This is a genomic window from Pseudomonas sp. B2M1-30 (assembly GCF_025447575.1).
In the GTDB taxonomy this organism is placed as follows: domain Bacteria; phylum Pseudomonadota; class Gammaproteobacteria; order Pseudomonadales; family Pseudomonadaceae; genus Aquipseudomonas; species Aquipseudomonas botevensis.
On the sequence record NZ_JAOEJT010000011.1, the window covers coordinates 1 to 115343 of the forward strand.

The window sequence follows — 115343 nt, forward strand, 5'->3', positions numbered from 1 at the left end:
AGTTCCGCGCTGATTTCTACCGTGATGCCACCGTTGGGAATTTCAACGTTGCTCGGCAAGCCTTTCACCGAGGTGAGAGTGGGGGCGGTGGCTGCCACCACGGTAAAAGTTCTGGCTCCCGACTGCGCGCCGGAGCCATACAACGCTTTGGCCGTGAAACTGTGGGCTGCCGCGCTCAATGCGCTGACGGTCAATCGCCATTCACCGGTTGTTGCATCGGCCGGTGCCTGGCCCTTGGACGTCGCACCATCGAACACTTCGACCTTCTGGCCCTTGGCAGCGGTGCCGCTCAGTTCCGCGCTGATTTCTACCGTGATGCCACCGTTGGGAATTTCAACGTTGCTCGGCAAGCCTTTCACCGAGGTGAGGGTTGGAGCGGTGGCTGCTACCACGGTAAAAGTTCTGGCTCCCGACTGCGCGCCCGAGCCATACAACGCTTTGGCCGTGAAACTGTGGGCCGCCACGCTCAATGCGCTGACGGTCAATCGCCATTCACCGGTTGTTGCATCGGCCGTTGCCTGGCCCTTGGACGTCGCGCCATCGAACACTTCGACCTTCTGACCCTTGGCGGCGGTGCCGCTCAGTTCCGCGCTGATTTCTACGGTGATGCCACCGTTGGGAATCTCAACGTTGCTCGGCAAGCCTTTCACCGAGGTGAGGGTTGGGGCGGTGGCTGCTGTCACGGACAGGTTTCGCACGTTGGAGTAGGTATCGCTGCTGTGATATAGCGACTTCGCATACAACCGGCGCGCGCCTGCGGCGACGGTGATGGTGTGCTCCCAATCGCCTGTCGTTGCATGTGCGGTTGCAATGCCCTTGGAAACCGCACCTGAACCATTGCCGTCGAAGATCTCGACGCGCTGACCGTTACTCGCCTTGCCCGACAGTTTCAATGTCGTGCTGGTGGTAACCCCGCCTTCTGGAACCGGCGTACCGGCCGCGTCCAGTACGTTGACCAGCGTCGGTGCGATCAGGGCGGTCACCGTAAGCGTCCTGGCCTCCGACTCCAGATTCGACCCATACAAGGCCCTGGCTCTGAACGTGTGCGCGGCGACGCTCAGCGCCGTCATGCGCAGTTCCCAGATCCCGGATGCATTGGCCGTGGCCTGTCCTTTGGAGGTCGTGCCGTCGAACACCTCGACCTTTTGATCCTTGGCAGCCGTGCCGGTCAGTTTGACAACGGGGTCGGCGGTGATGCCGCCAGGCGCGATCTCCGTGCCTCTGGAGTCTTCCGCTCGGGTGATGGCGGGTTTCAGGTCTTCCACCGCTTTGATGGTGTAGGTGCGCACCGGGAAGGTGACGGCATCCGCTTCCTGTTGAGTACCGCTCAGGCCGGCCTTGAATTCCACGGTGAACGACGAGCCATGTTTCAGGCCCTTGATCTCGTTCACCACCGCCGCCGGAACGTTGTACTCGTAATCACCGGTGACCCACCCTGCATTGGTGACGGAACCCGGCGGCTGGAAGATGAATTTGTCGTACGCGGCGCCGCTGGACTGGGTGCCCCTGAACCGCAGCCACACATATTGTTTGAGAGCGATCAAAGGCCAGTTGGGGGAATGGGTTCTCACGGTGGTGGTGATTGCGCTCACGTCCAGCTCCGGGCCGTCACCGTTGTTGGCGGCCTGAAGAATCTTCGAGGCGTACGCCGGTCCCAGGGTCAGGGGCGCCACGACCAGAGGCCGGGAGGGCGAGGGAATGGGCGCAGCGCTGCCCTGTTTCACCGTGTAGCTGACGGTCACCCCTTTGCCCAGGTTGAACGCCAGCACGCTGTTGACCAGCGCGATTTCCTGTTCACCCAGGGCCGACACGGTTTTCGGCGCCGCGGTGTGCGAGCCGCCCGTCGGCGTGCCCGCTGCCCCGGTGAAGGTGACGGTGATGACGTCGTTCACGGCCATGCCGGTGTAATTGACCAGTGCCGTCAATTTGTCTTTGGCGGCGACCGGATCCAGCATGGCGTCATCCGGTGCCTCCTTGATACGCGGCGCTTGCAGATCCGCCTTCACGCCGACGTTGAATTCCTCAATCTGCGAATAACTGACCCGCCCGTCCTTGCGCTCAAGGTGGTACGAGGCCTTCACCGTACCGCCCTCGTTGCCCTTGATCAGTTCGGGCTTGATGGTGAATGCCACCGCTTTGCCGGCGGTGAGTGACGTGAGCTTGACCCAGTCGCTGTCCGCGCCGGTTTTCGAGCCGAGCCATTGCCGATAGACGACGTCGTCAGCGACGGTCTGCGTGTAGAGCATGTTCAGTTGGGTGCCGGGGGTGTCGGCGGGCAGGACACCGTTGACCACGCCGTCGACCTTCGGCGGCGGCAATTCCTGCAACGGCTCGCCGATCTGCAAGGGCGCGGCGCGCAGCGATTCGCGAACGGCATGGAGGGCGTGGAACGGGTTCATCTCACGCAGCTTCTGGTCTTCGGTCAGCAACTGGTAGTACAACACCAGCGTGCCGCCATTGATCGGTCTGAGGTGCGAGCCGGGGACGATGATCACGATCGGCCGGCCGGCGTCGATCTCGCCCTGGGTGATCGGATGCTGCGGCAGATCCGGCAGGTAGATGCTCAGGTCGGGACGGGTCCCGAGCCAGAACAGCACAATGACCTGACCGGCGGCGAACGAGTCATCGAACGGGATCTCGACCCGCACCTGCGCCAGGTCGGGGTCGAGAGCGCCCTGATTGGCCTCGATGGCCTTCGGCGCCAGCAGCCGTCGGGCTTCGCCGATGACGCTGATGAACTGGGACCTGGCTTGCAAGTCGGGGGAACCGTCGCGCTTCTGCACGGCATAGGACAGGATCAGTTGCGACTTGGCCATGCGCCGCAGCAGGACGTTGGGAATCTCGATCTCCAGAATGCTCGGCACACTGACCACTGGCTCGGCGGGCATCTTCTCATCGATCGGCACCCCCTCCGTCGTCGCGCCCTTGACCCTGACCGTGATGATGTCGCCGACAGCGATCCGGTTGTCCAGAATCATGACCTGGGCGATGCCGTCGGCATTGCCGAGCTTGTCGAGGTCCAGCACGTTGCTGACCGCCTGTTTGAGCAGCGGCGCTGCCGGTCGGGTCGTATCGATCGCCACGGGCACCCGCTGCTCGTGACTCCAGTCTTCGGAGCGGTTGAACACCTTGTCATGGACCTCGAACGCCACGGCCACCCCGTCCGAGTCGCCGGCTTCGCGAATGGTCGCCTCATCGACATGAATGATGATCGGCGCCTTGCCGTCCGCCTGATCCTGGGTCAGCGGCGGGCCGGGCACGAACACGCCGCCCCAGCTCACCAGGATCACGTCGCCCGTCGCCGCATTCAGATAAGCCCGCCCCGAGGCGGGATCCGGACCGATGGTGATATCGACTCCGTCGGCGACGTTGTCCTTGTCGATGCCGTTTTCAACCGTGCCCTTGGGGAGGAACATGAAGAAGTTGGAGTGGCCCGGTCCCGGGTCAGTGTCTTGACCACCGGGAATCGTCAGCTTGACCAACACGTCCATCACTTCCGAAGGCTCGGCCACCTGACCCAGGCGGGTGACCACGTAGGACACCTTGAACGGTCCATCCAGAAGACGCCCCGGCGGCACGAACAGCGTCAGCGTTTTATCGACTTCATCCTTGTCGATGGTCTTGTTCACCACCTGCTGGCCGGTGCCCCAGTTCACCACCAAGCGGTCACCGACGTTCATGGTGGACCAGGGGCCGGCACGGCACAGCAACCCCAGCAGCGGAAAGTTACCCAGCGCGGCGGCCCAGTTGATGCCCCAGACAATGGGGTTGCTCGATATCGGTTGGGGGCTGCGACCGGGGATGTCGAGTTCCTTGAGCAGCAGCGGGGTGTTGCCGGTGGGCGCCGGGGTATTCATGACGGAAACTCCGATCAAGGATGACGGAGTGATTGAGCGTCAAATGGGCGAAATTGGCACCTGTCAGATCTGACAGGGGGCGGTGGTTTTACGACGAGCGGTCGGTGTGCGTCTCAGGGTTTTTGCAGGGTTTTCTGCCGCAGGATGTACACCGTCACCAGCACCGCGCTGGTCAGCATGAACCCTCGCGCCCACGGCAGCGGCACCAGGTAGCAGGAGAACAGAATGCTCGCCCACATCAGGCCGATCGCGTAGACCTTGCCCTTGAGCGGAATGCCGTTGCCGTCGAGGTAATCGCGAATCCACGGGCCAAGCCGTGGATGCTCCACCAGCCAGCGATAGAAGCGCGGAGAGCTGCGGGCGAAACAGGCTGCCGCCAGCAGGAGGAAAGGGGTGGTGGGCAAAACGGGCAGGAAGATCCCGAGCACCCCCAATGCCACGCTCAGCCAGCCGATGGCCAGCAGGATGTAGCGCAACATCAGGGGACGGTTGCCTATGGGATTGTCCATAGGCCGGATCTTAATGGTGACGAGGCTTGAGGATCGCCGGTTTTTCGTCTGGCGCGTGGCACAGCAGGTACAGCGCGGTCAGGGCTTCCGGGATCTGTACGATCATGTCGTCCATCAGGTTGGCGTCGGCGGCGATGTCGGAGAACTCCGGCTGCTCGTCGAACAGGCCCGAACCGACCATGATCGGCAGAAGCATTTCGCTGACTTCTTCCTCGGCGGTTTCGAACCAGGCTTCTTCGCGCAGGAACACGCCTTCCATGAAACCGATGCACCAGCCGCGCAGTTCGGAGTCGTCCGGTTCGTCGCCCAGATCCAGATCGCAGGGCAGCTCGAATTCTTCGTCGGAAGCCAGTTGACGGGCGATGTGCGCCTTGAGGCCGATCAGCGTGGCTTCGATCTCTTCACGCTGGGCTTCGCTGCTGTAATGCGGCTCTTCGGCGAACAGGGCGTCGATCCACTCGCGATCCGGCACGACTTCGGCGCAGACCGACAGCGCGGTGAGGAAACCGTGGGCGGCCACGTAGTCCAGCGCCTCTTCGTGCAGCTCGTCGGCGTCGAGGAAGACTTGCAGGCGGGTTAGTTGCTCGGCGAAGGACATTAAAGGGCTACCTTGGGGGAATAAACAATGCGGGAATTCTAGGCCTTCTTGACCGCTCAAGCCAGCCGCTTGGCAGATTTGGCCCAATTGCCGGCTCTGGCATAAAACCCATGGGAGTTGCCCCGTCTTATCAGCGGCGCCCTGTGCGGGGGAACGCTCGGGTATACTGCCGCGTTTTGCGATCCCTGCCCGCCTTGCATCGACCTGCAACGCGTCCTTACGTTTTGTTTAAACGGCTTCGGCTGTCCTGAACCAGCCTGTGCAGGGATGTTTCGGTGGATTTTTGGAGTTTTTATGCTCGAACAGGCTCAACGCGTCCTCAAGGACATCTTCGGCTACGACAGTTTCCGTGGCCGCCAGGGTGCAATCATTGAGCGCGTGGCCAGTGGCGGTGATGCCCTTGTCCTGATGCCGACCGGCGGCGGCAAGTCCCTGTGCTTCCAGGTGCCGGCACTGCTGCGCGAAGGTCTGGCGGTAGTGGTGTCGCCGCTGATCGCACTGATGGACGACCAGGTCGCGACCCTTGAAGAACTCGGGGTGGCCGCCGCTGCGCTGAACTCCACGTTGAGCCCCGAGCAACAACGCGACCTCGCCGCCCGGATCAAGCGCGGCGAAGTGAAAATGCTCTATCTGGCCCCCGAGCGCCTGGTGCAGCCGCGCATGCTGGCGTTCCTGCAAGGGCTGAACATCGCCCTGTTCGCCATCGACGAAGCCCACTGCGTTTCGCAATGGGGCCATGACTTCCGTCCGGAATACCTGCAACTGGGGCAGTTGGCGGAGATGTTCCCCGACGTGCCGCGCATCGCCCTGACCGCCACCGCCGACAAGCGCACCCGCGAAGAAATCGTCACCCGCCTGCATTTGCAGAACGCCGAGCGTTTCCTGTCGAGTTTCGACCGGCCGAACATCTTCTACCGCATCGTGCCCAAGGAGCAGCCGCGCAAGCAGTTGCTGGCGTTCCTCGCCGAGCGGCGCAGCGATGCCGGCATCGTCTATTGCCTGTCGCGCAAGAAGGTCGAGGAGGTCGCGGCGTTTCTCAGCGAGCAGGGCTTCCCGGCATTGCCTTACCACGCCGGCCTGCCCAATGATCTGCGGGCCTTTCACCAGAAGCGCTTCCTCAACGAGGAAGGCCTGATCATGGTTGCCACCGTGGCGTTCGGCATGGGCATCGACAAGCCCAACGTGCGCTTCGTCGCGCACCTCGATCTGCCGAAGTCCCTTGAGGCCTATTACCAGGAAACCGGACGTGGCGGTCGTGACGGCCTGCCGGCGGACGCCTGGATGGCCTACGGCCTGCAAGACGTGGTGATGCTCAAGCAGATGCTGCAGAACTCCGAGGGCGACGAGCGCCACAAGCGTCTGGAGCAGCACAAGCTCGACGCGATGCTCTCGCTCTGCGAAGAAACCCGCTGCCGCCGTCAGGCGCTGCTGGCCTACTTCGACGAAGACCTGCCCGAGCCTTGCGGCCATTGCGACAACTGCGTCGATGGCGTGCAGACCTGGGACGCCACCGAGCCGGCGCGTCAGGCGCTGTCGGCGATTTTTCGCACCGGCCAGCGCTATGGCGTCGGTCATCTGGTCGATGTACTGCTGGGCAAGGACAACGAGAAAGTCCGCAGTTTCGGCCATCAGCACCTGTCGGTGTACGGCGTCGGCAAGGCGCTGGGGGAGAGCGAATGGCGTTCGCTGTTCCGCCAACTGGTGGCCCGTGGCCTGGCTGATGTCGATCACGAAGGCTACGGCGGCCTGCGCCTGAGCGACACCTGCCGGCCGCTGCTCAAGGGCGAAGTGACCTTGGAGCTGCGCCGCGACCTCAAGCCGCAAGTCACTGCCAAAAGTGGCAGCAAGAGCCAGGCCAGCCAACTGGTGCGCGGCGAGGAGCGCGAACAGTGGGAGGCCCTGCGCGCCCTGCGGCGCAAACTGGCGGAAGAACACGGCGTGCCGCCGTACGTCATCTTCCCCGACTCGACATTGCTGGAAATGCTCCGCAGCCAGCCGACCTCGCTGGCGGAAATGGCCCGGGTCAGCGGCGTCGGCGCGCGCAAGCTGGAGCGTTATGGCGAGGCCTTCCTCGAAGTGCTCGGCGGCGAAGCGGAAACCCCGAAAGTGGTCGCCGATGTGCGTCACGAACTGATCACCCTGGCCCGCGCCGGCATGACCCCGTTGCAGATCGCCGGCCAGTTGCAATGCTCGGAAAAGAACGTCTACAGCATGCTCGCCGAGGCCATCGGCAAGCAGCAATTGTCGCTGGAACAGGCGCTGGACCTGCCTGAGGACCTGATGGGCGAAGTCCAGGACGCGTTCCTCGACGGCGAGGGCGAGCTGCCGTCGGTCGCCGAAGTCTCCGAGCTGTTCGCGGGTCGGGTGCCGGAGGGCGTTCTGTACTGCGTGCGGGCCGCGCTGCAATCGGAATTCGAAATGTAAGACGGCGTTTGTGACAACCGTCAGGAAGTTGTAACGATTCAGTGCGGGGCGGCTCTTGCCTATAGCCAAATGTCATGCTTAGCTGACTAATAATTAGTTTTTTTCTATTTGTTCAGTCTACTCATGAGTGTTTTATGCCGTTAACCGATCAACACCGCTTTGGCATGCAACTGGCGCAGATGTCCCGTGGCTGGCGTGCCGAACTGGATCGCCGTCTGGCGGGGCTGGGGCTGTCCCAGGCCCGCTGGCTGGTGCTGCTGCATCTGGCGCGATTCGACGAAGCGCCGACCCAGCGGGAGCTGGCGCAAAGCGTCGGCGTCGAAGGGCCGACCCTGGCCCGATTGCTGGACAGCCTGGAAAGCCAGGGACTGGTGCAACGCCAGTCCGTGATGGAAGACCGTCGGGCGAAAAAAATCGTGCTGTGCTCTCCGGCCCTCCCGCTTATCGAACAGATTGAAACCATTGCCACGCAACTGCGCCATGAGCTGTTCGAAGGCGTCGATGAGGCGGATTTGAAGGTCTGCATGCGCGTTCACGGACACATTCTGGCCAACCTGGAAAAATCTTGAGGCATAACCTCGTGCCGTTTTTTTGAGAGATCGCGCTGGGCAGACTATAAGAACTACTGGGCAATATCGTGTTCGTACCGGATGTGCGAACGCATAGAAGTCGGTTTTGCTTATTTAAGGGATGCTCATGCTCGGAAGTCGGCACGTGGTAATGCGTTGCGCTCATTCGCTGCTGGTGGCCGGTGTTGTGACCTGGTCCAGCGCGTCATTGGCGCTGGGGCTGGGTGACATCACCGTCCACTCGGCCCTCAATCAGCCGCTCAAGGCTGACATCGCCCTGGCGGATGTCAGTGGTCTGCGCGAAAGCGACCTGTCGGTCAGCCTGGCAACGCCCGACGAGTTCGGCGAGGCCGGGATCGAGCGGGTGTTTTTTCTCAATGACCTGAAGTTCACCCCGATCCTGCACGGCAATCGCAACATGATCCGGGTGACCTCGGCCAAACCGGTCAAAGAACCCTTTCTGAATTTTCTGGTGCAGCTCAATCAGCCCAACGGTCGCCTGCTGCGCGAGTACACCGTGCTGATCGATCCGCCGGGATCGCCCGGTATCACGCCGGCCACCGATGAGCCTGACCCGCGTGCGCAATCCTCTGAATTTCCCGTCCCCGAGGCACCTGCGCCGAGCGCCCAGGCCAGGCCTGCCGCTGCGCCGGCACCAACGCCAGCCGCGCCGGCCAATGACGCGGCAGCCGAGCAACTGGCGGCCAGTGTGTTGCAGAACCAGCAACTGCAAAAAACCGTCGATGAACTGAACCTGCGATTACAGGCGCAGGACGTGTTGATCGCCGATGGCAAAAAACAGGTGAGCGACTTGCAGGCGCGCATCGCCGAGCTGCAACAGCCGCCACCGCCAGCGGCCGTCGTGGCACCGTCTGTGCCGGCCCCGGTCGCCGCGCCAGTCGAGGAGGACGACTCGCTCAATTGGCCGTTGCTCGGCGGGTTGCTGGTGTTGCTGGGCTTGCTGGCTGCGGGCTTGTACATCCGTCGTCGGCAACAGGGGCAGGGCCATGCCGTGCCGGTCGCCGCGTTGCCGTCGCGCAGTGAACCCGAGGTGAATGATACCGAGAGTGCGCGCCCGGCGGCGGTTCATCCTGCCGTCGAACATCGTGAGGATCACGTCGCGGGGGATGTGCTGGAAGCCGTGGGCATTTATCTGGCTTACGGCAGGCTCGGTGAAGCGGCGGGTCTGCTGCGCGATGCCTTGTACAAGGAGCCGGAACGCACCGACATCGGTGTGCAACTGCTGGAGGTGCTGGGGCGGCAGGGTGATTCGCCGGCCTATGACGAACAGGAAAGCCGTCTGCGCCAGCTGGGGGTCGAGGAGCAGACGTTGCAGGACATCCGCGCGCGCTATCCGAAACTGGTCAGTGCCGCGCCACTGGCCGCTGCGGTTCCGGTTGCCGCCGTGGCGCCGCTGGCCGAGGCCCGGCCCGAGCCTGCACCCGCGCCGGTCGAGGATGATTTCGAGCTGGATCTGAATGCGTTATCGATGGATTCCAGCTGGGATCTGGAGGACAGCCGCCCGCCGAGCGATAAACCGGAACTGGGGGAGAGCGCATTCGGCGCCAGTCTCCAGGTATTGCCGCAGGGTTTCGAGCTGTCGGAAAAACCGGCGGACGACGAGGCTGAAGCCGCCGAGCTGGAATGGCTTGTCGAACCGGATGCGCAGCCGCTGGATGATGATTTTCTCAATGAGTTCGGCGACCCCGGTCAGTCGCTGGATTTGCAGGCGCCAGATCCTCAGGACGCGGCCAATGCCGGCAAACTCGAACAGGCCCAGACCTGCATCGACGACGGTGACCTGGAGAGCGCGATAGCCTTGCTCAACGAGCTGCTCAAGGAGGCTGATGAACCGCTGAAGCAAACGGCGCGGACATTGTTGGCGGGGATTCGCTGATCCGGGTACAGCCGATCTTGCCGGGGTGACTGTGCTGACGCCTTCGTGGGCAAGCCCACTCCCACAGGTCACCGCCGGCAATGTGTGAGTGGGCTTGTCCACGAAGACGGACTGATCGTCACCGCAGAAATCCGCTCTGCCTCAGAAGGTCTGCCCCAGGTTCAGATAAACCGCCTGCTCGCTCGCATCATTCAAGCCATAACTGAAGTTCAGCGGCCCCAGCGGTGTATCGAAGCCGATAAACACACTGGCGGCATTGATGTAGCCGCTGTCGAATTCATTGTCGTTGTTCCACGCTCGCCCGCGCTCCAGCGAAGCGCCGGCATACAGCGGGAAGTCCAGCGGCAGGTAGGCGCGCGGGGTCAGGCGGCGGTAGTACACGGCGCGCATCAGGCTGACGTTTTGCCCGGAGATCGCATCTTCGCGGAAACCGGACAACTGCCGGGCGCCGCCGAGCAGGAAGCTTGAAGTCACCACGTTGGCGTCATTCAGCGTGCGGCCGTAGCGTCCGCCCAGAATCAGGGTGTCCGGGCCACTGCTCATGGCCTTGTCCAGTTTGAATTCCCATTGCTGGTAGCGGTTGTCCGACCCCAGGCTCGGTTCGAATTGCAGCAGGGTCAGGCTGATGTCCTTGCCTTCGTGCGGGTAATAAACGTTATCCAGCGAGTCATAGGAATATTTCAGCGAATAGAAACCCTCCTTGAAGCGCTCGCTGGGCAGATCCTGGTCGCCAATCCGCACATCGGCCTTGCCCCAGGCCTCGCCGACGCCGAAGCGCACCTCACCGTTGTTGCCGATCTGCCGCCCGACATTCAGGGCCAGCCCGTAGCGCTCGACGCGATATTGCGCGATCGGATCGTTGTCGAGCACTGCATCGACGTTCTGCGCCTGGAACACCACGGACGGCGCGATGAAGTAGCGTGAACCGACGTCCAGCGGCTGATAGAACTCGCTGTACAGCTCTTGTCGGTCACCGATTTGCGCGCGGGTCAGCCATTCCGCGCCGAGGCGGTTGATGCCGTTGACCCGGTAACTGGCGCCGAGGTTGAAGGCGCTGTCGCCGCGCATGTCGTCCGACAGGTTCAGGCCGACCCGCAAATAATCGGTGCCACTGCGTTTGCCCCGGGCGCTGATGACCAGGGTGTGATCCTGCCCCTTGTGAACCACGCGGTATTGCACTTGCTCGAAGTAATCGAGGCCGTACAGGGTGCCCATGTCCGAGTGCAGACGGCCCAGGTCCAGTGGCTCGCCGATGGGCTGGCGGATGTAATAGCGGATGACGTCGTCATCGACTTTCGAGTCGTTCTCGACCCTGATCGCGGTAATGATCGGCGTGCGCTGGCCCGGAGCGCGGGCGGCATTGAGTTCGGCGTCCTGGGACACCGCCGGCTTCAAACGGGCCAGGCGCGCATCGAGGACTTTGGCGGCGCGGTAGCCGGCGTCGATCATTTCCTGGGCGCGGCCGAAATCGGTGGCGCCGAAACTCGCCAGCGGTGGCTGAATCAGTACGTCATCGGGATGCAGCGCCGCCAGTTGTTCTTCAGAGTTGCGCCGGGTCATCAGGGTGATCGACTGGTTCAGCACATCGACCACGGTCACCAGTTGCTTGCGATTGCGCAGCGGCGTGCCGATGTCGACCACGATGGCGACGTCGACCCCCATTTCCCGGGCCACGTCGAGGGGAATGTTGTCGGTCATGCCGCCATCCACCAGCAATTTGCCGTCCAGCTCGACCGGCGCGAACACCGCCGGGATCGACATGCTGGCGCGGATCACCTGCGGCAGGTGTCCTTTGCGGAATACCACTTTTTCGCCATTGGCGATGTCGGTGGTCACGGCCCGGAAGGGGATCGGCAGCTTGTCGAAGTCACGGGTATCGCTGGTGTGGGCCAACAGGCTTTCCAGCAGCAGTGCGAGGTTCTGGCCCTGAATCACCCCCAGCGGCAGGCCGAGGCTGCCGTCGTCGCGAAAGCTCAGTTTCTGTTTCACCAGAAAGTCGCGGTCGTCCTGTTTGCGTCGGAACGGCACGTCCTCACGGGGTGGCGCGTCGGACAGCGCCTGCTGCCAGTCGATGCTCAGGGCGAGTTTTTCCAGCTCATCGATCTTGTAGCCCGAGGCGTACAGCCCACCGACGACGGCGCCCATGCTGGTGCCGGCGATCGCATCGATCTTGATGCCTTGTTCTTCCAGCGCCTTGAGCACGCCGATGTGCGCCAGGCCACGGGCGGCACCGCCGGACAGCACCAGGCCGACCTTCGGGCGCGGCGCTTCGCTGGCCTGGGCGCTGACGCCGGCAAACAACGGGAGGAAAACAAGCAGGCAGAGCAGAAGGCGACGCATCGTGAGTCTCGGGGCGAGCGATAAAGCCGGCTATTATAGCGGCGCCCCTCTGCCTCAGGAGTTTCAGCGAACATGACTGCCACCAAAGCGGAAATCGTCATCACCTATTGCACTCAATGCCAGTGGCTGCTGCGCGCCGCGTGGCTGGCGCAGGAACTGCTCAGCACCTTCGCTGACGACCTCGGCAAAGTGTCACTGGTGCCGGGCACCGGCGGGGTGTTCCGGATTACGTGCGACGAGGTGCAGATCTGGGAGCGCAAGGCCGACGGCGGTTTCCCCGAGGCCAAGGTGCTCAAGCAACGGGTGCGCGACCGGATCGATCCTGATCGCGACCTCGGGCACAACGACCGTACTCAGTGAGAGGCCGCTTCGGCGGCCACGGCTTTTTTGTCGGAGCCGCCTGACATCTGGCTCGACACCACGATGGCGACGATGATCAGCGCGCCGCCGATCAACATGCGCAGGGTCGGGTTTTCATCGAACAGCAGCCATGCGACGGTGATGCCGTAGACCGGCTCCAGGGCGAACACCACGGCGGCGGTACGCGCCTTGATCACCGCCAGGCTGGCGACGAACAGGCTGTGGGCGACACCGGTGCAGAACACCCCGAGCAGGCCGATCCACAACCAGTCGATGGCGCGCACTTCACTCAGTTGTGGCGCCGCCACCGGCAACAGACACAGCGCGACCACCACGTTCTGACACAGCGCGGCCTGCACCGCCGGAATGCGTCCGGAGCTGGCGCGGTTGGTCAGCGACAGCAGGGAAAACAGCAGCCCGGACAGGATCGCCCAAAGCAGCCCGGTGGTGGCGCCGCTGCCCAGATCGAACGCCGGGGTCACCAGCACCAGGCCCACCGTCACCAATGTCACCAGAATGATTTCATTGGCGCGGATGCGTTCGCGGAAAATCAATCCTTCGAGGATCACCGTGAAAGCCGGGAAACTGGCGAACCCCAGCGTGGCGATGGCCACGCCGGCGACCTTGACCGAGATGAAGAAACTCACCCAATGCCCGGCCAGCAACACGCCACTGAGCAGCAGACGCCGCCAATCCACGGCCTGGAGTTTCTGCCAGCCCTGGCCACGGGCGAAACGGGCGAAAAACGCCAGGGCGAGGACGGCGAACGCGGCGCGGCCGAACACGATGACGGCGGGCGTCGCCGCCGCAAGTTTGCCGAAGACGCCGGTCAGGCCGAACATCAAGGCACCGATATGCAGGGCGCCGAGGGCGGTACGGGGAGTCATTGCGATCCTTGGTTTGAGTACGGTTTCACGCCCATTGAAGCGTGAAACGGCGCAAAAGTCTGTCGCCAGGCTAGCGCGTTTTAGCGCCGGACTCGCGGCGCAACTGGCAGGGGGAGGCGCCGAATTCGCGCAACACCGCCGCTGAAAACGCACTCTGCGAACTGTAGCCGACCCGACTGGCGATTTCCCCAATCGGCAAGGGCGTGTCGCACAGCAGTTTCACGGCCATTTGCAGTCGGCGGTTGCGCAGGTAATCCATCGGCGTCTGCCCGCATTCGGCGATGAACCGCGCATGCAGACGAGCACTGGAAAGACCGGCGACGCGGGCCAGATCGGCGACTTGCAACGGGTAGGCGGCGTATTGCTCGATGTGCGCGTCGAGTGCCGCGTAGGGCAGGCGTCGGCCAGCGAGTGCCGCGGGGTTGGTGTTGTTCAGGCTCGCCAGCAGCAACACCGCGCCTTGGCGGGCGATCAGCGGATCGTCCACCGGGCTGTTCGCCAGCCAGCTGACCAACTGGCTTTGCCCGGCATCCAGCGAGCGGCGCGCCGTGCTGTCGAGCAAGCGGCGGCTGGCGTCGGCATGTTCGCCGAGCGATTGCGTCACCCATGAATCACCGGGCACATCCAGCACCAGACAGTGGCTGCCATCGGTGCTGCCGCAAGCATGATGGGCGCCGGCGGGCACCACCACGAAACTCTGCTGGCGCACTTGGCTGCCATAGCCATCGACCTCGAAATCCAGCGCACCCGACAGGCCGAACACCAGTTGCGGGTGGTCGTGGCTGTGGGCGATCAGATCGTGTGTGTAGTGGCGCAGGGACAGGATCGGGTGCATGGCGAATCTCCGGGCGAGCCGCCAGTCTACACGGCCGCTGCTCGGATCGTGCTGTCACACGACTGACGCGAACCTGTCATGGTCGATTAACCGGGCTCGCGCAAGCTGGCGAAAACATCGCAGAGGGTTGTCCATGACCAGCGCCGAGCTCGCCAAACCCAGCCGCAAACAACGGGTGCGCACCTTGTGGATCTCCGACGTGCACCTCGGCACCCGGGATTGCCAGGCCGAGCATCTGTCGCAGTTCCTCAAGGGCTACCATGCCGACAAGATCTATCTGGTCGGCGACATCATCGACGGCTGGAAGCTGCGCGGCGGCATGTACTGGCCGCAGGCGCACACCAATGTGATCCGCCGCCTGCTGACCATGAGCAAGCGCGGCACCGAGGTGATCTACGTCACCGGCAACCACGACGAATTCCTGCGGCGCTATTCGAAGCTGATCCTGGGCAACATTCAGTTGGTCGATGAAGCGGTCCACGTCACCGCGGATGGCCGGCACCTGCTGGTGATCCACGGCGACCAGTTCGACGTGATCACCCGTTATCACCGCTGGCTGGCGTTTCTCGGCGACTCCGCCTACGAATTCACCCTGACCCTCAACCGCTGGCTCAACCACTGGCGGGCGAAGTACGGCTACGGCTATTGGTCGCTGTCGGCTTATCTCAAGCACAAGGTAAAGACGGCGGTGAGTTTCATCAGCGACTTCGAAGAAGCCATCGCCCACGAGTGCGTCAAGCGCGAGCTGCATGGTGTGGTTTGCGGGCACATTCACCATGCCGAGATTCGCAAGGTCGGCGAGGTGGATTACCTCAACTGCGGTGATTGGGTGGAGTCGTGTACGGCGCTGATCGAGCATTGGGACGGCACGATCGAGCTGTATCGCCTGGCGGATGCCCAGGCGCGCGAGGCGCAACTCAAAGCCGCCAAAGTGGCTGAGCTGGCGTAGCAACTGCCTGTGGGAGCAGGTTTGCTCCCACAACCTGTGACACATGTCGATTTCACACCGGGGCGTGTTCTTCCATCGCCGCCTTGTAGATCGAGTTCTTCGGCTGGGCGAACAACCGTTCCAGCATCGGTTCGAAGAAGCTCAGCGGCAGACTTTCATAATCCGGGTCGAACGCCGCCGCATCGTATCTGGCACAGAATTCCACCGTCGCCAGATACTGCGGATGGCTGCTGAATTGCTCGCGCAGATGCCGATCCATGCCCAGGTGATGAAAGAAGTAATAGCCCTGGAAGATCCCGTGCTTTTCCACCATCCACAGGTTTTCGGCGCTGACGAACGGTTTGAGGATCGCCGCCGCGATATCCGGGTGGTTGTACGAGCCGAGGGTGTCGCCGATGTCGTGCAGCAAGGCACAGACCACGTACTCCTCGTCACGCCCGTCGCGATGGGCGCGGGTCGCGGTTTGCAGGGAATGGGTCAGGCGATCCACCGGGAAACCGCCAAAGTCGCCTTCGAGCAGTTTCAGGTGCGCGACGATCCGCGACGGCAACTGGCGGGCGTAGGCACTGAAATCTGCGGCGATGATCGCCCAGTCTTCCTGGGTGCCGTCCTTCATATGGGTGAAGCGGGCATTGGCATTCATCGGCAGACCCCTTGTTCAGAACGCCACGCGACCGAGGATCATGTCGCGGTACATGACGAAATCGCCGAGCAGGCTGTAGAACGGATGCTGGAACGTGGCCGGGCGGTTTTTCTCGAAGAAGAAATGTCCGATCCAGGCAAAGCTGTAACCGGCCAGCGGCAGGGCCAGCAACAGCAGCCAGGCGCCTTTTGCGACGGTCATCGCAAGAATGAAAATCACCAGTGTCGTTCCGACGAAATGCAGACGACGGCAGGTGCTGTTGCGGTGTTCGCCCAGGTAGAACGGATAGAACTCGGCGAAGCTGTTGAACTGCTTGATGTTTTCCACGACCGCGATCTCTGTGGTTATTGTTCTGATGGCAAGTTGTTCGGCGGGTAGCTTATTTGAGTCTAGAGTGAACGTTGGCGCCGGCCAGTGACAATCGGCGCCACTTTAGTATCCTTCGCAAATCGGGCTGTAGCCTGCAGCCCATCATGCAAAAGAAAAAAACGCCATGAGCGAACGAACGACTTCTGCAAGCTGGGCGATGGGGATTGTCAAAGCACTGGAAATGGACGGCCTGGATTGCCGGGTTTTGTTCAAGCAACTGGGGCTCGACTACGCGGCACTGGATGATCCGGATGCACGCTTTCCACAGGATTCCATGACCCGCCTCTGGCAACGGGCGGTCGAACTGTCCGGCAACCCGGCGATCGGCCTGAACATGGGCAAGGTGGTGCGACCGGCGTCGTTCCATGTCGCCGGCTACGCCTTGATGTCCAGCAACACCCTGGCCGCAGGCTTCGAGCGACTGGTGCGCTATCAGCGGATCATCGCGGAAAGCGCCGACCTGAGTTTTCGTTTGCTCGACGAAGGTTATGCGCTGATTCTGACGGTGCATGGCGATCACCTGCCGCCGACCCGGCAAAGCGCCGAAGCGTCTCTGGCCTGTGCGCTGGCCTTGTGCGGCTGGCTGACCGGGCGCACGTTGCACCCACGCAAAGTGTTGGTGCAGGGCGAGGAGCCGGACGATCTGCAACCCTACAAACAAGCCTTCCACGCACCGCTGGTGTTCAACGCGCCGTATGACGCGCTGATCTTCGAGCGTGCCGACATGGAAGCGCCGCTGCCGACCGCCAACGAAGCGATGGCGCTGCTGCATGACCGCTTTGCCGGGGAGTATCTGGCGCGGTTTTCCGAAAGTCGCGTGACCCACAAGGCGCGTCAGGTGCTGTGCCGCCTGCTGCCTCAGGGCGAGCCCAAGCGCGATGCGGTGGCGCAGACCCTGCACCTGTCGCAGCGCACCCTGCAACGGCGCCTGCAGGAGGAGGGCACCAGTTTTCAGCAACTGCTCGATGACACCCGCCGCGAACTCGCCGAGCAGTATCTGGCGCAACCGAGCATGACCTTGTTGGAAATTGCCTACCTGCTGGGTTTCGCTGACCCGAGCAACTTCTTCCGTGCCTTTCGCCGCTGGTTCGACACCACGCCGGGCGATTATCGGGTGCGGCTGCTGCAGGCGCCGGGTGCCGTCAGTGACGCCAGAACGCCGGAATACACAGCACAAATACCGTAATGATCTCCAGTCGGCCGAGCAGCATGCCGAACGACAGAATCCACTTGGCCGCGTCCGGCAGGCTGGCGAAGTTGCCGGCCGGGCCGATGGTCTCGCCCAGCCCCGGACCGACGCCGGATACGGTGCTGGCGGCACCGGTCAGCGCGGTCATCCAGTCGACGCCGAGCAGCGACAGCAGCAGGGCGATCACGCAGATGGTGATGGCGAAGAAGAACGAAAAGGTCAGAATCGAGCGCACGATTTCTTCGTCGAGGCGGTGACCGTTGTACTTCTGCTTGATCACCGCGCGGGGGTGAATCAACTGGTTAAGGTTGGCCTTGAGCAGGATGTAGGCGACCTGAAAACGGAAAATCTTGATCCCGCCTGCCGTCGAGCCGGAGCAGCCGCCGACGAAGCCCAGGTAAAAGAACAGCATCAGCGAGAAGTTGCCCCACAGGCTGTAGTCGCCGAGGGCGAAGCCGGTGGTGGTGACCACCGAGGTCACGTTCAGCGCCACATGGCGCAGTGCGTCCAGCCAATGCAGGTTGGTGGTCCACCAGTACCAGGTGCCGAGCACCAGCCAGGTCACCAGCAACATGCCGAGCAAACCCTGCACCTGTTGATCCCGGAACAGCGCCTTGCGGTTGCCGCGCAGCGTTGCCACGTACAGGGTGAACGGCAGGCTGCCGAGAATCATGATCACCACCGCCACCCAATGCACCGCCGGTTGGGTCCACTTGGCGAGGGATTGGTCGGACGTTGAGAAACCACCGGTGGAGATGGCCGACATCGAGTGGTTGATCGCATCGAACGGGCTCATCCCGGCCCACCAGAACGCCAGGCTGCCGAGAATGGTGATGCCCACGTAGGCCGCCACGATCAGCCGCGCCACCATGTGCGAGCGGGGCATGACCTTTTCCGAGCGGTCCGAGGACTCGGTCTGGAACAGCCGCATGCCACCGATGCGCAGCAATGGAAGAATCGCCACCGCCATGCCGATGAAGCCGATACCGCCGATCCAGTGCAGCAACGAGCGCCACATCAGGATGCCGGGAGACATGTTGTCCAGGCCATTGAGCACGGTGGAGCCGGTGGCGGTGATGCCGGACATGCTTTCGAAAAACGAGTCGGTGTAACTGATGTGCTGGGTCAGCAGGAACGGCAGCGCGGCGAAAATGCACACCACCAGCCAACTGCTGACCGTCAGCAGGTACATGTCGCGCGGGCGCAGGTGAATGTGTTCCGGGCGACCGGGAATCACCAGCGCCAGGCCGGCGACAAAGGTGATCATGCTGGCCCAGAGGAACGACGGCAGATCGCCCGTGCGGTCGAAAATCAACAGGGTGGCCATGGGCACGACCATGGCGATGGCCAGGGTGATCAGGAAGATGCCGATGATGAAACCAATGATCCGTAAGGTCGGCAACGCCATGAAGTCCGCTCGGGCTGAAGTGTGAAGGGCGCCATTCTACCCGTGGGGCAGGGCATGTAAACCGGCATCCTGATGGCAGATACCGCTAGAATAGCCGCACAATTTTTTCAGGAGATGACCCATGCAGGCGCTCGAGGCTTTGCTCAACCGTGTTTCCGTTCCTCGCCTGGTCGAACCGGCCCCTACTGCCGAACAGCGGGAAATCCTCTTCGGCGCCGCGACCCGGGCACCGGATCACGGCCATTTGCAGCCGTACCGCTTCCTGACCGTCGAAGGCGCGGCGCGCGAGCAAATGGGCGAATTGCTGGCGCAAGCGGCGCAGATGCAGGACGGCGAAGTCACTGAGGCGGCCATCGACAAGGCCCGTAACGGCCCCCTGCGGGCTCCGCTGGTGGTGGTCGTCATCGCCAAATTGCAGGATCACGTCAAATACCCGAAAGCCGAGCAATTGCTGGCGGCAGGCTGCGCGGCCCACGGGATTTTGCTGGCGGCCTATGCGCAGGGAATCGGCGCAGTGTGGCGCACCGGTGAGCTGGCTTATTCCAGGCATGTGGCCCAGGGGCTGGGGCTGGGGACGGATGAAGAGGTGATCGCGTTCCTGTACCTCGGCACTCCGCAGAAAGAACCGCGTGTGGCCGAGAAGGTTGATCTGGCGGAGTTTGTCAGTGCCTGGTCGGGTAAAGCCTGAAAGCGTTAAAAGCACCCCCTCACCCTAGCCCTCTCCCAGGGGGAGAGGGGACTGATTGGGGGATGCTTCAGAGGTTCACCGACCTGACAGAGCTTGGCCGAATCCGGAATTGACTGGGTTCAAGTGCTTTGGCCGAATCCGAATTGATTTGGTTCAGGTGCTTTTGCAGAACCATAATCGACTCGATCTTTCAGGTCGATGTATGACGCAAGACACCTCGGTCGGCTCCCTCTCCCTCCGGGAGAGGGCTGGGGTGAGGGGCTTTAAGGCTGCACCACCGCGCCAGGCACCAACGGTAACTCCAGGCTCGCCACAAACCCGCCCAGGGGATGATTCGCCAGCACCAGGCTCCCGCCATGCCGCTCCGCCGCCCGCCGCGCAATCGCCAGGCCCAGGCCATGCCCGGCAGCCGTCTGCCCCGGCGCGCGGAAGAACGGTTCGCCCAACTGGCTCAAATGCTCGTCCTGCACCCCCGGGCCGTGGTCGCGCACGCTGACTACAATCCGCTCGCCTTGCCGCGTGGCCTGCATCTCGATTGCCTGGCCTTGCGGATTGAACCGCTGGGCATTGCGCAGCAGGTTGTCCACGGCCCGTTCGATCATGGTCGGCCACCCCGTCAGATTGAGCTGCGGCTCGGCCTCCAGGCGCACGTTCTGCTCGGGTGAGCCGAGCTGCGCGTCCTTTTGCAGGGCCGTCAGCAACGCATTCAAGTCGACATCTTCAGCACTGGCGTTGTCGGCATCGACCCGTGCCAGCACCAGAATCTCACTGATCAACGCTTCCAGGCGGTCGCACTCACGGGTCAGGCGCGGCCAGAGTCTTTCCCGTTCTTCGGGACTGGCCCGTTCGGCCAGCGCCAGGGCAATCCGCAACCGGGCCAGCGGTGAGCGCAGTTCGTGGGACACGTCGCGCAGCAACTGGCGCTGGCTGCCGATCAGGCTTTGCAGACGCGCGCCCATGCGGTTGAAGTCATTGGCCAGCACGCCGAATTCATCGCGACGATTCGCCAGTTGCGCGAGGCTGTTCTGCTGATAGGTGGTTTGCCCGAGATCATGCACCGCGCCGCGCAAACGACTCAGCGGACGGGTGATGGAGAACGTCACCAACAGGCTGAACAGGGTCAGCACCACGAGCGCGATGCCCAGCGCACTCAGCGGCCAGAGCAGGCTTTCGCGGTGCCAGGCGTCGAGTTCCGGGTGCGGGATGCGGTAGATGAACAGGTAGGTATCGCCGGTCTTGTCGCTGGTGAACTCATCGGTCAGACGCCGCCATGGCAGGCGGCGGTCGTCGTTGTTCTGGCGCGCTTCGAAGGCGGCGGCGCGACGGGGGAAGGTGCCGCGTACCACCGGGTCGCCGCTCTCGTTCAGCACTTGCACGTCGATGTGGTACTGGCGCTTGCGCTGTTCGAGGATGTCCTGGGCGGCGTCTTCGCCCTGGCTTTCGTAGGTTTGCGTCCACTGCTCGGCCAGGGTGTTGAGGCCCGGATGGCGGCTGAGGATCCACGCGTCCTGGTTGAGCATGTGCCCCAGCAGAATGGAAAGCCCTGCAACCAGAGCAATGGCCAGCCAGAAGCTGGCGAGGACACGCCAGAACAGTGAACGCACAGAAATTCCTCGATCAAACACAAAAACCAATGGTGGCAGCGGGCTGGCTCGCGAACGGGGTGCGTCAGTCGACAGGGGTTGTCCGATACACCGCATTAGCGAGCCAGCCCGCTCTCACATTCAACAAAGTGAAAACAGGCCCGACGGGGTCAGCCGTCGGGCCTGCGGTCACTGCATTATTGCGTCTTTTGCGGCTGTTGCGCTTTCCAGGCTTTGAACTCGGCCCATTCGGCGCGGCGTTCGGCCTGTTTCTTCTGGATCTCGTCGAATTTCTTCTGTTGATCCGGTTTCAGCACCGCCCGGACATCGGACTCGGCTTTCTTGTGGTTGGCCGCCATCTCGTCCTTCATGGCTTTCTGGTCAGCCGGCGAGAGTTTTTCCAGATACTTTTCGACCGTTTGCTTACGCTCGTGCATCTGCTCGCCCATGATCTTGCGGATCTGCTCGCGCTGTTCGCGGGACAGGTCGAGCTGGCTGTACGGGCCTTTGCCGTGCATGCCGTGCATCTGACCGCCGTGGTGCGGGCCATCCAGCGGGCCGCCCATCGGGCCTGCGCCTTCAGGCATGGCCATGGCGACGGTTGGCAGGGCAGCGGCGAACATCAGAGCGATAAGAGTCTTGCGCATGGTGTATCTCCTTGTCTCGTTCCCGGTACGTTCCGGATGAGTTCAGATTACGGAGATCAAGGTCAGCGGCGGTCAGCGCTGGGTAAAGCTTGAGTAAAGACGTTTCGGCGCTGACCTGACAAAACTTACAGGCTGTAGTAGTAGCCTCGGCTGCGCAGAGCAACGATGCGCGGGCGGCCGTCGGGGTGCGGGCCGATCTTTTTGCGCAGGTTGCTGACGTGCATGTCGAGGCTGCGGTCGTACAGGGTCAGCTTGCGACCGAGGGCGATCTGCGCCAGCTCCTGTTTGTCCAGCGGCTCGCCAGGCTGTTTGAGCAGGGCTTCGAGCAGGCGGCTTTCGGAGACGGTGAGGGTGAATTCCTTTTCGTCGATGCTGACCACGCCGCGCACCGGACTGAAGCTCAGGTCGCCCAGTTCCAGCTGGGTCGACACGGCGGCCGGATGGCTGCGGCGCAGCACGGCACGCAGGCGGGCGGTGAGTTCACGCGGGTCGCACGGCTTGGCCAGGTAATCGTCGGCGCCGAGTTCCAGGCCGAGAATGCGGTCCAGCGGTTCGCCCCGGGCCGACAGCATCAGCACCGGCAGATCGGCGTGGTCGCTGCGCAATTGCTTGAGCAGTTCCAGACCGCTGCCGTCGGGCAGCATCACGTCCAGCACCACCGCGGCGGGCGCAGACTCAGCCAGTGCCTTTCTGGCGCTCTGGCCGTCATGGCAGGCACGCACCTGGAAACCTTCCTGGGTCAGCCAACTGCTCAGGAGCTCGCACAGCTCCTGGTCATCATCAATTAGTAACAGCTCGCTCATGACTCACTCAATTTAGCCATTGCCGACGTGTTCTACGTCCACCGCTGGCAAAGATACCGCAGAGCAGAGCCAATAGCGCTACTCCGGCACCGGTGACGAACCATTGCTGCTGATCGGTCAGCAGGCGCGGCAGCGGGCTTGCCTGGGCTTCCTTGAGTTGCAGCTTCAGGCGCTGGTTCTCCTGGCGCAGCCGCGCCAGTTGGGCGCTTTCGCGTTCATTGTCGGCATTTTGCAGTTGTTTGCTCAGTTCTTCCCGCTGCTGCTCGCTGGCCTTCAGGCGCTGCTGCAACTCGGTGATCTGACTGCCGACGCTCAACGACAACGGCGTGGAATTGCCGCCTTCGCTGCCTTCCTCACCATGGGTGGGCGCCACGATCGACAACGTGACCAACATCAGACACAACGGACCCTTGCGCATCGCGACTCCTGCTTCCAAATGGATATTGGGCAGGTTGTCGGCCGGCAAACGAGAATAATGAGCGATTGAGAACGCGATGAACCGACAAGGTTCATCGCGTGGGGAGATTTGTTGCGCAGGTTACGGCAGGACTTGCTTGAACGGCTTGACCACGACACTGGCGTAGACGCCGGCGGCGATGTACGGGTCGGCATCGGCCCAGGCCTGCGCGGCGCTCAGGGAGTCGAATTCGGCGACGATCAGGCTGCCGGTGAAACCCGCCGCGCCCGGATCATTGCTGTCGACCGCCGGGTTGGGACCGGCCAGCACGATGCGGCCTTCGCCCTTGAGCACTTGCAGACGTTCCAGGTGCGCCGGGCGCGCGGCGAGGCGGGCGTCCAGGGAGTTGGCGACGTCGGTGGCAACGATTGCGTAGAGCATGTCAGTCCTCGGTTTTTGGCGTTGTGGTATCGGCGTCGTGCAGGTGACGGGACAGGTAGATGCCCTGACCGACCAGGAACAGCACGGTCATGCCCAGGCTGCCGAACACCTTGAAGTCCACCCAGATGCTCTGGAAGGTGAAGGCGACGAACAGGTTGGCGGCACCGCAGAACAGGAAAAAGGCGATCCAGGCGATATTCAGGCGGGTCCAGACCGGATCCGGCAGGGTCAACGCGTGGCCCATGATGCGTTTGATCAGCAGGCGGTCACCGATGAAGTGGCTGCCGATGAAGGCCAGGGCGAACAGCCAGTTGACCACCGGGGCTTTCCATTTCAGGAAGGTTTCGCTGTGGAAGGCCAGGGTCAGGCTGCCGAAGACCAGGCAGGCGATCAGGGTCAGCCACTGGCTCTTCTCCAGCTTGCGCTGCTTGATGAACAGCGCGCCGTACACCACCAGAGAGCTGACGATCAGCATCGCGGTGGCGCTGTAAATACCGCCTACAGTCAATTCATGGCCGGCCACGTCGACGCTGCGCGGATCGAGTTTGTAGACGATGAAGAACAGCAGGAGCGGGATGAAATCGATGAATTGTTTCACAGTAAGAGCCAGAAGCTGGATGTGGCGGCATAATAACAAACATATGGGCGCGCGATAGCGCCAGCTGATTTGAGGTTACAACTCCCCGTGAATGTTGATTTGCACTGCCACAGCACGGCCTCCGATGGCGCCCTGGCGCCGACGGCACTGGTTGCGCGGGCGTTCGAGAACGGCGTGCAAATGCTGGCCCTGACCGATCACGACACGGTCGAAGGCCTCGACGAAGCGCGCAGCGCCGCGCAGAAACTGGGCATGCACCTGATCAACGGTGTCGAGCTGTCCTGCACTTGGGGCGGCGCCACCATTCATGTGCTGGGCTACGGTTTCGACGTCAATGCCGCGCCACTGGTCGAGGCCATCGCCAAACTGCACGATGGCCGCTGGCTGCGGTCGGAAGAGATAAGCCGCAAGCTTTCGCTCAAAGGCATGCCCGGCGCGCTCGAAGGCGCCCGGCAGATCCAGCAGGAACTGGGCGACAGCGGTAACGCGCCGGCCCGTCCGCATTTCGCCGACTGGATGGTGCGCGAAGGTTTTGTGAAGGATCGCGCCGAGGCATTCCGCAAATGGCTCGGCGCCGGCAAGCTGGGCGACGTCAAGCAGCACTGGCCGAGCCTGGAAGACACCGTCGGTACGCTGCGCGATTCCGGTGCCTGGGTCAGCCTGGCGCATCCGTGGCACTACGATTTCACCCGCAGCAAGCGCCGAAAGCTGATTGCCGACTATATTCAAGCGGGCGGGCAAGCGCTGGAAGTGGTCAACGGTTATCAGCCTGCGGAGCAGGTGGGCAGCCTGGCGATCCTTGCCCGAGAGTTCGGTCTGCTGGTCAGCGCCGGCAGTGATTTCCATGGCCCGGGTGGCTGGTCCGAGATCGGCCAGTACCGGCCGCTTCCCGAGGACCTGCCGCCCCTGTGGCGCCGGTTCAAACATGACCCAGTTATTGCCGCCGTCTGAACAGGTAGAGAATGTGAGCCAATTTTTCCAGATACATCCGGAAAACCCGCAAGCGCGCCTGATCAAACAGGCCGTCCAGATCATCCGCAACGGCGGGGTGGTGATTTATCCCACGGACTCTTCCTACGCTATCGGTTGCCAGATCGGCGACAAGACCGCCATCGAGCGCGTCCGGCGCCTGCGTCAACTGGATGAAAAGCACAACTTCGCGCTGATTTGCAGCGACCTGTCGCAACTGGGCAACTACGCCAAGATCGACACCGGCACCTTCCGCATCCTCAAGGCCCATTTGCCGGGGCCGTACACCTTCATTCTCAACGCCACCCGCGAAGTGCCACGGCTGTTGCTGCACCCGAAGAAGCGCACCATCGGTTTGCGGGTGCCGAGCCATCCGATTGCCCTGGCCCTGCTCGCCGAACTGGGTGAGCCGCTGATGAGCGTGACCCTGATCATGCCCGGTGAGGACGATCCGCTGAGCGATCCCTACGAAATGCGTCAGTTGCTCGAGCATCAGGTCGACCTGATCATCGACGGCGGTTTCGGCGGGATCAAGGCGTCCACCGTGATCGACCTGACCGGCGACGACCCGGAAGTGGTGCGCGTCGGTTGCGGCGATCCGGCTCCGTTCATGGTCGAGGCCTGAATGTCAGCAGTGGAAAACGTCGATCCCCAGGCCGGCGCCCAGCAGGAGCTGCCGTTTGCCATGGTCTATGGCCAGGCGGTCATGGAAATGCCGCTGGACCTGTACATCCCGCCGGATGCGCTGGAGGTGTTTCTCGAAGCCTTCGAAGGCCCCCTCGACCTGTTGCTGTACCTGATCCGCAAACAGAACATCGACATCCTCGATATCCCGGTGGCGGAAATCACCCGCCAGTACATGGGTTATGTCGAGTTGATGCAGTCGGTGCGCCTGGAACTGGCCGCCGAATACCTGGTGATGGCCGCGATGCTCGCCGAGATCAAGTCGCGGATGTTGCTGCCACGGGCCGAAACCGTCGACGACGAAGAGGACGACCCGCGCGCCGAACTGATCCGTCGTCTGCAGGAGTACGAGCGCTTCAAGGCCGCCGCCGAAGGCATCGACGGCTTGAGCCGGGTCGGCCGCGATGTGGTGGTGCCCAAGCTCGACGCCCCGGAGGCCCGCGCGCGCAAGCTGTTGCCCGACGTGGCGCTGGAAGAAATCCTGATGTCCATGGCCGAAGTGCTGCGCCGTGGCGACATGTTCGAAAGCCACCAGGTCAGCCGCGAGGCGCTGTCCACCCGCGAGCGCATGAGCGATGTGCTGGAGCGCCTCAAGGGCGGCGGCTTCGTGCCGTTCGTCGAGCTGTTCACCGCCGAGGAAGGCCGGCTCGGCGTGGTGGTGACCTTTATGGCGATCCTTGAACTGGTCAAGGAATCCTTGGTCGAGCTGGTGCAGAATGAGCCGTTCGCCGCGATCCACGTGCGAGCCCGAGCCGAATAACGAGTCGAAACATGAACCTGACTGAACCCCGCGAGCTGGCGCCCCTGCTTGAAGCCTTTCTGTTGGCCTCGGGAAAGCCGCAATCCCTTGAGCGTCTCTACGAACTGTTCGAAGAGGGCGAGCGGCCGGAGCCGCCGGTCTTCAAGAAAGCCCTGACCCTGCTGGGCAAGTCCTGTGAAGGGCGGGCGTTCGAACTCAAGGAGGTCGCCTCCGGCTATCGCCTGCAGATTCGCGAGAAGTTCTCGCCGTGGGTCGGCCGCCTGTGGGAAGAACGGCCGCAACGCTACTCCCGAGCCTTGCTGGAAACCATGGCGCTGATCGCCTACCGCCAGCCGATCACCCGGGGCGAGATCGAAGATGTGCGGGGCGTGGCGGTCAACAGCAACATCGTCAAGACGTTGATCGAGCGCGAGTGGATTCGCATCGTCGGTTACCGTGACGTACCGGGCAAACCGGCGATGTTCGCCACCACCAAGGTGTTTCTCGATCACTTCAACCTGAAAAACCTCGAAGACCTGCCGCCACTGGCCGAACTGCGCGAGATGGAAACCGAGCCTGTGCTCGACTTTGACGACGCCCCGGTGCCGCGCAGCTTGCAGGAACTGGCCGACGCCAGCGCCGAACCCGACGAAGAACCGAAGGAAGAAACCAGTTTCCACACCTTGCTGCTGGAGCTGGACAGCATGGAGGAGGGGATCAAGACCGACTTCGACGATTTGCTGCGTGATGGGGAATCGCTGTCGGATGCGTTCGAAACGTCGCCGGATGCGTCGGTCGTTGCGGTCGAGCTGGAGGTTGGGGCTGAAGTCGAAGCTGAAGTCGAGGCTGAAGTCGAGGCCGAGCCAGAACCCGAACCCGAGGAAGACGTGCTGGGCGTCGCCGAAGCCAGGGAAAAGCTCCTGGCCGCCGTTGCCGCCCTTGAACAATCAACGCCCGAACCGGAATTGAGCGAAGAAGAAGCCGAAGCCCGCGCCCTGGCCGAAGCGATCGAAGCCGAACGTCGCGAGTTCGAAGACTGACCTGCTTGCGTCAGTCGCACACCGGTCGGCGGAAAATGAAATAACTGCGGGTTGATCGACTAGTCTCTGATGCGCGAACGAGCACATCCGCGTATGATTCGCGACCCTTCGGCGATCCCTTCGCCCGAAAACCTGTTTTTCAACGTTAGATTCAACGTTTCAGGCGCTGCCTGAAACGACCACACCGGGAGGTGCCCAGATGAGTGACATCAATCAGCAAGACGACCAGGAAATCCGTCCAGCAGGCGAAAAACTGCAGAAAGTCCTCGCCCGTATCGGCGTCGGCTCGCGCCGTGACGTAGAAGCGTGGATCAGCCAGGGCCGGATCAAGGTCAATGGCAACGACGCGACCCTCGGCTTGCGTGTCGACATGCACGACGCCATCAGCATCGATGGCAAGGTCATCAAGCGCGAAGAAGCCGCCGAATCGGTTCGCCGCGTCATCATGTACAACAAGCCTGATGGTGAAATCTGCACCCGTGACGACCCGGATGGCCGTCCGACCGTGTTCGACAAGCTGCCACGTCCGAAAGAAGGGCGCTGGATCAACATTGGCCGCCTCGACATCAACACCACCGGGCTGCTGATGTTCACCACCGACGGTGAACTGGCCAACCGCCTGATGCACCCGTCCTACGAGATGGACCGCGAGTATGCCGTGCGTGTACGCGGTGAAGTCGATGACGAGATGATCGACCGCCTCAAGGCCGGCGTTGTGCTCGAAGACGGCCCGGCGCGGTTCACCGACATCCAGCAGGCACCGGGCGGTGAAGGCTTCAACCACTGGTATCACTGCGTGGTGATGGAAGGCCGTAACCGTGAAGTTCGTCGTCTGTGGGAGTCCCAAGGGCTGGTGGTCAGCCGTCTGAAGCGCGTGCGTTTCGGTCCGGTGTTCCTCAACTCCGACCTGCCGATGGGCCGCTGGCGTGAAATGAGCCAGTACGAAGTCGACGTACTGAGCGCCGAAGTGGGTCTGACCCCGGTGGTCATGCCGCAAATGACCACCAAGAGCAAAGACAAGCTTGACCGCATGCAGCGCAAGTCGTCGCGTCCGATGGCGCGTGCTGATCGCGTACGTACGCTGCGTCCGGCCAATGGTGCTCCTGCTGCCGCCGGTCCGCGCCCGGTCCGTGAGCCGCAGATCGAAGGCGAGCGTCCAGGTCGCAAGCCGGCCGCGCGTCCGGATGGCGAGCGCGCTCCACGCGGTCGCACCGAGCGTGGCGAAGGCCGCGCGCCGGCCGGTCGTGGTACGCCGGTGGCGGATCGTCCAGCCGACACCAAGCGTCCGGCCAAGCCCGGTGTGAAGCGTCCAGGCCTCAAGCTCGATGACGACAAACCGTCGGGCAAGCGCCGTGGCGCGCCGGCCGGTTCGGGTCAGCGTCCGGGTTTCGGTCGCAAGAAGCCGGAATAAGGTAGCTGCAAGCTGAAGTGAAAACGCCAACCTCAGGGTTGGCGTTTTTTTTCGTCTGGCGTTTGTCTCTGGGTGTCTGTCCGGGCTTCTTCGCGGGCAAGCCCGCTCCCGCATTGGAGTGTGGTGCTGTTGTGGGAGTGGGCTTGCCCACGAAGAGGCCAGGCCTGGCAATTGCACTCTCAAAGTTGAAACGAGAGGCAGAACATATTTATTTAAAATTTAAATCCACTCTTCAAGCTCTCTTTTCTTCCCGAATTTTTCTTATTTAAAAAACAAAAAACAGATCTTTCAATTAGTTAGCAGGCTTTCTACCGCCCGCCTGTCGAGCCGTGCTCCTGGCTCAACGTGGAAAAAATTCGTTACACGGTGTCAGCGGATGTTTACGAAAAAACGTACTTCAAGCCGTGAATCCCATGGGCTGGCGGGCGTGTAAGGAAAACCTGCCGAAACCCCGTCCGCCGGGCCTTTCGCAGGGCTCTAAGCCGCTTGTTTCAAGCCCGATTGAAAGGTGAGATGCGCCCCATGCCTGTCGTGCAGGTGCATAACAAGAAGGAGGCGCAATGAACGCCGTTATCCATTTTCACTTCTCTACGTGGGGCGGATTTTCCATCGTCCACGCCGATGGTCTGCAAAGGCCTGACTCAATTTTTGCGGCCGCCCGGGCATCTCGAGGCGGACACATGCAATCCCGGCAACCGACACGCTGATCCGGCGGGTCTGGCAGCAGGGGGTTAGCGGTGTACAATGCGCCGCGTTTTACTGTGACCCCCTGCGTAATCGCGCAAACCGCAAGGCTATCCGCCTTGTTCATTCCGTCGCGTCACGAGCGTGTCGGGTTCGATTTCGTCACAGATAAAAACAAACAGGTGACGCATGACCGTTGTAAAAAAGCTGAACTCCTGGTGCCTGCGCTGGGGTTTGATCGGGGCTGCCTGAAATCGCAACCTTGCAGCAACGTCTACTGAACATCATCAAACCTTGCGTGAGACCTTTTTCATGAGTGGACAAAACTCGCAATCAGGCGAGCTGAAACGCGGCCTGAAAAATCGCCATATTCAACTGATCGCCCTCGGTGGCGCGATCGGTACAGGATTGTTCCTCGGCTCGGCCGGGGTGCTGAAATCCGCCGGCCCGTCGATGATCCTCGGCTACGCCATCTGCGGCTTCATCGCCTTCATGATCATGCGCCAGCTCGGCGAAATGATCGTCGAAGAGCCGGTGGCCGGTTCCTTCAGCCATTTTGCGCACAAGTACTGGGGCGGCTTCGCCGGCTTCCTGTCGGGCTGGAACTGCTGGATCCTGTACATCCTGGTGGGCATGTCGGAGCTGACAGCGGTCGGCAAATACATCCACTACTGGGCGCCGGACATCCCGAGCTGGGTCACCGCCGCCGCGTTCTTCGTGCTGATCAACGCGATCAACCTGGCCAACGTCAAGGTTTTCGGTGAAGCCGAATTCTGGTTCGCGATCATCAAGGTCGTGGCGATTGTCGGCATGATTGCCCTCGGCAGCTACCTGCTGGTCAGCGGCCACGGCGGCCCGCAGGCCTCGGTGAGCAACCTGTGGTCCCACGGTGGGTTCTTCCCCAATGGCGTCAGCGGTCTGGTGATGGCCATGGCGATCATCATGTTCTCCTTCGGCGGCCTGGAAATGCTCGGTTTCACCGCCGCCGAAGCCGACAAGCCGAAGACCGTGATCCCGAAAGCGATCAATCAGGTGATCTACCGGATCCTGATTTTCTACATCGGTGCGCTGGTGATCCTGCTGTCGCTGACCCCATGGGACAGCCTGCTGGAAACCCTCAACGCTTCGGGCGACTCGTACAGCGGCAGCCCGTTCGTGCAGGTGTTCTCGATGCTCGGCAGCAACACCGCCGCGCACATCCTCAACTTCGTGGTCCTGACGGCGGCGCTGTCGGTGTACAACAGCGGCACCTACTGCAACAGCCGCATGCTGCTGGGCATGGCCGAGCAGGGTGATGCGCCGAAAGGCCTGGCGAAAATCGACAAGCGCGGCGTTCCGGTGCGTTCGATCCTTGCCTCGGCAGCGGTGACGCTGGTGGCAGTGCTGCTCAACTACCTGATTCCGCAGCACGCGCTGGAACTGCTGATGTCGCTGGTGGTAGCCACCCTGGTGATCAACTGGGCGATGATCAGCTTCTCGCACTTCAAGTTCCGTCAGCACATGAACAAGACCCGCCAGAAGCCGCTGTTCAAGGCACTCTGGTATCCGTACGGCAACTTCATCTGCCTGGCGTTCGTGGTGTTCATTCTGGGCGTGATGCTGCTGATCCCGGGCATCCAGGTCTCGGTGTATGCGATTCCGGTGTGGGTCGTGTTCATGTGGGTCTGCTACGTGATCAAGAACAAGCGCGGTGCGCAGCAGGCACTGCACACGGCGGGCGCTACCAAATAAGCGTCAGATGCTGAAACGACAAACCCGGCCAATGTGCCGGGTTTGTCGTTTCTGAGCTTGATGCCGCTCCCTCTCCCACAGGAAACGGATCAATCAAGGTATCCTGCGAGTTCTGAATTCGGACGTTTTTCCATGCTGGTGATTTCCAACAACGTGCATCTGCCGGATGCCGAGATCGAGCTGACGTACATCCGCGCGCAGGGTGCCGGGGGGCAGAACGTCAACAAGGTTTCCAGCGCCGTGCACCTGCGTTTCGACATTCCGGCCTCGTCCCTGCCCGAGTTCTACAAGGAGCGGTTGCTGGCGTTGCGCGACAGTCGTATCACCAGCGACGGCGTGCTGATTATCAAGGCCCAGCAATATCGCACGCAGGAGCAGAACCGCGCCGATGCGCTGGAGCGCCTTGTCGAACTGATCCTCAGCGCCAGCAAGGTTGAAAAGAAACGCCGCCCGACCAAGCCGACCCTCGGTTCGAAGAAACGCCGCCTCGAGTCGAAAGCCAAGCGCGGCAATATCAAGGCCGGGCGGGGCAAGGTGGATTTCTAGTCCTCGCGATACTTCGCGGTGTGGCGGTACAGATAGATGCTCAACGCCAGGCCGCTTAACGCCGCCAGCGCCGCAAACAGAAAGATCGAAGCAAAGCCGAAGCCCGCCGCAATCGCCCCGGCCAGCGGCCCGGTGATCCCCAGCGACAAGTCGATGAACAGTGAGTAAGCGCCTACGGCCGCGCCCCGGCTGGAGGCCGGCACCAGATTCACCGCCTCCACCCCCAGCGCCGGGAACACCAGCGAGAAGCCGAAACCGCTCAACGCCGCTCCCGCCAGTGCCCACTGCGCATCCGGGGCCAGCCACAGCAGCAACAGGCCCAGGGTTTCCACCGACAGGCAGGCAATCGCCACGCGGAAGCCGCCGAGGCGATTGATCAGATTGCCGAACAGCAGCCGCGCGCCGATGAAGCTGGCGCCGAACAGGCTCAGGCACAGCACGGCGTTGTCCCAATGCTGTGTGGCGTAATACAGGGTTATGAAGGTGGCGATGGTGCCGAAACCGATCGAGCCCAGCGCCAGCCCGCAGCCGTGGGGGAAGACCCGACCCAGCACATGCATGAACGGCAGGCGCTCGCCGGCAACGATTGGTGCGGCGGTTTTCGGCCACGCCAGCAGCAGACCCAATGCAGCCAGCAAGATAATGCTGACGCCCATGCTCCACAGCCCCAGGCGGCTGACCAGCCACACACCCAGCGGCGCACCGACGGCCAGTGCGCCGTAACTGGCGATGCCGTTCCAGGAAATCACTTTGGCGGTGTTCGCCGCGCCGACCCGACCGATGCCCCAGCCAATCGATCCGGAACCGACCAGGCTTTCCGCGCTGCCCAGCACCAGACGGCCGATCAGCAGGCTGATCAGACTGAGCATTGGCACATGCGGTGTCCACGCCGAAATCAGCATGAACACACCGCTCAAGCCACAACCGGCCAGACCGATCATCACGGCGCGTTTGCTGCCCTTGTTATCGATGATCTTGCCGGCATACGGGCGGCTGAGCAGGGTGGCCAGGTATTGCACGCTGATCACCAGCCCGGCGATGACCGCGCCGAAGCCCAGATCACTGTGGACGTAGCCCGGCAAAACGGCGAGGGGAATGCCGATGTTGAGGTAGCCGATGAAGGTGAAGAGGACGATGGAAACGACTTGCAGCGTGACCGCCAGGGGGCGCTGAGGTTCTGACATTGGAAACGATCCACGGGAAGCAGGATTAGATAGGCTGCTTATGATACCGGCGCGGACGCGTCAGGGGCGGGGAAAAGTAAAACTATTTGCCGGGCGGTGGAATCAGGATTTGGCCGGTGCGACCAGTTGCGTGGTGACCAGCGCGGCGAGGGCATTTTCTTCCGTACCGAAGCGGGCGAGCAGGGCGGCCTGTTTCTCCGGGGAGAGGCGGTTCCAGATCTCGATCATTTTCTCGGTGGCGCCGATCAGGACTTCGGCTTGGCTGGCGGAGAATTCGTCGGTCATGGCGGGCTCGGTTTCAGGCAGTGTGGAAAGCGCATGTTAGCGCTTTCCACACGGTCTGTACGGCGGGTGTTTCAGTCTTCGCTGTCAGCCTTGCGGCTGTCAGTGGCTTCTTGTTTCGGCTCGGGCTGTTGGGCGCCGGCTTGTTGCGGGGTCGTCTGCTCAGGTACGTGCAGGCTTGGGAAGGGGAGATTGGGAATCTCGTGCATGGTTGCGCTCCTCGCTAAGTCTGTTGATAGATCTGGTAGATCCGCGCTTTCAGAAAGCTCGTGGAGGATACAGCAGGAAAAGTGACAAACAGATTTTTATATCCATTTGTTGCGACGGATGGGCTTGTCTAGACAGGTTTGTAAGGGATGCGCGAACGCCAATGTGGGAGCGGGCAAGCCCACTCCCACATCAGGTTTTGTGGCTACTGGCAGACCTTGGCGATTGCCTCGGCCAGCAGGTCCAGTCGTGTTGCATCGATACCGGCGACGTTGGCCCGGCCCGAGCTGACCATGTACACGCTGTGGTGGTCGCGCAGGTTTTTCACTTGTTCCGGCGACAGGCCGGTGTAGGAGAACATCCCGCGTTGCACGCCGATGTGGGCGAAGCGTTCGCGCAAGCCGTGAGGTTCCAGCGCTTCGACCAGGCCGCTGCGCAACTGGGCGATACGCAGGCGCATGGCTTCCACTTCGTCGGCCCAGCGGCTTTTCAGTTCCGGGTCGGCGAGGATGGTCGCCACTACCGCCGCGCCGTGATCCGGTGGCGTCGACCACAGGTTGCGGGCGATGTTGGCCAGTTGGCTGCGGATGTCGGTGAGCTTGTCGGCGGTTTTCGCACAGACGATCAGCGCACCGGTGCGGTCGCGGTACAGGCCGAAGTTCTTCGAGCAGGAACTGGTGATCAGCAGTTCCGGCAGTTCGGCGGCGAACAACCGGGTCGACCACGCATCCTGTTCCAGACCATCGCCAAAGCCCTGGTAGGCAAAGTCGATCAGTGGCAGCAGGTCGCGGCTGCGCACCACCTCCAGCACCCGGCGCCAGTCGTCGTGACTCAGATCGAAACCGGTCGGGTTGTGGCAGCAGGCGTGCAGCAGGACCACGTCACCTTTCGGTGCCTGGCTGAGCACGGCGAGCATCGCCTCAACATCGAGACGGTTGTCGCTGCCGACGTACGGGTAGTGACTGACCTTGACCCCGGCCGCCGCGAAAATCGTTTCGTGGATCGGCCAGGTCGGGTTGCTCAGCCACACGCCACGGCCCGGCAGGCACTGGGCGATGAAGTCGGCGCTCAGGCGCAGGGCGCCGGTGCCGCCCGGGGTCTGGGTGGCCCCGGCGCGTTGCGCGGCGATCAGCTTCGAGTCGGCGCCGAGCACCAGTTCATTGATGACCTTGCCGAACAACGGGTTGCCGTGGCCGCCGATGTAAGTCTTGGTGTCCTGGCTTTCAACCAGCCGCGCCTCGGCGATTTTCACCGCCTCGGGAATCGGCGTCAGGCCCTGGGCGTCCTTGTAGACGCCCACGCCCAGGTCGAATTTGCGCGGGTTGGAGTCCTGCGCGTACGCCTCCATCAAGCCGAGGATCGGGTCGCCGGGCACCCGGCCGATGGCGTCGAAGTGCATTACTTGCGTCCTTCTGCGGTTTTGGCCACTTCGTCGGTGCGCGCGGCCATGATGAAGTCATTGCGGTGCAGGCCTTTGATCGAGTGGCTCCACCAGGTCACGGTGACTTTGCCCCACTCGGTCAGCAGGCCCGGGTGATGACCTTCGGCCTCGGAGATTTCGCCCACTGCGTTGGTGAACGCCAGGGCGTGCTTGAAGTTCTTGAACAGGAAGACTTTTTCCAGCTGCATGATGCTGTCGCGTACTTCGATGTTCCAGTCAGGGATCTGCTTGATCAGGATCGGCAGTTCTTCGTCGCTGACTTGTGGCGCATCGGCGCGGCAGGCTTCGCAATGGGCTTGGTTCAAACTGGACATGGCATTTTTCCTGAGAAGGCGTGTTTTTCTTATAAGGGTTGAACGGGTCGTCAATGCCGCCAAGCTAAACCAAAGTGGCGGCCACTGACAGACTCACTTGTAAGCAAAAGTCGCGGCTCACGCCGCTTTTGGCTTGGGTGGGAATTTCGGTGCGTGCAGACCCAGCTGCATGGCGTGCTTGACCATGCCCATGATGTCTTCGTGGGCCAGATCGAACAGGCGCTTGAGGTTCGGCAGGGCAAAGTACAGCGGTTGCAGGATGTCGATGCGATACGGCGTGCGCATGGCTTCCAGTGGATCGAAGGCCTGATGCTCAGGTTCGTCCGACAAGCTGTAAACGGTTTCCTTGGGCGAGGACAGGATGCCACCGCCATAGATGCGGCGGCCTTGCGGCGTCTCGACCAGACCGAACTCGATGGTCATCCAGTACAGACGCGCCAGGTACACGCGCTCTTCTTTGGTCGCTTGCAGGCCGAGTTTGCCGTAGGTGTGGGTGAATTCCGCGAACCAGGGGTTGGTCAGCAGCGGGCAGTGGCCAAAGATCTCGTGGAAGATGTCCGGCTCTTGCAGATAGTCCAGCTCTTCACGGGTGCGGATAAACGTCGCCACCGGAAAGCGTTTGCTGGCGAGCAATTCGAAAAAAGTCTGGAACGGGATCAGTGCCGGAACGCGGGCGACCTGCCAGCCGGTGGTCTCGCCCAGCACTTTGTTGATTTCGCCCAGTTGTGGAATGCGGTCGTGGGGCAGACCGAGTTTTTCGATACCGTCCAGGTACTCCTGGCACGCACGACCCTCGATCACTTTCAATTGACGGGTGATCAGCGTGTTCCACACCGCGTGTTCTTCGGCGGGGTAGTCGATAAAACCTTGCGCATCGGGCTCGCGGGCCACGTATTGCGTCTGCTTCATACTGCTCTCCTGCGAGGGAAATTTCGTTCTTGTTATGTCCTGCGATGGACTCAGAAATAACCCAAGGCGTGTCGGCTTGCAGCGGGTTGAGCGGTGTTTGCGTAGGAAAAGTCGGCAGATTTCGTAAAATTTTCGTTACGCTTTGTCGGCCAAGTCGTATTTGCGGTGAGTCTCGGGTTTGAAATGGTGGATGACTGTCACATAATCTTGACGATTATCTGTGCGCCTCGACAGAAAATTGTCCAGATTTGCGCCGCGCACGCCCGTTTCCACAGGAACGGACACTTCATTCCACCGCATTCCGGGCCTTTCCTATGCGTATCAAAGTCCATTGTCAGAACCGCATCGGCATCCTGCGCGACATCCTCAATCTGCTGGTGGAGTACGGGATCAACGTTGCTCGCGGCGAAGTCGGCGGCGAGCACGGCAACGCGATCTATCTGCATTGTCCGAACCTGATCAACATCCAGTTCCAGGCGCTGCGCCCCAAGTTCGAGGCAATTGCCGGGGTGTTCGGCGTCAAGCGGGTAGGGCTGATGCCTAGCGAACGCCGGCACATGGAGCTGAATGCGTTGCTCGGCGCGCTGGAGTTTCCGGTGCTGTCGATCGACATGGGCGGCTCCATTGTCGCCGCCAACCGCGCGGCCGCCCAGTTGCTGGGGGTGCGGGTCGATGAGGTGCCGGGGATTCCGCTGTCGCGCTACGCCGAGGATTTCGACTTGCCGGAGCTGGTGCGCGCCAACAAATCGCGAATCAATGGCATGCGGGTCAAGGTCAAGGGTGACGTCTTTCTGGCCGACATCGCGCCGCTGCAATCGGAGCACGACGACAGCGAAGCCATGGCCGGCGCGGTGCTGACCCTGCACCGCGCGGACCGGGTCGGCGAGCGCATCTATAACGTGCGCAAGCAGGAGTTGCGGGGGTTCGACAGTATCTTCCAAAGCTCGAAAGTGATGGCGGCGGTTGTCCGCGAAGCGCGGCGCATGGCGCCGCTGGACGCACCATTATTAATTGAGGGCGAAACCGGCACCGGCAAGGAATTGCTGGCCCGCGCCTGTCACCTGGCGAGTCCGCGCGGCCAGTCGCCGTTGATGGCGCTCAATTGTGCGGGGTTGCCGGAGTCGATGGCCGAGACCGAGCTGTTCGGTTATGGCCCTGGCGCCTTCGAAGGGGCGCGTGCCGAGGGCAAACTCGGGCTGCTGGAACTGACGGCGGGCGGTACGCTGTTTCTCGATGGCGTGGGCGAAATGAGTCCGCGCCTGCAGGTGAAATTGTTGCGTTTCCTGCAGGACGGATGCTTCCGGCGTGTTGGCAGCGATGAAGAGGTTTACCTGGATGTGCGGGTGATCTGCGCGACTCAGGTGGACTTGTCCGAGTTGTGCGCGCGCGGCGAGTTTCGCCAGGATCTGTACCATCGCTTGAACGTGCTTTCGCTGCACATTCCGCCGCTGCGCGAATGCCTCGATGGCCTGACGCCGCTGGTGGAACACTTCCTCGATCAGGCCAGTCGGCAGATTGGCTGCTCGCTGCCGAAACTGGCGCCGGCAGCGATGGATCGGCTCAGTCACTACCACTGGCCGGGCAACGTGCGGCAACTGGAGAACGTGCTGTTCCAGGCGGTTTCGCTGTGCGAGGGCGGGACGGTCAAGGCCGAGCATATTCGTTTGCCGGACTATGGCGTGCGTCAGCCCCTTGGCGATTTTTCCCTCGATGGCGGACTGGACGAGATTGTCGGGCGTTTCGAGAAAGCGGTACTCGAGCGGCTGTATTCCGAACACCCGAGCAGCCGGCAACTGGGCAAGCGGCTGGGGGTTTCGCACACCACGATCGCCAATAAGTTGCGCGAGTATGAGGTGGGCAAGACCGAGTCCTAGCGCCTGCATGATCGTTCCCGGGCGTTGTGTGGGAACGATCATGCCGCTTGGCGGCATGACACCGCCGGTTTTTCGACTTCGATACATTCCCTCCCTCCCCCAAAATCCTGCAAGTCCTTTGTTTACCGGGTCGCGAGCCGCCAGAAAAAAGTTGGTCTGCAAATTGCTTATGGCTCAGCAGTACAGCGGTGGGCGGCAAACGTCCGGCATGCAGAGGAAAGAGTGTGGACAAGTACCTTTATGTGGCAATGACCGGCGCCAGCCAGAACGCACTGGCGCAAAAGGCTCATGCCAACAACCTGGCGAACATCTCCACCAACGGTTTTCAGCGCGACCTGGAGCAGGCGCGTTCGATGCCGGTGTTTGGTGACAGCTTTCCGGCGCGTGCGTTTGCCATGAGCGAACGACCTGCCACGGATTTCACCGCCGGCTCGCTGGTGCAGACCGGGCGTGACCTCGACGTGGCCGTGAGCGGCAACGGCTTCATCGCCGTGCAGAACCCCAACGGTGGCGAGAGCTACGTGCGCACCGGCAGCCTCAATATCGATGCCCTCGGCGTCCTGCGCGCCGGCAACGGCATGCCGGTCATGGGCAATGGCGGGCCGATCGCCGTGCCGCCGGAGCAGCAGGTCGAAGTCGGTGAAGACGGCACCATCAGTATTCGTGCGATGGGCGAAGGCCCGCGCGTCATGGCCGAAGTCGACCGGATCAAGCTGGTCAACCCGGACATCAAGAACATGAACAAGGGCTTGGACGGTTCCATCTACACCAAGGACGGACAGCCTGCGCCGGCCGATGCCAACGTCAAGCTGGTGTCGGGTTTCCTGGAGTCGAGCAACGTCAATGCCGTGGAAGAGATGACCTCGGTGCTGGCCCTGGCCAAGCAGTTCGAGTTGCACGTCAAGATGATGAACACCGCCAAAGACGACGACCAGGCCATGGCTCGGGTCTTGCAGATCAGCTAATTATCAGAACGTCGCGCCGTAAAACAGGCGCACGAGGAGAATCGAATGCTTCCGGCTCTATGGGTTGCCAAAACCGGTCTGTCCGCCCAGGACACCAACCTGACCACCATTTCCAACAACCTGGCGAACGTGTCGACCACGGGTTTCAAACGTGACCGCGCCGAGTTCCAGGACCTGTTGTATCAGATCAAGCGTCAGCCAGGCGCCCAGTCGACCCAGGACAGCGAACTGCCGTCGGGTCTGCAAGTGGGGACCGGTGTGCGCATCGTCGGCACCCAGAAGAACTTCACCGCCGGCAGCCTGCAAACCACCGAGCAACCGCTGGACATGGCCATCGACGGTCGCGGTTTCTTCCAGATCCTGCAACCGGACGGCACCACGTCCTACACCCGTGACGGTACTTTCCACCTCGACTCCAACGGCCAGATCGTCAACGCCAGCGGTTTCGCCCTGGAGCCGGCGATTGTCATCCCGAACAACGCCCAGACCTTCACCGTTGGCCGTGACGGCACCGTTTCCATCACCGTGCCCGGCAACGCCGCGTCGCAAGTGATCGGCAACCTGCAAACCGCCGACTTCATCAACCCGGCCGGTCTGCAAGCGGTGGGCAACAACCTGTTCCTGGAAACCGCCGCTTCCGGCGCGCCGCAAGTCGGCACTCCGGGCCTGAACGGTTTCGGCACTACCCTGCAGAACACCCTGGAAACCTCCAACGTCAGCACCGTGGAGGAGATGGTCAACATGATCACCACCCAGCGCGCGTACGAGATGAACTCCAAGGTGATCTCCACCGCCGACCAGATGCTCTCGTTCGTAACGCAGAATCTGTAATCAAGTCTACGAGGCGGCCATGAGGTCGCCTGCAACACCGTGAGGTAAGGGTCATGAATCGCTTCGTATCTGTTCTGGCATTGAGTGGGGTCGTCTCGCTCGCGGGCTGCGTCGCCCCGACGCCCAAGCCCAATGACCCTTACTATGCGCCGGTGTTGCCGCGCACACCGTTGCCGGCGGCCGCCAACAACGGCTCGATCTATCAGGCCGGTTTCGAGCAGAACCTGTACAGCGACCGCAAGGCGTTCCGGGTCGGTGACATCATCACCATCACCCTGAACGAGAGGACCCAGGCCAGCAAGAACGCCAACTCGCAGGTCGACAAGACCAGCAAGACCGGCATCGGCCTGACCTCGCTGTTCGGCGGCAGCGCCACCACCAACAGCCCGTTCGGCAGCGGTGACCTGAGCCTGGACGTCGGCTACAGCGGCGACCGTGCGACCAAGGGCGACAGCAAGGCCGCGCAGGGCAACACCCTGACCGGTTCGATCACTGTGACCGTGGCCGACGTGCTGCCCAACGGCATCATCGCCGTGCGCGGTGAGAAGTGGATGACCCTCAACACCGGCGACGAGCTGGTGCGGATTGCCGGTCTGGTGCGCGCCGATGACATCGCCACCGACAACACCGTGTCGTCGACCCGCGTCGCCGATGCACGCATCACCTATTCGGGCACCGGTTCGTTCGCCGATGCGAGTCAGCCAGGCTGGTTCGACCGTTTCTTCCTCAGCCCGCTGTTCCCTTTCTAGGTGGCTACTTTGAATTTCAAGCGCCTCATGATGGCCGCGCTGTTGTTGTCGGCGGCCGTCAATGCCCACGCCGAACGGTTGAAGGACATCGCCAGCATTTCCGGCGTGCGTTCCAACCAGTTGATCGGCTACGGCCTGGTGGTCGGGCTTAACGGCACCGGCGACCAGACCACGCAGACCCCGTTCACCCTGCAGACCTTCAACAACATGCTGTCGCAGTTCGGCATCAAGGTTCCGCCAGGGTCGGGCAACGTGCAGTTGAAAAACGTCGCGGCGGTGTCGATCAGTGCCGACCTGCCGGCGTTCGCCAAACCGGGTCAGCAGGTCGATATCACCGTTTCCTCCATCGGTAACTCCAAGAGCCTGCGCGGCGGCACCCTGTTGCTGACCCCGCTCAAGGGTATCGACGGCAACGTCTACGCTGTCGCCCAGGGCAACCTGGTGGTGGGCGGCTTTGACGCCGAGGGCCGTGACGGCTCGAAGATCACCGTCAACGTTCCGTCGGCCGGTCGCATCCCCGGCGGTGCGTCGGTCGAGCGTGCGGTGCCGAGCGGTTTCAACCAGGGCAACAGCCTGACGCTGAACCTCAACCGTTCCGACTTCACCACGGCCAAGCGCATCGTCGACAAGATCAACGACATGCTCGGCCCTGGCGTCGCGCAGGCCATCGACGGCGGCTCGATCCGGGTGACCGCGCCGCTCGATCCGAGCCAGCGCGTCGACTATCTGTCGATCCTGGAAAACCTCGAAATCGATCCGGGCCAGGCAGTGGCGAAAGTCATCATCAACTCGCGCACCGGCACCATCGTCATCGGCCAGAACGTGAAAGTCTCGCCGGCCGCCGTGACCCACGGCAGCCTGACCGTGACCATCACTGAAGACCCGATCGTCAGCCAGCCAGGCCCGTTGTCCAACGGCCAGACGGCTGTCGTGCCCCGCTCGCGCGTGAACGCCGAGCAGGAGGCCAAGCCGATGTTCAAGTTCGGCCCGGGCACCACGCTCGACGAAATCGTTCGTGCGGTGAACCAGGTCGGCGCAGCGCCGGGTGACCTGATGGCCATTCTCGAAGCACTGAAGCAGGCCGGCGCGTTGCAAGCCGACCTGATCGTGATCTGAGGACGGCGAGCATGGATATGCGCAAGAGCGGTCTGGTCAGCAGCAGCGATTCGGGTTCCTACTCCGACCTCAATCGCCTGAACCAGCTCAAGGTCGGCGACAAGAACAGCGATGCGAACATGCGCAAGGTGGCGCAGGAATTCGAATCGCTGTTCCTGGGCGAGATGCTCAAGTCGATGCGTTCGGCCACCGAAGCGTTGGGCCAGGACAACCCGATGAATACTCCGGCGGCCAAGCAGTATCAGGAAATGTACGACCAGCAACTGGCCGTTTCCCTGTCCCGCGAGGGCGGTGGTATCGGTCTGGCCGACGTGCTGATGCGCCAGATGTCGAAAAACAAACCAATGGCTCCGGGTGAGGCGGCGGCCGCGTCCGCCGCCAAGCAGGAAGAAGCCAAGGCGAAAGCCGCCGCCGTGGCGACGCCGGTTGCCGCCGGCACCGTCGCCACCGGCCCGTTGTCGCGGGTCAACGGTGAGCGTCCGTTGTGGGCGTCGCGTTCGGTGAGCGCACCGAACACGCAGCTCGCCCATCGCAATGACATGGAATTGATCAACCAGCGCCGTCTGGCGCTGCCGCCGAAACTGGCTGATCGCTTGCTCGCCGGCCTGGTGCCGTCGGCCACGACCGCCACGACCGCCACGCAACTGCCGCAGCGCGCCACGACGGTTGCAACGGCCACCACCGGCTCCGGCCCGTTGTACAACGGCGACTGGCTGGCGCGGGCCGAGGCGGACAAGGCCTCGGGCGGGCAGATGCAGATTTACGGTCGCGCCATGGCGCAGATTCCGCTGGCGCCGGCGAAGAAGGCATTCAGCAACGCCGACGAATTCGTCAACACCATGCTGCCGATGGCCCAGGAAGCAGCCGCGCGGATTGGCGTCGACCCACGTTATCTGGTGGCGCAGGCTGCGCTGGAAACCGGTTGGGGCAAATCGGTCATGCGCGCCCAGGACGGCACCAGCAGTCACAACCTGTTCGGCATCAAGGCGAGCAGCAACTGGAAGGGCGATTCGGCCCGGGCGATCACCAGCGAATTCCGTAACGGGCAGATGGTCAAGGAGACGGCCGAGTTCCGTTCCTACGCCTCGTACAAGGACAGCTTCCACGATCTGGTGACGTTGTTGCAGAGCAATAATCGCTATCAAGATGTGCTGAAGTCGGCCGATAACCCAGAACAGTTTGTACGCGAGTTGCAAAAGGCCGGTTACGCGACCGACCCGAACTACGCGACGAAGATTTCGCAGATAGCCAAGCAGATGAACAGTTTCCAGAACTACGCTGCGGCGGGCGTTTCCACCACGCCTTTATAAGGCACAAGGAATAAGGTCTTAACCATGAGTTTGCTCAATATCGGGATGTCGGGGTTGGCCGCGAGTTCGTCCTCTCTGGCAACGACAGGTAACAACATTGCCAACGTCGACACCGCCGGTTATTCACGCCAGCAAACCGTGCAGGGCACCAAGTCCTCGCAACAGTTCGGCAACGTTTTCATCGGCACCGGCACGACCCTCGCCGACGTGCGCCGGGTGTACAACTCCTACCTCGAGACGCAACTGCATACCGCCACTTCGCTCAACAGCGAAGCGGCTGCGTACGGTGCCCAGGCGACCGCGCTGGACGGCTCGCTGTCCGATACCAACACCGGGTTGACCGGCGTGCTGCAGAAGTTCTTCACCTCGATGCAGGGCGTGACGACTTCGGCCACCGACGACACCTCCCGTCAGTCGGTGCTGACCGGCGCCCAGGCGCTGACCAGCCGTTTCAATGCGCTGTCCAAGCAGCTCAACGATCAGAACACCACGATCAACGGCAGCCTGGGCGACATGGCGTCCCAGGTGAACAAGCTGGCGACCTCGATTGCCAATCTGAACCAGAAGATCGGCGAGATTTCCACCAGCGGCGGCCAGCCGAACGATCTGCTCGATACCCGTAACGAAGCCGTGCGCCAGTTGTCCGAACTGGTCGGCGCGCAGGTCGTCGAGCGTGGCACCAGTTTCGACGTGTACGTCGGCAGCGGTCAGCCGCTGGTCGTCGGCAACACCACCAACACCCTGAGCACCGTTCCGAGCAAAGACGATCCGTCGCGCATGAACATCCAGATGGATCGCGGCTCGAGCACCATCGACATCACCTCGGTGATCAGCGGCGGTGAAATCGGCGGCCTGCTGACCTATCGCAAGGAAGTGCTCGACCCTTCGCTCAACGAGCTGGGCCGCGTGGCACTGGTGGTGGCCGACCAGATCAACAGCCAGCAAGCCCAGGGCATCGACAAGAACGGTGACTTCGGCGCGGCGATTTTCAACAACATCAACAGTGCCGCCCTGGTCAGCCAGCGCAGCATCGCCCAGGCGGGCAACAGCGCCGGTTCGGGCAACCTTGATGTCACCATCAAGGACACCGGCAAGCTGACCACCAGCGATTACCAGGTCACCTTCACCAGCGCCACCAACTACTCGGTCAAGCGTTCCGACGGCACCGACATGGGCTCGTTCAGCACCACGACCACACCACCGCCGGTGATCGACGGTTTTACCCTGGCCCTCAACGGCGGCGCGCTGAGCGCCGGTGACACGTTCAAGATCACCCCGACCCGCAACGCGGCGGCCACCATCCAGACCGTGCTCACCGACCCGAAGAAAATCGCGGCGGCGGCACCGTTGACCGGCGTGGCCAGTGCCAACAACGCCGGTACTTACACCCAGCCGACCCTGGTCGACACCGTCGATATCTACAACCCGGCCTCCCAGGCGGAATTGCAGAACGCGCTCAAGTATTCGACGCCGGTCAAACTGGTGTTCGGCGCTACCACCAGCGGCAGCCAGTCCTACAACCTGGTCGACGCCAAGGGCAACAGCATCGGCACCGGCACGATCGTTCCGGGGCAGGCCAACACCCTGAATCTCAAGATCGGCATGCTCGATTCGAGCGGTAACCCGGTGATGGACACCAGCGTCACGCCGAACGTACAGAAAACCTTCACCGTACAGACCACGGTGGCGGCGACGCCGAAGAGCGGTGAAACCTTCACCATGAACCTGACCGGTGCCGCGTCTTCGGACAACCGCAACGCGCAGGCGCTGGTCGGCCTGCAGACCAAACAGACCGTGGACACTGGTACGGCGAGCAAGGGCATCAGCCTGACCGACGCCTACAACAAACTGGTGACCAACGTCGGCACCAAGGCCGCCCAGAGCAAGTCCGACAGCACCGCCACCACGGCGATCCTGGACCAGGCGCAGACGGCCCGTGATTCTCTGTCCCAGGTCAACCTGGATGAAGAAACCGGCAACCTGGTCAAGTACCAGCAGTACTACACCGCCTCTTCGCAGATCATCAAGGCTGCGCAGGAAACTTTCAGCGTGCTGATCAACAGCCTTTAAGGAGTCGTAATCCATGCGCATTTCCACCGCTCAGTATTACGCGACGCAAGCTGCTCAATATCAGCGCAACTACAGCAAGACTGTCGAGACCGCCAACGAAGCGAGCAGCCTGCAGCGCATCAACACCGCCGCCGATGATCCGATCGGTGCCGGTCGCCTGCTGCAATTGGGTCAGCAGGCTGCGATGCTCGATCAGTACAAATCCAACATCGACACCACCAAGAGTGGCCTGACGGTTCAGGAATCGACCCTGACGTCGATCAACGATGCCTTGCAGCGCGCCAAGGAAATCGGTCTGGCCGCCAACAACGGTATCGCCACCGACACGGACCGCAAGGCCTACGCCGCCGAACTGGGCGAGATCCAGAAGCAGGTGCTGGGCCTGATGAACTCCAAGGATGCCAACGGCAACTACCTGTTCTCCGGCTCCAAGACCGATACCGCGCCGTACTCGCAGAACGCCGATGGCACCTACACCTACAACGGTGACCAGACCCAGATCAACCTGGGCATCGGCGATGGCCTGTCGGTCGCGACCAACACCACCGGTTGGGACGCGTTCCAGCAGACCATCAACACCGGCCGCACCCAGACCAACATGACTGCTCCGGCGGTGGATGACGGTCGCGTGGTGCTGTCCAACGGTACGGTCGGCACCGCTGCCACCTACAACGCCAAGTTCGCCGCCGGCCAGCCGTACACCGTGGACTTCATCAGCAGCACCCAGCTGAAAATCACCGATGCCCTGGGCAACGACGTGACCACCGAAGCCAGCCAGAACGGCGCGATCGTCAACACCAACGGCGCCAACCAGACGGTCAGCTTCCGTGGCGTCGACCTGAAGCTGAACATCAACCTGAAGGCGGGCGATACCAACCCGGACGCGGTCATTGCCGGTCACAGCTTCCAGTTGTCGGTCACCCCGGACTCGTTCACCACCGCGCGCAGCCCGGGCAACCCGTCGACTGCCGTCATCACCGGCTCCAGCGTGACCAACCAGGCGGCGTACGACAGCACCTTCCCGTCGGGTGGCGGCGCGATCCTCAAGTTCACCAGCGCCACCAACTTCGACCTGTACGCCGCGCCGATCACTGCCGACAGCAAGCCGGTGTCGTCGGGCACCGTGACCGCCGGCAATGCCACGGCCGCCGGTGTGACCTTCGCCATTGGCGGTACGCCAGCGGCCGGTGACCAGTTCTCGATTCAGTCCAACAACCACCAGACCCAGAACGTGCTCGACACTCTGGGCCAGATGGTCACCGCGCTGAATGCGCCGATCGATGGTGATCCGGTCGCCAAGCAGAAATTCCAGGGGCAGATGGAGTCGGCTCTGGGCAACATCGACAGCGCCGCGAACCAGATCGGTTCCGCCGTGACCTCGATCGGTGCCCGTGGCCAGACGCTGGATGACCAGACCACCACCAACCAGAGCCTGACCCAGGCCAACACCACCACCCAGGGTTCGATCCGTGATTCGGACCCGGCCGAGGTGATGACGCGCCTGACCTTGCAGCAGACCATGCTGCAGGCCTCGCAACTGGCGTTCAGCAAAATCAGCCAGCTGGGTCTGTTCAACAAGATCTGATGGCAGGCGGGCGCGCAAGCGCCCGTGTTGCCCTGTTTCTTCAATAGTTAATGTCTTTAGCGGTTTCAAGGGCTCGCTTTTCTGAGCGGGCTCGCACCGCCTGTGAGCCCGCCGTGAATTCACTTCCCCTCGTCAGCCTGGTCATTCCCGCCTTCAATCCGCGTTTTTTCGAACGGGCGTTGCTCAGTGCCGTGAGCCAAGGCTATGGCAATCTCGAAATCATTGTCTGCGATGACAGTCGCGGCACGGAGATCGAAACCATCGTCACGGCGGTGAGTGAAAGCAGCGGCGTGGCCGTGCGTTATGTGCGCAATCCCCGGACGCTGGGGCTGGTCGGCAACCTGCATGCGTGCCTGGAGCAGGCGCAGGGTGAGTTCATCAAATTCCTGTGCGATGACGATCAGTTGTTCGGCATCTGTGTCGAGCGCCAGGCACAAATCCTCATCGATCACCAGGATGTCAACCTGGCCCTGGCCCAGCGCCTGTTCTGGGACGCCGACGATATGCCGTTGCCGTCGCGCCTGCAAAACACGCCGCTGTCGCCGACCTGCGGCTTGTTCAAGGGTGAAGACCTGCTGGCGATCTTCGAGAATTTCCCGGTCAACATTCTTGGCGGTTTCAGCAACGCCCTGTTTCGTCGGGCCGACGTGCTGGAACTGCTCCCGGCGCTGACCCAGCCCGGGCATTGCTTTGTCGCCTCCCTCGATTTCGCGCTGTATGTCTGCCTGCTGCGCCGGGGCAACGTGGTGGTGTCGAATCACGTCATGAGCGTCGAGCGGCTGTACCCGGAGCGATTGAGCGGTCAGCAGCACATGCGTGATGCGATCGAGGCCGAACGCCAATGGCTGACGCAGATGCTCAAGGCGCGCAGTGGTGAATCCGCGCCCGCATCGGGCTGGGTGCGTCACGTGCCGCTGAGCAAGGCCAGCGAGACCCCGCGCGTCTGGGAAGAGCTGCCGTTGAGCCGCACGCTTGGCACCAAACAGACCACCCAGGATTGGCACGTCGGGATCGCCAGTGTCAGTTTCGCCGAGCTGTACGCGCAGTGGCTGGCCTGCCGCAACCTGACCGAAGGCCAGCGCGAGCTGCTGCCCGATACGCTGGCCGCGTGGCCGCGTGTGCCGAAAATCGTTCCGCTGATTATCGACGAGCAGGGCAGCCGTTCGGCGCTGGACCTGACGTTGCAATCGCTGGCCGCCCAGGAATACTTGCCCGAGCTGACCATTGTGCTGTCGGCGTCCTGTACCGAAGCGCAGCTGGACGAACGCGTGGTGCGCATGCCGCTGCAGGAGAACTGGCAGCAGCAAATCAATGACCTGCTGCCGCAGCTGGACGGGGCCGACTGGTTCTACCTGCTGCGTGCCGGCGATCGGCTGGTGGTGCCGGCGTTGCTGGTGCTGGCCGAGCGCATTGCGCTGTCGCGCACCCTGACGTGCCTGTACAGCGATGAAGGTGGCTTGAGCCAGGGCGAATCGAGCGAACCGGTTTTCAAACCGGACTTCAACCTCGACCTGATGCGCAGCTACCCCTATGTCGGCAGGGCGCTGGCGTTCGAGCGTGAGCGCTTCCTGGACCTCGGCGGTTTCGATGCCGCGTTCGGCGAACTGGCGCCCCACGATCTGTTGTGGCGCATGGTCGAGCACGAAGGTACGCAAGTGGTCGGGCATGTCGCCGAGGTGTTGCTGGAGTCGGCGTTCGACCTCGCCAAGTGGTTGTCCGAGCCGCAAATGGCCGACAACAACGCACAGTTGGTCAGCGCGCACCTGGATCGCCTGGGCATTGCCCATGACATCCGTCGCGGCGCATCGACGCTGCTCAACCGGGTCGACTATCACCATGCGCGCCAGCCGCTGGTGTCGATTGTCATTGTCAGCAAGGATCAGACCGCCGCCGTGCAGCGCTGCGTCGAGAGCCTGCTGGAGAAAACCGCTTACGCCGAATACGAGTTGCTGCTGGTCGACAACGGCAGCGAAAGCGCCGAGGCGCAGACCTGGTTCGATGGCATGGCGCAACTGGGCAGCGAGCGGATTCGCGTGCTGGACTGCCCGCAGCAGGACAACATGGCGGCGGTACGCAATGCCGCCGTAGGCCAGGCCCGTGGTGAGTACGTGCTGTTGCTCAACCCGTACGCCGTGATCACCCACGGCGAGTGGCTGGCGGAAATGCTCAACCACGCCCAGCGTTCCGAAGTCGGTGTGGTGGGCGCCAAGCTGTTCAACCCGGATGGCCGGATATTGCACTCCGGGCTGATCCTCGGCCTGCAAGGCCCGGCCGGTGTGCCGTTTTACGGTGAGTCGCTGCAAGCGACGGGCTACATGTACCGGTTGCTGGTGGCTCATGATCTGAGCGCTGTGGGCAGCGATTGCCTGCTGGTGCGCAAGGCGGTTTTCGACGCGGTCGGCGGCCTCGACGAGCAGGATCTGGCGCAGTCGCTCAATGAAGTGGACCTGTGCCTGCGGATCGGTCAGGAAGGTTATCTGGTGGTCTGGACGCCATATGCTCAAGTGGCCCTCGGCGCGCAGCCGGCGGGTACGCCGAAGGAGGGCGAGCAGGCGCAGCTCGGCCAGGAACAGGAAACGTTCTACAAGCGCTGGTTGCCGATCGTGGCGCGGGACCCGGCCTACAACAAGAACCTGTCGCTGAACGGCCTGGGCGGTTCGAGCTTCAGTCTCGATCCGGGTCTGCGTACCGGCTGGAGTCCGTTTTCCCAGCCGCAACTGCCGAAGATCCTCGCGCTGCCGGTCAACGCTTCCGCCATCGGCCACTATCGCGTGACTCAGCCGTTGATCGAACTGGAAGCCGCAGGTCGCGCGCTGGGGCGCATTCACTACAACCTGCCGACGATCATTGAAGTCGAGCGTCAGTCTCCGGACGTGATCATTTTGCAGGGGCGTTATGCCGAAGCGCCGATCAACGAAATCCCGGGCCTGCAAAAGTACTCCAGCGCGCGGCGCATCTATGAACTCGATGACTACGTGATCGACGTTCCGCATCGCAACGCACACATCCGCAACATGCCGAACAAGGACGAGATGGAGAGGCTGGTCCGCCGGGCGATCGCCATGTGCGACCGCGTGGTGGTGTCCACCGCTCCGCTGGGCAATGCGCTGTCGAGCATGCACAGCGACATTCGCGTCGTCCCGAACATGTTGGCCAAACACCTGTGGAGCGACCTGCGCAGCCAGCGCCGCACCTCGAAAAAACCTCGGGTCGGCTGGGGCGGCGGCACCAGCCACCATGGCGATCTGGCGGTGATCGCCGATGTGGTGCGCGAACTGGCCAACGAGGTCGACTGGGTGTTCTTCGGCATGTGCCCGGATGACCTGCGTCCGTACATGCACGAATTTCACGGCGTGATCGGCCTGGACGTGTACCCGGCGAAACTGGCCAGCCTCAACCTCGACCTGGCCCTGGCGCCACTGGAATTCCACATCTTCAACGACTGCAAGAGCAATCTGCGTCTGCTGGAGTACGGCGCCTGTGGCTACCCGGTGATCTGCACCGACACCGAGGCCTATCGCGGTTACCTGCCATGCACCCGGATCAAGACCAACACCACGGACGAGTGGCTGCAGGCGATCCGCATGCACCTGGCCGATCCGGATGCCAGCTACCGTATGGGCGATGAGCTGCGCGAAGTCGTTCTGCGCGACTATGTGCTGCGTGGCGATAACCTGCGCTATTGGGAAAACGGCTGGCTGGCGGACTGATCGAACCGCACCGGCTACAGCAAAAAAAACAGGCGACTTGGCGGTCGCCTGTTTTTTTTTGCGTTTGAAATTCGTATTTGCATCAATCTCGATACAATTTTTTTCGACCCCTCAAGGATTGGGTATTTCCTGTCGATATCAACACATTCTCTGTTTTCGAAAATTGCGCCGCGCTGAGGTGTGATCACCCCGCAGGCCTGTACCGGTTCACAAACAAGGCAAGGAAGAAACAATGGCAGTCATAAACGGGACAAACGGCGCGGATACGCTGACGGGAACCAGTGGGGATGACGAGATCAATGGCCTGGCTGGCAATGATCTGATTCTGGGTGGTGCGGGCGCGGACAAGATCGATGGCGGCACGGGGATCGACACCGTCGACTATTCGGCTTCGACCGGGGCGATCAATGTCGACATTCGCTACGGCAGCCCGGGCCGTGCCGGCATCGGTGGCGACTCGGAAGGCGACACCCTGTTCAATATCGAGAAGGTGATCGGCACCGCCTTCAACGACACCTTCAGCATCGACACCCTTACTGCGACCTTCGAGGGTGGCGCGGGTGATGACGTGTACATCATCAATGGCGTGGGCGGCACTGTCGTCGAACAGGCCGGCGGTGGTAACGACGAAGTACGTACCAACTACTACTTCCAGTCCCTGAACGCCAACGTCGAGCGCCTGACCTACACCGGCACTGGCGCGTTCACTGGTTACGGTAACGCCAGCGACAACATCATCACCGGTGGCATCGGCAACGACACGCTGTTTGGTGGTGACGGTGCGGACCAGTTCATCGGCGGTGCGGGCATCGACACCGTCGGTTATACCGACAGCACCGTCGGGGTCACTGTGAACTTCAAGACCGGGATTCACTCCGGCATTGCCAAGGGCGACACCTTCACCGACATCGAAGGCGTCCTGGGTTCGAAATACAACGACACCTTCGTCGCCGACGGCCGTGCCATGGCGTTCAATGGTGATATCGGGATCGACACGGTCGATTACTCCACCTCTGCCGAAGCGATCAATGTCGACATCCGTTATGGCGCTCCGGGCCGTGCCGGCATCGGTGGCGACTCGGAAGGCGACACCCTGTTCAATATCGAGAAAGTCATCGGCACCGCCTTCAACGACACCTTCAGCCTGGACACCCTCACCGCGACGTTCGAAGGGGGGGCGGGCGATGACATTTACATCATCAACGGCGTGGGCGGGACTGTCATCGAACAGGCCGGCGGCGGCAACGACGAAGTGCGCACCAGCTACTACACCCAGTCGTTGAACGCCAACGTCGAGCGCCTGACCTACACCGGCACCGGCGCGTTTACCGGTTACGGTAACGCCAGCGACAACATCATCACCGGCGGCATCGGCAACGACACGCTGTTCGGTGGCGCGGGTGCGGACCAGTTCATCGGCGGTGCGGGCATCGACACCGTTGGCTACACCGACAGCACCGTTGGCGTCACCGTCAACTTCAAGACCGGGGTCAACTCGGGCATCGCGGCGGGCGACACTTTCACCGACATCGAAGGTGTCCTGGGTTCGAAATACAACGACACCTTCGTCGCCGACGGCCGTGCCATGGCGTTCAATGGTGATATCGGCATCGACACGGTCGATTACTCCACCTCTGCCGAAGCGATCAATGTCGATATCCGCTATGGCGCTCCGGGCCGTGCCGGCATCGGTGGCGACTCGGAAGGCGACACCCTGTTCAATATCGAGAAGGTGATCGGCAGCGCGTTCAACGACACCTTCAGCATCGACACCCTCACCGCGACCTTCGAAGGTGGCGCGGGTGATGACGTTTACATCATCAACGGTGTGGGCGGTACTGTCATCGAACAGGCCGGCGGCGGCAACGACGAAGTGCGCACCAGCTACTACACCCAGTCGTTGAACGCCAACGTCGAGCGCCTGACCTACACCGGCACCGGCGCGTTTACCGGTTACGGTAACGCCAGCGACAACATCATCACCGGCGGCATCGGCAACGACACGCTGTTCGGTGGCGCGGGTGCGGACCAGTTCATCGGCGGTGCGGGCATCGACACCGTTGGCTACACCGACAGCACCGTTGGCGTCACCGTCAACTTCAAGACCGGGGTCAACTCGGGCATCGCGGCCGGCGATACCTTCACCGACATCGAAGGTGTCCTGGGTTCGAAATACAACGACACCTTCGTCGCCGACGGCCGCGTCATGGCCTTCAATGGTGATACCGGTATCGACACGGTGGACTATTCGGGTTCCACCTCAGCGATCAACGTCGATATCCGTTATGGCGCCCCGGGCCGTGCCGGTATCGGTGGCGACTCGGAAGGCGACACCCTGTTCAATATCGAGAAGGTGATCGGCAGCGCGTTCAACGACACCTTCAGCCTGGATACCCTCACCGCGACATTCGAAGGCGGCGCGGGTGATGATGTGTACATCATCAACGGCGTGGGCGGTACTGTCATCGAACAGGCAGGTGGCGGCAACGACGAGGTACGTACCAGCTACGGCACGCAATCGCTGAACGCCAACGTCGAGCGCCTGACCTACACCGGCACTGGCGCGTTTACCGGTTACGGCAACGCCAGCGACAACGTCATCACTGGCGGCATCGGCAACGACACCCTGTTTGGTGGTGACGGTGCGGACCAGTTCATCGGCGGTGCAGGCGTCGACACCGTTGGCTACACCGACAGCACTGTCGGCGTCACCGTGAACTTCAAGACCGGGATCAACTCGGGCATCGCTACGGGCGACACCTTCACCGACATCGAAGGCATCCTGGGCTCGAAATACAACGACACCTTCGTCGCTGACGGTCGCGTATTTGCCTTTGACGGTGGTACGGGAATCGACACCGTGGATTATTCGGGCTCCGCCGAAGCAATCAACGTCGACATTCGTTATGGCACCCCGGGCCGTGCCGGCATTGGCGGCGATGCTCAGGGCGATACCCTGATCAACATCGAGAAAGTCATCGGCACCGCGTTCAATGACACCTTCAACCTCGATACCCTGACGGTCACCTTCGAGGGCGGTGCAGGTAACGATGTGTACATCATCAACGGCATCGGCGGCACGGTGATCGAACAGGCTGGCGGTGGTGACGACGAGGTGCGCACCAACTACGGCACGCAGTCCCTGAACGCCAACGTCGAGCGCCTGACCTACACCGGCACCGGCGCCTTTACCGGTTACGGCAATGCCAGCGACAACATCATCACTGGCGGCATTGGCAACGACACGCTGTTCGGTGGTGACGGCGCGGATCAGTTCATCGGCGGTGCAGGCATCGACGTCGCCGGCTACACCGACAGCACCGTCGGCGTGACGCTCAACTTCAAGACCGGGGTCAACTCCGGCATTGCAGCGGGCGACACCTACACTGGCATCGAAGGCATCCTGGGCTCGAAATACAACGACACCTTCGTCGCTGACAGCCGCGTATTTGCCTTTGACGGCGGTACGGGAATCGACACCGTGGATTATTCGGGTTCCACCGAAGCAATCAACGTCGACATTCGTTATGGCACCCCGGGCCGTGCCGGCATTGGCGGCGATGCTCAGGGCGATACCCTGATCAACATCGAGAAAGTCATCGGCACCGCGTTCAATGACACCTTCAACCTCGATACCCTGACGGTCACCTTCGAGGGCGGTGCAGGTAACGATGTGTACATCATCAACGGCATCGGCGGCACGGTGATCGAACAGGCTGGCGGTGGTGACGACGAGGTGCGCACCAACTACGGCACGCAGTCCCTGAACGCCAACGTCGAGCGCCTGACCTACACCGGCACGGGCGCCTTTACCGGTTACGGTAACGCTGGCGACAACATCATGACCGGCGGCATCGGCAACGACACGTTCTTTGGTGGCGATGGCGCGGACCAGTTCATCGGTGGTGCCGGCATGGACACCGTTGGCTACACCGACAGCACCGTGGGCGTCAGCATCAACCTGAAGACCGGGGTCAATACCGGGATCGCGCTGGGTGACACCTACAACAGCATCGAAGCGATTCGTGGTTCGAACTACAACGACATCTTCGTCGGCGGTACGGCCGCCATGGCGCTGGACGGCGGTACGGGTCTGGACATGGTCAGCTATGAGAACTCGGACAGTGCGGTCACCATCGACCTGAAGACCAAGGCCAATGGCGGTGATGCCGCTGGCGATACTTACACCGGGATCGAAATCTTCCAGGGCAGCCAGTTTGCCGACACGTTGTCGGGCTCGGCCGGCTACGACAACTTCATTGGCGGTGCCGGTGCTGACGTCATTGATGGTCGCGAGGGTATCGACACGGTCTGGTACGTCAACAACGGCACCGCCGTGGACATCAACCTGGCGACCGGCGTCAATCAGGGCGGCGACGCCCAGGGCGATGTGCTGATCAGCGTCGAGAGCATCATCGGCACCAACTTCAACGACACCTTGACCGGTAATGCGCTGACCAACGGGCTTGAAGGTGGTCTGGGCAATGATGTCATTTATGGCGGCGACGGCGACGACTACCTCTACGGCAGCTTCTTCACCGCGCTCGGGCCGTTCGCGGTCGACGCGCTCGCTGCCGGCCCGCAAGCGGACATGCTGTACGGCGGCAATGGCAACGACACGATCGTCAGTGCGCCGGATGACCGCGGAACCTTCGCCTTCGGCGAAGCGGGCAACGACAGCATCACCGTGGTCAGCGGCACCGCCGATGGTGGCGATGGCGCAGACGCCTTGACCGGCACCGGCGCCAACTTCGTGCTGCTGGGTGGCGCGGGCAATGACACGCTGAAACTGGGCCTGGCGGGTGTGTACCCATGGCAGATGAAGTCCGGAGGTTTTGCCAACGGCGGCGAAGGGGATGACACCTACACCGTCAACACCAGCCTGTTGGTAACCATTCAGGACACTGGCGCCAGCCGTGGCGACAAGTTGATCCTGGCCAATATCAGTTCCAGGGAGTTGCTGCTCGATCGCGTGGGTGATGATCTGTACCTGCACCGGTCGACATTCGCCGCAGGCCAGACACCGGAGGAGGGCGTACGCCTCAAGGACTGGTTCGCCGGCTCCGACACCATCGAACAGATCCAGACGGCTGATAACCAGATTATCAATCTGCCAGCCAACAGTGATGCGTTCGCCATGTTTGGCTGATAACTGAACCGTTGATGTCGCTGCACGAAAGGGATGGATCCGGTGACGGGTTCATCCCTTTTTTCATGCCTGCGCGTCCCGTCGACGCAGCGCTTGCGGAGCTGGCGCGTTTCCTGCAAGTCCCCCTCAAATCGCCATAAAACGAGCGCTCGCGGTCATCGCCCCTGCGCCCGGAACGGCAGACAGGTTTAGCCAGGTGGCCGCCATGCGCAGAAAGCAGCGCGCAGCCCGGTGACGAACGAGAGGGGAGACGATGAAGGCAGTTATTTTGGCGGGTGGCCTGGGCACGCGCATCAGTGAAGAGTCGCACCTCAAGCCGAAACCGATGATCGAGATCGGCGGCAAGCCAATTCTCTGGCACATCATGAAACAGTATTCCGCGCACGGAATTCACGATTTCGTGATTTGCCTTGGCTACAAGGGCTACGCGATCAAAGACTTCTTCGCCAACTACTTCCTGCACACCTCCGACGTGACGTTCGACATGCGTGAAAACCGCATGGACGTTCACCAGAACTACAGCGATCCATGGCGAGTGACCCTGGTCGACACCGGCGAGGAAACCATGACCGGTGGTCGTCTGCGTCGTGTGTCGCGCTATCTGGAAAACGAAAAGGCGTTCTGCTTCACCTACGGCGACGGCGTTTCGGACCTCAATATCAGCGCACTGGTGGACTTCCACCTGACTCACGGCAAACTGGCGACCGTCACCGCCGTCCAACCGCCGGGACGCTATGGCGCTCTGGATCGCGATGGCGACCGGGTATTGGGTTTCACCGAAAAGCCGCGCGGCGACGGTGGCTGGATCAATGGTGGTTTCTTCGTGCTGTCGCCCAAAGTCCTGCCGCTGATCGACGGCGACGAAACGTCGTGGGAGTCCGGCCCCCTGGACGGCCTTGCCGAGCGCGGCGAGCTGATGGCGTTCCAGCACGAAGGCTTCTGGCAGCCGATGGACACCCTGCGTGACAAGAACCATCTCGAAGCCTTGTGGCAGAGCGGGGAGGCCCCATGGAAGCAATGGGACTGAGTCCGGAATTCTGGCGCGGCAAACGGGTTCTGGTGACCGGCCACACCGGTTTCAAGGGCAGTTGGCTGACCCTGTGGCTGCAAAGCCTGGGTGCGCAGGTCAGCGGGTTTTCCCTCGACCCGTCGACCGAGCCGAGCCTGTTCGAACTGGCGCGGGTCGGCGAAGGCATCAACGATCAGCGCGGTGACCTGCGCGATCTCGGCGCCTTGCTGGAAATCATCGCCGACACCGAGCCGGAGATCGTCCTGCACCTGGCGGCCCAGCCACTGGTGCGCGAGGGCTATCGCGATCCGCTCGGCACTTACTCCAGCAACGTCATGGGCACCCTCAACCTGCTGGAAGCGATTCGTCAGGTGGGTTGCGTGCGGGCCTGCGTGCTGGTGACCACCGACAAGGTCTACGCCAACAAGGAATGGCTGTGGCCGTACCGCGAGGACGAAGCCCTTGGCGGTCATGATCCTTACAGCAGCAGCAAGGCGTGCTGCGAATTGCTGGCACAGTCTTACGCGGCATCGTTCTTCCCGGCCGACAAGTACGCCGAGCACGGTCTGGCACTGGCCACCGCGCGTGCCGGCAACGTGTTGGGCGGCGGTGATTTCGCCCCTGAGCGACTGATTCCCGACGTACTCCGGGCGTGGACGGCGGATGAGCCGGTGACCCTGCGTTACCCGCAAGCCGTGCGCCCGTGGCAGCACGCGCTGGAGCCGCTGGCCGGTTACCTGCAACTGGCCGCCGGGCTCTACGAACAAGGCCCGGAATACGCCGGGGCGTGGAACTTCGGCCCGGGCGAGGCGGACATGTGCAGCGTCGGCGAAGTGGTCGAACTGCTCGCCAACCGCTGGCCCCAGGCCCGTGGCCTGCGCATCGAACCGAGCGACCTGCACGAAGCCGGCCTGCTGCGCCTGGACAGCAGCCGCGCCCGTCAGGTGCTCGGCTGGCAGCCACGCTGGTCGTTGCAGCAATGCCTGACCCAGACCCTCGACTGGCACCTGGCCTGGCAGAACGGCGATGACATGCGCACCGTGACCCTCGGTCAATTGAACCTGTACCGGGGCGCGCTGTGAGCGAATTTTCCTTGCAGGCCTTGCCGCTGGCCGGGCTGTTCAACGTGCGGCACAAGCGCTTCGAAGACCAGCGCGGGCACTTCGCCCGACTGTTCTGCGAAGGCAGCCTGAAGGCGTTCGGCAGCGAATTTCATATCCGCCAGATCAACCACTCCTGCACCCGTGAGAAGGGCAGCGTGCGCGGTCTGCATTACCAGAACGCCAACGCGCCGGAAGCCAAGTTGATCACCTGCCTGCGCGGCGAAGTGTGGGACGTGGCGGTGGATCTGCGCCCGGACTCGGCCACCTTTCTGCACTGGCACGCCGAGCATCTGAAGGCCGGCGATGGCCGCAGCCTGCTGATCCCGGCCGGTTTCGCCCACGGCTTCCAGACCCTCACCGACGACGCCGAACTGCTCTACCTGCACAGCGCCGATTACACGCCGGAGCACGAGGGTGGTCTGTCGGTGAACGATCCACGGCTGGCGATTGCCTGGCCGTTGCCTGTCAATAATCTGTCGGTGCGGGACTCCAGCCATCCCGTGCTCGATCAACATTTTGCTGGAGTGCGTCTATGAACTGCCGTGGGTGCGCCGCACCGCTGAGCCTGCCGTTGATCGATCTCGGCACTTCGCCGCCGTCCAACGCCTATGTGCACGCCGATCGCCTCGAGCAGGCCGAGCAGTGGGTGCCGCTGAAGGTCGCCGTGTGCCAGCAATGCTGGCTGGTGCAGACCGAGGATTACACCAGCGCCGAAAGCCTGTTCGACGCCGAGTACGCCTACTTCAGTTCGTTCTCCAGCACCTGGCTGGCCCACGCCGAGCGCTATGTGGCCGAGATGGCCGAACGCTTTGGCCTGACTGCCGACAGCCGTGTGGTGGAAGTCGCCGCCAACGACGGTTATCTGTTGCAGTACGTGGCCGCGCGCGGGATCCAGTGCCTGGGCGTCGAGCCGACCCGCAGCACCGCACAGGCCGCACGGGAAAAAGGCCTGGAGATTCGTGAGCTGTTCTTCGGTCGCGACACCGCCGCGCAACTGCGAAGCGAAGGCTGGGGCGCCGATCTGATGGCGGCCAACAACGTGCTGGCCCATGTGCCGGACATCAACGATTTCCTCGGTGGTTTCGCGACGCTGCTCAAGCCGACCGGCGTGGCCACGTTCGAATTCCCGCAACTGCTGACGCTGATGGCCGGCGCGCAGTTCGACACGCTCTATCACGAACACTATTCCTACCTGTCCCTGACCGCCGTGCAGGCCCTGTGCGAGCGCAATGGCCTGGAAGTGTTCGACGTCAGTCAGTTGACCACCCATGGCGGCTCGCTGCGGGTGTTCGTCCAGCGCCAGGACGGTGAGCGCCGTGCCGTTCAGCCGGCAGTGCAGCAGCAGTTGCAGGCCGAACTCGATGCGGGCGTGAAAACCCCCGGCTACTACGCGACCCTCGCGCCGGCCGCTGAAAACATCAAACACCAGTTGCTGCGTTTCCTGCTGCAGGCCAAGGCCGAGGGCAAGCGCGTGGTGGGTTATGGCGCGGCGGCCAAGGGCAACACCTTGCTCAACTACGCCGGTGTCCGCGCGGATCTGCTGGCCTGGGTGGCCGACGCCAATCCGCACAAGCAGGGCAAATACCTGCCGGGCAGTCGCATTCCGATCGTCGCGCCCGAGCGTATCGAACTGGAAAAGCCCGACTACATCCTGGTTCTGCCATGGAACCTGTTGAGTGAAGTGACCCGGCAACTGTCTTCGGCCAAAACATGGGGCGCGCGTTTCGTTGTCGCCGTTCCGGAGTTGAGCATCCAATGAGCAGAATTCATTACACCAAGCCGAGCGTCGGCGAACTCGAGGCCCGCTATGCCCTGGATGCCGTGCAGAACGGCTGGGGCGCCCGTTGCTACGAATACCTGACCCGCTTCGAACACGGCTTCGCCGAGCATCTGGGCGCGACCTACGCGATCGCTACCTCCAGCTGCACCGGCGCCTTGCACATGGGCATGGCGGCGCTGGGCATCGGCGCCGGTGACGAGGTGATCCTGGGCAACACCAACTGGATCGCCTCGGCGGCGCCGATCACCTACCTGGGTGCCACGCCGGTATTCGTCGATGTGCTGGCCGATAGCTGGTGCCTGGACCCACAGCGGGTCCGGGAGGCGATTACCCCGCGCACCAAGGCGATTCTGGCGGTGCATCTGTACGGCAACCTGTGCGACATGGATGCGTTGCTGGCCCTGGGTCGCGAGTTCGGCATTCCGGTGATCGAGGATGCGGCGGAAGCCATAGGCTCACAGTGGCGCGGCAAGGCAGCAGGCTCGCTCGGCGCTTTCGGGGCTTTTTCGTTCCATGGCACCAAGACCATGACCACCGGCGAAGGCGGGATGTTCGTCACCTCCGACAAGGCGTTGTACGAGCGGGTCCTGACCCTGTCCAACCACGGTCGGGTGGCGGGCTGCACCAAGCAGTTCTGGCCGGAGTTCGTCGGCTTCAAATACAAGATGAGCAACTTGCAGGCGGCGGTCGGCTGCGCGCAGGTCGAGCGGATCGACGAGTTGATCGAGCGCAAGCGGGCGATTTTCGCTTACTACGCCCAGGCGTTGACCGGGCTGCCGGGTGTCTCGATGAACCCGCAGCCTGCCCATGCGCAAAATGGCTACTGGATGCCGACGGTGGTGTTCGATGAAAGCACCGGCGTGACTCGCGAAGAGCTGATCGAGGCGTTCCAGGCGGCCAACATCGATGCCCGGGTGTTCTTCTGGCCGCTGTCTTCGCTGCCGATGTTTGACGTACCTGTGACTACGCCCGTGGCCTTTGCGTTGCCGGGGCGTGCCATCAACCTGCCTAGCTATCACGACATGACCGAAGCGGATCAGAACCGGGTCATCGAGGTCGTGCGCGTTGTTCTCAAGCACAAGGGGATACTGTGAAGATCTATCTATTGGGTGCCGCCAATCCTGAAACGATGCGCATGATCCTGGCGATTCAGCGCGCGCTGCCAAACCAGGAATTCGCCTTTCTCGACAACGATCCGGCCAAGCAGGGCACGCTGTTCCACGGCTTGCCGGTGGTTGGTGGTCTGGATCGGGTGGCAGAGCTCAAGGGCGACGATGTGCGGTTCGTCAATCTGATCACCGGCAGCACGACCACGCGATACCAGACCACCTGCCGCATCGTCGAGGCCGGAGGGCAACTGGGCAACTTCATTCACCCGAGCATCGACCTGACGATGACGAGCATGGGCACCGGCAACTATTTGCAGGAAGGGGTGATTCTCCAGGCAGAAGTTTCCATCGGTGATAACAGCAGTATTCACATGGGCGCCTTGATCGCCCATGAAAGCCATGTCGGCAACTCGGTGTTCATTGCCCATGGCGTGAGCGTTTCCGGTTGCTGCGAGATCGGCGACGGGACCTTCATCGGGACCAACGCAAGCATTCTGCCGCGCATTCGAATCGGTCGCTGGGCGACGATCGGTGCCGGTGCCGTGGTGACCAAGGACGTTCCGGACTACGCGGTCGTGGTCGGCAATCCCGGCAAAATCATCAAGTCCAATCCTGATTCCTTTCAAGACGGCCGGGTTTTCAAGTAACCGCCGCCAATCAAATTCTGGAGTGTGCAATGAATCCGCATGAACAGTTTCGCGAAGAAGTAAAAGAGAACATCCAGGGGCTGCAGCAGGACAAGGCGCTGCAAGCGGCCTCGCAGGACTGGATCGATACGACCGCCAAGCACAAGTACACCTACAACTTCAGCTGGATGGGCCGCCCGATCATTCAGTTCCCCCAGGACATGATCGCCATGCAGGAGATCATCTGGTCGGTGAAGCCGGACATCATCGTTGAAACCGGGATCGCCCACGGCGGCTCGCTGGTGTTCTACGCCTCGATGCTGGAACTGATCGGCCATGGCGAAGTGTTGGGCATCGATATCGACATCCGCCAGCACAACCGTGAAGCCATTGAAACTCACCCGATGAGCAAGCGGATTCAGATGATCCAGGGGTCGAGCATCGACCCGGCGATCGTCGATGAAGTGCGTCAGCGCGTCGCCGGCAAGAAAGTGCTGGTGGTGCTGGACTCCAACCACACTCACGAACATGTGCTGGCGGAGTTGCAGGCCTACGCCCCGCTGACCTCGGTGGACAGCTATTGCGTGGTGATGGATACCGTCGTGGAGGACATGCCGCAGGACGCGTTCCCTGATCGTCCGTGGGGCAAGGGCGACAATCCGAAAACCGCGGTCTGGGCCTATCTGGAAGAAAACCGCGATTTCGAGATCGACCATGCCGTTCACGGCAAGTTGCTGATCACTGTCGCGCCGGATGGCTATCTGCGCCGCGTACGTTAATCGACACGACATCGTTGAGTTCTTTCGGCTACTCGCCGGTTGGGGAAATTTTATGCAAGGCAAGAACCGCTCTGAAACGCAATTGGCACTCCACGAACAGTTGACCGTGGTGCTGATCTCACACGAACGACCGGCGTTCCTGCGGCGGGCGGTGACTTTTTACAGCAGCTTGCCTTACAGGATTCTCGTCCTGGACTCCTCTGCCGAGGCTCAGCCAGGCATGGCCGGCCGCTACCCGAACGTCGACTACCAGCACCTGCCGCAATACGGTTACTGGGGCATTCGGGCCAAGCTGGCCTACGGTGTGGATCAGGTCGCCACGCCTCTGATGGTGTTTGCCGCCGACGACGATTTCCATGTGCCCGAGGCCTTGCACGAGTCCGTAGCGTTCATGCAGGCCAACCCTGATTACAGCCTTTGCCACGGCTACAGCATGATGTATCTGTCGCTGGCCAACAGTGTCAGTTACTACCGGCGCGACAAGAAAGTCTGCGAAGACTACGCCTCGGACGTGGCGCAGGAGCGTATACACGATTACCTGTATCAGTACCTGCCACCGTTCTATGCCGTACAGCGCACAGCCGTCCTGCGTGAGTGGTATGAAGTCCTGCCACACGACACGTCCTTCCAGTGGCAGGAAGTCGGGCACACCTACTATCTGCTGGCGCGCGGCAAGGCGCGGATTCTGCCGATCCCGTATGTGGTGCGTGAGCTCAACTACCAGCATTCCGACCACAACACCGAGATCTACCACTCGCTGGCCTACACCGATGCCAAGCATGTCGCCGAGCGCGACGCCTTTGCCGGTTTCCTGGCCGGGTTGCCGACCCAGGTCCAGCATCAGGATCCGCAGCAGGGCAAGCAGAGCGTGCTGGACAGCTTCGAGGCCCTGGCCGACGGCCTGCGGGTCGGTCGCGCGCTGACCGCCGAGCTGGTGTTCGAATCGGCCTGGACCGATATCGAGGCCGGTCCGCAGCGCCGTTTCGGCCCGAAACAGTACGTCGAAATGCCGTTCTACAATCAGCCATTCTTCGATCAGCTGACCCAATTCGAATTCCTGCTGCATTCGATGCCGGCGGGACGTTTACAATTGCAGGGCCTGGAAGGCATCTGGGCGCGTCAGCAGAACCTGATGCTGGCCCGCAACAACGACACGCCGGAAAGCGTGGTTGACCGCTTGTGGCAGGCCCACGACAGCAACGTCTTCAACCGCGCAGTCATCAGCCGTCTGATCGACCAGTTGCAGTCGATGGGCGAGGACGAAGACGCGCAAAAACTGCGTGACTGGATCGCGCGCCTGCAAGCGGTGGAAGGCAACGATCAGGCCTTCGGCAAGATGCTCACCGGCCGCCTGCTCAAGTGGCTCGCGGCGCGCCAGCCGGATGCCGCTCAGGCCGAGGCGATTGCCAGCCATCTGGCGGCCAATGACGGCGGCCCGCAGTTCGGTATTTTCCTGCTCGATCTGGATAACGACATCGGCAAGCTGCAGACCACCCTGGACAGCTTGCTTGAAGGTCACAGCAAGGCGTTCAAAGTGGTGGTGTTCACCACCGGTGAGCCGCCAGCGGCGACCACTGCGCAGAACACGCTGCACTTCGTACGCGTCACGGCGGGCAACTTCGTCGACAAACTGAACCTGAGCGTCCGTCAGTCGCCGTGCGACTGGCTGCTGCTGGCCGAGGCGGGCGACGAGTTCACCGCTGGCGGCCTGCTGCGCGCCGGTCTGGAGCTGGCGTGCGCCTCTGAATGCCGCGCGGTCGCCACCGACGAAATCCAGCGGACCGCCGACGGCGCCCTGGTGGATGTATTCCGTCCCGGCTTCAACCTTGACCTGCTGCAAAGCCTGCCGGCCCTCATGGCGCGGCATTGGCTGATCCGGCGTGACGTGCTGATCGAGGTCGGTGGTTACCAGGCCGATTTCAGCAAGGCGCTGGAATTCGATCTGCTGCTGCGCATCATCGAGCAGGGCGGGCTGGGCGGTCTGGCTCACCTCGACGAACCGCTGCTGATTGCCCAGGCCTCGGTGCTGGAAGAGAACGCCGACGAGCGTCAGGCGCTGCTGCGTCATCTCGGCAATCGTGGCTACAAGGCGAAGATTACCTCGGCCAAGCCGGGCACCTATCAGGTCGACTATCGCCACGCCGAACAGCCGCTGGTGTCGGTCATCCTGCCGGCCAGCGATGACCTGCCGGCCCTGCAACGTTGCCTGGAAGGCCTGCTGCTCAGAACCCGCTACACCCGCTATGAAGTGTTGATCGCGGCCAGCTCGAATCAGTCGGCCGCTGTCAATGACTGGCTGGGCACACTGAGCCAGGCCAGGGTGCGGGTGCTGCACGCCGACCAGCCGCTCGACAGCGTGGCGCTGTGCAACGCCGCCAGCCAGCAGGCGCAGGGTGAATACCTGGTGCTGATGGCGGCGGACAGCGAAGTGGTCAATCCGAACTGGATCGAGTCGCTGCTCAACCATGCCCAGCGTCCGGAAGTCGGCGTGGTCGGCGTGAAACTGGTCGACCGCGATGGCAAGATCGCCCAGGCCGGCCTGATTCTCGGCCTCAATGGCGGTGTCGGCTCGGCCTTCGTCGGTGACAAGCATGATGCCGACGGCTATATGCAGCGTCTGGCCGTGGAGCAGAACTATTCGGCGGTGTCGGGCGTGTGCCTGATGATCGGCAAGGAGCTGTTTGACGCGCTGGGAGGCCTGGACGAGCAGTTCGCCGAAGGCTTCAGCGACGTCGACCTGTGCCTGAAGGCCGGTCAGGCCGGTTTCCTCAACGTGTGGACGCCGCTGGTTCAGGTCATCCATTCGGGTGACGTGGCGCAGTCCCCGCAAGCGCTGCAAGCGCTGCGTGAAAAATGGTCCTCGGCTTTCGCCCAGGACGCCGCCTACAACGCCAACCTGAGCCTGAGCGGCAAAGGTTTTGTTCTCAACGAAAGTGCTTCGCTGGACTGGGCGCAGTTGCTCGCCTAAGCCTTCGCACAGGGAACAGGATTCAAGACATGTTCAACGGTAAATCGATCTTCATCTCCGGTGGCACCGGCTCGTTCGGTCGCAACTTCATCCGCCGCCTGCTTGAGCAATACCAGCCCAAGCGGGTGGTGGTGTTCTCCCGCGATGAACTCAAGCAGTACGAAATGCAGCAGACGTTCAACGCGCCGTGCATGCGGTACTTCCTCGGTGACGTGCGCGACGCCGATCGTCTGCGCCAGGCCATGCGCGGCATCGACTACGTGGTGCATGCCGCCGCGTTGAAGCAGGTGCCGGCGGCGGAATACAACCCGACCGAATGCATCCGCACCAACGTCAACGGCGCGGAAAACATCATCGCCGCTGCCATCGACAACGGCGTGAAGCAAGTCGTGGCGCTGTCCACCGACAAGGCCGCGAGCCCGATCAACCTGTACGGCGCGACCAAGTTGCTGTCGGACAAATTGTTCGTCGCCGCCAACAACATCGCTGGTGAGCAACAGACGCGATTCGCCGTGGTGCGCTACGGCAACGTTGCCGGTTCGCGCGGTTCGGTGGTGCCGTTCTTCAGCAAGCTGATCGCCGATGGCGCCACTGAGCTGCCGATCACCGACGAGCGCATGACCCGGTTCTGGATCACCCTCGACCACGGCGTGCAGTTCGTTCTCGACAGCTTCGCGCGGATGCACGGCGGCGAAGTGTTCGTGCCGAAGATCCCGTCGATCCGCATCGTCGATCTGGCGCGGGGCATGGCCGAGCATCTGCCGCACAAAAACGTCGGCATCCGTCCGGGAGAAAAGCTGCACGAGCTGATGGTGCCGCTGGATGACGCGCGGATGACCCTGGAATTCGCCGATCACTACACCATCCAGCCGTCGATCCGTTTCACCAGCGTCGACGTGGATTTTGCCGTGGACCGTCTCGGCGAGCACGGCCGGCCGGTAGGCGAGGACTTCGAATACCGCTCCGACACCAACCCGCATTTCCTCTCGGTGGGCCAGATCGCCGACCTGCACGCGAAGCTGTCGGCATGATTCCCTACGGCCGGCAGAGCGTCGATCAGGCCGATATCGACGCGGTGGTCGAGGTGTTGCAATCGGACTGGCTGACCCAGGGGCCGACCATCGAACGCTTCGAGCAAGCGGTGGCCGAACGGTGCCAGGCGGATTTCGCCGTGGCGGTGTGCAACGCCACGGCGGCGCTGCACATTGCCTGCGTGGCGGCGGGGCTGGGGCCGGGCGACTATTTGTGGACGACGCCGAACACCTTTCTCGCCTCGGCCAACTGCGGGCGTTATTGCGGCGCCGATGTCGACTTCGTGGACATCGATCCGCTGACCTGGAACCTCGATGCCGAGGTGCTGGCCGGCAAACTCGACCGCGCCGAGCAAACCGGGACACTGCCCAAAGTGTTGGTGGCGGTGGCGTTCTCCGGGCAGAGCTGCGACATGCGGCGCATTGCCGAACTGGCCGAGCGCTACAACTTCACGGTGATCGAAGACGCGTCCCACGCAGTCGGTGCGTCCTATGCGGGGCGCCCGGTCGGGTGCGGTGAATTCGCCGCGATGACCGTGTTCAGTTTCCACCCGGTGAAGATCATCACCAGTGCCGAAGGCGGCATGGTGCTGACCAATCGCCCGGAACTGGCCGAGCGCCTGCAACGCCTGCGCAGCCACGGCATGACCCGTGATCCGCAACAGATGACCGAACCCAGCCACGGCCCGTGGTACTACCAGCAGATCGAGCTGGGCTTCAATTACCGGATCACCGATCTGCAAGCCGCGCTGGGTTTGTCGCAGCTCGACAAACTGGATGCTTTCATCGCCCGGCGTCGTGAACTGGCGGCGCGCTACAACCGGTTGCTGGCGTACCTGCCGGTGACATTGCCGAGCGCGCAGCCTGAGGCCGAATCCGCCTGGCACCTGTACGTGATTCGCTTGCAGAACGAGCGCATCGGCCTCAGCCACCGTCAGGTGTTCGAAGGCTTGCGCGCGGCCGGTATCGGCGTGAACCTGCACTATATTCCGCTGCACTTGCAGCCGTACTATCGTGACCTGGGTTTTGCCGAAGGGGACTTTCCCGAGGCCGAACGTTATTACACCGAAGCGATCAGCCTGCCGATGTTTCCGCTGTTGAGCGATGCGCAACAGGATCATGTGGTGGAGCAACTGCGTCGTCTGACCGAATAAATTGCCTGTGGCGACGAATGGGAATCTGCAATGCGTGACCTGAGTGAGCAGGAAAAATTCTGGCAGGGCGAGTTCGGTAACCAGTACGTCGAACGCAACGTCGGCCAGCCGCTGGTGGCGGCCAATCTGGCGTTGTTCGCCAAGGCGCTGACCCGCGCCGGCCGCATCGAGAGTCTGGTCGAGCTGGGCACCAACGCCGGCAACAATTTGCAGGCGCTGCGTCAGTTGCTGCCGCGATGCGCGTTGTTCGGCGTCGAGATCAACGCCAGTGCCTGCGCCCAGGCGCAAGCACTGGACATTGCGCAGATCTGGCACGGTTCGCTGTTCGACTTTCCTCGCGAGCGCCGCTACGACCTGACCCTCAGCAAAGGCGTGCTGATTCACCTGGCGCCGGAACTGTTACCGGCCGCCTATGCGCAGCTGTACGAGCTGAGCCAGCGCTACATCCTGATCGCTGAGTACTACAACCCGGCGCCGGTGGAAGTGTCTTATCGCGGCAACAGCGGCAAGCTGTTCAAGCGCGATTTTGCCGGTGAAATGCTCGATCGCTATCCCGACCTGCAACTGCTGGACTACGGCTTCGGTTATCACCGCGATCCGCAGTTCCCGGTCGACGACATCACCTGGTTTCTTCTGGAAAAACGCTCTTGAGCAACGTGGCGATCATCCCGGCGCGCGGTGGCAGCAAACGCATCCCGCGCAAGAACCTCAAGCCGTTCGATGGGGTGCCGATGATTGTCCGCTCGATCCGCACGGCACTGGATTCGCGGTTGTTCGATCAGGTGGTGGTCAGCACCGATGACGAGGAAATCGCCGACGTGTCTCGGGCGCATGGCGCCGACGTGCCGTTCCTGCGTCCGGCGCAACTGGCCGATGATTTCACCGGCACGGCGGCCGTGATCGTGCATGCCTTGCAGCAACTGCCGGCCTTCGATTACGCCTGCTGCGTGTACGCCACGGCGCCGCTGTTGCAGGCACGGTATCTGCGTGAGGGGTTTGAGTTGCTGGAACAGCATGCGGACAAGTCGTTCGCCTTTTCGGTAACGGGTTTTGGCTTTCCGGTGCAGCGCGCGCTGACTCTCGACGGGCAGGGCGCCCTGACCGCGCTGTATCCGCAATTTCGCGACACCCGTTCCCAGGATTTGCCCGAGGCCTTCCAGGATGCCGGCCAGTTCTATTGGGGCCGGCGCGAGGCGTGGCTGCGCGGCGAGGTGCTCTATTCGCCGGCCAGCCTGCCGGTGATCCTGCCCCGGCATCTGGTACAGGACATCGACACCGCCGAAGACTGGACGCGCGCCGAATACCTTTACGCCGCGCTCAAGGCCGGCGGAGAACTGCAATGAGAGTGCTGATTCGCGCCGACGCGTCGCCGACCATCGGCAGCGGTCACATTGCCCGCTGCCTGACCCTGGCCAGGGTGCTGCGCGCCCAGGGCAGTCACGTAGCGTTTGCCTGTCGTCGCTTGCCGGGGCATCGGCTGGAGGCCTTGCAGGCCGAGGGCTTCGCAACCTTCGCGTTGCCGGATCGCTATCCCGGTGAGGACCCACAGCAAGCCATCGAGTCGATGCTGCCGTGGCAGGCGGACATCGACGCCCTGGCCGCGCTGCTCGACGGCCAGGCCGATTTCGACTGGATCATCGTCGATCATTACGGCCTCGATCATCACTGGCAGACCGCCGCGCGCCGCTGGGCGCTGCGGATTGCCGCCGTGGATGATCTGGCGACCCGTCGCTACAGCGTCGATCTGTTGCTTAACCAGAATCTGTCGGGTCTCAGCGAAAACTATGCGCCGCTGCTGCCCGAGAATTGCCGGACGCTGCTCGGCCCGCGTTACGCGATGCTGCGCGACGAGTTCAATTGCCCGGCCATCGCGATCAAGCCGGTCGCGCGGCGGGTGCTGGTGAACTTCGGCGGTTTCGACGCGGCGCGGCAGACGCACCACGCGATGCTTGCGCTGGCGAACTTTCCCGAACTGGAAGTGGACTTCGTTGCTGGCGCCGACAACCCGGCGTGGGCACAGATGCAGGCCCTGGCCGAGACGCGGCCGAACTGGCGCCTGCACAGTTTTGTCAGTGACTTTTATCAACGCATGACCGAGGCCGATCTGTTCATTGGCGCGGGCGGCGGCACCAGTTGGGAGCGCGCGGCGATGGGGTTGCCGACGATCTGCGTCGCGGTGTCGAACAACCAGCAGGCCAACGGCGAAGTGATGGCGGCGGCGGGTGCGCATGTGTTCATGGGCGCACGGGAGCAGGTCAGCGTCGAGCAACTGCGTGATGCCATCGGTTTTGTTGCCGAGAATTTTTACCTGCGCCAGAGCCTGGCCGAGCGCTCGCGGCAACTGGTCGACGGACGCGGGGCGCAGCGGGTGGCGGCGGCACTGGCTGGCGCGGTCCTCACCTTGCGTGTGGCGACGCTGGACGACGCGCCGTTGCTGTTCGACGGTCGCAATGCCGAGGCGGTGCGGCGCTGGTCGCTGGAGACCGGGGTGATCGAATGGCCGGCGCACCTGAACTGGCTGACCGCGAGTCTGAGCAATCCCCAGCGTCTGTTGCTGATCGCCGAGGCCGACGACGGCCCGGTGGGCGTCTTGCGCTACGACCTGCGCGGTTTCGAGGCCGAAGTCTCGCTGTATCTGTTCGAAGGCCGCTTCGGCCTCGGCTGGGGCAGGGCGCTGCTGGCGCGGGGCGAGGCGTTCGTCAGCGCGCACTGGCCGTCCCTCACGGCAATCACCGCGCAGGTGCTGCCGGCCAATCGGCCCTCGCTGACTGTATTTCACGACGCCGGGTTCAGCCAGGCTGCCTGCGCGTTCATCAAGGTTTTGAAGGAACACCGCCCATGAGCAGTTTCAGGATTGGCGACCGTCTGATCGGTGCCGACGCACCGCCGTTCATCATTGCCGAGATGAGCGGCAACCATAACCAGTCGCTGGACGTGGCGCTGCAGATTGTCGATGCAGCGGCGAAGGCCGGGGCGCACGCCTTGAAGCTGCAAACCTACACCGCCGAGACCATGACCCTGGATCTGGCCGAGGGCGAGTTCTTCATCAAGGACCCGAACAGCCTGTGGGCCGGCACGTCTTTGTACGATCTGTATGAAAAGGCCCATACCCCATGGGAGTGGCACGCGCCGATTTTCGCCCGGGCCAAAGCCTTGGGGATGCTCGCGTTCTCGACGCCGTTCGATGATTCGGCAGTGGATTTTCTCGAAAGCCTCGACGTGCCGGCCTACAAGATCGCCAGTTTCGAAAACACCGACCTGCCGCTGATCCGCCGCGTGGCCGCCACGGGCAAGCCGCTCATCATCTCCACCGGCATGGCGAGCATCGCCGAGCTCGATGAAACCGTGCGCGCCGCCCGTGAGGCCGGGTGCAAGGATCTGGTGCTGCTCAAATGCACCAGCACCTACCCGGCAACCCCGGTCAACAGCAACGTGCGCACGATCCCGCATCTGCGCGAGCTGTTCGGGTGCGAAGTGGGGCTGTCGGATCACTCGATGGGCGTCGGTGTCTCGGTGGCGGCCGTGGCGCTCGGGGCGACCGTGGTGGAAAAGCACTTTACCCTTGATCGCGCTGCCGGCGGGGTCGACGCCAGTTTCTCCCTGGAGCCGGCGGAACTTGCCAGCCTGGTGCTGGAAACCGAACGCGCCTGGCAGGCCATGGGCCAGGTGCATTACGGGGTGACGGAGGCCGAGCGCAAGTCGCTGGTGTACCGTCGGTCGCTGTACGTCACCGCCGACATGGCTGCCGGTGAACCCTTCACGGCGGCCAACCTGCGCGCCATCCGTCCCGGCCTCGGTCTGCCGCCCAAGCACACCGATGCCGTCCTCGGCCGCCGCGCGCGCGCGCCGATCAAACGTGGCACGCCGCTGGACTGGTCGTTGGTCGAATAACCCGATCTGCAACCGATTCGGCAAAATGGCGTGACCTGCGAGTCATAACGCGCATCTTCACTGTATTGTAATGACCGGGGAGATGGCGCCTGACCCGTTATCGGTTTCAGTGATAGCCCTCTGCGCTCCCCGTGGCTGCCCGTTGTGGCGGCCGTTTTCTGTTTGTCGGCGCCCCTCGAATCCTTGCGAGCGGTGGTATTGGGCTGTTTATTATTGGGAAGCCGTAATGATTGGCATAAAAAGCATTGCGAGCTACGTTCCTGTAGCCGGCGTGGACAATTACGCACAAGGTGCAAAATTCGAGAAGGATGAAGAATTCATCCTCGGCAAGATCGGTTCGGCCTTCCTGCCCCGCAAGGATGCGGACCAGGAAACTTCCGATCTGTGCGTTGAAGCGGCCAATGCGCTGTTTGCCAGCAATCCTGAGCTGAAACGTGAATCCATCGATGCGCTGATCGTCGTCACCCAGAACGGTGATGAAGAAGGCCTGCCGCACACGGCGGCGATCGTTCAGGACAAGCTCGGTCTGCCGACCCACGTTGCTGCGTTCGACATCTCCCTGGGCTGCTCCGGCTACGTTTACGGCATCTACGCGATCAAGGGTTTCATGGAAGCCGCCGGTCTGAAGAACGGCCTGCTGATCACCGCCGACCCGTACTCGAAGATCGTTGACCCGGAAGATCGCAACACCACCATGCTGTTCGGCGATGCCGCCACTGCGACCTGGATGGGTGAAGATCCGACCTGGGCGCTGGGCAAGGCCAAGTTTGGCACCGACGGCTCCGGCGCACCGCACCTGAAAGTCACCGACGGCGTGTTCTTCATGAACGGGCGCCAGGTGTTCAACTTCGCGTTGCTCAAGGTTCCGGCGCATTTGCACGAATTGCTCGACGATTCCGCCCTCAAGGCCGATGACATCGATGCGTTCTGCATCCACCAGGGCAGTGCGGCGATTGTCGACGCCGTGGCGCGGCGTTTCGAGGGAGAGCCGGAGAAGTTCATCAAGGACATGGTCGAGACCGGCAACACCGTGTCGTCGAGCATTCCGCTGCTGCTGGAGAAACACGCTCTCGATTCCCAATGGCAGCGCATTGCGATCAGTGGTTTCGGGGTCGGTCTGTCGTGGGGCTCGGCGATCATCTATCGCCCGTGAGTCGGTAAAAACAGTCGATACAAAAATAGCGTTCAAGGCTAACCTTGAACGCTATTTTTTTGCCTGAAGGGAGCGCGAGGCGTCATGAGCGAGTTTTTCCAATCCAACGCCGAGGTCATCGAGCGCCGCTGGCCGCGCCTGCTCGCCCGTCTGCTGGGTGAAGACAGCACGGCGATCGACGCGGAACTGACTCAGGGGCTGGGTTCGACGCTGAGCATTGCCGGGATTCAGCTCACCAGTCGCCATGATCGTGTTCACGAAGCGCGGGTCCAGGCGGCGAGCCTGCCGGCGGACAAGCCGCAACTGCATGTCTACGGCACCGGCCTTGGCGATTTGCCGACGGTATTGCTGGAGCGCGCCGGACTCGAGCGCTTGTATGTGCATATCCTCAACGGCGCGCTGTTCAGTCTCGTGCTGCAATTGCTCGACCAGCGTCATTGGCTGCAAGACCCTCGGGTGGAGCTGTTGTATGCCGGCGATCTGGCGGACATCTGCACGCCGTTCTTTGCCTTGCCTGCCGAAATGCTGCTGGCGGATGACTTCAACGCGAAGATCCGTGATCGCCTGGTCAGTGAAGTGCACCTGAGCTTCAACAACCGCGAGTTCGACCCGCAATCGCCCTTCATCCAGCAGCGCTTGCAGGAGTGCTTGCCGGTGTTGCTGGCTGACGATGACGTGGCGACCTTGTTTGGCACCTGTGCGGGTCGGGAAATCTATGTGATCGGCACCGGACCGACCCTTGAGGGGCATTTCGAGCGCCTGGCGGCAGTGCGTGGCCAGGCGCAGCGTCCGCTGTTCATTTGCGTCGACACCGCTTATCGGCCGCTGCGCGAGCACGGGATCGTGCCTGACTTCGTGGTAAGCATCGATCAGCGCATCAGCTTTCGCCATTTGCCCTGGGAAGACTCCGACGGCATCCCGCTGGTGTATCTGCCGATGAGCGATCCGCAGGTGTTGAAAGCCTGGAAGGGCAAGCGCTATGGCGGCTATTCGGCCAGCCCGGTGTACGCCGGCCTGCGTGAACGGCATCCACGGGCCTTGCTGCATGTGGGTGGCAGCGTGATTCACCCGGCGGTGGATCTGGCGGTGAAGATGGGCGCAGGGCGGATCACTCTGTTTGGCGCCGACTTCGCGTTTCCGATGAACAAGACCCACGCCGGCTGGAACGACGGTGATCTGGGGCCGTCGGTGAATCAGGCGCGGCACTGGGTGCGTGACGGGTTCGGTGAGCGGGTCAGTACGCAACTCAACTTCCGCGGCTATTTGTGTGTGCTGGAGCGCTATATCGCCACCCAGCCGCAGGTGCAGTTCCTCAACAGCAGTCGCGCGGGCGCGCAGATTGCCGGGACTACGTTCAATCAGGAGTTCGTGCGATGAGTGCGCTGCGCAAGTGTGTCGACGAATGCCGGCAGTGCGCCGGGCTGTTTCGGCTGGGACGGGATGTCGAGGCGGCGTTGACCATGGTCGAGGTCTTCGAGGGGGCGCAGCAGTGGCTGGTGTCCGCGTCTGCCGAAGTCCGGCAGTCATGGGCGCAGGTGCTTACGCAAATGCTCGATTGCCAGGAGCGCCAGGACTGGCTCGGGCTGGCCGACTTCATGGAGTATGAGTTGATCGATTTGCTGGAGCGGGCGCCGGGCTGAAAATGCCCGAGCGCTTTGGCGCGCAGGTTTGCGCCGTGTGCGCTTTTTGACGTCATTTTATTGAAGGGAAAGTGCTGCTAAGTCTTTGTTTTCTAGGGGGTGGCAGGTTGATGGCAAATTTTTTCAAAAAAGCCCTCAAGCAACCTGCAAACCCGACGATAACTATTACGAAGGTTCTCTAGGCCATACCCGGCGGTTGCCAGGGCCGGAAGCCGCAGTACCCAACCAACGAGGAATTCGTCATGGCTTTAACAGTAAACACCAACACCACGTCGTTGAACGTTCAGAAAAACCTGAACCGCGCTTCTGACGCTCTGTCGACTTCGATGCAGCGCCTGTCTTCCGGCCTGAAAATCAACAGCGCTAAAGACGACGCCGCTGGCCTGCAAATCGCTACCCGTATGTCTTCGCAGATCCGTGGTAACACCCAGGCGATCCAGAACGCCAACGACGGTATCTCCGTTGCTCAGACCGCTGAAGGCGCTCTGCAAGCTTCGACCGACATCCTGCAGCGTATGCGTGAACTGGCTGTTAAAGCACGTAACGGCACCAACGGCACTGCTGACCAGACCGCAACCAACGCTGAATTCGCTCAGATGTCTGACGAAATCACCCGTATCTCGGCTGCTACCAACCTGAACGGCAAAAACCTGCTGGACGGTTCGGCTGGTACTGTGACCCTGCAAGTGGGCGCAAACACCGGTTCGGCTAACCACATCGACCTGGTACTGAGCGGCAAGTTCGACGCTGCAAGCCTGTCGGTAGGTAGCGGTACTGTTGTTCTGACCGGTGCTACTTCCGCAGCCGCCGCTTCGAACATCGACAACGCGATCACCGCGATCGACGCTGCAATTGCGAACATCAACGCCACCCGCGCCGCTCTGGGTGCTTCGCAAAACCGTCTGACCAGCACCATCTCCAACCTGCAGAACATCACTGAAAACACCACTGCTGCACAAGGTCGCGTACAAGATACCGACTTCGCCGCAGAGACTGCTAACCTGACCAAGCAGCAAACCCTGCAACAGGCTTCGACCTCCGTTCTGGCTCAAGCCAACCAACTGCCTTCCGCTGTACTGAAGCTGCTTCAGTAATTTCGGAATGAGTTTTGGCGGGGGAGTGCGCTTGTCGTGCTCTCTCGCTTTTTCACGTTAGGAGGTGATGGACATGGACATGAGCGTAAAGCTTAACGTGTCTTATCCGGCTCCCAAGCCAGCAACCCCTGTTGTTGAAAAGCCGTCAGAGACGCCTAAAGTCACCAGTACCACCGATGCTTCGGCTGCAGAAAAGCATCAGGATACGGATGAGGCGAAATTGAAGCTGGCGGTGCAAGAGATCGAAAAATTCGTCCAGTCGATCAAGCGCAACCTGGAGTTCTCGATCGACGAGCATTCCGGCAAGGTCATCGTCAAGGTGATCGCCAGCGAGACGGGCGAGGTCGTACGACAGATCCCCTCCGCTGAAGCTCTCAAACTGGCAGACAGTCTCGCCAATGCGAGTCATGTGTTGTTCGACGCCAAGGTCTGATAGCTGGCATGAATAGTGTTTGTCATTCCGCATGACGCCTGGAAGGGTCAAAAGACTGGCAGCAATTTGAAGGGAGAGGCACATGGCAAGTCCAATTTTACCGGGTACGGGCCTGGGTTCCGGCCTGGACATCGGTGCAATCGTTACTGCGCTGGTCAACGCTGACAAGTCGCCGAAACAGACGCAGATCGATTCCCAGACAAAAACCAATACGCTGAAGATCTCCGGTATCGGCACGCTGAAGAGTGCGCTGACCGCATTCCAGACGGCGATGACCAACCTGAGCAGCAAGACCAACCCTGCGTTTGCCGGTTTCACGGCGACTTCGGGCACGCCGTCGATCCTGACCGCGACCTCCGATAACACCGCAGTGTCGGGCAGCTACAGTGTGGTTGTGAGTCAACTGGCCACCGGCTCGAAAATTGCCAGCGCATCCTTTGCCGGCGGTGCTACCAGTGCCATTCCGAGTGGTACTCTGAAAATCAGTCAGAATGGCACTGATTACAATGTCACGATTCCGGCCAATGCGACGTTGCAGAGCACCCGTGATGCCATCAACACGGCTCAGGGCGCCAACGGCATTTCCGCCAACATCGTGACCGACGCCACTGGCGCCTCGCGCCTGGTGATCAACTCGAGCAAGACGGGTGCGGGTTCCGACATGACGGTCAGCGGTATTGCCGGTCTGGAAATCGACGGTACCCAGGTGATGGCCACCAACCCGGCGCCTGGCGCCTCCGGTGCAGTCAGTGCGCTGGCCAAGGATGCGTCGCTGACCATCGATGGCCTGGCCGTGACCAGCAAGAGCAATACTGTGACCGGTGCAATCAGTGGTCTGACCATGAACCTGGTCGCTGCCAGCCCTGGCACGCCGCCAACGCCGGCGATTGTCAGCGTTGATGCCAACACCAAGGGCTTGCAGACATCGATTCAGGCGTTTGTCGATGCCTACAACACGCTCAAGAGCACTGTTGACACCTTGTCCAAGGCAACGCCGGACGAAGATGGCAAGCTGACCGTTCAGGCGGCGTTCACTGGCGATGCGCTGCCGCGTTCGCTGATTGCCGATATCCGTGGTCAATTGACCGCTACCGGTGCCGGCGGACCATTGGCCGTGCTGTCGCAGTTGGGTGTTCTGACCGACCGTGATACCGGTAACCTGAAGTTCGACACCGCCGCATTCACCAAGACCATGGCCCAGCCGGGCATGACCGGTCAGGTTCAGCAGCTGTTCACCGGCACCGATGACACCAACGGTCTGCTGGCGCGGATGAGCAAGGCAGTGGATCCGTACCTCAAGGCGCCAACCGGCAGCACCGCTACCGGTGGCTTGCTGGATCAGCGCCTGACGATCCTGAACAACAACACGAAGAACATCACCAATCAGCAATTGGCGCTGGATCTGCGTGTGGCCAACCTGACCAAGACCCTGACGGCGAAGTACAACGCCATGGACTTGCTGGTCGGGCAAATGAAGGCAACGGCGAGCAACATCACGTCGTTCTTCTCTTCGCTGAACGCCCAGCAATCCGCGAAGTAACATGCAGGAACGACAAAAACCCGGCTGCGCTTTCAGGCGCGCGCCGGGTTTTTGTCTTTTCATCTAAAGTTTCCAGGCTCGCAGGCGATACACTGGCTATACGAGTCATTGTGGCAAATGAGGTAGAACATGAATCCGATGTTGGCCCTTCGGCAATACCAGAAAGTCGGCGCGCAGGCGCAGACGTCCGAAGCGAGTCCCCACCGCTTGGTGCAGATGCTGATGGAAGGCGGCCTGGACCGTATCGCTCAGGCCAAGGGTGCCATCGAGCGCAAGGATATTCCGGGCAAATGCACGGCGATCAGCAAGGCCATCGGCATTGTCAGTGGCCTGCGCGAAGGTCTGGATCTGGAGAATTCCGCCGATACGCTGGGGGATCTGGACGGCCTCTATATCTACATGATGAAGCGTCTGGCCGAGGCGAATATCAGCAGCGACCCTCGCGTTCTCGACGAGGTTGCCGGCCTGCTGAGCACGGTGAAAGAGGGCTGGGACGCCATCGCGCCTGTGCCTGCTCCTCAGTTTTAAGGAGGTTGTCATGAGTGCCGTATTGCAGCGAATCGAAGATACCCGCATGGCGCTGGTCAGCGCGCTGGCCGAACGCAACTGGGAGGCCATCGGTCAATTGGACCTGGATTGCCGTTCCTGCATGGAAGACGTCTTGAGTGAAGCGTCGCTGGATGAAGAGGCGTTGCGCGGTAATCTCGAGGAGTTGCTGCACGTCTACAAGGAGTTGCTGGAAGTGGCCATGGGCGAGCGCCAGGCGATAGTCGACGAGATGTCGCAGATCACTCAAGCGAAGAATGCGGCAAAGGTTTACCATCTGTTTGGTTAATTAACCCCCAGTTAATCCAGGCATGTGCGCCATAAATTTGACTGTGCACGGTTTTTTGACTTAACTAGTGGCTGTTTTCAGATTGAAGGCGTCTACAGGCACAAGGTGTCCTGCAAGCGTCTCGCTTGCCCACTCATTTCGGGCATTGAGTTGACTAGGGAAGTTGCTATTGCATGTGGCGTGAAACCAAAATTCTGCTGATCGATGACGATAGCGTCCGCCGCCGCGATCTGGCGGTGATTTTAAATTTTCTCGGTGAAGAAAATTTACCCTGCGGTAGCCATGACTGGCAGCAGGCTGTCGGCTCTTTGTCGTCAAGTCGTGAAGTCATTTGTGTGCTGATCGGGACGGTCAATGCTCCGGGTGCGCTTCTGGGCTTGTTAAAGACACTCTCAACCTGGGATGAGTTCCTTCCGGTTTTGCTGATGGGCGATAATTCTTCCGTCGACTTGCCTGAAGACCAGCGCCGCCGGGTGCTTTCGACCCTCGAAATGCCGCCGAGCTACAGCAAGCTGCTCGACTCCCTGCACCGTGCCCAGGTCTACCGCGAGATGTACGACCAGGCCCGCGAGCGCGGCCGGCATCGCGAACCCAATCTGTTCCGCAGCCTCGTCGGCACCAGCCGGGCGATCCAGCACGTGCGCCAGATGATGCAGCAAGTGGCCGACACCGACGCCAGCGTGCTGATCCTTGGCGAGTCCGGGACCGGCAAGGAAGTGGTCGCGCGCAACCTGCATTACCATTCCAAGCGCCGCGATGCGCCGTTCGTGCCGGTCAACTGTGGCGCGATTCCGGCCGAGTTGCTGGAAAGCGAATTGTTCGGTCACGAGAAGGGTGCCTTCACCGGTGCGATCACCAGCCGTGCCGGGCGTTTCGAGCTGGCCAACGGCGGTACGCTGTTCCTTGACGAAATCGGCGACATGCCGCTGCCGATGCAGGTCAAGCTGCTGCGCGTGTTGCAAGAGCGCACCTTCGAACGCGTGGGCAGCAACAAGACCCAGAGCGTCGATGTGCGCATCATCGCTGCGACCCACAAGAATCTCGAAAGCATGATCGAGATCGGCACCTTCCGCGAAGATCTCTACTATCGCCTGAACGTGTTCCCGATCGAGATGGCGCCGCTGCGTGAGCGGGTCGAGGACATTCCGCTGCTGATGAACGAGCTGATCTCGCGCATGGAGCACGAGAAGCGCGGTTCGATCCGTTTCAACTCCGCCGCGATCATGTCCCTGTGCCGTCACGGCTGGCCGGGCAACGTCCGCGAACTGGCCAACCTGGTGGAGCGCATGGCGATCATGCACCCGTACGGGGTGATCGGCGTGGTCGAGTTGCCGAAGAAATTCCGCTACGTCGACGACGAAGACGAGCAAATGGTCGACAGCCTGCGCAGCGATCTCGAAGAGCGTGTGGCGATCAACGGTCATACTCCGGACTTCACGGTCAACGCCATGCTGCCGCCGGAAGGCCTGGACCTGAAGGACTACCTCGGTGGTCTGGAGCAGGGCCTGATTCAGCAGGCGCTGGACGACGCCAACGGTATTGTGGCGCGCGCCGCTGAACGCCTGCGTATCCGTCGCACCACGCTGGTGGAGAAGATGCGCAAGTACGGCATGAGCCGGCGCGAAGGTGATGAACAGGCGGATGATTGACGCCTGTTTTTCAACCGCTTCATTTATAAGCGGTTTTTTTTAGGCACGGGTATTGCTACGTCCCTCGCAACGTTCCGTTTCACTGACGGTCAGCCAAGCGAGTGAGCACAATGCCCCAAGCCTCCCAGATGTCTTCTGTTGCCGATTCTTCGGGGCAACTGCCGTCCGTTGAGCAGGCGAGCCGTCAGGGGCTTGAGCAGGCGTTCGCCCTGTTCAATCAGATGTCCAGCCAGTTGACCGATTCCTACAGCATGCTCGAAGCGCGGGTCACCGAGCTCAAGGGCGAGCTGGCGGTGGTCAGCGCCCAGCGCATGCAGGAGCTGGCGGAAAAAGAGCGGCTGGCCAACCGTCTGCAAAACCTTCTCGATCTGTTGCCCGGTGGCGTCATTGTCATCGACGGGCACGGCATTGTGCGTGAAGCCAATCCGGCGGCCATCGAACTGCTGGGCCCGCCGCTGGAAGGCGAGTTGTGGCGTCAGGTGATTGCCCGCTGCTTCGCGCCGCGCGAAGACGACGGCCATGAGATTTCCCTGAAGAACGGTCGACGCCTGTCGATTGCCACCCGTTCGCTGGATGCCGAACCCGGGCAATTGGTCTTGCTCAACGACCTGACTGAAACCCGCCACCTGCAGGATCAACTGGCGCGCCACGAGCGTCTGTCATCCCTGGGGCGTATGGTCGCTTCGCTGGCCCATCAGATTCGTACCCCGTTGTCCGCCGCCTTGCTCTACGCCAGTCATTTGACTGAGCAGGAATTGCCGGTCGCCACCCAGCAGCGTTTCGCCGGGCGCCTCAAGGAGCGCCTGCACGAGCTGGAGCATCAGGTGCGCGACATGCTGGTATTTGCGCGCGGCGAGTTGCCGCTGACTGATCGCATCACGCCCAATGCCCTGATGCAGTCCTTGCAGGCCGCTGCGCTGACCCATGTGCAGGACCTGCCGATCCGCTGGCAGTGCGACAGCCATACCGGTGAGTTGCTGTGCAATCGCGACACCCTGGTCGGCGCCGTGCTCAACCTGATTGAAAACGCGATCCAGGCCAGTGGCGGTGATATTCGTTTGAAAGTGCATTTCTATACTCGTGACAACACCTTGCGCCTGTCTGTCAGTGACAGCGGCAGCGGCATCGATCCGGTGGTGCTGGCGCGTCTGGGCGAACCGTTTTTTACCACCAAGGTCACCGGCACCGGCCTGGGCCTGACCGTGGTCAAGGCTGTGGCGCGGGCGCATCAGGGAGAATTGCAGTTGCGCTCGCGGGTCGGGCGCGGCACGTGCGCGCAGGTGATCCTGCCGCTGTTTTCCGCTGCACAGGGAGCTGAGTGAAGGACATGGGCATCAAGGTTCTGCTGGTCGAGGACGACCGCGCGCTGCGTGAGGCGCTGGCCGATACGCTGCTGCTTGCCGGCCACGATTACCACGCGGTGGGTTCGGCCGAGGAGGCCTTGAAGGCGGTCGAGCGCGAGGCGTTCAGTCTGGTGGTCAGCGACGTCAACATGCCGGGCATGGACGGTCATCAGTTGCTGGGTCTGCTGCGCGCCCGTCAACCGCAATTGCCGGTGCTGCTGATGACGGCTCACGGCGCGGTCGAGCGTGCCGTCGACGCCATGCGCCAGGGCGCGGCGGACTATCTGGTCAAGCCGTTCGAGCCCAAGGCCTTGCTGGATCTGGTGGCGCGCCACGCGCTGGGCAGTGTCGGCGGCAGTGATGTCGAAGGGCCGGTGGCGGTCGAGCCGGCCAGCGCCCAGTTGCTGGATCTGGCGGCGCGAGTGGCGCGCAGCGATTCGACCGTGCTGATTTCCGGCGAATCCGGCACCGGCAAGGAAGTGCTGGCGCGCTACATCCATCAGCAATCCCACCGCGCCAATCAGCCATTCATTGCGATCAATTGCGCGGCGATTCCGGACAACATGCTCGAGGCGACCCTGTTCGGTCACGAGAAGGGCTCGTTCACCGGCGCCATCGCGGCCCAGGCCGGCAAATTCGAACAGGCCGACGGCGGCACCATTCTGCTCGACGAAATTTCCGAAATGCCCCTGGGCCTGCAAGCCAAGTTGCTGCGGGTGTTGCAGGAGCGTGAAGTGGAGCGGGTCGGTGCGCGCAAGCCGATCACCCTCGACATCCGCGTGGTCGCGACCACCAACCGCGATCTGGCCGGGGAGGTGGCGGCGGGGCGTTTCCGCGAAGACCTGTTCTACCGGCTCTCGGTGTTTCCGCTGGCCTGGCGCCCGCTGCGCGAGCGTACCGCCGATATCCTGCCACTGGCCGAGCGCCTGCTGGCCAAACACGTCAATAAAATGAAGCATGCGGCCGCCAGACTGTCGGTCGAGGCGCAGGCCTGTCTGACGGCTTATCCGTGGCCGGGCAACGTGCGGGAGCTGGATAACGCGATCCAGCGCGCGTTGATTCTGCAGCAGGGCGGTTTGATTCAGCCGCAGGATTTCTGTCTCGCCGGGCCTGTGACGTTCGCGCCGCTGCCTGTAGCGACAGCGGTGCCACACGCTGTGCGAGAGGTCGAGGTTGAAAGCGATTCGGCCGGCGCTTTGGGTGATGACCTGCGTCGTCGTGAGTTCCAGATGATTATCGATACCCTGCGTGCCGAGCGTGGCCGGCGCAAGGAAGCGGCGGAAAAGCTCGGCATCAGCCCCCGCACCCTGCGCTACAAACTGGCACAGATGCGTGATGCGGGCATGGATGTCGAAGGGTATCTGTTCGCCACTTGAGTGATGGCGCAAACGTTTTCTCAAAACGCTGTCGGCGAGCTGGCACCGTTGTTGCTAATACCTGTGTACCCGCTGAGTGAGTGTCAAAAAATTGCGGGCCGCCCAAGAGAGTAGACCATGAGCCAAGGTATTGAATTTAATCGATTGATGATGGACATGAAGGCCATGAAAATGGACGCCATGTCGAAGCCGCAATCGACTGCCGCTGTCCCTGAAATGGCGGGCAGCAGCTTTTCCGACATGCTCGGTCAGGCCATCAACAAAGTCAGCGATACCCAGCAGGCGTCGACCCAGCTGGCCAATGCCTTCGAAATCGGCAAGAGCGGCGTCGATTTGACGGACGTGATGATCGCGTCGCAAAAAGCCAGCGTGTCGTTCCAGGCTCTGACCCAGGTGCGCAACAAACTGGTTCAGGCTTATCAAGACATCATGCAGATGCCGGTTTAAGGACGAGATTGAGTCATGGCAGAAGCAGTCGCCGATAACGTTCCGGCCAAGGCCACCCCGATAGACGGCAAACCGCCGTTGTTCGGCCTGTCCTTCCTGGAAAACCTCTCCCAGATGACCATGCTGCGTCAGGTGGGCCTGTTGGTCGGCCTGGCTGCGAGCGTGGCGATTGGCTTTGCCGTGGTGCTGTGGTCGCAGCAGCCGGATTACCGTCCGTTGTACGGCAGCCTTGCCGGCATGGACGCCAAACAGGTCATGGACACCCTGGCCTCCGCCGACATTCCCTACACCGTCGAACCGAACTCCGGCGCCTTGCTGGTCAAGGCCGATGACCTGTCCCGTGCGCGGCTCAAGCTCGCGGCCGCTGGTGTCACTCCCAGCGATGGCAATATCGGTTTTGAAATCCTCGACAAGGAACAGGGTCTGGGCACCAGCCAGTTCATGGAAGCGACCCGTTATCGTCGCGGCCTCGAAGGCGAACTGGCCCGCACCATTTCCAGCCTGAACAACGTCAAGGGCGCGCGGGTTCACCTGGCGATTCCGAAGAGCTCGGTATTCGTGCGTGACGAACGCAAGCCAAGTGCTTCGGTTCTGGTCGAGCTGTACTCCGGCCGCTCGCTGGAGCCGGGTCAGGTCGTCGCCATCATCAATCTGGTGGCGACTTCCGTTCCCGAGCTGAGCAAATCGCAGATCACCGTCGTCGACCAAAAGGGCAACCTGCTCTCGGATCAGGCGGAAAACTCTGAAATGACCATGGCCGGCAAGCAGTTCGATTACAGCCGCCGCATGGAAAGCATGCTCACCCAGCGTGTACACAACATTCTGCAACCGGTACTGGGCAACGACCGCTACAAGGCTGAAGTCTCGGCGGACATCGATTTCAATGCCGTCGAATCGACTGCCGAGCAGTTCAACCCGGATCAGCCGGCGCTGCGCAGCGAACAGTCGGTCAACGAACAGCGTACCGCCAGCAATGGCCCGCAAGGCGTGCCGGGTGCCCTGAGCAACCAGCCGCCGTCGCCGGCCTCAGCGCCGCAGACCACCGGTGGTGCGCAAGCCGCTGCCGGCATGGTGCAGCCGGGCCAGCCACTGGTTGACGCCAACGGCCAGCAGATCATGGACCCGGCCACCGGCCAGCCGATGCTCGCCCCGTATCCGGCGGACAAGCGTCAACAATCCACCAAGAACTTCGAGCTCGACCGTTCCATCAGCCACACCAAGCAGCAGCAGGGGCGCCTGAATCGCCTGTCGGTGTCGGTGGTGGTGGACGATCAGGTCAAGATCAACCCGGCCAACGGTGAAACCACCCGCGCGCCGTGGAGCGCCGACGAATTGGCGCGCTTCACCCGTCTGGTGCAGGACGCCGTCGGCTTCGATGCCAGCCGTGGCGACAGCGTCAGCGTGATCAACATGCCGTTCTCCGCCGAGCGCGGTGAAGTGGTTGCCGACATTCCGTTCTACTCCCAGCCGTGGTTCTGGGACATCGTCAAGCAAGTGCTGGGTGTGCTGTTCATCCTGGTGCTGGTGTTCGGCGTGCTGCGTCCGGTGCTCAACAACATCACCAACGGCGGCAAGGGCAAAGACCTGGCTGGCCTGGGTGGTGACGTCGAACTCGGTGGCATGGGCGGCCTGGATGGCGAACTGTCCAACGACCGCGTCAGCCTCGGCGGCCCGACCAGCATCCTGCTGCCGAGCCCGAGCGAAGGCTATGACGCACAGTTGAACGCAATCAAGAGTCTGGTGGCAGAAGACCCGGGTCGTGTGGCCCAGGTCGTGAAAGAGTGGATTAACGCAGATGAGTGATAACCGAGCCGCCGTCGCCAAATTGTCCCGGGTCGATAAAGCCGCGATTCTGCTGCTGTCCCTGGGTTCGACCGATGCCGCCCAAGTGCTGCGCCACATGGGGCCCAAAGAAGTTCAGCGGGTCGGTGTGGCCATGGCCCAGATGGGCAACGTCCACCGTGAGCAGGTCGAGCAGGTGATGAGCGAGTTCGTCGACATCGTCGGCGACCAGACCAGCCTGGGCGTCGGCTCCGACGACTATGTGCGCAAAATGCTGACTCAGGCCCTGGGTGAAGACAAGGCCAACGGCCTGATCGACCGCATCCTGCTCGGTGGCAACACCAGTGGCCTCGACAGCCTGAAATGGATGGAGCCGCGTGCCGTTGCCGACGTGATCCGTTACGAACACCCGCAGATCCAGGCGATCGTGGTGGCGTACCTCGATCCGGATCAGGCCGGTGAAGTGCTGGGCAACTTCGACCACAAGGTGCGCCTGGACATCATCCTGCGCGTCTCGTCGCTGAACACCGTGCAGCCGGCCGCGCTGAAAGAATTGAACCAGATCCTCGAGAAGCAGTTCTCCGGCAACTCCAATGCCTCGCGCACCACCCTGGGTGGCATCAAGCGGGCGGCGGACATCATGAACTTCCTCGACAGCTCGATCGAAGGCCAGCTCATGGATTCGATTCGCGAAGTCGACGAAGACCTGTCCGGTCAGATCGAAGACCTCATGTTCGTGTTCAACAACCTGGCCGACGTCGACGACCGTGGCATCCAGGCGCTGTTGCGCGAAGTGTCCTCCGACGTGCTGGTACTGGCCCTCAAGGGTTCGGACGAAAGCGTCAAGGAAAAGATCTTCAAGAACATGTCCAAACGTGCGGCCGAACTGTTGCGCGACGACCTCGAGGCCAAAGGCCCGGTGCGCGTCAGCGACGTGGAAACCGCGCAGAAGGAAATCCTCACCATCGCCCGCCGTATGGCCGAAGCCGGAGAAATCGTGCTCGGTGGCAAGGGCGGCGAGGAAATGATCTAAGCCCATGGACAAGCATGACGAGTCTGTGACGGACCTGATCCGTGCCCGGGATGTCCGTGGTTTCGAATCCTGGGCGCTGCCCAGCTTCGATCCGCCCAAGCCGGAACCCGAGCCGGAGCCGGAACCCGAACCGCCGGAAATGGAAGAGGTGCCGCTGGAGGAAGTCCAGCCACTGACCCTGGAAGAGCTTGAAAGCATCCGTCAGGAGGCTTACAACGAAGGCTTTGCCATCGGCGAAAAAGAAGGTTTCCACAGCGCGACCCTCCGGGTGCGCCAGGAAGCCGAAGTGGCGCTGACCGCGAAGATCGCCAGTCTTGAGCAACTGATGGGGCATCTGTTCGAACCCATCGCCGAGCAGGACACCCAGATCGAAAAGTCGCTGGTCGACCTCGTGCAGCACATCGCCAGACAGGTGATTCAGCGCGAACTGGCCATCGACTCCAAACAGATCGAACACGTCATGCGCGACGCGCTCAAGCTGTTGCCGTTGGGCGTGGACAACGTGCGGCTGTACGTCAATCCGCAGGATTTCGAGCAGGTCAAAGCCCTGCGCGAACGTCATGAGGAAACCTGGCGCATCGTCGAGGACGAAAGCCTGCTGCCGGGCGGTTGCCGGGTCGAAACCGAGCACAGCCGGATCGATGCGAGCATCGAAACCCGGGTCAGCCAAATCATGGCCAAGCTGTTCGACCAGTTGCACGAACAGGCTCTGCACCCGGCCGCGCCGGACATGAGCCTGGATCTGCCGGAAACGCCAACACCGTCGCCGATCACTGACGAGCCGCGTGCGGACGCCCCCGATGCGCCTTGAACGCACCAGTTTCGCCAAGCGCCTGAGCACCTACGCCGAGGCCACCGAAATCGCCGGTGCGCCGATCCTCGAAGGACGCCTGCTGCGCATGGTCGGCCTGACCCTCGAAGCCGAGGGCCTGCGCGCCGCCATGGGCACTCGCTGCATGGTGATCAACGACGACTCCTATCACCCGTCGCAGGTAGAGGCCGAAGTCATGGGCTTCTCCGGCAGCAAGGTGTTCCTGATGCCGGTCGGCAGCGTTGCCGGCATCGCGCCGGGTGCGCGGGTCGTGCCGTTGACCGATACCGGGCGCTTGCCGATGGGCATGAGCATGCTCGGTCGCGTGCTGGACGGTGCCGGCCGGGCGCTGGACGGCAAGGGCGGCATGAAGGCCGAAGACTGGGTGCCGATGGACGGGCCGACGATCAACCCGCTCCACCGTGACCCGATCAGCGTGCCACTGGACGTGGGCATCCGTTGCATCAACGGCTTGTTGACGGTCGGTCGCGGCCAGCGTCTGGGTCTGTTCGCCGGTACGGGTGTCGGTAAGTCGGTGCTGCTGGGCATGATGACTCGCTTCACCGAGGCCGACATCATCGTCGTCGGCCTGATCGGCGAGCGGGGGCGTGAAGTTAAAGAGTTCATCGAGCACATCCTCGGTGAAGAAGGCCTCAAGCGTTCGGTGGTCGTCGCGTCCCCGGCGGACGACGCGCCGCTGATGCGGATGCGCGCTGCCATGTACTGCACGCGGATCGCCGAGTATTTCCGCGACAAGGGCAAGAACGTCCTGTTGCTGATGGATTCGCTGACCCGTTTCGCCCAGGCCCAGCGGGAAATCGCCCTGGCCATTGGCGAGCCACCGGCGACCAAGGGTTACCCGCCATCGGTGTTCGCCAAATTGCCGAAACTGGTGGAGCGTGCCGGTAACGCGGAGAAGGGCGGGGGCTCGATCACCGCGTTCTATACCGTGCTGTCCGAGGGTGACGACCAGCAGGACCCGATTGCCGACTCCGCGCGAGGCGTGCTCGACGGACACATCGTGCTGTCCCGGCGTCTGGCCGAGGAAGGCCATTACCCGGCCATCGATATCGAAGCGTCGATCAGCCGGGTGATGCCGGCGGTGGTGCCGCCGGAACACATGACCCGGGCGCAGTATTTCAAGCAATTGTGGTCGCGTTATCAGCAGAGTCGCGATCTGATCAGCGTCGGTGCCTATGTCGCCGGCGGCGATCGTGAAACGGACCTGGCGATCTCGCTCCAGCCGCAACTGGTCAGATATTTGCGTCAGGGCTTGAACGACAGCATCAGCCTGGGCGAAAGCGAGGCGCACCTCGAAACAATTTTCGCCACAGCGGCCGGCGGGTAACCGCTCATGGCCCTGAGCCGAGCGGCGCGTCTGGCGCCGGTGGTGGAAATGGCCGAGAAGGCCGAGAAAACCGCCGTGCAGCGCCTTGGTTACTTCCAGGGGCAGGTGAAAGTCGCCGAAAGCAAGCTGGCCGACCTGCATGCCTTTCGCCTCGACTACTCGGAGCAATGGATCGTGCGCGGCAGTACGGGTGTCTCCGGGCAGTGGCTGCTGGGTTTTCAGGGCTTTCTTGCGCAACTCGATACCGCTGTCGATCAACAGCGGCAAAGCCTCAACTGGCACCAGAACAATCTGGACAAGGCGCGCGAAGCCTGGCAACAGGCGTTCGCCCGGGTCGAAGGGTTGCGCAAACTTGTACAACGTTATCGCGATGAAGCGCAGCGCGCCGAAGACAAGCGCGAACAGAAACTGCTGGACGAGCTGTCCCAGCGTTTGCCGAGGCACGATGCGTATCCTTGAGCGAACCTTCGATCGTCGTTTTGATCGTGCTTGCGCCTTGCCGCAACCCCGGCCAAGTGCTAAACCTTGTACAGGTTTGTTCATGACAAGGAAGCCATAAAATGTCAGTCGTTACAGAAGTGTCCCCGGACCAGAAGAAACTGACGATTTCGATCAAGGGGCGGTTCGATTTCGGGCGCCATCAGGAGTTTCGCGAGTCCTATGAGCGACTCAACCAGAAACCAGAATCCATCGTGGTGGACCTGAAGGACGCCACCTACCTCGACAGCTCTGCGCTGGGCATGTTGCTTCTGCTGCGCGACCACGCGGGTGGCGACGAATCCGACGTGCGGGTGGTCAACAGCAACTCGGACGTGCGCAAGATCCTCGCCATCTCCAATTTCGACAAACTGTTCGACATCAGTTGACGGCCATGCAGCCGCTGGAATCCCTGACAGTCCTGATCGCGGAGGACAGTGCCGCCGACCGGTTGCTGCTGTCGACCATTGTCCGGCGCCAGGGCCATGAGGTGCTCACTGCCGCCAATGGCGCCGAGGCGGTCGAGGTGTTCCGCCGAGAGCAACCGCATCTGGTGCTGATGGATGCCATGATGCCGGTGATGGACGGCTTCGAGGCGGCACGGCAGATCAAGACGCTGGCGGGCGAGAGCCTGGTGCCGATCATCTTTCTCACCTCCCTGACGGAAAGCGAAGCGCTGGCCCGGTGTCTGGAGGCGGGGGGTGACGACTTTCTGGCGAAGCCCTACAACCAGGTGATCCTCACCGCCAAAATAAAGGCGATGGATCGTCTGCGCCGCTTGCAGGCCACCGTGCTGCAACAGCGTGACCTGATCGCCAGGCATCATGATTACCTGCTCAATGAGCAACGCGTTGCCAAAGCGGTGTTCGACAAGGTCGCGCACTCCGGATGCCTGAGTGCGCCGAATATTCGCTATCTGCAATCGCCTTACGCGCTGTTCAACGGCGATCTGCTGCTGGCTGCATATACGCCGGCCGGCGACATGCATGTGCTGCTCGGGGATTTCACCGGTCACGGCCTGCCGGCCGCGGTGGGCGCCATGCCGTTGGCCGAAGTGTTCTACGGTATGACCGCCAAGGGCTACGGCCTTGCTGAAACGCTGCGGGAGATGAACGCCAAGCTCAAGCGCATCCTGCCCGTGGACATGTTCTGCTGCGCGACGCTGTTGAGCCTGAGTTTCCAGCGCCGCACGGTGGAGGTCTGGAACGGCGGCATGCCTGACGGTTATCTGCATTGCATCGCCACCGGCGAGCGTAAGCCGCTGGCGGCGCGGCACCTACCGTTGGGCGTGCTCAGCCCGCAGGCCTTCAATGATCGTACGGAAGTCCACTCGATGGCGGTCGGCGATCGGGTGTTTCTGCTGTCCGACGGGGTGATCGACACCTGTGATGCGCAGGATCAGCTGTTCGGCGTCGAGCGCCTGCAGCAGTTGTTTGCCGCCAATCGCCAGCCCGATCACCTGTTCGAGGAGATCGAGCAGGCGCTGCACGATTTCGGTGGCGAGGCGCGGGACGACGTCAGCATGGTCGAGGTCAGCCTGCTGGAGGCGGCGCAGGTCAGTCCGTCGGCACCGGTGTATTCCGACAGCGGCCAGTCGTGCCCGCTGGACTGGTCGGTGAGCTTCGAGTTTCGCGGGGCCACGCTCAAGCGCTTCAACCCCATGCCGTACCTGCTGCAATTGCTGCTGGAGGTTCATGGCCTGCGGGCGCAGAGCGGCGCGTTGTACAGTGTGCTCGCCGAGTTGTACTCCAATGCCCTGGAACACGGGGTGCTGGGGCTTGACTCCAGCCTCAAGCGCGATGCCCAGGGGTTTGCGCGTTACTATGAACAGCGCAATGCGCGCCTCGATGCGTTGCAGGACGGCTATGTGCGCGTACACCTGAAGGTAACGCCGGAGGGCGAGGGCGGATGCCTGGCCATTCGGGTCGAGGACAGCGGCAAGGGCTTCGACGTGACGCGGGTCATGCAGCGGCCCCTCGACGATGTCCGTCTGTCGGGGCGCGGCGTCAGCCTGATCCGCCAATTGGGCCGCAATGCCGGCTGGTCCGACGATGGTCGCAGTGCCCACGTGGAGTTTTTCTGGGAGGCTCTGGCATAATCCGCGCATTCTTGATCAAGGAGTGAACAAGTGGCTGAAATACAAGTTGATCGCAACGTGCTGAGCGCGTTGCAGGAAGTCATGGAGGAGGCCTATCCGGAATTGCTGGATACCTTCATGGCGGATTCCGAAACGCGTCTGCGGGAGTTGCAAAAGACTGCCGACGCCGAGGTGTTGTCCCATGTGGCTCACAGCTTCAAGGGCAGCAGCAGCAACATGGGGGCGACTCGTCTGGCCGAGCTTTGTCATGAGCTGGAATTGCATGCCAGGGACAAGAGCCCCTCCGAAATCATCAAACTGGTCGCCGATATCCACAGCGAGTTTGCGGATGTGCGTCCTGTCTATGAAGCCGAACGACAGCGCTCGCTGACGCACTGAGCCGACCGTCCGGCGCTTTTGTCGGGCCATCGGGAAAAGTGGCCCGGCACTTGCAGTCATCTCTCTCAACTGTACCTACGATCCCAGTGCAGCGGAGACCGTGTCATGCCTGCGACCCCTAACATTCTTCTTCAGACCGCCGCCCAGGCCAAGGCTCAAGCCGCCTCCGCGAAAGCATCGGCAGCGGCCACGGAACCCGCAGACAAGGCCTCAAGCTTCGCTCAGGTGTTCGCCGACCAGGGGCAGAAAAAGCCTTCGGCGGTCGCTGACAATTCGGCCGCGCCCGTGCAGGCCAAGACTGCTGAGGCCAGCGGCAAGAAAACGGTCGACAACGATTCTTCTGCCGCCCCGGAGCCGGCGGTTGCCGATAGCGGCAATGACTTGCCCGCCGACAAACCGGCGACCGAGGACAAGACGGCCACTGACGACACAACCGATCCGGCGCAAACCCCGGTGGCCGATACCGCTCCGGTTGATCCGGCGCTGGACCCGGCGGTGGCTCAGGTCGTGCAGCCGCTGGTCGCGGCGCCGGTGGCGCAGGCGCCGGTCGTCGAAACGCCACAACCCAAAGTCGAAACCCCGGCCGTGGCCGCGTTGCCGGCGGCTGTCAAGGATCCGGCAGCGGTCGCCGACAGCGATTTCGATCCGGCGACCGACCCGCTCGATGCCTTGCCGGCCGTGCGCCTGGCCATGGAACAGAGTGGGCACATTTCCGCTTCCAGCCAGTCGTCCGCCAAGACCCCTTCCACACAAAACCCGGCCGACGGCGAATTGACCTCGGCGCAGACCTTCACCGCCGGTATGGCCAACATGCTTGACGTGCAGGCCGACAAGGACAGCACCAGCCAGGGTGGGGAGAAGTCCTTCAGTGGGCTGATCGACGACGGTCTGAAAGATCTCAAAAGCGCCACCAGCGATACCCGGGTCGATGATTTCGCCAACCGGTTGGCGGCGCTGACCCAGGCCGCGACGCCGAAAACCGCCAACGCGGTGCCAGTGAATCAGCCGATCGCCATGCACCAGAACGGCTGGACGGAGGAGGTGGTCAACCGTGTCATGTACCTGTCGAGCGCCAACCTGAAGGCTGCCGATATCCAGCTGCAGCCAGCCGAGCTCGGGCGCCTGGATATCCGGGTGAACATGGTGCCGGATCAGCAGACGCAAGTGACCTTCATGAGCGCCCACCCGAGCGTGCGTGAAGCGCTCGACGGTCAGATGCATCGCCTGCGCGACATGTTCGCCCAGCAGGGCATGGGTCAGGTGGATGTCAACGTTTCCGACCAGAGCCGCGGCTGGCAGGGTCAGGGTCAGGAACAGGCGCAGCAGGGGCAGAGTGGTCGCGCCCAGGCTGCCGGCGGTCGTCTCGATTCGGCGGATGAAGAGCTGGCCGCAACCGCCGTGACCGAAGCCGCCGCCCAGGCCACCAGCGTGATCGGCAGCAGCGCGGTCGACTACTACGCCTGATCCGGTCGACGTGACAATGTGTGGGAGCAGGCTTGCTCGCGAAAGCGGTGTGTCAGTCAGTATTTATGCTGAATTTGACGCCCCCTTCGCGAGCAAGCCCGCTCCCACATTGGTTTTGTAACTCGCCCAATCCTGCCTGCGACACTTCTGGCATAACACTTGCTCTTGCCTTGCCGTGCGACTGTGAAAACCCGATTAGTGACGGATTATTGGCATGGCGAAGAGCGAAGCAGCAGCAGTAAAAGACCCCGCAACCAAAGGCAAACTCAAGCTGATCATCGTGATCGTGCTGGCGCTGCTGTTGGCGATCGGCGCGTCCGTGGGGGCCACCTGGTTCTTCATGCACAGCGCTCAGAGCAAGCCTGCCGAAGCCGCCGCCCAAGCCGCGCCGGTCGGCAAGCAGCCGGCGATCTTCGAGCCGATGGCACCGGCGTTCGTTGCCAACTACAACCAGAACGGCCGTCAGCGCTACATGCAGGTGAGCATCACCATGCTGGCGCGTAATCAGGCGGATCTGGAAGCGCTCAAGGTGCACATGCCGGTGATCCGCAACAACCTGGTGATGCTCTTCTCCGGTCAGGATTTCGCCACCCTGGCGACGCCGGTCGGTCAGGAAATGTTGCGTCAGAAGGCCACGGCCAGCGTCCAGGAAGTGGCGCAGAAAGAGTTGGGCAAAGTGGTGATCGAACAGTTGCTTTTCACTAATTTCGTATTGCAGTAGGAACACGACATGGCCGTGCAGGATCTGCTGTCCCAGGATGAAATCGACGCGCTGTTGCATGGTGTCGACGATGGTCTGGTACAGACCGATAACGCTGCCGAACCCGGCAGTGTCAAAAGCTACGACCTGACCAGCCAGGATCGCATCGTCCGTGGACGCATGCCGACCCTGGAGATGATCAACGAGCGTTTTGCCCGCTACACCCGCATCAGCATGTTCAACATGCTGCGTCGCTCGGCGGACGTTGCCGTCGGTGGCGTGCAGGTGATGAAGTTCGGCGAATACGTACACTCGTTGTACGTGCCGACCAGTCTCAACCTGGTCAAGATCAAGCCGCTGCGCGGCACCGCGCTGTTCATTCTGGACGCCAAACTGGTGTTCAAGCTGGTGGACAACTTCTTCGGCGGCGACGGCCGTCACGCCAAGATCGAAGGGCGTGAATTCACCCCGACCGAGCTGCGCGTGGTGCGCATGGTGCTGGAGCAGGCGTTCGTCGACCTGAAGGAAGCCTGGCAGGCGATCATGGAAGTCAACTTCGAGTACATCAACTCGGAAGTGAACCCGGCCATGGCCAACATCGTCGGCCCGAGCGAAGCCATTGTGGTCTCGACCTTCCACATCGAACTCGATGGCGGTGGCGGCGACCTGCACGTGACCATGCCGTATTCGATGATCGAGCCGGTGCGCGAAATGCTCGACGCCGGTTTCCAGTCCGATCTCGACGACCAGGACGAGCGCTGGGTCAACGCCCTGCGCCAGGACGTGCTCGACGTCGACGTGCCGATCGGTGCCACCGTTGCCCGTCGCCAGCTGAAGCTGCGCGACATCCTGCACATGCAGCCGGGGGATGTGATCCCGGTCGAGATGCCGGAAGACATGATCATGCGCGCCAACGGCGTGCCGGCCTTCAAGGTCAAGATGGGCTCGCACAAAGGCAACCTCGCGTTGCAAGTGATCGAGCCGATCGAGCGTCGCTGAAGCGGCGCCCCAACCCCTGATTCTTTACCGGTTTTTTTGCCCGCCGAGGACAAATGATGAATGACGATATGAACACCCAGGACGACCAGGCACTGGCCGATGAATGGGCTGCGGCCCTGGAAGAAACCGGCGAAGCCGGGCAGGCCGATATCGATGCGCTGCTGGCCGCCGATGCGGGCACTTCCAGCTCCAACCGTCTGCCGATGGAAGAGTTCGGCAGCGTGCCGAAGAACAACGACCCGGTGTCCCTGGACGGTCCGAACCTGGATGTGATTCTCGACATTCCGGTGTCGATCTCGATGGAAGTGGGCAGCACCGACATCAACATCCGCAACCTGCTGCAACTCAACCAGGGCTCGGTGATCGAGCTGGATCGTCTGGCCGGCGAGCCGCTGGATGTACTGGTCAACGGCACGCTCATCGCCCACGGCGAAGTGGTGGTGGTCAACGAAAAGTTCGGCATCCGCCTGACTGACGTGATCAGCCCGAGCGAACGCATCAAGAAGCTGCGCTGAGTGAAAACGTTTCTCTGGGCTCTGCTGGCGCTGCCGGTCGGCGTCATGGCGGCCGAACCGGCTGCCACGACCGCTGCGGTCGTGGCACCGGCGGTCGGCAGCGGCGTTGCCGGGCAACTGACGCAACTGGTGTTCGGCCTGCTGCTGGTGCTGGGGTTGATCTTTTTCCTCGCCTGGCTGCTGCGTCGGGTGCAGCAGGCCGGTCCCGCCGGCAAGGGGCAGGTGATCGAGCTGATCGGTTCCCGCGCGCTCGGTCCGCGTGACCGGCTGATGCTGGTTCAGGTCGGCAACGAGCAAATCCTGCTCGGCCTCAGCCCCGGCACGATCACCGCGCTGCATGTGCTCAAGGAGCCGGTGCAGGTGCCGGTCACCAGCGAAAAAGCGACCCCGGAATTTGCCCAGCATCTGTTGAAGATCCTCGGCAAGGATCAAAAGGATAAGAAGTAATGGGTGCGTTGCGCATCGTCTTGACCCTGGCCCTGATGCTGGCCGCGCCGCTGGCGTTCGCCGCCGATCCGTTGTCGATTCCGGCGATTACCCTGGGCACCAATGCCGAGGGCGCGCAGGAGTATTCGGTCAGCCTGCAGATCCTGCTGATCATGACGGCGCTGAGCTTCATTCCGGCGTTCGTCATCCTGATGACCAGCTTCACCCGGATCATCATCGTCTTCTCGATCCTGCGTCAGGCCCTGGGCCTGCAACAGACGCCGTCGAACCAGATCCTCACCGGCATGGCGCTGTTCCTGACCCTGTTCATCATGGCCCCGGTGTTCGATCGGGTGAACCAGGATGCCTTGCAGCCGTATCTGGCGGAGAAACTCACCGCCCAGCAAGCGGTGGAAAAGGCCCAGGTGCCGATCAAGGACTTCATGCTCGCCCAGACCCGCTCCAGCGATCTGGAACTGTTCATGCGTCTGTCCAAGCGCACCGACATCGCCACGCCTGAGCAGGCGCCGCTGACCATTCTGGTGCCGGCGTTCGTCACCTCCGAACTGAAGACCGCGTTCCAGATCGGCTTCATGATCTTCATTCCGTTCCTGATCATCGACCTCGTTGTCGCGAGTGTGCTGATGGCGATGGGGATGATGATGCTGTCGCCGCTGATCATTTCCTTGCCGTTCAAAATCATGCTGTTCGTGCTGGTGGATGGTTGGGCGCTGATTATCGGCACCCTGGCCAGCAGTTTTGGAGGTGTTTCGCCATGACCCCTGAAGTGGCGGTCGACATTTTTCGCGAAGCCTTGTGGCTGACCACCATGATGGTCGCGATCCTGGTGGTGCCGAGCCTGCTGGTGGGCCTGCTGGTATCGATGTTCCAGGCGGCGACGCAGATCAACGAACAGACCCTGAGCTTCCTGCCGCGTCTTTTGGTGATGCTGGTGACCCTGATCGTCGCCGGCCCGTGGCTGGTGCAGACGTTCATGGAGTACATCATCGGCTTGTACAAAAACATTCCGATGGTTATCGGCTGAGTCATGCAGTCGCTGCTTCAGTTGACCGACACCCAGATCAGTACCTGGGTGGCGTCGTTCATGCTGCCGCTGTTTCGCATCGCATCGATGCTGATGGTGATGCCGGTGTTCGGCACCACGCTGGTTCCCCGACGCATTCGTCTGTACTTCGCCGTGGCGATCACCGTGGTGATCGCGCCTGGCCTGCCGCCGATGCCGGCGGTCAGTCCGCTGGACCTGAGCGGTCTGCTGCTGATCGGTGAGCAGATTCTGGTCGGCGCGGTGCTCGGGTTTTCCCTGCAACTGTTTTTCCAGGCTTTCGTGGTGGCGGGGCAGATCGTCGCGATCCAGATGGGCATGGGTTTCGCCTCGATGATCGACCCCACCAACGGCGTGTCGGTGGCGGTGATCGGGCAGTTTTTCACCATGCTGGTGACCCTGCTGTTTTTGGGCATGAACGGTCATCTGGTGGTGTTCGAGGTGCTCACCGAAAGCTTCACCACGCTGCCGGTCGGCGGCGGTCTGATGACCGCGCATTACTGGGAGCTGGCCGGCAAGCTCGGCTGGGTGCTCGGCGCGGCATTGCTGCTGGTGTTGCCGGCGGTCACGGCGCTGCTGGTGGTCAACATCGCGTTCGGCGTGATGACCCGCGCGGCGCCGCAACTGAACATCTTCTCGATCGGTTTTCCGCTGACCCTGGTGCTCGGCCTCTTCATCGTCTGGGTCGGTCTGGCGGACATTCTCAACCAGTATCAACCGCTGGCCGCCGAGGCCTTGCAGTTGCTGCGTGAACTGGCAAAGGCGAGCTGAGTCATGGCCGAAAGCGAAAGCGGTCAGGATAAGACGGAAGACCCCACGGAGAAGCGCAAAAAGGACTCTCGCGAGAAGGGCGAGGTGGCGCGCTCCAAGGAACTCAACACGCTGGCGATCATGCTTGCCGGCTCGGCGGCGCTGCTGATTTTCGGCGGCATGCTGGCCGAGGACCTGATGGAGTTGATGCGCCTGAACTTCACCCTGTCGCGCGAAGTGGTCATGGATCAGGGCTCCATGGGCAAGTTTCTGATGCAGTCGGGGCTGATGGCGCTGCTGGCGATTCAGCCGATCATGATTACGCTGCTGATTGCCGCATTCCTGGGGCCGATTGCGCTGGGTGGCTGGCTGTTCGCCGCCGGCTCCCTGGCGCCCAAGTTCAGCCGGATGAACCCGCTGTCCGGGTTCAAGCGCATGTTTTCCAGCAAATCGGTGATCGAGCTGCTCAAGGCGCTGGCCAAGTTCCTGATCACGTTGGCGGTGGCGCTGGTGGTGTTGTCCGGCGACGTCGACGACCTGTTGCGCATTGCCCACGAACCGCTTGAGCAGGCGATCATCCATAGCGTGCTGCTGGTGGGCTGGAGCACGCTATGGCTGGCGTGCGGGCTGATCATCATCGCGGCGGTCGATGTGCCGGTGCAGATCTGGGAAAGCATCAAGAAGCTCAAGATGACCAAGCAGGAAGTGCGCGACGAGCACAAGGACCAGGAGGGCCGCCCGGAGGTCAAGCAGCGCATTCGCCAGACCCAGCGCGAGATGTCGCAGCGGCGGATGATGGCGGCGATTCCGGATGCCGACGTGGTCATCACCAACCCGACCCACTACGCCGTGGCGCTCAAGTACGACGCCGACAAGGGCGGGGCGCCAGTACTGCTGGCCAAGGGCAGCGATTTCCTGGCACTGAAAATCCGCGAAATCGCCGTGGCCAACAATGTCATGCTGCTTGAGTCGCCGGGCCTGGCGCGTTCGATCTACTACTCCACCGAGCTGGAGCAGGAGATCCCCGGCGGCCTGTATCTGGCGGTCGCCCAGGTGCTGGCCTACGTCTACCAGATCCGCCAATACCGCGCGGGCAAGGGCAAGCGCCCGGATCCGCTCAAGGACGACCTGCCGATCCCGCCGGATCTGCGCCGCGATTCCTGACTGTGCATTTCGTCTGAAAACCCTTCGCACCTGACAGTTCTGACAGTAGACGGCCACCGGTCCCGGCGTTTTCATGGGGGCGGGAATCGTTCCCGCTGGATGTCTCGCCGTGGACGCTTGTGGCAGGTGCTGACAGCGTTCGAGATGCTCGCGTCTTGTCAGAGGAAGCCATCATGGTTGAGCGTCTGTATCGAAAGGTCCCGGGGATGGCGTTGGATTTCGTCTCCGGTGAGCTGGTGGAAAATGCCAGCGAAAGGGCGATGGGGTATCGGGTCGTCTTCAATCTGCGCATGGACTTTTTGAACTTCAAGGTCATGGCGGACCAGTACATTCCCGGCTATCTGGACGCGCCGCTCAATGCGATCCGGCCCGAGTTCGATGGGTTGGCCTATCACCATGCTTACAATTACTTCTTCGACTGGGCAGGACGTATTCGCGATAACGCGGCGTTGTTCCGGGTTTTCAGCGATGCGGATTACTACTCGGCCGCGTGGTCGAGCGGCGGGCTCGAACAGCGGTACGACAAGCCTGAGCTCAAAATGACCGGAGACACCTTGCAGATCACGGCGGGCAAGTATTTTCGCCATGAGGACGGGCGGCCGGTGCAGATCGGTGAACTGCCGGTCGCTCGTTTCCAGGCGGCCCTCAACCTGATGCACAGTGATGTTTTGTCCGGGGACACGGCGCCGTACACGGTTGTCGTGTTGGGTTATGCCGAAGAAGACATGGTGGATGTGGAAGGTGTCCCGATGAATCGCGGGATGCGCTACATGAAAACCCATCAACTGACGTTGGGGCCGATTGCGCCCGAACAGATTCTCACCGCCGGTTGATCTGCCCGCCACGGGCCTGTTTGCGAGAGTGTCGGCAGGCCCGTTTTCACTGACGCAATCCTTGCGCAAAAATCCCGATAAACCCCTCTGTTTCAATCCTGTGCAAAAGTTGGAAGGCTTTTTGCAGTAGCCGCCGTGCGCCTGCTTCGGGCGTCAAAAGTTTGCTTTAAAGGAACGGGGAAAACCGGTGGATCGCTCTCAGTTAATCAACAGTGCTCGCTCGAACATTGCCGAACTCAGTCGCGGCAATCTGGGCGTGCCGCTGTTGCTGCTGGTCATGCTGGCCATGATGATGCTGCCGGTGCCGCCGTTCCTGCTCGACGTGTTCTTCACCTTCAACATCGCCCTGTCGATCGTGGTGCTGCTGGTCTGCGTGTACGCCCTGCGGCCGCTGGATTTTGCGGTGTTCCCGACGATCCTGCTGGTGGCGACGCTGTTGCGACTGGCGCTGAACGTGGCGTCGACACGGGTGGTGATGCTCCACGGTCAGGACGGCCACGCCGCCGCCGGTAAGGTGATCCAGGCCTTCGGTGAGGTGGTGATCGGCGGTAACTACGTGGTCGGTATCGTGGTCTTCGCGATCCTGATGATCATCAACTTCGTCGTGGTCACCAAGGGTGCCGGGCGGATTTCCGAGGTGAGCGCGCGCTTCACCCTCGATGCGATGCCCGGCAAGCAAATGGCGATCGACGCCGACCTCAACGCCGGCCTGATCGACCAGGCCCAGGCCAAGGCCCGCCGTCAGGAGGTCGCCCAGGAAGCCGAGTTCTACGGTTCCATGGACGGTGCCAGCAAGTTCGTGCGCGGTGACGCCATCGCCGGCCTGCTGATCCTGTTCATCAACCTGATCGGCGGCATGGCCGTCGGTATCTTCCAGCACAACATGACCTTCGCCGACGCGGGCAAGGTTTACGCGCTGCTGACTATCGGTGACGGTTTGGTGGCGCAATTGCCATCACTGCTGCTCTCCACTGCTGCGGCGATCATGGTGACCCGTGCTTCCGGTTCGGAAGACATGGGCAAGCAGATCAACCGCCAGATGTTCGCCTCGCCCAAAGCGCTGGCCGTGGCCGCCGGACTGATGGCGGTCATGGGCCTGGTGCCGGGCATGCCGCACTTTTCGTTCCTGACCATGGCCGCCCTGGCCGCCGGCGGCGCGTACCTGTTCTGGAAAAAGCAGAACGCCGACAAGGTGCAGGCGTTGCAGGAGGTCAAGCGTCAACAGGAGCTGCTGCCGTCGCCGGCCCGCGCCCTGGAAACCAAGGAGCTGGGCTGGGACGACGTGACTCCGATCGACATGATCGGCCTGGAGGTCGGCTATCGCCTGATTCCGCTGGTGGACCGCAACCAGGGCGGGCAACTGCTGGCGCGGATCAAGGGCGTGCGCAAGAAGCTGTCCCAGGACCTGGGCTTCCTGATGCCGACCGTCCACATTCGCGACAACCTGGATCTGGCACCGAGCGCTTATCGCCTGACCCTGATGGGCGTGATCCTCGCCGAAGCCGAGATCTACCCGGACCGCGAACTGGCGATCAACCCCGGTCAGGTCTACGGCTCGCTCAACGGCATCAACGCCAAGGATCCGGCTTTCGGCCTGGAAGCGGTGTGGATCGAAATCAGCCAGCGTGCCCAGGCGCAATCGCTGGGTTATACCGTGGTCGATGCCAGTACCGTGGTCGCCACCCACTTGAACCAGATTCTGTACAAGCACTCCAGCGAGCTGATCGGCCACGAAGAAGTGCAGCAACTGATGCAATTGCTGGCCAAGGGTTCGCCGAAACTGGCCGAAGAGTTGGTGCCGGGGGTGGTTTCGCTGTCGCAACTGCTCAAGGTTCTGCAGGCGCTGCTGGCCGAACATGTGCCGGTGCGCGATATCCGCAGCATCGCCGAAGCCATCGCCAACAACGCCGCCAAGAGTCAAGATACCGCCGCGCTGGTGGCTGCCGTGCGGGTTGGCGTATCCCGCGCCATCGTCCAAAGCATTGTAGGTACTGAGTCCGAGCTGCCTGTGATCACCTTGGAGCCAAGGTTGGAACAAATATTGCTCAATAGTCTGCAGAAGGCAGGACAAGGCTCGGAAGAGGGCGTTCTGCTGGAGCCAAGCATGGCCGAGAAGCTGCAACGTTCGCTCATCGAAGCGGCGCAGCGTCAGGAAATGCAAGGTCAGCCGGTGATCCTGTTGGTAGCAGGCCCGGTACGCGCGATGCTCTCGCGTTTTGGCCGCCTCGCCGTCCCCGGACTGCATGTGCTGGCCTACCAGGAAATTCCGGACAACAAGCAAGTGACCATCGTTGCGACAGTAGGGCCCAACGGCTGAGGTAGTGGTTTATGCAAGTTAAGCGTTTTTTCGCCGCCGATATGCGTCAGGCCATGAAGCTGGTTCGTGATGAGCTGGGCGCTGATGCCGCCATCATTGGCAACCGCCGCATTGCCGGCGGCGTCGAGCTGACGGCGGCGCTGGATTACAAACTGTCGGCGCTGGCGCCACGGGTGCCGAACATGGAACTCGAAGACGAGCTGCGCAAGACCCAGTCGCGCATCGTCACCGCCCAGGCCGAGCTGAGCCTGCGTGGCGAAGCCGACGGCAGCACCAATCGCCAGTTGTTCTCCGGGCTGCCGCTGACGGCCGGCCTGCCGCTGACCGCTGCCGAACCGCTGACCGAGCCGACCTACGCCGCGCCGAATCGCCCGGCCCCGGTGGCGCCTGCCCCGGCCGCTGCCGGTGTCGATCCGCGTGCGCTGGACTCGATGCGGTTCGAACTCAACAGCCTGCGCGAACTGATGGAAGTGCAGCTCGGCACCCTGGCCTGGAACCAGCTGCAAGGCAGCCGTCCGGCCCAGGCCAATCTTTACCGTCGCCTGCAACGGATCGGCCTGTCCGGCCCGCTGTCCCGTGATCTGCTGGCGATGATCAGCGATATCGAAGAGCCGCGTCAGGCCTGGCGCATGTTGCTCGCGCACTTGGCGCGGATGATCTCTGTTCCGGAAGTCGAGCCGCTGGAAGACGGCGGGGTGATTGCCATGGTCGGCCCGGCCGGCATGGGCAAGACCACCACGCTGGCCAAGCTGGCCGCTCGCTACGTGCTCAAGTACGGCGCGCAGAACATTGCGCTGGTGAGCATGGACAGCTTCCGCATCGGTGCCCAGGAGCAGTTGAAGACGCTGGGGCGGATCCTCAATGTGTCGGTGACCCACGTCGACCCGGGCCAGTCCCTGGTGCAGGCGCTGGATCCGCTGCTGCGCAAGCGCGTGGTGCTGATCGACACCGCCGGCCTGCAGGCCAGCGACCCGGCCCTGCGCATGCAACTGGAAAGCCTGGCCGGTCGCGGCATCCGCTCGAAAAATTATCTGGTGCTGGCAACCACCAGCCAGAAACAGGTTCTAACCGCCGCTTATCACAGTTACAAGCGTTGCGGGCTCGCCGGGTGCATCCTGACTAAACTGGATGAAACGGCCAGTCTGGGCGAGGTGTTGAGCCTGGCGATCAGCCATGAACTGCCGGTCGCCTACCTGACCGATGGCCCGCGCATTCCGGATGATCTGCATCTGCCGCGCCGTCATCAACTGGTCAGCCGCGCCGTCAGCGTGCAAATGCAGGAAGAACCCAGCGAAGAAGCCATGGCTGACATGTTCGCTGATATCTACCACAGCCCGACCAAGCAGGTTGGCTGAGGTAATGAACAGTTTTTGTACCTACATCGATGGCTTGCCACGCATTGTTCCGGTTGTGAACGCGCAGCCAGTAATGTGGCCTCCGTCTATGCAAGACAAGGTAAAGAAATAACATGGGCAGCATGCATCCCGTACAGGTGATCGCGGTGACCGGCGGCAAAGGTGGCGTCGGCAAGACTAACGTGTCAGTGAACTTGTCTCTGGCGCTGGCAGAGCTTGGCCGTCGGGTCATGCTGCTGGACGCCGATCTGGGGCTGGCGAACGTCGACGTTCTGCTGGGGCTTACGCCAAAACGCACACTGGCCGACGTGATCGAAGGCCGCTGCGAGCTGCGCGACGTGCTGTTGCAGGGGCCGGGCGGGATCCGCATCGTGCCGGCCGCTTCCGGCACCCAGAGCATGGTTCACCTGAGCCCGGCGCAGCATGCCGGTCTGATCCAGGCCTTCAGCGATATCGGTGACAACCTCGACGTGCTGGTGATCGACACCGCTGCGGGTATCGGTGACTCGGTGGTCAGTTTTGTCCGCGCCGCCCAGGAAGTGCTGCTGGTGGTCTGCGACGAACCGACGTCCATCACCGACGCCTACGCGCTGATCAAACTGCTCAACCGCGACTACGGCATGAACCGCTTCCGCGTCCTCGCCAACATGGCGCAGAGCCCGCAGGAAGGGCGCAATCTGTTCGCCAAGTTGACCAAGGTCACTGATCGCTTCCTTGACGTCGCCCTACAATACGTGGGCGCGGTGCCTTACGACGAAAGCGTGCGCAAGGCGGTGCAGAAACAGCGTGCGGTCTATGAAGCCTTCCCGCGTTCCAAGTGCGCGCTGGCGTTCAAGGCCATCGCCCAGAAGGTCGACACCTGGCCGCTGCCCGCCAACCCGCGTGGGCACCTCGAATTTTTCGTCGAGCGCCTCGTGCAGCAAACGGCAGGGCCAGTGCTATGACCGCCAGCGGTATGAACTACTACAAGAAGTCGGCACGTGACGCGCAGTACGAGCTGATCGAGCGTTACGCGCCACTGGTCAAACGCATTGCCTACCACTTGCTGGCGCGATTGCCGGCCAGTGTGCAGGTCGAGGACTTGATCCAGGCCGGGATGATCGGCCTGCTCGAAGTCTCGACCAAATACGACGCCAGCAAGGGCGCCAGTTTCGAAACGTACGCGGGCATCCGGATCCGTGGCGCGATGCTCGATGAAGTGCGCAAGGGGGACTGGGCGCCACGCTCGGTTCACCGCAACACCCGTATGGTCAGCGACGCGATTCGCGCAATTGAAGCTAAAACCGGCCGTGACGCTAAAGATCACGAGGTTGCGGCCGAACTCCAATTGAGTCTCGACGATTACTACGGGATTTTGAATGACACCTTGGGCAGCCGGCTGTTCAGTTTCGACGACCTGTTGCAGGACGGCGAACACGAAGGTCTGCACGAGGATGGCGCCAGTGCTCATCTGGAGCCGTCGCGCGATCTGGAAGACGAGCGATTCCAGGCCGCGCTGGCGGACGCGATTGCCAATTTGCCGGAGCGTGAGCGACTGGTGTTGGCGCTGTACTACGACGAAGAGCTGAACCTCAAGGAAATCGGTGAAGTCCTGGGCGTCAGTGAATCGCGGGTCAGCCAGTTACACAGCCAGTGCGCGGCCCGTTTGCGGGGGCGTTTGGGGGAGTGGCGAGCGCGCTGAGGGCGGTGTGGGGACGCTGCGAACGAGGCTGGTGCGGTGGTGAACGGCACCGGTCTCGATCTGTTGTGCTCCAGACAGTCTTTGAGTGCTTTGCCGGATTGATTGAAATGGCGCGTCCAGGTGCTGGGCGCGTTTAAGACTGCTTGGAGGTCGAATTGAACAAAGACATGAAAATCCTCATCGTTGACGATTTCTCGACGATGCGGCGGATCATCAAGAACCTGCTGCGTGATCTGGGGTTCACCAACACCGTTGAAGCGGACGATGGCACCACCGCCATTCCGGTGCTCAACAGCGGCAGCATCGACTTTCTGGTGACTGACTGGAACATGCCCGGCATGACCGGCATCGACCTGCTGCGTCACGTGCGCGCCGATGAAAAGCTCAAGCACCTGCCGGTGCTGATGGTGACCGCTGAAGCCAAGCGCGAACAGATCATCGAAGCGGCCCAGGCCGGCGTTAACGGCTACGTGGTCAAACCTTTCACAGCTCAGGCACTGAAAGAAAAGATCGAGAAGATTTTCGAACGCATCGGCTGATGTACGCGCCCCGGGGGAGCTATGGAGCATAACGAATCTTCACAGGGCGACTTCGAGTCGACTCTGAAAAAACACGCGGTCGAACTGGTCGAAAGCCTTGAAAAAGGCAAGTTCGGCGAAGCCGTGCAACTGATCCATGAGCTCAATCAGACCCGCGACCGTGGCCTGTACCAGGAAGTGGGCAAGCTCACGCGTGAACTGCACAGCGCGATCGTCAATTTCCAGATCGATCCGCACATGCCGCAAGCCGAGGAAGTGTCGCAGATCACTGATGCGACCGAACGCCTGGGCTATGTGGTCAAGCTGACCGAGAACGCCGCCAACCGCACCATGGATCTGGTGGAGAGCGCCACGCCGGTGGTCAATGGCCTGGCTGACGAAGCCCAGGCGTTGAGTGCCGACTGGGGGCGTTTCATGCGCCGCGAAGTCGGTGCCGAAGAGTTCCGTGAACTGGCTCGCCGGGTCGACGGTTTTCTGGCACGCAGCAGCGCGGACAACCGCGCCGTATCGGCCAACCTGAACGACATTCTGCTGGCCCAGGATTACCAGGACCTCACCGGTCAGGTGATCAAGCGTGTGACCCAGTTGGTCACCGAAGTCGAAAGCAACCTGCTCAAACTCGTCCTCATGGCCAGTCAGGTGGACCGCTTCGCGGGCATCGAACATGACCGTGCGGCGATGCTTGCTGAAAAAGATCCACAAAAACATCTCTCGCAGGGTGAAGGTCCGCAGATTCATGCCGATAAACGAGAAGACGTTGTGTCCGGTCAGGACGATGTGGACGATTTGCTATCCAGCCTTGGATTTTGAGTTTTTTTGGGTTTTTAGACCTGTAGGAGCACCCCATTAATGAGCTTCGGCGCCGATGAAGAGATCCTTCAGGATTTCCTGGTTGAGGCCGGCGAGATTCTTGAGCAACTGTCCGAGCAACTGGTCGAGCTGGAAAGCCGTCCGGATGACGCGGATCTGCTCAACGCAATTTTTCGCGGTTTCCACACTGTAAAAGGGGGCGCCGGCTTCCTTCAGCTCAACGAGCTGGTGGAGTGCTGTCACATCGCCGAAAACGTGTTCGACATCCTGCGCAAGGGTGAGCGTCGCGTAGATGCAGAACTGATGGACGTGGTACTCGAAGCGCTGGACTCGGTGAACAGCATGTTCGGCGAAGTTCGCGATCGCAGCCCGATCACCGCTGCAACACCGGAACTGCTGGCGGCGCTGTCGCGTCTGGCCGAGCCGCAATCGGCTGATGAAGCCGTGGCCTCGCCGGTGGCCGAGATGATCGAGGAACTGGTCGTTGAAGACGCAGCCTCGGGCGACATCACCGATAACGAATTCGAACAGTTGCTGGACTCGCTGAGCGCCGTCAAGGCTGAAGCCGAGGCTCCGGCGGCCGTGGCTGCGCCGGTGCAGAGCGCCGATGAAGCGGCCAGCGATGAAATCACCGATGCCGAGTTCGAGTCGCTGCTCGACCAGCTTCACGGCAAGGGTCAGTTCGCCGCTGATGCGGTGGCCCCGGCGGCGGCCGCTCCTGCGGCGCCGGCAGCGGGCGACAGCTCCGACATTACCGACGATGAGTTCGAAGCCCTGCTCGATCAGTTGCACGGCAAAGGCAACTTCGCCGTCGAAGCGCTGGAGTCGGCCATTGCTTCGGCCCCGGCGCCTGCCGCTCCGGCTGCGGCCGCTGCGGGCAGCGATCTGATCACCGATCACGAATTCGAATCGCTGCTCGACCAGCTGCACGGCAAAGGCAAGTTCACGGACGTCGCTAGCGGTGCGCCAGTTTCCGCCGGCAGCACTTCGGCCGTCGCCACGCCTGCTGCCGCCGCACCTGCCGCCAAGACTCCGGCCGCTGCGCCGAAGCCGGCCGCGAAAGCCGCCGAGCCAAAAGCCGAAGCGCCAAAACCGGCCGCCGCTGCCGCACCGGCACCTGCCCGTGCGCCGGCTTCGCCGCCACCGGAAAAACCGGCCAGTGAAGCCGAGACCACCGTGCGGGTCGACACCGCGCGTCTCGACGAAATCATGAACATGGTCGGCGAACTGGTACTGGTGCGTAACCGTCTGGTGCGCCTGGGCCTCAACAGCGGCGACGAAGCCATGTCCAAGGCCGTGTCGAACCTCGACGTGGTCACGGCCGACTTGCAGACCGCGGTGATGAAGACCCGGATGCAGCCGATCAAGAAGGTCTTCGGGCGCTTCCCGCGTCTGGTTCGCGACCTGGCGCGTCAGCTCAAGAAAGAGATCAACCTGGAACTGGTGGGTGAAGAGACCGACCTCGACAAGAACCTCGTCGAAGCACTGGCCGACCCGCTGGTCCACTTGGTGCGCAACGCGGTCGACCACGGTATCGAGTCGCCGGAAGAACGCGAAGCCTCGGGCAAGGCCCGTGGCGGCAAGGTGGTGCTGGCCGCCGAACAGGAAGGCGACCACATCCTGCTGTCGATTTCCGATGACGGCAAGGGCATGGACCCGAACGTCCTGCGTTCGATCGCGGTAAAACGCGGTGTGATGGACAAGGATGCGGCCGATCGCCTGAGCGACACCGAATGCTACAACCTGATCTTCGCCCCGGGCTTCTCGACCAAGACCGAGATTTCCGACGTGTCCGGCCGTGGCGTCGGCATGGACGTGGTGAAGACCAAGATTTCCCAGCTCAACGGTTCGATCAACATCTACTCGACCAAGGGCCAGGGTTCGAAGATCGTCATCAAGGTGCCGCTGACCCTGGCGATCATGCCGACCCTGATGGTGATGCTCGGCAACCAGGCGTTCGCGTTCCCGCTGGTGAACGTCAACGAAATCTTCCACCTCGACCTGTCGACCACCAACGTGGTGGATGGCCAGGAAGTGGTGATCGTGCGGGACAAGGCGCTGCCATTGTTCTACCTCAAGCGCTGGCTGGTCAGCTCCGCCGCTCACGAAGAGCAGCGCGAGGGCCATGTGGTGATCCTTTCGGTGGGCACCCAGCGGATCGGCTTCGTCGTCGATCAACTGGTCGGCCAGGAAGAAGTGGTCATCAAGCCGTTGGGCAAGATGCTCCAGGGAACTCCGGGCATGTCCGGCGCCACCATCACCGGTGACGGCCGCATTGCACTGATTCTCGATGTTCCGAGCATGCTCAAGCGTTACGCCGCACGGCGTATTTGAATCCGGGGCGGCGGGGCGACAACGTCTCGCCGCACCTAATGGAGTGTTTATGGCAGTCAAAGTCCTGGTGGTGGACGATTCGGGTTTTTTCCGCCGCCGCGTCTCGGAAATTCTTTCAGCGGATCCGAGCATCCAGGTCGTCGGTACGGCGACCAACGGTAAAGAGGCGATCGATCAGGCCCTGGCCCTCAAGCCGGACGTGATCACCATGGACTACGAGATGCCGATGATGGACGGCATCACGGCCGTGCGGCATATCATGCAGCGCTGCCCGACCCCGGTGTTGATGTTCTCCTCGCTGACCCACGAAGGCGCCCGGGTGACCCTGGATGCGCTGGATGCCGGCGCGGTGGATTTCCTGCCGAAGAATTTCGAAGACATCTCCCGCAACCCGGAGAAGGTCAAGCAGTTGCTGTGCGAGAAGGTTCACAGCATCTCGCGCAGTAACCGTCGTTTCAGTGCCTACAGCGCACCGGCGCCGGCTGCTGCGCCTGCGCCGACACCCGCGCCTGCACCTGCGTCGTCGAGTTTCGCCAGCCATGGCAGCAGCGCTCCGGCCCGTCCGGCGCCAGCCCCTGTCCATGCACCGACCCGCACTCCGGCGGCCAGCGCTTCGTCGCCGGCCCCCAAGCGCAAGTCCTACAAACTGGTGGCGATCGGTACATCGACCGGCGGCCCGGTAGCCCTGCAACGGGTCCTGACCCAGTTGCCGGCCAACTTCCCGGCGCCGATCGTGCTGATCCAGCACATGCCGGCAGCGTTCACCAAGGCGTTCGCCGAGCGTCTGGACAAGCTGTGCCGCATCAGCGTCAAGGAAGCCGAGGATGGCGACATCCTGCGTCCGGGCATGGCGCTGCTGGCGCCGGGTGGCAAGCAGATGATGATCGACGGCCGTGGCGCGGTGAAAATCCTCCCGGGCGACGAACGTCTGAACTATAAGCCGTGCGTAGACATCACCTTCGGCTCCGCCGCGAAATCCTACGGCGACAAAGTTCTGGCGGTGGTGCTGACCGGCATGGGCGCCGACGGCCGTGAAGGCGCGCGTCTGCTCAAGCAGGGCGGCAGTTCGGTGTGGGCGCAGGACGAAGCCAGTTGCGTGATCTACGGCATGCCGATGGCGATCGTCAAAGCTGACCTCGCCGACGCGGTGTACGGCCTGGACGATATCGGCAAGCATCTGGTCGAGGCGTGCATCTGATGGATGTTCTAAGCCTTATCGGGATCATCATGGCGTTCGTCGCCATCATCGGCGGCAACTTCCTTGAAGGCGGTCACCTCGGCGCGCTGGCCAACGGCCCGGCGGCGCTGATCGTGCTGGGCGGCACGATCGGGGCCGCGCTGCTGCAATCGCCGATGAGCGCCTTCAAGCGCGCCATGCAGATTCTCGCCTGGATCTTCTTCCCGCCACGGGTGGACCTGGCCGGCGGCATCGACCGGGTGGTCAACTGGAGTCTCACCGCGCGCAAGGAAGGCCTGCTCGGCCTGGAAGGCGTGGCAGATGCCGAACCGGACGCCTACTCGCGCAAAGGCCTGCAACTGTTGGTCGACGGCGCCGAGCCGGAAGCGATCCGCAGCATTCTTGAAGTCGATTTCTACACCCAGGAAGCCCGCGACATCGAAGCTGCCAAGGTCTTCGAAAGCATGGGCGGCTACGCGCCGACCATCGGCATCATCGGGGCAGTGATGGGCCTGATTCATGTCATGGGCAACCTGGCCGATCCGTCGCAACTGGGCAACGGCATCGCCGTGGCGTTCGTCGCCACCATCTACGGTGTGGCGAGTGCCAACCTGGTGCTGCTGCCGGTCGCCGCCAAGCTCAAGTCAATCGCGTTGCGGCAGTCGCGTTATCGCGAAATGTTGTTGGAAGGTATTTTGTCGATCGCCGAAGGTGAAAACCCTCGCTCTATCGAGCTGAAGCTTCAGGGCTTCATGGATTGATGGGGGTAATGGACTATGGCTCGTCGTCGCCAGCATGAAGAACACGTCAACCACGAGCGCTGGCTTGTGTCGTACGCAGACTTCATCACGCTGCTGTTCGCTTTCTTTGTGGTGATGTACTCGATCTCGTCGATCAACGAAGGCAAGTACAAGATCATTTCCGAAGCGTTGATCGGGGTCTTCACCGACTCCGACCGCGCGCTCAAGCCGATCCCCATCGGCGAAGAACGACCGAAGACCGTGACCCCGGCCAAGCCGCTGGTCAAGGACAGCGAGCAGGTCGACGCCGGTATCGCCGGGGCCAGCGATCCGCTGAAAAGCATTGCCGACGACATCAGCGCCGCGTTCGGCGACCTGATCAGTTCCAACCAGATGACCGTGCGCGGCAACGAGCTGTGGGTCGAGATCGAGCTGAACTCCAGCCTGTTGTTCGGCAGCGGCGACGCGATGCCGAGCGACATCGCGTTCAGCATCATCGACAAGGTCGCAGCGATCCTCAAACCGTTCGACAACCCGATCCACGTCGAAGGCTTCACCGATGACCAGCCGATCCGCACCGCGCAGTACCCGACCAACTGGGAGCTGTCCTCGGCGCGTTCGGCGAGCATCGTGCGCATGCTGGCGATGCAGGGGGTGAACCCAGGTCGCCTGGCGTCGGTGGGCTACGGCGAATTCCAGCCGGTGGCCAACAATGCCACCGCCGAGGGCCGCGCGAAAAACCGTCGCGTGGTGCTGGTGGTGTCGCGAAATCTGGACGTGCGCCGCAGCCTCACCGGTACGGGCACCGCCAATGCAACACCGGACGCGGCATTGAAGCGCGCTGGCACACAAACTGCACCGACCCCGGTCAAGACGCCGGGACGCGAGAGTGCCGTCAATTCTCCGTCGCCCGCATTAATACGCTGAGCTATGTCTCGGCCGAGCATCTCGGCCGGGAGGAATGATCCGAATGAGAGTCTGGGCAGTCGCCAATCAAAAGGGTGGTGTCGGTAAAACCACTTCCTCCATCGCTTTAGCCGGGTTGCTGGCCGAGGCGGGCAAGCGCGTGGTTGTGGTCGATCTCGACCCCCACGGCTCGATGACCAGCTATTTCGGTTACGATCCCGACAGCCTGGAACACAGCAACTACGACCTGTTCCTGCACAAGGGCGGCGTGCCGCAAGGCCTGCCGGGGCAGTTGCTGCTGTCGACCAGCGACGAACGCATTTCCCTGCTGCCGTCGAGCACCGCGCTGGCGACCCTCGAGCGCCAGTCGCCGGGGCAGAGTGGCCTGGGCCTGGTGATCGCCAAGAGTCTGGCGCAGCTGTGGCAGGATTTCGATTACGCGATCATCGACAGCCCGCCGCTGTTGGGCGTACTGATGGTCAACGCCCTGGCCGCCAGTCAGCAACTGGTGATCCCGGTGCAGACCGAACACCTGGCCGTCAAAGGTCTGGAGCGCATGGTCAACACCCTGGCAATGATCAACCGCTCGCGCAAACAGGCGCTGCCGTTCAGCATCGTGCCGACCCTGTTCGACCGCCGCACCCAGGCGTCGATGGGCACCCTGCGGGTGTTGCGTGACAAATTCCCCGACGAGATCTGGCAGGGTTACATCCCGGTCGATACCCGTCTGCGCGATGCCAGCCGTGCAGGTGTCACGCCTTCGCAGTTCGATGGCAAGAGCCGTGGCGTGCTGGCTTACCGCGCGCTGCTCAAGCATTTGCTGGCGCAGCAACTCGTTCCGCAGGTGGCCTGAGCATGAACCGGCCGATCAAACTGACTTCACGTCCGCAGATGGCTTTGCAGTCCTATCTGGACAGCTTGTTGCAGGACGTGCCGGAGGCGTTGCCGGACGAAGTCGAGGCGCAGGTCGAAGTGGTTGAAAGTGCCGCCGCGCTCGATGAATTCCAGGCAGCGGTGCTTGAAGAGCAGGCGCGCGATGCACAGGCGTCTGCCAGACCGGTGACAACGGTGGCGGCGCCAGCCCCGGCCCCGGCCCCGGTTGCCAGAGCGCCTGTGGCATTGATCGAAACCCCGGAACCTGTGCGGCCGGTTTCGACCCTCGCACCGCTGTTGCAAACCCGATTGCTGCAAACGACGCCGGAACCGGAACCCGCTCTCGCGCCGGTCGAGCCACAAGCGCCGGCCCCTGTGCAGGTTGAGCAAACGCTGGTTCCGCCGCTGGTGGAAGTGCATCTGCCGCCGAGTAACACACCGCCGCCGGTGGACACCGATGGTCGTCCGGCCTGGGCCGCCGAAGCGTTCGAATGCCTGTTGTTTGACGTCGCCGGGCTGACCCTGGCGGTGCCGCTGGTGTGCCTGGGTTCGATCTATTCGCTGGCCGGCCACGAATTGACGCCGCTGTTCGGTCAGCCGGAATGGTTCCTCGGCATCCTGCCGAGCCAGGCCGGCAACCTGAAGGTGCTGGACACCGCGCGTTGGGTCATGCCGGATCGTTATCGCGACGACTTCCGCCAGGGCTTGCAGTACGTGATTTCGGTGCAGGGCTACGAGTGGGGGCTGGCGGTGCATCAGGTCAGCCGCTCGCTGCGCCTGGACCCGAATGAAATCAAATGGAGAAGTCACCGAGGGCAGCGGCCATGGCTCGCCGGCACGGTGATTGAACACATGTGCGCCTTGCTCGATGTCGCCGCACTGGCCGAGTTGATCGCCAGCGGTGGGGCCAAGCACATGTCCGGCAGTAAGCCGAACCACAAACCGACATAAAAGACACGCGCTGGCCCTTGAAGCCGGCGCACCGAACACACACCGCCAGGCGCGGTTTTTCGAGGGGCTAGGGTATGAACGACAAGGCTACGGCGGCAAAGGGTTCCGAAGATCCGATCCTGCAATGGGTGACCTTCAAACTGGACAATGAAACCTACGGCATCAACGTGATGCGCGTTCAGGAAGTCCTGCGCTACACCGAAATCGCTCCGGTTCCGGGTGCGCCAAGCTACGTGCTGGGCATCATCAACCTGCGCGGCAACGTGGTGACCGTGATCGACACCCGTCAGCGCTTCGGCCTGATGAGCGGCGAGATCAGCGACAACACCCGTATCGTCATCATCGAGGCCGACAAGCAAGTGGTCGGGATCATGGTCGACAGCGTGGCTGAAGTGGTTTACCTGCGTCAGTCGGAAATCGAGACCGCGCCAAACGTCGGTAACGAAGAGTCGGCCAAGTTCATCCAGGGCGTATGCAACAAGAACAACGAGTTGCTGATCCTGGTCGAGCTGGACAAGATGATGAGCGAAGAAGAATGGTCGGAACTGGAGAATATCTGATTGATTCTCGAGGTAGCGGTCATTGTCCTGTTCCTTTTCTGGGCAGGCACGCTGGCGATGTTTCTGGCGTACATCAAGGCGCAGCGGCTGATCGCTGCGCAACAGGCCCAGGGCGATGCGCTGCGTGACCAGCGCATCAAGGACCTGGCCAAGCGCGTCGACGATTACCAGAACGGCAACGTGCGCATGGGCGAAGCCCTGCACGAGCTGCGCGCGGTCGTCGGTCCGTTGCCGGACAAGATCATCCAGCTGGAACAGCGCGACCCCTCGAGCCTGTCGTTCGCCCAGGCGGCGAAACTGGTGGGCATGGGCGCGAGCGTCGATGAACTGACCCAGTCCTGCGGCTTGACCCAGGCTGAGGCAGAGTTGATGAGAAAGCTGCACAGAAGCTGATTTTTGCGTTGAAGCTGAAATCGCCCTTCGCGAGCAAGCCCGCTCCCACAATCAACGTGGCGGCGGGCTTGTTTGCGAAGGGGGCTTCGAAACCTCAGTAATCATCCCCGCGATCGGTGATGTCCTTCTCGACCATCGGCGCATCCGGATCCTGTCCTTGCGGGAACTTGCCCTTCAGATTCCACGCAAACGCGATGATCTCGGCGATCGTCAGGTACAGCTCCGGCGGAATGCTGTCGCCCAGTTCCATGCGCGCGAGCAGGCGCACCAGTTCGGCGTTTTCGTAGATCGGTACTTCGCAGTCGCGGGCGATGCGCAGGATTTCTTCGGCCAGTTCTTCATCGCCCTTGGCGGTGAGCGTCGGGGCGTGGCTGCCGTCGTATTTGAGGGCGATGGCCTGGCGTGGTGCGGTGGAATCGTTCATGCGGTTTCGTCGACCCAGCGGTGTTCGAGACGGGTTTGGTTGCCTTGCGGCGGAGTGCCGAGGTGGCAGTCGAGATCGCCGACATTCAGCCCCGAATCCAGCAGGCGCTGGCGCAGCGCGGCCAGATTGCTTTCGATCAGGCTTGCGGTGTACGGCCGTTCGGCCCAGAGCTGGCTCGACAGGCTGCCACTGATGAGTTGCGCCTGAATCTGCATCGGCCCCAGCGGTTCCATGTCGAATGCCAGATCGACGCGCCACAGTTGTTGTTTGGGTTCGCGCTCGTCGCGGCGTTGCTCGTTTGGCTCCTGTTTTTCCGGGGCTTCCTCGCGCTGGAATTTGACCTGCAACGGCACGATGTCCTGCAAGTTGCGCATGGGGATTTCCAGTTGCCAGGTGCTCAGCAGACGGCCGTCGTCGGTGACGCCGGTCTGTTCCAGGCTCGATAACTGATGGCTTTGCAGGCGCGATACCGCCGCTGCCGCGAGGCGCAGCAGATGCTCCAGATCGCCTTCGCCTTCCAGACTTTGCAGCAGTCGTTCGGGCAGCGGGAAGCTGCTCGGCACAGGTTTGGCGCTGACCTGGCCGAGGGTGCCGAGGGCGTTGCGTACGAAACTCGGCAGCGCCTGGGCCAGGGTGTTGGCGGCGATGATCGCGTTGAAACTGGTGCTGCTCGGCAGTCCTGGCGTGAGCTGCGCGATCAGTTTCAGCAGGTCGCTTTTCATGTCCGGGGTCAGCGTCGGGTTTTGCCCGGTGAGCAATTTGGTTTCGAGGAAAACCCCGCTGTTGGCCAGGGCCTGGGCCAGACCCCGAGGGGTGCTCAATTGTTGTACATCCGGCAGGCTGGCGAGCAGTTTGTCGACCGCCGCGCGCAAATCCGGGGAGGTCTGATCGCTGCTGGCGGGCGGCAGGTTCTGGAGGATCTTCAGCAAGCCATCGAGCGAACCCTGACGGCTCTGCTGACTGACCAGTTGCTGGCTGACCGCCAGTTGCTCCTGACGATTGCTCAGGGGCAGGAATTTCAGGGTCTGGGTGTCCTGCACCAGCGCCGACAGCAGCGTGCCGATGCGCAGCGGTTGCGGGCTGTCGATGCTCAGGGTGCTGCCACTCAACGCGGTGTTGAGCAGCGTCACCAGCGAGCGATACACCGTCGGTTGTCCCGGCACTTGCGGCAGCACCTGAGCGGTCAGCACCTTGCCTTGCAGCAGAGTGCCGACCGGCAATTGCGCGGTGTCGATGCGGGTAAGGGTGGCGACGCTGCTGGCGATGGCCTGTTGCACGGTGATCGCCAGGTTGCCCGCCGATGGCTGGGTGATCGCCAGGCTGGTGCCCTGGGGTAGGGGCTGGCTGCTGGTGGCCTGCACGGTGGTCTGGCGACCGTTGTCGAGGGTGACCTTGAGCAGCAATTGAAAGGTCTGGTCCGCCTGTTTGAGCGACAACACCTCGGCCCGGGCGCTCTGACCGGCGCCGATCAACCCCTCGACCGGCGTCAGCAGCTTGAGCAATTCACCGCTGACCACTTGTGGGCGACTGTTCGCCGGCGTGGTTTGCGGGAGCGGGAGGATGTTCATTTCACCTGTCATACGCGGACACAACCTGAGGAAATTGCACGCTTGAGAGTAAGGTACGGCATGTATAATGCCGCCCGTCTTTCCGAGAGTGGCTAAAACATTGCATTTGTTTGACGCAGCTCTCTAGATCAAGCCGTTTTTGCATCTATGCTGCATCACTTTAACGGCCGCGCCAGAGCCGACTTGAACCGTATAAGGCCCGTGATCCCTTGACCAGCCCTGTCCTGCAAACCGTCGCCCTCGCTTGTGAGCGAGATTTGAGGCTGCTCTTCGAAAATCTCGAATTGAGACTGGCCAGTGGCGATATGGTGCAGATCAGCGGCCCCAACGGCAGCGGCAAGACCAGTCTGCTGCGCCTGCTGGCCGGGCTGATGCAGCCGACCGGTGGTCAGGTCTTGCTCAACGGCCAACCGTTGAACGAGC

General features: G+C 62.1%; 105 protein-coding genes and 1 pseudogene (1 of these 106 running past the window's edge). 83 read left to right on the top strand and 23 right to left on the bottom strand.

Translation table 11 applies throughout. From position 1 onward, the window contains the following. From N8H74_RS20210 to N8H74_RS20220, 3 genes and pseudogenes are all read right to left on the bottom strand, one after another. Positions 1–3857: pseudogene (locus N8H74_RS20210) on the bottom strand (hypothetical protein); the annotation flags it as partial. A gap of 113 nt (positions 3858–3970) precedes the next feature. Then, positions 3971–4366 carry a YbaN family protein gene (locus tag N8H74_RS20215; protein WP_217832272.1) on the bottom strand — a complete coding sequence of 132 codons (396 nt, stop codon included), beginning with the start codon at positions 4364–4366 and terminating at the stop codon, positions 3971–3973. 10 nt (positions 4367–4376) lie between these two features. Next, positions 4377–4964: a YecA family protein gene (locus N8H74_RS20220; RefSeq protein WP_217832271.1), complete on the bottom strand. Its 588-nt coding sequence runs from the start codon at positions 4962–4964 to the stop codon at positions 4377–4379. Positions 4965–5258: 294 nt separating this feature from the next. Here N8H74_RS20220 and recQ point away from each other — a divergent pair, with 294 nt between their 5' ends. The 3 genes from recQ to N8H74_RS20235 all read left to right on the top strand — a co-directional run bounded on the left by recQ (position 5259) and on the right by N8H74_RS20235 (position 9854). After that, a complete protein-coding gene (gene recQ, locus N8H74_RS20225) occupies positions 5259–7388 on the top strand; it encodes a DNA helicase RecQ (RefSeq protein WP_262149780.1) in 2130 nt (709 codons plus the stop codon). 134 nt (positions 7389–7522) lie between these two features. After that, on the top strand, positions 7523–7957 hold the full coding sequence (locus N8H74_RS20230) for a MarR family transcriptional regulator (RefSeq protein ID WP_217832269.1): 435 nt from the start codon (positions 7523–7525) through the stop codon (positions 7955–7957). A 127-nt stretch (positions 7958–8084) separates the two neighbouring features. Next, on the top strand, positions 8085–9854 hold the full coding sequence (locus N8H74_RS20235; RefSeq protein ID WP_262149781.1) for a FimV/HubP family polar landmark protein: 1770 nt from the start codon (positions 8085–8087) through the stop codon (positions 9852–9854). A 141-nt stretch (positions 9855–9995) separates the two neighbouring features. Here N8H74_RS20235 and N8H74_RS20240 read toward each other — a convergent pair whose 3' ends face one another. Then, positions 9996–12194 (bottom strand): patatin-like phospholipase family protein, encoded by a 2199-nt coding sequence (locus N8H74_RS20240; RefSeq protein WP_262149783.1) that lies wholly within the window; start codon positions 12192–12194, stop codon positions 9996–9998. Between the two features lie 72 nt (positions 12195–12266). Here N8H74_RS20240 and N8H74_RS20245 point away from each other — a divergent pair, with 72 nt between their 5' ends. Further along, positions 12267–12554, top strand: coding sequence for a SelT/SelW/SelH family protein (locus tag N8H74_RS20245; protein ID WP_262149785.1), 288 nt, complete (start codon positions 12267–12269; stop codon positions 12552–12554). Here the strand turns inward: N8H74_RS20245 and N8H74_RS20250 are convergent. Beyond that, positions 12548–13441: a DMT family transporter gene (locus tag N8H74_RS20250; RefSeq protein ID WP_217832265.1), complete on the bottom strand. Its 894-nt coding sequence runs from the start codon at positions 13439–13441 to the stop codon at positions 12548–12550. The genes N8H74_RS20245 and N8H74_RS20250 overlap by 7 nt on opposite strands. A gap of 70 nt (positions 13442–13511) precedes the next feature. After that, a complete protein-coding gene (locus N8H74_RS20255; protein ID WP_262149787.1) occupies positions 13512–14276 on the bottom strand; it encodes an AraC family transcriptional regulator in 765 nt (254 codons plus the stop codon). A gap of 133 nt (positions 14277–14409) precedes the next feature. Here N8H74_RS20255 and N8H74_RS20260 point away from each other — a divergent pair, with 133 nt between their 5' ends. Beyond that, complete coding sequence (locus N8H74_RS20260; protein ID WP_217832263.1) at positions 14410–15225, top strand: UDP-2,3-diacylglucosamine diphosphatase; 816 nt, start codon at positions 14410–14412, stop codon at positions 15223–15225. Between the two features lie 52 nt (positions 15226–15277). On the opposite strand, the gene N8H74_RS20265 is transcribed toward N8H74_RS20260, so the two are convergent. Further along, complete coding sequence (locus tag N8H74_RS20265; protein ID WP_262149789.1) at positions 15278–15868, bottom strand: HD domain-containing protein; 591 nt, start codon at positions 15866–15868, stop codon at positions 15278–15280. Positions 15869–15883: 15 nt separating this feature from the next. Continuing rightward, positions 15884–16195, bottom strand: a complete 312-nt coding sequence (locus N8H74_RS20270) for a DUF962 domain-containing protein (protein WP_217832261.1) — start codon at positions 16193–16195, stop codon at positions 15884–15886. A gap of 166 nt (positions 16196–16361) precedes the next feature. Between N8H74_RS20270 and N8H74_RS20275 the strand changes: the two genes are divergently transcribed. After that, positions 16362–17423 (top strand): AraC family transcriptional regulator, encoded by a 1062-nt coding sequence (locus N8H74_RS20275; RefSeq protein ID WP_262149791.1) that lies wholly within the window; start codon positions 16362–16364, stop codon positions 17421–17423. Here the strand turns inward: N8H74_RS20275 and N8H74_RS20280 are convergent. Next, positions 17380–18834: a TrkH family potassium uptake protein gene (locus N8H74_RS20280; protein ID WP_217832259.1), complete on the bottom strand. Its 1455-nt coding sequence runs from the start codon at positions 18832–18834 to the stop codon at positions 17380–17382. The two genes, N8H74_RS20275 and N8H74_RS20280, sit on opposite strands and share 44 nt — an antisense overlap. A 121-nt stretch (positions 18835–18955) precedes the next feature. On the opposite strand from N8H74_RS20280, the gene N8H74_RS20285 reads away from it, so the two are divergent. Beyond that, a complete protein-coding gene (locus N8H74_RS20285) occupies positions 18956–19522 on the top strand; it encodes a nitroreductase family protein (protein WP_262149793.1) in 567 nt (188 codons plus the stop codon). Positions 19523–19785: 263 nt separating this feature from the next. On the opposite strand, the gene N8H74_RS20290 is transcribed toward N8H74_RS20285, so the two are convergent. The 6 genes from N8H74_RS20290 to N8H74_RS20315 form a co-directional block, all read right to left on the bottom strand. After that, the gene (locus tag N8H74_RS20290) at positions 19786–21126 is read right to left on the bottom strand and encodes a HAMP domain-containing sensor histidine kinase (protein WP_262149795.1); all 1341 of its coding nucleotides are present in this window, start codon (positions 21124–21126) and stop codon (positions 19786–19788) included. 176 nt (positions 21127–21302) lie between these two features. Then, on the bottom strand, positions 21303–21752 hold the full coding sequence (locus tag N8H74_RS20295) for a Spy/CpxP family protein refolding chaperone (RefSeq protein ID WP_217832256.1): 450 nt from the start codon (positions 21750–21752) through the stop codon (positions 21303–21305). Positions 21753–21877: 125 nt separating this feature from the next. Then, positions 21878–22555, bottom strand: a complete 678-nt coding sequence (locus N8H74_RS20300) for a response regulator transcription factor (RefSeq protein WP_217832255.1) — start codon at positions 22553–22555, stop codon at positions 21878–21880. A 7-nt stretch (positions 22556–22562) separates the two neighbouring features. Continuing rightward, positions 22563–22973 carry a translation initiation factor 2 gene (locus tag N8H74_RS20305; protein ID WP_262149798.1) on the bottom strand — a complete coding sequence of 137 codons (411 nt, stop codon included), beginning with the start codon at positions 22971–22973 and terminating at the stop codon, positions 22563–22565. 120 nt (positions 22974–23093) lie between these two features. Next, positions 23094–23393, bottom strand: a complete 300-nt coding sequence (locus tag N8H74_RS20310; protein ID WP_217832253.1) for a YciI family protein — start codon at positions 23391–23393, stop codon at positions 23094–23096. A 1-nt stretch (position 23394) separates the two neighbouring features. Next, complete coding sequence (locus N8H74_RS20315; RefSeq protein ID WP_217832252.1) at positions 23395–23991, bottom strand: septation protein A; 597 nt, start codon at positions 23989–23991, stop codon at positions 23395–23397. A gap of 87 nt (positions 23992–24078) precedes the next feature. On the opposite strand from N8H74_RS20315, the gene N8H74_RS20320 reads away from it, so the two are divergent. The 7 genes from N8H74_RS20320 to arfB all read left to right on the top strand — a co-directional run bounded on the left by N8H74_RS20320 (position 24079) and on the right by arfB (position 31795). Beyond that, positions 24079–24942 (top strand): PHP domain-containing protein, encoded by an 864-nt coding sequence (locus tag N8H74_RS20320; protein ID WP_262149801.1) that lies wholly within the window; start codon positions 24079–24081, stop codon positions 24940–24942. Between the two features lie 13 nt (positions 24943–24955). After that, positions 24956–25585, top strand: a complete 630-nt coding sequence (locus N8H74_RS20325) for an L-threonylcarbamoyladenylate synthase (protein WP_217832250.1) — start codon at positions 24956–24958, stop codon at positions 25583–25585. Positions 25586–25705: 120 nt separating this feature from the next. Further along, the gene (locus N8H74_RS20330; protein ID WP_217832277.1) at positions 25706–26404 is read left to right on the top strand and encodes a ScpA family protein; all 699 of its coding nucleotides are present in this window, start codon (positions 25706–25708) and stop codon (positions 26402–26404) included. A gap of 11 nt (positions 26405–26415) precedes the next feature. Beyond that, complete coding sequence (scpB, locus tag N8H74_RS20335; RefSeq protein ID WP_262149804.1) at positions 26416–27423, top strand: SMC-Scp complex subunit ScpB; 1008 nt, start codon at positions 26416–26418, stop codon at positions 27421–27423. Between the two features lie 199 nt (positions 27424–27622). Continuing rightward, a complete protein-coding gene (gene rluB, locus N8H74_RS20340) occupies positions 27623–28834 on the top strand; it encodes a 23S rRNA pseudouridine(2605) synthase RluB (RefSeq protein WP_262149806.1) in 1212 nt (403 codons plus the stop codon). A 996-nt stretch (positions 28835–29830) separates the two neighbouring features. Then, on the top strand, positions 29831–31249 hold the full coding sequence (locus tag N8H74_RS20345; protein WP_262149808.1) for an amino acid permease: 1419 nt from the start codon (positions 29831–29833) through the stop codon (positions 31247–31249). 132 nt (positions 31250–31381) lie between these two features. Beyond that, positions 31382–31795 (top strand): alternative ribosome rescue aminoacyl-tRNA hydrolase ArfB, encoded by a 414-nt coding sequence (gene arfB, locus N8H74_RS20350; RefSeq protein ID WP_262149810.1) that lies wholly within the window; start codon positions 31382–31384, stop codon positions 31793–31795. Here the strand turns inward: arfB and N8H74_RS20355 are convergent. From N8H74_RS20355 to phhA, 6 genes are all read right to left on the bottom strand, one after another. Continuing rightward, positions 31792–32979: an MFS transporter gene (locus N8H74_RS20355; protein WP_262149812.1), complete on the bottom strand. Its 1188-nt coding sequence runs from the start codon at positions 32977–32979 to the stop codon at positions 31792–31794. The genes arfB and N8H74_RS20355 overlap by 4 nt on opposite strands. Before the next feature lie 102 nt (positions 32980–33081). Continuing rightward, positions 33082–33264 (bottom strand): hypothetical protein, encoded by a 183-nt coding sequence (locus N8H74_RS20360; protein WP_217832244.1) that lies wholly within the window; start codon positions 33262–33264, stop codon positions 33082–33084. Positions 33265–33335: 71 nt separating this feature from the next. Next, a complete protein-coding gene (locus N8H74_RS20365; RefSeq protein ID WP_262149814.1) occupies positions 33336–33470 on the bottom strand; it encodes a hypothetical protein in 135 nt (44 codons plus the stop codon). A 203-nt stretch (positions 33471–33673) separates the two neighbouring features. Further along, the gene (locus N8H74_RS20370) at positions 33674–34867 is read right to left on the bottom strand and encodes an amino acid aminotransferase (RefSeq protein ID WP_262149816.1); all 1194 of its coding nucleotides are present in this window, start codon (positions 34865–34867) and stop codon (positions 33674–33676) included. Further along, positions 34867–35223 (bottom strand): 4a-hydroxytetrahydrobiopterin dehydratase, encoded by a 357-nt coding sequence (locus N8H74_RS20375; protein ID WP_213027921.1) that lies wholly within the window; start codon positions 35221–35223, stop codon positions 34867–34869. The genes N8H74_RS20370 and N8H74_RS20375 overlap by 1 nt, the downstream gene beginning before the upstream one ends. 117 nt (positions 35224–35340) lie before the next feature. Next, positions 35341–36132 (bottom strand): phenylalanine 4-monooxygenase, encoded by a 792-nt coding sequence (phhA, locus tag N8H74_RS20380; RefSeq protein ID WP_217832242.1) that lies wholly within the window; start codon positions 36130–36132, stop codon positions 35341–35343. A 314-nt stretch (positions 36133–36446) separates the two neighbouring features. Here phhA and N8H74_RS20385 point away from each other — a divergent pair, with 314 nt between their 5' ends. The 68 genes from N8H74_RS20385 to N8H74_RS20720 all read left to right on the top strand — a co-directional run bounded on the left by N8H74_RS20385 (position 36447) and on the right by N8H74_RS20720 (position 112928). Next, complete coding sequence (locus tag N8H74_RS20385) at positions 36447–38006, top strand: sigma-54-dependent transcriptional regulator (protein WP_217832241.1); 1560 nt, start codon at positions 36447–36449, stop codon at positions 38004–38006. A gap of 224 nt (positions 38007–38230) precedes the next feature. Next, the gene (locus tag N8H74_RS20390) at positions 38231–38971 is read left to right on the top strand and encodes a flagellar basal body rod protein FlgF (RefSeq protein WP_217832240.1); all 741 of its coding nucleotides are present in this window, start codon (positions 38231–38233) and stop codon (positions 38969–38971) included. Between the two features lie 45 nt (positions 38972–39016). Continuing rightward, positions 39017–39802, top strand: coding sequence for a flagellar basal-body rod protein FlgG (flgG, locus tag N8H74_RS20395; RefSeq protein WP_217832239.1), 786 nt, complete (start codon positions 39017–39019; stop codon positions 39800–39802). Positions 39803–39855: 53 nt separating this feature from the next. Beyond that, positions 39856–40551: a flagellar basal body L-ring protein FlgH gene (gene flgH, locus N8H74_RS20400; protein WP_217832238.1), complete on the top strand. Its 696-nt coding sequence runs from the start codon at positions 39856–39858 to the stop codon at positions 40549–40551. 27 nt (positions 40552–40578) lie between these two features. Beyond that, complete coding sequence (locus tag N8H74_RS20405; RefSeq protein ID WP_217832276.1) at positions 40579–41667, top strand: flagellar basal body P-ring protein FlgI; 1089 nt, start codon at positions 40579–40581, stop codon at positions 41665–41667. An 11-nt stretch (positions 41668–41678) separates the two neighbouring features. Next, entirely contained in the window at positions 41679–42977 is a 1299-nt protein-coding gene (gene flgJ / locus N8H74_RS20410) for a flagellar assembly peptidoglycan hydrolase FlgJ (protein WP_262149823.1), read from the top strand. Positions 42978–43001: 24 nt separating this feature from the next. Then, positions 43002–45047 carry a flagellar hook-associated protein FlgK gene (gene flgK / locus N8H74_RS20415; protein WP_262149825.1) on the top strand — a complete coding sequence of 682 codons (2046 nt, stop codon included), beginning with the start codon at positions 43002–43004 and terminating at the stop codon, positions 45045–45047. Positions 45048–45060: 13 nt separating this feature from the next. Next, positions 45061–46632, top strand: coding sequence for a flagellar hook-associated protein 3 (locus tag N8H74_RS20420; protein ID WP_262149827.1), 1572 nt, complete (start codon positions 45061–45063; stop codon positions 46630–46632). A gap of 113 nt (positions 46633–46745) precedes the next feature. Continuing rightward, entirely contained in the window at positions 46746–50342 is a 3597-nt protein-coding gene (locus N8H74_RS20425) for a glycosyltransferase (RefSeq protein ID WP_262149829.1), read from the top strand. A 232-nt stretch (positions 50343–50574) separates the two neighbouring features. Beyond that, entirely contained in the window at positions 50575–55491 is a 4917-nt protein-coding gene (locus tag N8H74_RS20430; protein WP_262149831.1) for a calcium-binding protein, read from the top strand. Positions 55492–55744: 253 nt separating this feature from the next. Beyond that, positions 55745–56518, top strand: a complete 774-nt coding sequence (gene rfbF / locus N8H74_RS20435; RefSeq protein WP_217832232.1) for a glucose-1-phosphate cytidylyltransferase — start codon at positions 55745–55747, stop codon at positions 56516–56518. Beyond that, a complete protein-coding gene (gene rfbG / locus N8H74_RS20440) occupies positions 56500–57582 on the top strand; it encodes a CDP-glucose 4,6-dehydratase (protein WP_217832231.1) in 1083 nt (360 codons plus the stop codon). The genes rfbF and rfbG overlap by 19 nt, the downstream gene beginning before the upstream one ends. Then, complete coding sequence (gene rfbC, locus N8H74_RS20445; RefSeq protein ID WP_217832230.1) at positions 57579–58139, top strand: dTDP-4-dehydrorhamnose 3,5-epimerase; 561 nt, start codon at positions 57579–57581, stop codon at positions 58137–58139. The genes rfbG and rfbC overlap by 4 nt, the downstream gene beginning before the upstream one ends. Then, positions 58136–59362 carry a class I SAM-dependent methyltransferase gene (locus N8H74_RS20450; RefSeq protein ID WP_262149834.1) on the top strand — a complete coding sequence of 409 codons (1227 nt, stop codon included), beginning with the start codon at positions 58136–58138 and terminating at the stop codon, positions 59360–59362. The genes rfbC and N8H74_RS20450 overlap by 4 nt, the downstream gene beginning before the upstream one ends. Next, positions 59359–60477: a DegT/DnrJ/EryC1/StrS family aminotransferase gene (locus N8H74_RS20455; protein WP_262149836.1), complete on the top strand. Its 1119-nt coding sequence runs from the start codon at positions 59359–59361 to the stop codon at positions 60475–60477. Before N8H74_RS20450 ends, N8H74_RS20455 begins: the two co-directional genes overlap by 4 nt. Beyond that, positions 60474–61139, top strand: a complete 666-nt coding sequence (locus N8H74_RS20460; RefSeq protein WP_217832227.1) for a NeuD/PglB/VioB family sugar acetyltransferase — start codon at positions 60474–60476, stop codon at positions 61137–61139. The genes N8H74_RS20455 and N8H74_RS20460 overlap by 4 nt, the downstream gene beginning before the upstream one ends. A gap of 29 nt (positions 61140–61168) precedes the next feature. Beyond that, positions 61169–61897 carry a cephalosporin hydroxylase family protein gene (locus tag N8H74_RS20465; RefSeq protein ID WP_217832226.1) on the top strand — a complete coding sequence of 243 codons (729 nt, stop codon included), beginning with the start codon at positions 61169–61171 and terminating at the stop codon, positions 61895–61897. A gap of 52 nt (positions 61898–61949) precedes the next feature. Beyond that, positions 61950–64865 (top strand): TIGR00180 family glycosyltransferase, encoded by a 2916-nt coding sequence (locus N8H74_RS20470; RefSeq protein WP_262149839.1) that lies wholly within the window; start codon positions 61950–61952, stop codon positions 64863–64865. A 29-nt stretch (positions 64866–64894) separates the two neighbouring features. Continuing rightward, on the top strand, positions 64895–65896 hold the full coding sequence (pseB, locus tag N8H74_RS20475) for a UDP-N-acetylglucosamine 4,6-dehydratase (inverting) (RefSeq protein ID WP_262149840.1): 1002 nt from the start codon (positions 64895–64897) through the stop codon (positions 65894–65896). Then, a complete protein-coding gene (gene pseC / locus N8H74_RS20480; protein ID WP_262149841.1) occupies positions 65893–67050 on the top strand; it encodes a UDP-4-amino-4,6-dideoxy-N-acetyl-beta-L-altrosamine transaminase in 1158 nt (385 codons plus the stop codon). Before pseB ends, pseC begins: the two co-directional genes overlap by 4 nt. Before the next feature lie 30 nt (positions 67051–67080). Further along, a complete protein-coding gene (locus tag N8H74_RS20485) occupies positions 67081–67701 on the top strand; it encodes a pseudaminic acid biosynthesis-associated methylase (protein WP_217832222.1) in 621 nt (206 codons plus the stop codon). Next, entirely contained in the window at positions 67698–68393 is a 696-nt protein-coding gene (gene pseF, locus N8H74_RS20490) for a pseudaminic acid cytidylyltransferase (RefSeq protein WP_262149844.1), read from the top strand. Before N8H74_RS20485 ends, pseF begins: the two co-directional genes overlap by 4 nt. Then, positions 68390–69892, top strand: a complete 1503-nt coding sequence (gene pseG / locus N8H74_RS20495; protein WP_262149846.1) for a UDP-2,4-diacetamido-2,4,6-trideoxy-beta-L-altropyranose hydrolase — start codon at positions 68390–68392, stop codon at positions 69890–69892. The genes pseF and pseG overlap by 4 nt, the downstream gene beginning before the upstream one ends. Then, positions 69889–70941: a pseudaminic acid synthase gene (pseI, locus tag N8H74_RS20500; RefSeq protein WP_217832219.1), complete on the top strand. Its 1053-nt coding sequence runs from the start codon at positions 69889–69891 to the stop codon at positions 70939–70941. Before pseG ends, pseI begins: the two co-directional genes overlap by 4 nt. A gap of 226 nt (positions 70942–71167) precedes the next feature. Continuing rightward, positions 71168–72094: a ketoacyl-ACP synthase III gene (locus N8H74_RS20505; RefSeq protein WP_217832218.1), complete on the top strand. Its 927-nt coding sequence runs from the start codon at positions 71168–71170 to the stop codon at positions 72092–72094. 84 nt (positions 72095–72178) lie between these two features. Then, positions 72179–73471: a 6-hydroxymethylpterin diphosphokinase MptE-like protein gene (locus tag N8H74_RS20510; protein ID WP_262149849.1), complete on the top strand. Its 1293-nt coding sequence runs from the start codon at positions 72179–72181 to the stop codon at positions 73469–73471. Continuing rightward, a complete protein-coding gene (locus tag N8H74_RS20515) occupies positions 73468–73734 on the top strand; it encodes a hypothetical protein (protein ID WP_217832216.1) in 267 nt (88 codons plus the stop codon). Before N8H74_RS20510 ends, N8H74_RS20515 begins: the two co-directional genes overlap by 4 nt. A 242-nt stretch (positions 73735–73976) precedes the next feature. Further along, complete coding sequence (locus N8H74_RS20520; protein WP_011333041.1) at positions 73977–74828, top strand: flagellin domain-containing protein; 852 nt, start codon at positions 73977–73979, stop codon at positions 74826–74828. 73 nt (positions 74829–74901) lie between these two features. After that, positions 74902–75261, top strand: a complete 360-nt coding sequence (locus tag N8H74_RS20525; RefSeq protein ID WP_217832215.1) for a flagellar protein FlaG — start codon at positions 74902–74904, stop codon at positions 75259–75261. A gap of 82 nt (positions 75262–75343) precedes the next feature. Continuing rightward, positions 75344–76801, top strand: coding sequence for a flagellar filament capping protein FliD (fliD, locus tag N8H74_RS20530; RefSeq protein ID WP_217832214.1), 1458 nt, complete (start codon positions 75344–75346; stop codon positions 76799–76801). Between the two features lie 129 nt (positions 76802–76930). Beyond that, positions 76931–77329, top strand: coding sequence for a flagellar export chaperone FliS (fliS, locus tag N8H74_RS20535; RefSeq protein ID WP_217832213.1), 399 nt, complete (start codon positions 76931–76933; stop codon positions 77327–77329). Positions 77330–77339: 10 nt separating this feature from the next. Next, on the top strand, positions 77340–77636 hold the full coding sequence (locus N8H74_RS20540) for a flagellar protein FliT (protein WP_217832212.1): 297 nt from the start codon (positions 77340–77342) through the stop codon (positions 77634–77636). Between the two features lie 173 nt (positions 77637–77809). Next, positions 77810–79285 (top strand): sigma-54 dependent transcriptional regulator, encoded by a 1476-nt coding sequence (locus N8H74_RS20545; protein WP_217832211.1) that lies wholly within the window; start codon positions 77810–77812, stop codon positions 79283–79285. A gap of 128 nt (positions 79286–79413) precedes the next feature. Continuing rightward, positions 79414–80607 carry an ATP-binding protein gene (locus tag N8H74_RS20550; protein ID WP_262150031.1) on the top strand — a complete coding sequence of 398 codons (1194 nt, stop codon included), beginning with the start codon at positions 79414–79416 and terminating at the stop codon, positions 80605–80607. 5 nt (positions 80608–80612) lie between these two features. Then, on the top strand, positions 80613–82004 hold the full coding sequence (locus N8H74_RS20555; RefSeq protein WP_262149856.1) for a sigma-54 dependent transcriptional regulator: 1392 nt from the start codon (positions 80613–80615) through the stop codon (positions 82002–82004). A gap of 117 nt (positions 82005–82121) precedes the next feature. Further along, a complete protein-coding gene (gene fliE / locus N8H74_RS20560; RefSeq protein ID WP_217832209.1) occupies positions 82122–82451 on the top strand; it encodes a flagellar hook-basal body complex protein FliE in 330 nt (109 codons plus the stop codon). Positions 82452–82466: 15 nt separating this feature from the next. Further along, positions 82467–84254: a flagellar basal-body MS-ring/collar protein FliF gene (fliF, locus tag N8H74_RS20565; protein ID WP_217832208.1), complete on the top strand. Its 1788-nt coding sequence runs from the start codon at positions 82467–82469 to the stop codon at positions 84252–84254. Further along, the gene (fliG, locus tag N8H74_RS20570; protein WP_065260773.1) at positions 84247–85266 is read left to right on the top strand and encodes a flagellar motor switch protein FliG; all 1020 of its coding nucleotides are present in this window, start codon (positions 84247–84249) and stop codon (positions 85264–85266) included. Before fliF ends, fliG begins: the two co-directional genes overlap by 8 nt. 4 nt (positions 85267–85270) lie before the next feature. After that, positions 85271–86077, top strand: coding sequence for a flagellar assembly protein FliH (gene fliH, locus N8H74_RS20575; protein WP_217832207.1), 807 nt, complete (start codon positions 85271–85273; stop codon positions 86075–86077). After that, complete coding sequence (fliI, locus tag N8H74_RS20580; RefSeq protein ID WP_217832206.1) at positions 86067–87425, top strand: flagellar protein export ATPase FliI; 1359 nt, start codon at positions 86067–86069, stop codon at positions 87423–87425. The genes fliH and fliI overlap by 11 nt, the downstream gene beginning before the upstream one ends. Positions 87426–87431: 6 nt before the next feature. Further along, the gene (fliJ, locus tag N8H74_RS20585; protein ID WP_217832205.1) at positions 87432–87884 is read left to right on the top strand and encodes a flagellar export protein FliJ; all 453 of its coding nucleotides are present in this window, start codon (positions 87432–87434) and stop codon (positions 87882–87884) included. A 101-nt stretch (positions 87885–87985) separates the two neighbouring features. Then, positions 87986–88291, top strand: a complete 306-nt coding sequence (locus N8H74_RS20590; protein WP_217832204.1) for an STAS domain-containing protein — start codon at positions 87986–87988, stop codon at positions 88289–88291. A 5-nt stretch (positions 88292–88296) separates the two neighbouring features. Then, on the top strand, positions 88297–90000 hold the full coding sequence (locus tag N8H74_RS20595) for a fused response regulator/phosphatase (protein ID WP_262149864.1): 1704 nt from the start codon (positions 88297–88299) through the stop codon (positions 89998–90000). Between the two features lie 30 nt (positions 90001–90030). Beyond that, a complete protein-coding gene (locus tag N8H74_RS20600; RefSeq protein WP_217832202.1) occupies positions 90031–90378 on the top strand; it encodes an Hpt domain-containing protein in 348 nt (115 codons plus the stop codon). Between the two features lie 105 nt (positions 90379–90483). Further along, positions 90484–91842 carry a flagellar hook-length control protein FliK gene (locus N8H74_RS20605; RefSeq protein WP_262149866.1) on the top strand — a complete coding sequence of 453 codons (1359 nt, stop codon included), beginning with the start codon at positions 90484–90486 and terminating at the stop codon, positions 91840–91842. 214 nt (positions 91843–92056) lie between these two features. Then, a complete protein-coding gene (gene fliL / locus N8H74_RS20610) occupies positions 92057–92563 on the top strand; it encodes a flagellar basal body-associated protein FliL (RefSeq protein ID WP_217832200.1) in 507 nt (168 codons plus the stop codon). Positions 92564–92572: 9 nt separating this feature from the next. Next, positions 92573–93541 carry a flagellar motor switch protein FliM gene (gene fliM / locus N8H74_RS20615; RefSeq protein WP_003222890.1) on the top strand — a complete coding sequence of 323 codons (969 nt, stop codon included), beginning with the start codon at positions 92573–92575 and terminating at the stop codon, positions 93539–93541. 53 nt (positions 93542–93594) lie between these two features. Beyond that, positions 93595–94056 carry a flagellar motor switch protein FliN gene (gene fliN / locus N8H74_RS20620; protein WP_217832199.1) on the top strand — a complete coding sequence of 154 codons (462 nt, stop codon included), beginning with the start codon at positions 93595–93597 and terminating at the stop codon, positions 94054–94056. Further along, complete coding sequence (fliO, locus tag N8H74_RS20625; RefSeq protein WP_262149869.1) at positions 94057–94503, top strand: flagellar biosynthetic protein FliO; 447 nt, start codon at positions 94057–94059, stop codon at positions 94501–94503. After that, entirely contained in the window at positions 94503–95261 is a 759-nt protein-coding gene (gene fliP / locus N8H74_RS20630) for a flagellar type III secretion system pore protein FliP (protein ID WP_262149871.1), read from the top strand. The genes fliO and fliP overlap by 1 nt, the downstream gene beginning before the upstream one ends. Next, positions 95258–95527: a flagellar biosynthesis protein FliQ gene (gene fliQ, locus N8H74_RS20635; protein ID WP_217832196.1), complete on the top strand. Its 270-nt coding sequence runs from the start codon at positions 95258–95260 to the stop codon at positions 95525–95527. Before fliP ends, fliQ begins: the two co-directional genes overlap by 4 nt. Positions 95528–95530: 3 nt before the next feature. After that, entirely contained in the window at positions 95531–96316 is a 786-nt protein-coding gene (gene fliR / locus N8H74_RS20640; RefSeq protein ID WP_217832195.1) for a flagellar biosynthetic protein FliR, read from the top strand. A gap of 3 nt (positions 96317–96319) precedes the next feature. Beyond that, positions 96320–97459: a flagellar biosynthesis protein FlhB gene (flhB, locus tag N8H74_RS20645; RefSeq protein ID WP_217832194.1), complete on the top strand. Its 1140-nt coding sequence runs from the start codon at positions 96320–96322 to the stop codon at positions 97457–97459. Between the two features lie 173 nt (positions 97460–97632). After that, positions 97633–98292: a hypothetical protein gene (locus N8H74_RS20650; protein ID WP_262149874.1), complete on the top strand. Its 660-nt coding sequence runs from the start codon at positions 97633–97635 to the stop codon at positions 98290–98292. 187 nt (positions 98293–98479) lie between these two features. After that, positions 98480–100609: a flagellar biosynthesis protein FlhA gene (gene flhA, locus N8H74_RS20655; protein WP_217832192.1), complete on the top strand. Its 2130-nt coding sequence runs from the start codon at positions 98480–98482 to the stop codon at positions 100607–100609. 11 nt (positions 100610–100620) lie between these two features. Then, positions 100621–101964, top strand: a complete 1344-nt coding sequence (flhF, locus tag N8H74_RS20660; RefSeq protein WP_217832191.1) for a flagellar biosynthesis protein FlhF — start codon at positions 100621–100623, stop codon at positions 101962–101964. A gap of 113 nt (positions 101965–102077) precedes the next feature. Beyond that, positions 102078–102908 carry a flagellar synthesis regulator FleN gene (gene fleN, locus N8H74_RS20665; RefSeq protein ID WP_003222917.1) on the top strand — a complete coding sequence of 277 codons (831 nt, stop codon included), beginning with the start codon at positions 102078–102080 and terminating at the stop codon, positions 102906–102908. Then, the gene (fliA, locus tag N8H74_RS20670) at positions 102905–103645 is read left to right on the top strand and encodes an RNA polymerase sigma factor FliA (protein WP_003222919.1); all 741 of its coding nucleotides are present in this window, start codon (positions 102905–102907) and stop codon (positions 103643–103645) included. Before fleN ends, fliA begins: the two co-directional genes overlap by 4 nt. A gap of 167 nt (positions 103646–103812) precedes the next feature. After that, on the top strand, positions 103813–104184 hold the full coding sequence (locus N8H74_RS20675; protein ID WP_003183998.1) for a chemotaxis response regulator CheY: 372 nt from the start codon (positions 103813–103815) through the stop codon (positions 104182–104184). Between the two features lie 21 nt (positions 104185–104205). Then, a complete protein-coding gene (locus N8H74_RS20680) occupies positions 104206–104994 on the top strand; it encodes a protein phosphatase CheZ (protein ID WP_217832190.1) in 789 nt (262 codons plus the stop codon). Positions 104995–105033: 39 nt separating this feature from the next. Next, on the top strand, positions 105034–107328 hold the full coding sequence (locus N8H74_RS20685) for a chemotaxis protein CheA (protein WP_262149879.1): 2295 nt from the start codon (positions 105034–105036) through the stop codon (positions 107326–107328). A gap of 49 nt (positions 107329–107377) precedes the next feature. Continuing rightward, positions 107378–108526: a chemotaxis response regulator protein-glutamate methylesterase gene (locus N8H74_RS20690; RefSeq protein WP_262149881.1), complete on the top strand. Its 1149-nt coding sequence runs from the start codon at positions 107378–107380 to the stop codon at positions 108524–108526. Then, a complete protein-coding gene (locus tag N8H74_RS20695) occupies positions 108526–109266 on the top strand; it encodes a flagellar motor protein (RefSeq protein ID WP_085710490.1) in 741 nt (246 codons plus the stop codon). The genes N8H74_RS20690 and N8H74_RS20695 overlap by 1 nt, the downstream gene beginning before the upstream one ends. Before the next feature lie 15 nt (positions 109267–109281). Further along, complete coding sequence (gene motD / locus N8H74_RS20700) at positions 109282–110172, top strand: flagellar motor protein MotD (RefSeq protein ID WP_217832187.1); 891 nt, start codon at positions 109282–109284, stop codon at positions 110170–110172. Between the two features lie 43 nt (positions 110173–110215). Next, complete coding sequence (locus tag N8H74_RS20705; protein ID WP_011333076.1) at positions 110216–111004, top strand: ParA family protein; 789 nt, start codon at positions 110216–110218, stop codon at positions 111002–111004. A 2-nt stretch (positions 111005–111006) separates the two neighbouring features. Next, positions 111007–111975, top strand: a complete 969-nt coding sequence (locus tag N8H74_RS20710) for a CheW domain-containing protein (RefSeq protein WP_262149885.1) — start codon at positions 111007–111009, stop codon at positions 111973–111975. Positions 111976–112049: 74 nt separating this feature from the next. After that, positions 112050–112535, top strand: coding sequence for a chemotaxis protein CheW (locus tag N8H74_RS20715; RefSeq protein ID WP_007959223.1), 486 nt, complete (start codon positions 112050–112052; stop codon positions 112533–112535). Continuing rightward, positions 112536–112928, top strand: coding sequence for a DUF2802 domain-containing protein (locus N8H74_RS20720; RefSeq protein WP_217832185.1), 393 nt, complete (start codon positions 112536–112538; stop codon positions 112926–112928). It abuts the gene before it with no gap. Between the two features lie 94 nt (positions 112929–113022). Here N8H74_RS20720 and N8H74_RS20725 read toward each other — a convergent pair whose 3' ends face one another. Next, on the bottom strand, positions 113023–113352 hold the full coding sequence (locus tag N8H74_RS20725) for an EscU/YscU/HrcU family type III secretion system export apparatus switch protein (protein WP_262149890.1): 330 nt from the start codon (positions 113350–113352) through the stop codon (positions 113023–113025). Next, positions 113349–114932 (bottom strand): flagellar hook-length control protein FliK, encoded by a 1584-nt coding sequence (locus tag N8H74_RS20730; protein WP_262149892.1) that lies wholly within the window; start codon positions 114930–114932, stop codon positions 113349–113351. The genes N8H74_RS20725 and N8H74_RS20730 overlap by 4 nt, the downstream gene beginning before the upstream one ends. 197 nt (positions 114933–115129) lie before the next feature. Between N8H74_RS20730 and ccmA the strand changes: the two genes are divergently transcribed. Then, on the top strand, positions 115130–115343 hold the start of the coding sequence (gene ccmA, locus N8H74_RS20735) for a cytochrome c biogenesis heme-transporting ATPase CcmA (RefSeq protein WP_262149894.1). 422 nt of this gene lie beyond the right edge of the window; only the first 214 of its 636 coding nucleotides appear in the window; the start codon lies at positions 115130–115132; its stop codon lies off the right edge, out of view.

What these genes read in the sequence shown, in the direction of transcription:
- fliM (WP_003222890.1), top strand. Translation starts at nt 92,573, where the DNA reads ATGGCCGTGCAGGATCTGCTGTCCCAGGATGAAATCGACGCGCTGTTG.
- N8H74_RS20285 (WP_262149793.1), top strand. Translation starts at nt 18,956, where the DNA reads ATGCAGGCGCTCGAGGCTTTGCTCAACCGTGTTTCCGTTCCTCGCCTG.
- flgH (WP_217832238.1), top strand. Translation starts at nt 39,856, where the DNA reads ATGAATCGCTTCGTATCTGTTCTGGCATTGAGTGGGGTCGTCTCGCTC.
- pseI (WP_217832219.1), top strand. Translation starts at nt 69,889, where the DNA reads ATGAGCAGTTTCAGGATTGGCGACCGTCTGATCGGTGCCGACGCACCG.
- N8H74_RS20215 (WP_217832272.1), bottom strand. Translation starts at nt 4,366, where the DNA reads ATGGACAATCCCATAGGCAACCGTCCCCTGATGTTGCGCTACATCCTG.
- N8H74_RS20465 (WP_217832226.1), top strand. Translation starts at nt 61,169, where the DNA reads ATGAATCCGCATGAACAGTTTCGCGAAGAAGTAAAAGAGAACATCCAG.
- fliL (WP_217832200.1), top strand. Translation starts at nt 92,057, where the DNA reads ATGGCGAAGAGCGAAGCAGCAGCAGTAAAAGACCCCGCAACCAAAGGC.
- N8H74_RS20420 (WP_262149827.1), top strand. Translation starts at nt 45,061, where the DNA reads ATGCGCATTTCCACCGCTCAGTATTACGCGACGCAAGCTGCTCAATAT.
- N8H74_RS20725 (WP_262149890.1), bottom strand. Translation starts at nt 113,352, where the DNA reads ATGAACGATTCCACCGCACCACGCCAGGCCATCGCCCTCAAATACGAC.
- N8H74_RS20360 (WP_217832244.1), bottom strand. Translation starts at nt 33,264, where the DNA reads ATGACCGACGAATTCTCCGCCAGCCAAGCCGAAGTCCTGATCGGCGCC.
- N8H74_RS20280 (WP_217832259.1), bottom strand. Translation starts at nt 18,834, where the DNA reads ATGGCGTTGCCGACCTTACGGATCATTGGTTTCATCATCGGCATCTTC.
- N8H74_RS20715 (WP_007959223.1), top strand. Translation starts at nt 112,050, where the DNA reads ATGAACGACAAGGCTACGGCGGCAAAGGGTTCCGAAGATCCGATCCTG.
- flhB (WP_217832194.1), top strand. Translation starts at nt 96,320, where the DNA reads ATGGCCGAAAGCGAAAGCGGTCAGGATAAGACGGAAGACCCCACGGAG.
- N8H74_RS20345 (WP_262149808.1), top strand. Translation starts at nt 29,831, where the DNA reads ATGAGTGGACAAAACTCGCAATCAGGCGAGCTGAAACGCGGCCTGAAA.
- N8H74_RS20455 (WP_262149836.1), top strand. Translation starts at nt 59,359, where the DNA reads ATGAGCAGAATTCATTACACCAAGCCGAGCGTCGGCGAACTCGAGGCC.
- phhA (WP_217832242.1), bottom strand. Translation starts at nt 36,132, where the DNA reads ATGAAGCAGACGCAATACGTGGCCCGCGAGCCCGATGCGCAAGGTTTT.
- N8H74_RS20470 (WP_262149839.1), top strand. Translation starts at nt 61,950, where the DNA reads ATGCAAGGCAAGAACCGCTCTGAAACGCAATTGGCACTCCACGAACAG.
- scpB (WP_262149804.1), top strand. Translation starts at nt 26,416, where the DNA reads ATGAACCTGACTGAACCCCGCGAGCTGGCGCCCCTGCTTGAAGCCTTT.
- fliE (WP_217832209.1), top strand. Translation starts at nt 82,122, where the DNA reads ATGAGCCAAGGTATTGAATTTAATCGATTGATGATGGACATGAAGGCC.
- N8H74_RS20510 (WP_262149849.1), top strand. Translation starts at nt 72,179, where the DNA reads ATGAGCGAGTTTTTCCAATCCAACGCCGAGGTCATCGAGCGCCGCTGG.
- pseB (WP_262149840.1), top strand. Translation starts at nt 64,895, where the DNA reads ATGTTCAACGGTAAATCGATCTTCATCTCCGGTGGCACCGGCTCGTTC.
- fliR (WP_217832195.1), top strand. Translation starts at nt 95,531, where the DNA reads ATGCAGTCGCTGCTTCAGTTGACCGACACCCAGATCAGTACCTGGGTG.
- N8H74_RS20595 (WP_262149864.1), top strand. Translation starts at nt 88,297, where the DNA reads ATGCAGCCGCTGGAATCCCTGACAGTCCTGATCGCGGAGGACAGTGCC.
- recQ (WP_262149780.1), top strand. Translation starts at nt 5,259, where the DNA reads ATGCTCGAACAGGCTCAACGCGTCCTCAAGGACATCTTCGGCTACGAC.
- fliJ (WP_217832205.1), top strand. Translation starts at nt 87,432, where the DNA reads ATGGCCCTGAGCCGAGCGGCGCGTCTGGCGCCGGTGGTGGAAATGGCC.
- N8H74_RS20430 (WP_262149831.1), top strand. Translation starts at nt 50,575, where the DNA reads ATGGCAGTCATAAACGGGACAAACGGCGCGGATACGCTGACGGGAACC.
- fliF (WP_217832208.1), top strand. Translation starts at nt 82,467, where the DNA reads ATGGCAGAAGCAGTCGCCGATAACGTTCCGGCCAAGGCCACCCCGATA.
- fliA (WP_003222919.1), top strand. Translation starts at nt 102,905, where the DNA reads ATGACCGCCAGCGGTATGAACTACTACAAGAAGTCGGCACGTGACGCG.
- N8H74_RS20525 (WP_217832215.1), top strand. Translation starts at nt 74,902, where the DNA reads ATGGACATGAGCGTAAAGCTTAACGTGTCTTATCCGGCTCCCAAGCCA.
- fliN (WP_217832199.1), top strand. Translation starts at nt 93,595, where the DNA reads ATGATGAATGACGATATGAACACCCAGGACGACCAGGCACTGGCCGAT.
- N8H74_RS20375 (WP_213027921.1), bottom strand. Translation starts at nt 35,223, where the DNA reads ATGTCCAGTTTGAACCAAGCCCATTGCGAAGCCTGCCGCGCCGATGCG.
- fliI (WP_217832206.1), top strand. Translation starts at nt 86,067, where the DNA reads ATGCGCCTTGAACGCACCAGTTTCGCCAAGCGCCTGAGCACCTACGCC.
- N8H74_RS20485 (WP_217832222.1), top strand. Translation starts at nt 67,081, where the DNA reads ATGCGTGACCTGAGTGAGCAGGAAAAATTCTGGCAGGGCGAGTTCGGT.
- N8H74_RS20305 (WP_262149798.1), bottom strand. Translation starts at nt 22,973, where the DNA reads ATGCGCAAGGGTCCGTTGTGTCTGATGTTGGTCACGTTGTCGATCGTG.
- N8H74_RS20675 (WP_003183998.1), top strand. Translation starts at nt 103,813, where the DNA reads ATGAAAATCCTCATCGTTGACGATTTCTCGACGATGCGGCGGATCATC.
- N8H74_RS20685 (WP_262149879.1), top strand. Translation starts at nt 105,034, where the DNA reads ATGAGCTTCGGCGCCGATGAAGAGATCCTTCAGGATTTCCTGGTTGAG.
- N8H74_RS20650 (WP_262149874.1), top strand. Translation starts at nt 97,633, where the DNA reads ATGGTTGAGCGTCTGTATCGAAAGGTCCCGGGGATGGCGTTGGATTTC.
- N8H74_RS20590 (WP_217832204.1), top strand. Translation starts at nt 87,986, where the DNA reads ATGTCAGTCGTTACAGAAGTGTCCCCGGACCAGAAGAAACTGACGATT.
- N8H74_RS20365 (WP_262149814.1), bottom strand. Translation starts at nt 33,470, where the DNA reads ATGCACGAGATTCCCAATCTCCCCTTCCCAAGCCTGCACGTACCTGAG.
- N8H74_RS20550 (WP_262150031.1), top strand. Translation starts at nt 79,414, where the DNA reads ATGTCTTCTGTTGCCGATTCTTCGGGGCAACTGCCGTCCGTTGAGCAG.
- N8H74_RS20370 (WP_262149816.1), bottom strand. Translation starts at nt 34,867, where the DNA reads ATGCACTTCGACGCCATCGGCCGGGTGCCCGGCGACCCGATCCTCGGC.
- N8H74_RS20235 (WP_262149781.1), top strand. Translation starts at nt 8,085, where the DNA reads ATGCTCGGAAGTCGGCACGTGGTAATGCGTTGCGCTCATTCGCTGCTG.
- flhF (WP_217832191.1), top strand. Translation starts at nt 100,621, where the DNA reads ATGCAAGTTAAGCGTTTTTTCGCCGCCGATATGCGTCAGGCCATGAAG.
- flgK (WP_262149825.1), top strand. Translation starts at nt 43,002, where the DNA reads ATGAGTTTGCTCAATATCGGGATGTCGGGGTTGGCCGCGAGTTCGTCC.
- N8H74_RS20555 (WP_262149856.1), top strand. Translation starts at nt 80,613, where the DNA reads ATGGGCATCAAGGTTCTGCTGGTCGAGGACGACCGCGCGCTGCGTGAG.
- N8H74_RS20220 (WP_217832271.1), bottom strand. Translation starts at nt 4,964, where the DNA reads ATGTCCTTCGCCGAGCAACTAACCCGCCTGCAAGTCTTCCTCGACGCC.
- N8H74_RS20450 (WP_262149834.1), top strand. Translation starts at nt 58,136, where the DNA reads ATGAACTGCCGTGGGTGCGCCGCACCGCTGAGCCTGCCGTTGATCGAT.
- N8H74_RS20695 (WP_085710490.1), top strand. Translation starts at nt 108,526, where the DNA reads ATGGATGTTCTAAGCCTTATCGGGATCATCATGGCGTTCGTCGCCATC.
- rfbG (WP_217832231.1), top strand. Translation starts at nt 56,500, where the DNA reads ATGGAAGCAATGGGACTGAGTCCGGAATTCTGGCGCGGCAAACGGGTT.
- N8H74_RS20405 (WP_217832276.1), top strand. Translation starts at nt 40,579, where the DNA reads ATGATGGCCGCGCTGTTGTTGTCGGCGGCCGTCAATGCCCACGCCGAA.
- N8H74_RS20505 (WP_217832218.1), top strand. Translation starts at nt 71,168, where the DNA reads ATGATTGGCATAAAAAGCATTGCGAGCTACGTTCCTGTAGCCGGCGTG.
- N8H74_RS20710 (WP_262149885.1), top strand. Translation starts at nt 111,007, where the DNA reads ATGAACCGGCCGATCAAACTGACTTCACGTCCGCAGATGGCTTTGCAG.
- N8H74_RS20245 (WP_262149785.1), top strand. Translation starts at nt 12,267, where the DNA reads ATGACTGCCACCAAAGCGGAAATCGTCATCACCTATTGCACTCAATGC.
- N8H74_RS20605 (WP_262149866.1), top strand. Translation starts at nt 90,484, where the DNA reads ATGCCTGCGACCCCTAACATTCTTCTTCAGACCGCCGCCCAGGCCAAG.
- rluB (WP_262149806.1), top strand. Translation starts at nt 27,623, where the DNA reads ATGAGTGACATCAATCAGCAAGACGACCAGGAAATCCGTCCAGCAGGC.
- N8H74_RS20240 (WP_262149783.1), bottom strand. Translation starts at nt 12,194, where the DNA reads ATGCGTCGCCTTCTGCTCTGCCTGCTTGTTTTCCTCCCGTTGTTTGCC.
- N8H74_RS20250 (WP_217832265.1), bottom strand. Translation starts at nt 13,441, where the DNA reads ATGACTCCCCGTACCGCCCTCGGCGCCCTGCATATCGGTGCCTTGATG.
- fleN (WP_003222917.1), top strand. Translation starts at nt 102,078, where the DNA reads ATGGGCAGCATGCATCCCGTACAGGTGATCGCGGTGACCGGCGGCAAA.
- N8H74_RS20545 (WP_217832211.1), top strand. Translation starts at nt 77,810, where the DNA reads ATGTGGCGTGAAACCAAAATTCTGCTGATCGATGACGATAGCGTCCGC.
- N8H74_RS20295 (WP_217832256.1), bottom strand. Translation starts at nt 21,752, where the DNA reads ATGCGCAAGACTCTTATCGCTCTGATGTTCGCCGCTGCCCTGCCAACC.
- N8H74_RS20355 (WP_262149812.1), bottom strand. Translation starts at nt 32,979, where the DNA reads ATGTCAGAACCTCAGCGCCCCCTGGCGGTCACGCTGCAAGTCGTTTCC.
- N8H74_RS20255 (WP_262149787.1), bottom strand. Translation starts at nt 14,276, where the DNA reads ATGCACCCGATCCTGTCCCTGCGCCACTACACACACGATCTGATCGCC.
- N8H74_RS20275 (WP_262149791.1), top strand. Translation starts at nt 16,362, where the DNA reads ATGAGCGAACGAACGACTTCTGCAAGCTGGGCGATGGGGATTGTCAAA.
- motD (WP_217832187.1), top strand. Translation starts at nt 109,282, where the DNA reads ATGGCTCGTCGTCGCCAGCATGAAGAACACGTCAACCACGAGCGCTGG.
- N8H74_RS20515 (WP_217832216.1), top strand. Translation starts at nt 73,468, where the DNA reads ATGAGTGCGCTGCGCAAGTGTGTCGACGAATGCCGGCAGTGCGCCGGG.
- flgG (WP_217832239.1), top strand. Translation starts at nt 39,017, where the DNA reads ATGCTTCCGGCTCTATGGGTTGCCAAAACCGGTCTGTCCGCCCAGGAC.
- pseG (WP_262149846.1), top strand. Translation starts at nt 68,390, where the DNA reads ATGAGAGTGCTGATTCGCGCCGACGCGTCGCCGACCATCGGCAGCGGT.
- N8H74_RS20385 (WP_217832241.1), top strand. Translation starts at nt 36,447, where the DNA reads ATGCGTATCAAAGTCCATTGTCAGAACCGCATCGGCATCCTGCGCGAC.
- N8H74_RS20310 (WP_217832253.1), bottom strand. Translation starts at nt 23,393, where the DNA reads ATGCTCTACGCAATCGTTGCCACCGACGTCGCCAACTCCCTGGACGCC.
- rfbF (WP_217832232.1), top strand. Translation starts at nt 55,745, where the DNA reads ATGAAGGCAGTTATTTTGGCGGGTGGCCTGGGCACGCGCATCAGTGAA.
- N8H74_RS20730 (WP_262149892.1), bottom strand. Translation starts at nt 114,932, where the DNA reads ATGACAGGTGAAATGAACATCCTCCCGCTCCCGCAAACCACGCCGGCG.
- fliS (WP_217832213.1), top strand. Translation starts at nt 76,931, where the DNA reads ATGAATCCGATGTTGGCCCTTCGGCAATACCAGAAAGTCGGCGCGCAG.
- N8H74_RS20260 (WP_217832263.1), top strand. Translation starts at nt 14,410, where the DNA reads ATGACCAGCGCCGAGCTCGCCAAACCCAGCCGCAAACAACGGGTGCGC.
- fliG (WP_065260773.1), top strand. Translation starts at nt 84,247, where the DNA reads ATGAGTGATAACCGAGCCGCCGTCGCCAAATTGTCCCGGGTCGATAAA.
- fliD (WP_217832214.1), top strand. Translation starts at nt 75,344, where the DNA reads ATGGCAAGTCCAATTTTACCGGGTACGGGCCTGGGTTCCGGCCTGGAC.
- fliP (WP_262149871.1), top strand. Translation starts at nt 94,503, where the DNA reads ATGGGTGCGTTGCGCATCGTCTTGACCCTGGCCCTGATGCTGGCCGCG.
- N8H74_RS20230 (WP_217832269.1), top strand. Translation starts at nt 7,523, where the DNA reads ATGCCGTTAACCGATCAACACCGCTTTGGCATGCAACTGGCGCAGATG.
- pseC (WP_262149841.1), top strand. Translation starts at nt 65,893, where the DNA reads ATGATTCCCTACGGCCGGCAGAGCGTCGATCAGGCCGATATCGACGCG.
- N8H74_RS20300 (WP_217832255.1), bottom strand. Translation starts at nt 22,555, where the DNA reads ATGAGCGAGCTGTTACTAATTGATGATGACCAGGAGCTGTGCGAGCTC.
- fliH (WP_217832207.1), top strand. Translation starts at nt 85,271, where the DNA reads ATGGACAAGCATGACGAGTCTGTGACGGACCTGATCCGTGCCCGGGAT.
- N8H74_RS20540 (WP_217832212.1), top strand. Translation starts at nt 77,340, where the DNA reads ATGAGTGCCGTATTGCAGCGAATCGAAGATACCCGCATGGCGCTGGTC.
- N8H74_RS20690 (WP_262149881.1), top strand. Translation starts at nt 107,378, where the DNA reads ATGGCAGTCAAAGTCCTGGTGGTGGACGATTCGGGTTTTTTCCGCCGC.
- arfB (WP_262149810.1), top strand. Translation starts at nt 31,382, where the DNA reads ATGCTGGTGATTTCCAACAACGTGCATCTGCCGGATGCCGAGATCGAG.
- flgJ (WP_262149823.1), top strand. Translation starts at nt 41,679, where the DNA reads ATGGATATGCGCAAGAGCGGTCTGGTCAGCAGCAGCGATTCGGGTTCC.
- N8H74_RS20705 (WP_011333076.1), top strand. Translation starts at nt 110,216, where the DNA reads ATGAGAGTCTGGGCAGTCGCCAATCAAAAGGGTGGTGTCGGTAAAACC.
- fliQ (WP_217832196.1), top strand. Translation starts at nt 95,258, where the DNA reads ATGACCCCTGAAGTGGCGGTCGACATTTTTCGCGAAGCCTTGTGGCTG.
- N8H74_RS20265 (WP_262149789.1), bottom strand. Translation starts at nt 15,868, where the DNA reads ATGAATGCCAATGCCCGCTTCACCCATATGAAGGACGGCACCCAGGAA.
- N8H74_RS20520 (WP_011333041.1), top strand. Translation starts at nt 73,977, where the DNA reads ATGGCTTTAACAGTAAACACCAACACCACGTCGTTGAACGTTCAGAAA.
- N8H74_RS20680 (WP_217832190.1), top strand. Translation starts at nt 104,206, where the DNA reads ATGGAGCATAACGAATCTTCACAGGGCGACTTCGAGTCGACTCTGAAA.